Origin of the sequence: Demequina lignilytica (genome assembly GCF_030418375.1) — a bacterium.
Taxonomy (GTDB): domain Bacteria; phylum Actinomycetota; class Actinomycetes; order Actinomycetales; family Demequinaceae; genus Demequina; species Demequina lignilytica.
In genome coordinates, this window is the sequence record NZ_JAUHPZ010000003.1 from 1 (window position 1) to 112,932 (window position 112,932).

Sequence of the window (112,932 nt, forward strand, 5' to 3'; positions counted from 1 at the left end):
GCGCCGCGCCCCGGCCCTTCGGCGTCGCGGCGCTGCTAGGCGCAGGGCGTCGCCGTGAACGTCACGGTGTCCGAGCCCGTGTCGCGGTAGAGGGTCAGCGCGACGAACAGGTCGAAGCAGAGATCGCCCTCGCCGGCGGCGAGCACCCCGATCGGCAGGTCCTCGCCGCGGATCGACGACCCGATCTGGCCGATCGCTCCCCCGCCGTCGTCGCTCGACGCATGCCCCGAGGCGATCAGCCGCCGCGCGTCCCCGGCGCAGCTCACCGTCCCCGACTCGTCGGTCGCCAGCGCGTCCTCACACGAGCGCGACACGGTCCACGCGAGCTCGGCCTGGGTCGACGCGGTCCCGCCGGCCTCTCCGCACACCTCGTGCACGTCGAGCAGCAGCTGCGGGTCGCTCAGCGCCGCGTCGACCTCCGCCCCGCCCGCCGCGGCCTCCCACAGCATCCAGGCCGGGATGTCGCTCTGCTCTCCCGTGAGGGTGCCCTGGAGCGTCCAGTCGACGCAGGCGCCGCCGGGGAGCTCGGCGGTCCCCGAGGCGTCGACGGTCCGGCTCACCGGCTCCGTCGGCAGGGTCGCGGCGATCACCGCGACCGTGCCGATCGCGCCCGCGGCGAGCACCGCGACGGCGGCACCGATCATGACGGGTCGTGACAGCGCCATCGCGGCCTCCAGCCGACCCGTCGCGCGGTGCGGGACGCACCCCCCAGGTACGCGGGTCCTGAGGCGAGGCTAGCGGCTCGGCCCCGTCAGGGCCTGTCCTGGTCGCGCACGGTCGACCGGGCGGTGGTCACCGGGCTGTCGGCGGGCGTGCCCTCGCGCACCTCGGGCGGGGCCGCGCCGGCGTCGCCCGCCACGACTCGCCCGGTGCTGGCGTCGCGATGGTGCGCGCCCAGCCAGGCGGCGCACATCAGCAGCACGCGGTTCACGTAGTCGACGAAGATCAGGAGCGTGAAGATCGCCGCGAACGGCGCGAGCACGGGGTTGTCCGTGACGCTGCCCACCAGCAGGCTGATGGCCTGCCGCAGGATGCCGATCGCGAGCGCGGAGACAAGCACCACCCACAGGAGCCGCTTGGACCAGCGCGCGCCGCCCAGCAGGATCATCGCGAGCGCGACGAACAGCATGTCGGCGATCAGCGCCGCGAAGGCGCCGATGGTGCGGATGCCCCACGTGGGCACCGACAGCCCGACAAGCGACGCGAACCATTCGGCCGCGTTGGACGCGACCACCTGGATCGCGAGCCCGACGACCGCGATGACGACGAGCAGGAGCAGCGCGAGCAGGTCGCGCAGCTTGCCCTTGACCGGGGAGGACACCTCCTGCCCGAGCATCGTCCTCAGGCTGGTGCGGAGCCCGCGCACGTAGCGCGAGGCGGTGTTGATGAGGATGAGGAAGGAGACGATTCCCACGAGCCCGGCGGACACGCCCGTGGCGGTCGACGAGCCGAGCGAGGCGGGGTCGATCAAGCCGGCGGTGTCGTCCGTCTTGATCAGGCCCGGGACCACCTCGCCCAGGTACTCGACCATCGAGGTGCGCAGCTCCTGGTTGCTCGCGACGAACACGGTCGCGACGGTGGTCGCGATGACCAGGCCGGCGGCGACGGAGGTCAGGGAGAAGTAGGCGATCCCCGCGGACAGCACCATGCCGTTCTGGGTGGTGAAGCGGGTCGCGGCGCGCCCCCAGGAGGACCGGTCCCAGCGCCCCTTGAGCATCTTGCCCTGCGAGACGAGCTCGCCGGCCCTCTCCTTGAGATCCGTGTCCTCGCCCGACATGCCCCTCCTTAGCGATGGAGCGGCGGCAGCAGCCCCAGTCGATCGTAGATCCGGTCCAGGGTCACCTGCGCGATGGCGGATGCCTTCGACGCGCCCTGGGCCAGCACCTCGTCCAACCGCTCGGGCGACTCGATCCATTCCATGGCGCGGTCACGGATGGGCGTCAGGTAGTCGACCACGATCTCGGCGAGGTCGACCTTGAGGTGGCCGTACATCTTGCCCTCGTAGTCGGCGACGATCTGATCGATGGCCCGTCCCGAGAACGCCGAGTAGATGGTGAGCAGGTTCGAGACACCTGGCTTGCCCTCGGGATCGAAGCGGATCACGGTGTCCGAGTCCGTCGCGGCGGCCTTGATGTTCTTCGCGACCTTCTTCGGGTCGTCGAGGATCTCGATGAGACCCTTGGGCCCGGAGAACGACTTGGACATCTTCTTGGTGGGCTCCTGCAGGTCGAAGATCTTCGCCGTCGCCTTCACGATGTGCGGCTCCGGCACCACCACGGTGCCCTCGCCGAGCCGCGTGTTGAGCCGCTGCGCGAGGTCGCGCGACAGCTCGAGGTGCTGGCGCTGGTCCTCGCCCACGGGGACCACGTTGGTGTCGTACAGCAGGATGTCGGCGGCCATCAGCACGGGGTACGTGAACAGGCCCACGTTGGTGCCCGACTCCCCCACCTGCGCGGACTTGTCCTTGAACTGCGTCATCCGGCCGGCCTCGCCCATGCCGGTGAAGGTCGACAGCACCCAGGCGAGCTCGGCGTGCTGCGGCACGTGCGACTGCACGAACAGGAGCGACCGGTCCGGGTCCACGCCCGCCGCGAGGAACTGCGCCGCCGTGACGCGGGTGCGCCGCGTCAGCACGTCGCGGTCCGGGGCGACCGTCAGGGCGTGCAGGTCCACCACCGAGTAGATCGCCTCGTGGGTCTCCTGGAGCTTCACCCACTCGACGAGCGCCCCCAGGTAGTTGCCGAGCTGGAGGGAGTCGGAGGTCGGCTGCATGGCCGAGAACACGCGGGTCATGCGCCCATTGTTCCAAACCTCAGGACGACCCCCGCACCCCTGCCCCACCCGACTGTCCGGGAGGACGGGTCGCGTCAGGTCGCGTCGGCGTCGAAGGGCGCCTTGCCCGGCGTCGCGGGGGACGATGCGCGCGGAGCCGCCGCCGCCCGGGGTGCGGGCGACGACGGCTCGGACAGCGCGTCGCGGACGATCCGGCGGGGGTCGTACTGGCGCGGGTCGAGCTGCGACCAGTCGACGTCGTCGCCGATCTCCGCCTTCACCGAGGCCTTGGAGTCGCGCAGCAGGTCGCGGCCGCGCAGCACCCACTCCCGCAGCTGACGCGCGTACTCCGGCATCCGCTCGGGCCCGATCACGACGATCGCGACCAGGACGAGGATGAGGAGCTCGCCGCCGTTGATGTCCAGCATGCGGCCTATTCTGACGGGTCGGGCAGAGATCCGCCAGAATCCTCCGAGCTGTCGGACGATCCGCCCGAGTCGTCGTCGCCGTAGGACACCTGCGTGTTGGCCGTCAGGGTGACCGCGATGTCCTGTGTCGAGCCGTCGCGCTCGACGGTCAGCACCACGGTGTCGCCGGGCGCCTTCGCGCGGATGGCCACCACGAGCTCGTCGCCGCGGGTGACCACGCGGCCGTCGATCGCGGTGATGATGTCGCCGGGCTCGATGCCCGCGAGGTCGGCGGGACCGCCGGCGACCACGGCGTTCGCCGAGTCCGCGGAGTCGACCACCATGACGCCCTCGCCCGTGTAGCGCGAGTCGAGCTGCACGCCGATCACCGGGTACGTCGCCTCACCGGTCGCGATGATCTCCTCCGCGGTGCGGCGCGCCTGGTTGGACGGGATCGCGAACCCGAGGCCCACGGAGCCCGCCTGCTCGGTGCTCGAGCTGGACAGGGACGCGATCGCGGAGTTGATGCCGATGACCTCGCCGGCGGAGTTGATCAACGGGCCGCCCGAGTTGCCCGGGTTGATCGCGGCATCGGTCTGGATCGCGTCGATGTACGCGCTCGAGCTCGTGTCGCCGGCCGTGACGGGGCGGTGCAGCGCCGAGACGATGCCGGTGGTGACCGTGGACTCGAGGCCCAGCGGGGAGCCGACCGCGATGACGTCGTCACCGACCACGAGCGCGTCGGAGTCGCCGAGCACGAGCGGGGTCAGGCCGGTCAGGTCGATCTTGATGACGGCGAGGTCGTAGTCGGCCGTCGAGCCCACCACCGTGGCGGTGTGCTCGGTGCCGTCGCTCATCACCACGTTGACCGTGGCGCCGCTCGCGGCGTCCGCGACCACGTGGTTGTTGGTCAGGATGTAGCCGTCCTCGCGGATGACGAAGCCGGAGCCCTCGGACGCGACCTGGCCGTTCTCGAGCATCTCGATCGACACGACCGACGGCATCACCGCCGCGGCGATCGCGGCCACCGTGTTCTCGTCGGTGCTGGAGATGGTCGAGCTCGACGACGTCGGGAGCGTCGAGGCCGTGCCCGCCGACGTGGTGGTCGCGGCCGCGCCACCGAGGGTCTCCTGGTAGGCCCAGGCACCGCCGAACCCGGCGGCGCCGCCGAGCACCAGGGCACCCGCGGCGATCAGCGCGACGGTGGAGCGGCGGAGCCGGCCCGGCTGGGGCGCGGCCGCCGCCTGGGCGGAGCCGGCCGGGGGCTCGGTCGGCGGGAGGAAGGGGTCCGATGCGGGCGCCGCAGGAGTGCTCCACGCGGAGAAGTCGGGACGATGCGGGGCGGGCGCGGGGGTCGCCGCCGCGGCCGGCGCCGAGGGAACGGCCATGACGGGCTCCGCCGGCGGGTAGGAGGGGCTCGGCGGGAGCTCGACGGTGGCGTTGGTCGCGGGCGCGGATGCCTGCGCACGCGCCTCCCGGTCGAGCTCGACCGTCTTCTCGAGGCCGTCGCGAGGGGTCTCGGCGGGGGTGGCAGACTCCTCGCCGGAGCCGTTCGTTCCGCGCGGAGGCGCGAAGGGGCTGTCGTTCATCTCTACTTCCCTTGGGGCTACTTGCCGGTGAGGGCGTCGACGAAGACGCCCAGGCCGGACATGATCTGGTCGGCGGCACCGGGCTCGCCGTCCTGGGGGAACGCGATCGCGACCTCCTGCAGGGTCCCCTCGGTGCAGTGGCACGTCAGGAACACCACATGCTCGCCCGCCTGCCATACGATGCGAGTGGGGGTGGATCCGATCACGTAGGCGTCGATGCCGTCCAGCTCCAGCACCGGCGCGCCGACGACGGAGGCGGGGTTGAGACGACCCGCGAACTCGACCACCTGGACGCTGGTGGAGCCGGCCAGGAGCGCGGCCGCGAAGTAGGTGATGCCGGACTCCGTCACCTTCTCGCCCCCGCCCACGGGGACGAGGCCCGAGTCCTCCCACTCGGGCTGGAGCCAGCCGTCGACGCCGTCGCCGGAGAGCATCGTCGCCCGGTCGACCTGGGTGACGCTGACCGATCCGTCCTCGGACGAGGCGGAGAGCTCGGTCGTCACGTCCTGCGGTGCACCGGCCACGTACGCGGCGCCGAGCACCGCGACGAGCAGCATCGCGAGGGACATGGTCAGCACGACGGGCCGGCGGTCACGACCGCGGGCGGCACGCGCGGCGCCGGCCGGCTCCTGCTGCGCCATCTGCTGCATCCGCTCGCGGTCCAGCAGCTGCCGCGCGAACGCCATGTCGATCCCGCACTCGGAGGAGTTCAGCGCCTCACGGGCGGTACGCAGCTCGTTCCAGCGGGTGGTGCACTCCTCGCACCCCGAGAGGTGCGCCATCGCCTCCGCCGCCGCAGCGGCGGGGAGCCTGTTGTCGAGCAGGTCGTGGACTCGCTCGCCCAGGTGCTTGGCCGTCACACGGCGCTCCTCGCGGGGGCGCGGTGGGCGAGCGACTCGCGCAGCCGGGCGCGGGCGCGCGAGAGGCGCGAGCGCACCGTGCCCATCTTGATGCCGAGCGTGGCGGCGATCTCCTCGTACGACAGGCCCTCGATGTCGCTCAGGACCACGGCCGCGCGGTACTCGGGCGGCAGGTCGGCGAGCGCCGCGATGATGTCATCGCCCAGGTTCGACATGTCGAAGGCGTCCTCGGGCTGGCCGGAGCGCTCGTGACGGTCGAAGCTGTCCGACGTCGCGACGGTCGCGTCGTCGTCGGCCATGAAGTCGAAGCGGATGCGCTTCTTGCGGCGCATGCGGTCGAGGAACAGGTTGGTGGTGATGCGGTGCAACCAGCCCTCGAACGTGCCGGGCTTGTACTGCGACAGCGAGTTGAAGACGCGGACGAACACGTCCTGCGTGAGGTCCTCGGCATCGTGCTGGTTTCCCGTCAGGTGGTACGCCAGGCGGTAGACCCGCCCGGAGTGCTGCTCGACGATGCTCTCCCAGGTCAGCTCGGGCGCGGCGGCAGGGGCGATCTCGGCGACCTCGATCGCTTCCGTTCCGGTCATCTGAGCCCTCCTCTTGTCTCGCTCAACGGGTCGACGCCCTTCCATGTTCCCACCGCCTCCTGAGAGTTGCCTGAGACCCCCGATACGCTGGTCCCGGAACGGGAGGTCCGATGAGCATCGAGGCAGCGAACTGGGCGTACGCGGAGGACTTCATCGCGGAGGACCGCGTGCTCCTCGAGGCGCGCGACGTCGCCGACGAGCTGGGCTGCGCGCCCGTGCTCCCCGGCGCCGGGCGGGCGATGCAGGTCCTCGCCCGGACGATGCGGGCGGCGACGGCGGTCGAGATCGGCACCGGGGCCGCGGTGTCGACCACCTACCTGCTGCGAGGCATGGCCCCCACCGGGGTCGTGACGAGCATCGACGTCGAGCCGGAGCACCACAAGGCGGCGCGACGGACCCTCACGGCCGCGGGATTCGCACCCGAGCGGGCGCGGCTGATCACCGGCCGCGCTCTCGACGTGCTGCCGCGCCTGACGGACGCCGGCTACGACATCGTCTTCATCGACGCCCGGAAGTCCGAGTACCCCGCGTACCTCGAGCACGCGATGCGGCTGCTCAAGCCGGGCGGGCTGCTGCTCATGGACAACGCGCTGTGGCACGGCCGCGTCGCGGACCCCGCGCAGCGCGACCAGGACACGACGGCGGTGCGCGAGACGCTGCGCACGGTGCGGGAGGACGAGCGGCTCACCACCGCCCTGCTCACCGCAGGCGACGGCCTGCTGGCCGCCGTGAAGGGCTGAGGCGCCCGACTACTGGAGGGCGCCGTGGAGCGCGTCGCCGAGCTCCTTGACCTCGTCCGCCGTGATCTCGACCACGAGACGACCGCCGCCCTCGAGCGGGACCCGCATCACGTAGCTGCGGCCCTCCTTCACGACCTCCATGGGGCCGTCACCGGTGCGGGGCTTCATTGCAGCCATCGTGTGGGTCTCCTCGCGTGGAAAGTGCGCCGCCCCTCGCGACGCTTGTGCAATTCTACGCCGCGCCGGGAGCGTGCCCAAAATCGCCGTGACGAGAACGTCAGGGGTTGTCGCGGGTGAGGGAGACGACGTGCTCGACGGCCTCGAGCGGGTCGTCGGTGACCCGGATGAGGTCGAGGTCGGCCTCGGAGATCTTGCCCTCCGCCGCCATCGTGTCGCGCAGCCATCCGACCAGCCCGCCCCAGTAGTCGCTGCCGAGCAGCACGATCGGGAAGCGTTGCACCGTCCTGGTCTGCACCAGCGTCAGCGACTCGAACAGCTCGTCGAGCGTCCCGAAGCCGCCGGGCAGCGCGATGAAGCCCTGGGCGTACTTCACGAACATGGTCTTGCGGGCGAAGAAGTAGCGGAAGTTGATGCCGAGGTTGACGTACTCGTTGACACCCTGCTCGAACGGCAGCTCGATGCCCAGGCCCACGGAGATGCCGCCGGCATCCGCGGCGCCCTTGTTCGCGGCCTCCATGCAGCCCGGGCCTCCCCCGGTGATGACCGCGTAGCCGGCCTCGACCAGCAGGCGTCCGACCTCGACGCCGGCGCGGTACTCGGGCGAGTCCGGCGCGGACCTCGCCGAGCCGTACACCGTGATCGCGTTGCCGATCTCCGCGAGCGCGCCGAAGCCCTCGACGAACTCGGACTGGATGCGCATCACCCGCCACGGGTCGCCGTGCAGCCAGTCGATGTCCCGCTGCGAGTCGAGCAGGTGGCCCGCGGTGGAGGTGGTGGGGACGTTGCGGCCGCGCAGCAGCACGGGTCCCTTGCGGTACTCCTTCATGTCGCTCCTTGTCGGGGTCGGGTCACGCGGTGAGCCAGGCCTCCAGGCCCGCGCGGCACAGCCGGATCTGATCGGCCGGGCAGCGTTCGTCGTCGGCGTGCGCGAGCTCGGGGTCTCCGGGGCCGTAGTTGACGGCGGGCACACCGAGCTCGCCGAAGCGCGCCACGTCGGTCCAGCCCTGCTTCGCCCGGGGCGCCGCGACCCCGGTCGAGGCGACGGACTCGACGAACGAGGCGGCGAGCGCGGCGTCGAGGCCGGGCCGGGCCGGGCCCGACAGGTCGGTGTAGACCAGCTCGTAGTCGTCGAGGCCGCTGGAGGCGACGAACTCCTCGAGGCGCGCCTGCGCCTCGCCGAGCGTCCAGCACGGGGCGAAGCGGTAGTTCACCGTCACCACGCACGCGTCCGGGATCACGTTGCCCGCGATCCCGCCCGCGATGCGCACGGCGCTGAGGCCCTCCCGGTACTCGAGCCCGTCGACCACGAAAGCCTCGGCGGGACGCGCGGCGAGCGCCGAGAGCAGGGGGGCGGCGCGGTGCACGGCGTTGACGCCCTTCCACGCGCGGGCGGAGTGCGCGGCACGGCCGTTGATGCGGACCTCCGCGCGCATCGTCCCGTTGCAGCCGCCCTCGATCACGCCCTCCGTGGGCTCGCACAGCACCGCGAAGTCCGCCTCGACCAGCTCGGGGCGCTCGCGCACCAGGCGGCCCAGGCCGTTGCGGTCGGCCTCGACCTCCTCCTGGTCGTAGAAGATCCACGTGATGTCGCGGGACGGCGCGGCGACCGCCGCGGCCAGGGACAGCTGCACGGCCACCCCCGCCTTCATGTCGACGGAGCCGCGCCCTGCGAGCTCGCCGTCCTCGGTCCACCAGCCGGGGACGTTGCCCTTGATGGGGACGGTGTCGAGGTGACCGGCGATCGCGACGCGCTCGGCCCGGCCGAGCGCCGTCCGCGCGACGATCGCGTTGCCCTCGCGGATCACCTCGAGGTGCGCGCAGCCGCGCAGCGCCTCCTCGACCGCATCCGCGATGCGGTCCTCGTTGCCGGAGACGGAGGGGATGTCGACGAGCGCCTTGGCCAGCTCCTCGACGGGGGCGCTCAGGTCCAGGTGCGTCATGGTGCCAGCCTAATCAGGGCATCGTCCCCTCCCCGCCTCGACCCACCCCCGCCGGACACTCCGCACGGAGTCCGTCCCGGGTCGACGGCGTGTCGCCGTCGGAGACCGCTCCCACCGCGGCGTGTCGCCCCGAGATCCGTGCGCAGTGATCGGAAACACGGCCGGGCGGGCTGAACTACCCTGGTGGCCATGACTCGACCCGCCTTCGGATTCGGCCTCGCGACCATCGACAACAACGGGACGGTGCTCGACACCTGGTACCCCTCCCCCGCCCTCGGCGAACCGAAGGCCCGCGCGACGGCGCCCGCCCAGCTCAAGGCGGCCGAGCGCACCGACGACCTCCGCGACGTCCAGATCCGGCTGGTGAAGACCGTGATCGACCTGGACGAGGCGCCCGCCTCGGTCGAGGACGCCTACCTCCGCCTCCACCTGCTCAGCCACCGCCTGGTCCAGCCTCACGGGCTCAACCTCGACGGCGTGTTCGGTGCCCTGACCAACGTCGTGTGGACCTCCGACGGCCCCTGCGCCATCGAGGGCTTCGAGCAGGTCCGCCTGCGCTACCGCGCGTTCGGGAAGCAGCTGACCGTCTACGGCGTCGACAAGTTCCCGCGCATGGTCGACTACGTGGTCCCGTCGGGCGTGCGCATCGCGGACTCCGACCGCGTGCGCCTGGGCGCGCACCTCGCGGAGGGCACCACCGTCATGCACGAGGGCTTCTGTAACTTCAACGCCGGCACGCTCGGCCACTCGATGGTCGAGGGCCGCATCTCGGCCGGCGTGGTCGTGGGCGACGGTTCCGACGTCGGCGGCGGCGCCTCGATCATGGGCACCCTGTCGGGCGGCGGCAAGGAGATCATCTCGATCGGCCGGAACTCGCTGCTGGGCGCCAACTCGGGTCTCGGCATCCCGCTGGGCGACGACTGCATCGTCGAGGCCGGGCTCTACGTGACCGCCGGCTCCAAGGTGCTCCTCGTGGGCCAGACCGACGACGACGGGAACCCGCGCTACGTCAAGGCGCGCGAGCTCGCCGGCCAGGACGGCATCCTGTTCCGCCGCAACTCCGTCTCGGGCGCGCTCGAGGCGGTGCAGCGCCAGGGCAAGGGCGTCGAGCTCAACGCCGCGCTGCACGCGAACTGACGTGTCCCGCGGTCGTACCGCGGCGGCGTTCGGGGTGCTGGTCGCGGCCGCGGGGGGCGCCGCGGCAGGCCTCTACCTCTGGTCCGAGCAGCGGCCCGCGGAGCCGCCGACCTTCCGCTGCAGCGCGGTGCTCGGCGAGTCGACCTCGACCCTGACCGCCGAGCAGGCCGGCTACGCCGCGCTGATCGCCGCGGTCTCCGAGGGGCGCGACCTGCCCGCGCGCGCGACCACGATCGCCCTCGCGACCGCGATGCAGGAGTCCTCGCTGCGCAACCTCGACTACGGCGACCGCGACTCGCTCGGCCTGTTCCAGCAGCGGCCCTCGCAGGGCTGGGGCACCGAGGCCGAGGTGCAGGACCCGTACTACGCCACCGGCAGGTTCCTCGACTCGCTGGTGCGCGTCGACGGCTGGCAGGACATGGAGGTCACGGTCGCCGCCCAGCGCGTCCAGCGGTCGGCCTTCCCCGACGCCTACGCGCGCTGGGAGACGCTCGGCCGGATGTGGGCGTCGGCGCTCCGCGGCCAGACCGGCGGCGTCTCCGTCACCTGCGACGTCGGCGAGGGCGACGGCACCACGCCTCAGGACTTCGCCGACCGCATCGACGCCGACTTCGGCGAGGACGTCTACGCGGTGCGGGTGCTCGACGCGACCGACGACGACGTCTGGCTCGACGTCGCGCCCACGGTGGACGATGCGGCGGCACGGGACGCCCTCGCGTCCTGGGCCGTCGCGGTGGCGGCGGAGGAGTCCGTGGCCGCCGTCTCCGTCGGCGGCGAGGGATGGACCGCGGCGGACGGTCTCGGGCCGGTGGACGCCCCGGCGGGCGCGATCGGAGCGGCGATCCGGCTCACGCTGGAGACGCCGCCCGGCTGAGGCGCGTCAGGACCCGCCCAGCTCGCCCTTCATCTTGCGGTACTCGCGCTCGATCCGCTCCTCGCTGGGACGGCCCGCGCCCGGCAGGAACGCGGCGGCCGCGGAGAAGGCGAGACCGATGCCCATGCCGAGGATGGGCCAGGCCGGCCAGAAGTAGCCGCGCCCGTTCATCCACCAGATGAGGATGAACATGGCCCACAGGACCACGCACACGACCAGGAACCAGTAGAAGCCGTTGCGGGCCTCCACCCGGCGCTTCGCCTCGCGCCGGAGAGCAGCGTCATCGACGTCCATGTCACGCTCCTCGCGTCGGAGGGGACTCCCCTCCACAGTGACACGGGACGGCGCGACGTGCAGGTCAGCGGTCCTCGAGGCTCACGTAGTCGCGCTCGACCTCGCCCGTGTAGATCTGGCGCGGGCGGCCGATCTTGGTGCGCGGGTCGTTGAGCATCTCGCGGTAGTGGGCGATCCAGCCGGGCATCCGGCCCAGGGCGAACAGCGGGGTGAACATCGCCGTCGGGAACCCCATCGCCGAGTACAGCAGGCCCGTGTAGAAGTCCACGTTCGGGTAGAGCTTGCGCTCGATGAAGTAGTCGTCGGACAGCGCGATCTCCTCGAGCCGCTGCGCCATCTGGAACGTCTCGTCGGAGCCGCCGAGCTGGGTCAGCAGCTTGTCCGCGGTCTTCTTCACCACGGCGCCGCGCGGGTCGTAGGACTTGTAGACGCGGTGGCCGAAGCCCATGAGGCGGGCGCCCTCGGCCTTGTCCTTGACCTTGGCCACGAACTGCTCGATGGTGTCGCCCGACTCCTTGATCTGGTCGAACATGCGCAGCGCCGCCTCGTTCGCGCCGCCATGGAGTGGGCCCGAGAGCGCGCCGACGCCGGCCGCGACCGAGGCGTAGATGTTGGCGTGCGACGAGCCGACGATGCGCACGGTCGAGGTCGAGCAGTTCTGCTCATGGTCGCCGTGCAGGATCAGCAGCAGGTCGACGGCGCGGCGCACCGCGGGGTCGATCTCGATCTCGCCCGACTCCGGGGAGAAGGCGATGCGCATGAACTCGTCGACGTAGTGGCCGCCGCGGCGCGGCTCGATGAGGTCCCCGCCGCCGGCGCGGCGCTGGAGGTAGGCGATCACGGTCGCCGACTTCGCGAGCAGCAGGACCGTCGCGAGCTCGATCTGCTCGGGGCTGCGACCGACGGACTCCGGGTAGAACGTGCTCAGCGCGCTGATCGCGCCCGACAGCACGGCCATCGGGTGGGCGTCGCGCGGGAAGGCCCCGAGGAAGGTCTTGATGCCCTCGTGGACGTGCATGTGGCGCGCGACGCGGTTGTTGAGAGCCGTCAGCTGGTCCTGGGTCGGCAGCTCGCCGTGGATGAGCAGGTAGGCGACCTCGAGGAACGTCGAGTTCTCGGCGAGCTGCTCGATCGGGTAGCCGCGGTAGCGGAGGATGCCGGCGTCGCCGTCGATGTACGTGATCGAGGACTCGCACGAGGCGGTGTTCATGAAGCCCGGGTCGACGGTCACCAGCCCGGTGTCGCGGAGGAGGGTGGCCACGGAGACGCCGTCGTTGCCCACGGTCGCGCGCTCGATGGGAAGCTCGCGCGTGCTGCCGTCGACAGTGAGCCTTGCGTCTACCACGTGTGCCATATTCTCCCCTTCGAAAAACGCACCCGATCGCCGTTCTTGAGCGTCGGTTTACCGATCGTTTGCGAGCCTACTAGAAGCGGAGGCGACTCCCGAATCACTGGCGGTGAGCGCGATGCGGACGTGCCGCCTCGCGGCCTCGCCGTAGAAGGCACCCGGAGCCGCCAGTATGCCGTGTTCCGCCAGGAAGTCCAGGGTCTGCCAGCAATCCTCGTCGCGGGTGGCCCACAGGTACAGGCCTGCCGTCGAATGGTCCACGCGGAAGCCGGCCGCCTCGACCGCGGGCTTCAGCAGGTCGCGCCGGCGCCGGTAGCGCTCCTTCTGCTCGGCGACGTGCGCGTCGTCGCCCAGGGCCACGGTCATGGCCGCCTGCACGGGCGCCGGCATGATCATGCCGGCGTGCTTGCGCACCTCGAGCAGCGCGGTCACCACCGCGGGATCGCCGGCCGCGAAGGCGGCGCGGTATCCCGCGAGGTTCGACTGCTTCGACAGCGAGTAGACCGCCAGCACGCCCTCGTGCGACGAGCCGCAGACGGCGGGGTCGAGGATCGAGGGCACCGGGTCGGAGGTCCACGCGAGCTCCGCGTAGCACTCGTCGGAGGCGACCAGCGCGCCGATCTCGCGCGCGGCGGCGACCACCTCGGCGAGGTGCGAGGCGCCGGCCACAGCGCCGGTCGGGTTGGACGGCGAGTTCACCCACACGAGCCGCACCGAGGTGTCGCCGCGCCAGTCGTCGACGTCGTCGGTCGCCAACGGCGTCGCGCCGGCGAGCCGCGCGCCCACGTCGTACGTCGGGTAGGCGGCGCGCGGGTGCACCACCACGTCGCCCTCGCCGAGGCCGAGGTACGCGGGGAGCATCGCCACGAGCTCCTTGGAGCCCACGGTCGGGAGCACCGCCGCCGGGTCGACGCCGGGGGCGTGGCGACGCCGCGCGAACCACGCGGCCACCGCCTCGCGCAGCGCGGCCGTGCCGTGCGTGGTGGGGTAGCCCGGCGCGTCCGCGGCGGCCGCGAGCGCCTCGCGCACGATCGCGGGGGTGGGGTCGACCGGGGTGCCGACCGAGAGGTCGACGAGCCCGTCGGGATGCGCGGCGGCGCGGGCGCGGTACGGCGCCAGCGAGTCCCACGGGAAGTCCGGCAGGGAACCCGGGCGCAGCCCCATCGGGCCGGTCAGCCGTTCTGCGCGGGGAGCGACTTGATGAGGTCGTGATCGTGCTCGATCAGGCCCATCTTGGCGGCGCCGCCGGGCGAGCCGATCTCCGAGAAGAACTCGACGTTCGCGTTGTAGTACTCGGACCACTTGTCCGGCACGTCGTCCTCGTAGTAGATGGCCTCGACGGGGCACACCGGCTCGCAGGCGCCGCAGTCGACGCACTCGTCCGGGTGGATGTAGAGCATCCGCTCACCCTCGTAGATGCAGTCGACCGGACACTCGTCGATGCACGCCTTGTCCTTGACGTCGACACACGGCAGAGCGATGACGTAGGTCACGGCGCCTCCTCCATCCTCGGGGTCATCAGGATGCGGTCATCATACAGCCGCGACCGCCGCCACCAGACGCCCCGATACCCCGCACGGTACCGGCATCGTCCCCGCTAGACGCACTTCACGGCGTTGTCCGGACGGTACGTCCAGGTGAGGCTCTTCCTGTCCACGAGCTCGCCGTCGACGTAGCGCTCGCGCGTGTTGGTGATGGTGAAGCCGTCCTCGCCTCCGGGGTAGGCCTCGCAGTCCGGATCGTCCAGCTCGACGGTCGTGATGGGCGTGACATTGGTGCGCGCCGACGCGGACGTCTTCACCGTGTAGTACGGCGTCGACCAGATCTCGACGGTGAGCTTGGCGTCCTCGATGTACGCGCTCATCACCAGCGAGTAGGGGGTCGAGTTCTCGAAGACCATGTTGATCGAGCCGATGAACAGGGTGCTCTCCCGCCCCGCCGGGTAGCGCTGGAAGTACACGGAATGGGGACGATGCGCGATGTCGTCCATGCCCGCGAAGTAGCCGGCGTTGTACGCGGTGGTGGAGACCTGCGACAGGCCTCCGCCGTAGCCCTCGGTGTGGATGCCGTTGACGATCACGCCCGCCTGGTAGAAGCCGTTCTCCCCGTTGATCGGGGACAGCACCTCGGTGAGGTCGAAGCGCTCCCCCGGCTTCACCACGGTTCCCGTGATCAGCTCCGCGCCGCGCGCGAGGTTCTTGGTCCGGATCGGGTCGTACGGGACCGGGGTGCTGAAGGTCGAGACGATCTCCTTGAAGTCGTCGACCCCCAGGTCGTCGCTCGTGACGGTGGCCTCCGTGTCGCGGTACGGCAGCGTGCCGACCCGGTCGGCGGACGTCGCGGCGGCGACGACAGCCTCGCCCAGGGCGTCGGGGTCGATCGCGCGCCCGGTGGTCGAGTCGACCACCGTCAGCTGGTGGTCCGACGTGAAGCTGAAGGAGGCGGCGCTGGGGTCGCTCACGAGCGCGGGGTCCGCGCGCTCGAGCTCGGCCGCGATGGGCGCGCCGTCGATGACGAGCCGCAGCTCGCCTTCCTCCGCGACCACCGTCGCGTTCTCCACCATCTGCTCCGACGTGACGGTCGCGTCGCCGTTCTCGCCCGACATGAGCACGTCGGCGGCCAGCGTGGTCGCGTTGAGGTCGGCGGCGAAGCCCTCCGCCTCGGCTGTGGTGACGGCGGGCTCGAGCGGCGCGGCGACCACCTCGACGGCGTCGACGGGCCACGCCTCCGCCACGATGTCCGCGCTCGCCTCGGTGTCGACTCCCTCGCCGTCGACACCCGGCGTGACCGCGGCGCCGGTGGAGGAGACGGTGACGACCGCGTCCTGAGGCTCCGCCACGAGGTTGTCGGCGACCGCGTCGACGGCCGCGACCAGCGCGTCGCGGTCGACGCCGGTGACGGGATCGACGTCGACCTCGGCGCCGCTGAACGCCCGCATGATGCGCATGGGCGACAGGCTGAAGGACAGCAGGGAGTCGACCGTGGCGGCGGCGTCCGCGCTCAGGCCCGCCTCGGTCGGGTCGATGAGCGTGCCGCGCTCGTCGATCGTCAGCGTCACCGGCGCGTCCTGCACCTCGGCGAAGGCGGGCTCGAGCGCCGCGACCGCGGCGGCGCGCTGGAGCCCGCCGATGTCGACGCCCAGCACCCGTGTGCCGTCGGGCACTCGCGCGGAGGCGTAGAAGGCCGCCACCACGTATGCGCCCGCGACCATCACGAGCAGGCCGAACGCGACCCAGCGACCCCAGTGGCCTGACGCGGCGGGCGGCCCGTCCTCGTCGACCGGCGCCTGGTCCTCGGCGGGATCGTCGTGCCCGACGCCCGCATCGTCCCGCGACGCGCGAGCCTCCACGTCGACGGCATCGTCCTCGGGCGACTCCTGCAGGTACGGCTCGACCTCGGTGTCGCGGTCGCCCCCCTCGCCCCGCGTCATGCGCGGACTGCCTCGTCACGTCCGAGGAGCAGCGACCGCGGGAGGAAGGCCGCGACCACGACAGCGACCGACCCGCCGATCACCCAGCCCAGGCCGAGCGCGTCGACCGCGATCAGCGCCGACCCGCCGGGACCCTCGCCCGCGAGAGGCACCGTGACCAGCATCCAGGCGCCCGCCAGCACGCCCAGCCCGGCGAAGCCTCGCCACGTGCGGGCGAACACGCTCGCCACCCCCACGAGCAGCACGCAGAGCGTCAGCCCGACCCAGCCGTACGAGCGATGCGCGCCGCCTCCCACGAGCGCCACGATGGCACCGAGCAGGGCGATCACGACGTACGAGCCGATGATGCGAGCCATGGAGCCCATGGTAGGGGCGGGGGTCAGGCGTTCTGGCGCTTGGCGCGCGAGGCCGCGCGAGCCCGCTCGGTGCCGTCGAGGATCACCTTGCGGATGCGGACCTTCTCCGGCGTCACCTCGACGCACTCGTCCTCGCGGGCGAACTCGAGGGACTCCTCGAGCGTGAGGCGGCGCGGCGGGGCCAGGCGCTCGAGCTCCTCCGCCGTGGACGAGCGGATGTTGTTGAGCTTCTTCTCCTTGGTGATGTTGACGTCCATGTCCTCGTTGCGCGAGTTCTCGCCGATCACCATGCCCTCGTAGGTGTCCTCGGTGGGACCGACGAAGAAGGTGCCGCGGTCCTGGAGGGCCATGAGCGCGTTCGAGGTGACCGCGCCGGCGCGGTCCGCGACGAGCGAGCCGTTGGTGCGGTACTCGATCAGACCCGCCCACGGCTCGTAGCCGTGCGCGATGGACGAGGCGATCCCCGTGCCGCGGGTGTCGGTGAGGAACTGGCTGCGGAAGCCGATGAGGCCGCGCGCGGGGACGATGAACTCCATGCGGACCCAGCCGGTGCCGTGGTTCGACATCGACTCCATGCGGCCCTTGCGCGAGGCGAGCAGCTGCGTCACGGCGCCGAGGTGCTCCTCCGGCACGTCGATGGTCATGTGCTCCATGGGCTCGTGCAGCTTGCCGTCGACCTCGCGGGTGACCACCTGCGGCTTGCCGACCGTGAGCTCGTAGCCCTCGCGGCGCATCTGCTCCACCAGGATCGCGAGCGCGAGCTCGCCGCGGCCCTGGACCTCCCACGAGTCGGGGCGCTCGGTCGGCAGCACGCGGATCGAGACGTTGCCGATCAGCTCCTTCTCGAGGCGGTCCTTCACCTGGCGGGCGGTGACCTTGGCGCCCTTGACGCGGCCGGCCAGCGGCGAGGTGTTGATGCCGATGGTCATCGAGATCGCCGGGTCGTCGACCTGGATCAGCGGCAGCGGACGGGGGTCCTCGAGGTCCGTGAGGGTCTCGCCGATGGTGATCTCCTCGATGCCGGCGACGGCGACGATGTCGCCCGCCTTGGCGGACTCGGCCGGCACGCGGTCGAGGCCCTTGGTCTCGAGCAGCTCCGTGATCTTCACCTGCTTGATGGAGCCGTCCTTGCGTGCCCACGCGACCTGCTGGCCCTTGCGGATCTCGCCGTTGTAGACGCGCAGCAGCGCGAGGCGGCCGAGGAACGGCGAGGCGTCCAGGTTGGTGACGTGCGCCTGGAGCGGCGCGCCCTCGTCGAAGGAGGGCGCGGGGATGCGCTCCATGATCACCTTGAACAGGGGCTCGACGGAGTCGCCGTCCGGGAGCGTGCCGTCCGCGGGCTGGGCGAGCGAGGCGATGCCGGCCTTCGCGGAGGCGTAGACGACGGGCACCTCGAGCAGCGCGTCGACGTCGAGGTCCGGGACCTCGTCCTCGAGGTCGGAGGCGAGACCCAGGAGCAGGTCGTGCGTCTCCTCGACCACCTCGTCGATGCGGGAGTCGGGGCGGTCCACCTTGTTCACGACGATGATGACGGGCAGCTTGGCCGCGAGCGCCTTGCGGAGCACGAACCGGGTCTGCGGCAGCGGGCCCTCGGACGCGTCCACGAGCAGCACCACCCCGTCGACCATCGACAGGCCGCGCTCGACCTCGCCGCCGAAGTCCGCGTGGCCCGGGGTGTCGATCACGTTGATGGTGACGCCCTCGGGACCGGCGGCCTCGCCGGTGTACCGGATCGCGGTGTTCTTCGCGAGGATCGTGATGCCCTTCTCGCGCTCGAGGTCGCCGGAGTCCATCGCACGGTCCTCGACATGGGCGTGGTCGCCGTAGGCGCCGCCCTGGACGAGCATGGCGTCGACGAGGGTGGTCTTGCCGTGGTCGACGTGGGCGACGATCGCGACGTTGCGCAGGTCGGAGCGCAGGGGCATGCGGGAACTCGTTTCGTGTCTGGGATTCCGGTCCGACGTGGACCGGGGGACATTCTACCGGCGCGAGGCGTCGGCGGCGATGCCCGCGGGCTCGGCGCCCGCGACGGGGCGATCGGCCTCGATCCCTTCCCCGGCGGCAACCTCCGCGAGCACCGCGGCCGGGATCGCGTCGGGCATCGCGTCCGGCACCTGCTGCGGCGTGATCGCGGTGGTCTCCGCGGCGGGCTCGCCCAGCTTCACCAGGATGACCCCACCGAGGATCAGCGCGGCGCCCGCGAACTGGATCGGCGCCGGTGCCTGCCCGAGCAGGAGCCAGGCGAACGTAGCCGCCGCGATGACCTCGGTGAGCGACACGAAGGACCCGAGCCGCGCGCCGAGGCGCCGCGTCGCGGCGATGCCCGCGACGTAGGCGATCGCCGCGGTGACCACCCCGAGGACGCCGGCCGCGACCCACCACGGCACCGCGAGGGGCAGCAGCTGGACCGCGCCGAGCACCGCCGCGAAGGGCACCAGGCCGGTCACGGCGGCGACCGCCAGGACGATGCTCGCGACCACGAGCCCGCCCCACGCCAGCATCACCGGCGGCAGACCCGTCGACGTGTCGCCGCCGATGACGAAGTAGACCGAGGCGCCCACCATCGCGAGCATCGCCCAACCGACGCCCACCAGGTCGACGGCGCCGGCGCCGCCGATCAGGTCGAGCAGCAGCACCATGCCGGCCATGGCGAGGAGCGCGCCGCCGAGCGTGAGCGCGCCCGGGCGGCTGCCCTGCGTGACCCACATCCAGCCGATGACCACCACCGGCGCCATGTACTCGATGAGCAGCGCGACGCCGACGTCCAGGTGGCCGACCGCCATGAAGTAGAAGAGCTGGCAGCCCGCGACGGCGAACACGCCGTACGCGACGATCGTGGGCCACGTCGAGCGCAGCAGATGCCACCGCCCCCGCATGGCCAGCACCGCGGGGACCGCGAGCGCGACGGCCGCGATCGCGACGCGGATCAGCGTGGCGGCGCCCGCCGACCAGCCGGCGTCGAGCAGGCCTCGCGCGAGCGAGCCGGAGGCACCGAAGGACGCCGCGGACACGAGCGCGAAGACGAGGCCCTGCCCGAGGCGGCCCCGCGCGACGTCATGAGTCAAAGCAGTCATGACAGATGACACTAGATGTCGTTTGGTAATGTGTCAAAATGACGTTCGCCAATGACACCGCGGAGGCGCTGGAGTCGGGCGTGTTCCTGTCGAACTCCGAGCTCGAGCCGGACACGCTCACGACGCTCGACGACCTGCTCGAGTTCTTCGAGCGCTTCGAGTACACCGGCAGGCGCCCGACCGCCGCCGACCTCGAGCCCGTCCGCGCGATCCGCACCCCGCTGCGCGAGCTGTTCCTCGCATCGCGGGACCAGGCCGTGCCGCTGGTCAACCGGATCCTCGCGGAGCAGCACGCCGTGCCGCGGCTGGTGCGCCACGGCGACATCGACTGGCACATCCACGCGACGGACGAGCAGGGCCCGTTCCACGCCCGGATCCTGGTCGAGACGGCGATGGCGATGATCGACGTGATCCGCGGTCACGAGACGCAGCGGTTCTCGCGGTGCGCCATGGAGGACTGCGAGGGCGTGGTGCTCGACCTGTCGCGCAACCGCTCGCGCAAGTACTGCACCGTGACGTGCACCAACCGCGCGGCCCAGGCCGCGTTCCGCGCACGCCAGGACTGAGGGACGCCACCGTCCGGAGGGGCGACCCCGGCGGCATGGGACCATGGAGCCCATGCAGACCTATCGCGCCCGTTCCTCGCAGATCTGGGGCTGGACGGCGGTCGGCACGGGTGCCGTGATCGCCGTGTGGCACGTCATCGCCGCGGGGCTGGGGAACGCGCAGGGCGGGCTCGGCGTGGGCGCGGGGATGATCGCGCTCGGCCTCGCGGCGTTCCTGCGGCCGCACGTCGCGGTGACCGACGACCGCGTCGAGATCCACAACATCACCCAGGTCGCCACCGTGCCGTTCTCCCGGCTCGAGGGCCTCGACACCCGCTGGAGCCTCGAGGTGCGAGGAGACGACGGCCGCAAGGCGGGCGCGTTCGCCGCCCCCGCGCCCGGAGCAGCCCAGTCGCGACGGATCGAGAAGCAGGTGGCGCGCGAGTCGGAGTCGGGCGTGCCGCCCCTCGCCGGGCGCGCCGGCGACGCGACCGGGACCCCGTCGGGGGACGCCTCCGCCATGATCAGGGCCCGCTGGGACGCCTGGAGGGCGGCGCACCCGTCGGGCGACCCCGCCGGCGAGGGTCCGTCCGTGCTGCGCCGCATCGACCCCGTGGGCCTCGGCCTCGCGATCGGCGGCCTCGCCGCGGCGGCCTGGGGGCTGCTGCTCTGAGCTAGCCGTCCGCCGGCGTGCCCGGCGAGTGCGACTCGAGGAAGTCGTACAGCTCGCGGTCGTCGATCCCGGGATAGGTCCCCTGCGGCAGCGGGGAGAAGATGTGCGCGTGGACCCGCGCGCTGGCCCACGCGCGCCCGTGCCAGCGCTCGACCGCGCCCGGCTCGGGGCGGCGGCAGCAGGTGAGGTCCGGGCAGCGGGACGATGCGCGGTGCCCGGTCTCGCGCCCGCGGAACCACTTGGACTCCTGGTAGGGCACGCCCACGGTGATCGAGAACTCGTCCGAGTCGCCCTGGCCGGTCTGGGTCGCCTCGAAGAACGTGCCCTTGGGAGTGTCCGTGTACTGGTAGTACTCCGTGGTGCGGGTCGACCGTGAGAACGCGTTGCGCGCGCTCCAGTGGCGGCACACCAGCTGGCCCTCGGTCGAGCCGGTCGCGTCGACGGGCAGCGGCAGCCCGTCGTTCTCGTACGCGCGCATCACCGAGCCGTCCCCGTCGACGCGGAGGAAGTGCACCGGGATCCCGAGGCGCGACGTGGCGAGGTTGGTGAACCGCAGCGCGGCCGCCTCATGCGTGACGCCGAACGCGTCGCGCAGATCCTCGATGGCGATGTTCCGCTCCTGCTTGGCCTCTTCGAGGAACGCGATCGTCGGCCCGAGCGGCATGAGGCACGCGGCCGCGTAGTACGAGGCCTCCTGACGCTGGCGCAGGAAGTCGGCGTAGTCCGTCGGCTCGCCGTGGCCGAGCACCAGGTGGGCCATCGACTGCAGCGCCAGCGACCGCAGCCCGTGGCCGCCGGGGATCGACGCCGGCGGGAGGTAGATCCGGCCGTTCTCCAGGTCGAGCACGCAGCGGGCCGAGTGCGGCAGGTCGCCCACGTGGACCAGGTCGAGCCCCATCCGCTCCGCCATGAGGCTGACGGTGCGGTGGGTAAGGGCGCCGCCGCGGTGACCGACGGCCTCGACGTCCCTGCTCGCGAGGGCCTCGATCTCGGGCAGGTGGCTGTCCACCGCCTGCATCGCGCGCCGCTGCCGCGTGTTCGCGCGGCGCGCCTCCTCGGGGGTGGCGATCGCGAGCCGCGCGCGCCGGTCGAGCTCGCCGTGCAGGCCGACCAGCGCGCGCAGCACGTCGTCCGCCATGCCCTTCGAGGGGCGCACCGTCGGGAGGCCGAGCTCGCGGTACGCCGCGCGCGACTGCGCGCGCTCGAGGTCGATCTCGAGCGCCGAGCGCTCGTCGGGCGGGGACTCGTCGAGCAGGTCGGCGACCGTGACGCCGACGGCGCGCGCGAGGTCCGTCAGCAGGGTGAGCCGCGGCTCCCGCCGCGCGTTCTCGATCAGCGAGAGCTGGCTCGGTGCGACGTCGATCCGCGCGCCCAGCTCCTCGAGGGTCAGCCCGGCGGCGGTCCTGAAGTGACGGATGCGGCGCCCCAGCGTCGGAAGATCGGCCATGAATCTTGACACTAGCGAAAGATCGGCCAAACTTCACGCAAGATTCGACCCTCGAGTGCGGCCAAGCCGCCGTAGCGTGAGTCTCAAGCCGCAAATTTCAGCGGATCCGACCTCGAAGGGGAGCGATGATGACCGTCATCGAGCAGCAGATCCTGGGCCTCGACGGCCTGCCCGCCGGAATCGACCCGTCGATCGCCGCCTGGGTGGGCCGCATCGCACGGCTCACCGACCCGGAGCGCATCGTGTGGTGCGACGGCTCGATGGCCGAGCGCCAGCGGCTCATCTCCACGCTGGAGAAGGCGGGCACGCTGACCCCGCTCAACCCCGAGCTCCGCCCGGGCTCCTACCTCGCGCGCTCGAACCCCGACGACGTCGCCCGCGTCGAGTCCCGGACGTTCATCTGCTCCGAGCATGAGGAGGACGCCGGCCCCACGAACAACTGGATGGATCCCAACCGGATGCGCGCGACCCTGTCCGAGCTGATGGCGGGCGCCATGCGCGGACGCACCATGTACGTGGTGCCCTTCTCGATGGGCCCGGTCGGCAGCCCGCTCGCCCGCTACGGCGTGCAGGTCACCGACTCCCCCTACGTCGTGCTGTCGATGGGCACCATGACCCGCATGGGCGCCGACGCGCTGCGCCGGATCACCCCGGGGACGCCCTGGGTACCGGCGGTGCACTCGGTGGGCGCGCCGCTGCTTCCCGGCCAGGAGGACGTGCCGTGGCCATGCAACGAGACCAAGTACATCGTCCACTACCCCGAGACGCGCGAGATCTGGTCCTACGGCTCCGCCTACGGCGGCAACGCGATCCTGGCCAAGAAGGCCTTCGCGCTGCGCATCGCGAGCGCGATCGGCCAGGACGAGGGCTGGATCGCGGCGCACATGCTGCTGCTCAAGGTGACCAACCCGGACGGCCGCGTGTTCCACGTCGCCGCCGCGTTCCCCAGCGCCTGCGGCAAGACCAACTTCGCGATGCTGCAGCCCACCATCCCGGGCTGGACCGTCGAGACGCTCGGCGACGACATCGCGTGGCTCGCGCCGGGCCCGGACGGCCGCCTGCGCGCCATCAACCCCGAGGCGGGGTTCTTCGGCGTGGCGCCGGGCACCGGGCGCGGCACCAACCCGGTCGCGATGGACACGCTCGAGCACGACGTGGTCTTCACCAACGTCGCGCTCACCGACGAGGGCGACGTCTGGTGGGAGGGCATGACCGACGAGGTCCCCGACCACCTGACCGACTGGCTGGGCAAGGACTGGACCCCCGACGCGTCCACCCCGGCCGCGCACCCGAACTCGCGCTTCACCGTCGCGGCCGCGCAGTGCCCGACCATCTCGGACGACTGGGAGGACCCCGCCGGCGTCGTCGTCGACGCCGTCATCTTCGGCGGCCGCCGCGCGACCAACGTCCCGCTGGTGTCGCAGGCACGGTCCTGGGACCACGGCATGCTGATGGGCGCGACGCTCGCGTCGGAGCGGACCGCCGCCGCCGAGGGCACGGTGGGCGAGCTGCGCCGCGATCCCTTCGCGATGCTCCCCTTCTCGGGCGTGCACATGGCCGACCACTGGAAGCACTGGCTCGAGGTCGGCCACGCCGCCGAGGTCGCCGGCGGCGCCCCCGCGGTGTTCCAGGTGAACTGGTTCCGCAAGGGCGCCGACGGCCGGTTCCTGTGGCCCGGCTTCGGCGAGAACATCCACGCGCTGAAGTGGATCCTGGACCGCATCGACGGCACCGCGGAGGGCGCCGACAGCCCGTTCGGCTACGTCCCGGCCGACGGCGAGATCGACCACGCCGCCGCGGGCGTCGAGGACGCGGACTGGGCCGCCCTGTTCGCGATGGACAAGGACGCCCTGACCGCCGAGGCCGACGACGCCGCCGCCTTCCTCGACTCGTACGGCGGTCGCGTGCCCGCCGAGATCCGGGCCGAGCTCGCGGAGATGCGCGCGCGCATCGACGCGCTCGACTGAGACCCTCCTCCTCGAGGGGCCTGCGGGGGGCGACGCTAGACGTCGCCCCCCGCAGGCGCGTCCGACCCCGCCACGCGCTGACGGATCAGGTCGAGCTGATCGGAGGTGTAGCCGCCGTCGCCGACCACCTGGATCCACGCCTCCAGCGTGGTGGAGCCGTAGCGGTGCCCGTCGCCGTCGGGGCCGGCGAGGTCCTGCATCGAGTCGACCATGGTCTGCAGGCCCGTCACCAAGGGGAACCACTGCATGTCCGGATGGATCCCGTCGTTGCGCTGGCCGTCCTCGAGCCACTCGGGCTGAGACCACAGGATGGGCAGGCCGGCCCACACGATCGGGTCCTTGCCGTGCTGCAGGAAGGCGACGCGCGGGCGCTCCCACGGCCCCCCGGCCTCCGCCAGGTCGATCCCCTCGTTGAACCAGCGGAACGCGATCCCGTCATCGAGGACGGGGCGGCCCACCGGGGAGCCGGCGTCGCGCGAGGCGGTGAGCTCGGCGTTCATCGCCGTGCCGTACGGCGTGCCGGCGAGCACCACGCCGTCGCCGTACGCGCGGAGCGCCTCCGCGTCCTCGAACGAGTCCTGGACGGCCCGCGATCCGAGGCTCAGGCCGTAGACGAACAGCTCGGGACGGTCGGCCTCGGGCACCGCCGCCCACCAGTCGTGCACCGCGTCGAGCAGGGCGGAGGTCGAGTCGCGGTAGGCACCCGGGTGGAAGGTGTACGACTGCCAGCTCTCGGCGACGGAGTACTGCATCGTCACCAGCGCGGTGTCGCCGTGGAGCAGGTACTCGAAGGAGTCGATCGCCTGCCGGTCGAGCCACCCGGTACCAGTGGTCGCGGCGACCAGGATGGCGCCACGGTCGGCGGCGCCCAGGCGATCCAGCTCGGACACCGCGGCTGCGGCATGGTCGTCCCAGCCGCCGGGCTCGTCGACTCCGACGTACACGCGGATCGGCTCCTCCGCCTCGGTCTTCGTGAGCGACCCGATGTCGTGCGCGGAGGGGCCGCCCGCGAGGATCGACCGGCCCTCGTGTCCCGTGAGGTCCCAGGACAGCGCGCTCTCCGGGCCCGCCGAGCGGAACTCGCTCGCCGGCTCCTCCGCCCCGCCCGAGGCGTTGTACCGCTGGTAGCTCCACTCGGTGTAGGTGCCGAAGCCGTAGATCGCGGCGCCCACCACGGCGGCGATCACCACGGTGACCACCACCATCGCCGAGGGCATGCCGAGCCATCGCCAGTGCTCCTCGCCCGGTGCGAGGCGACGGGCGAGGCGACGCGTGACCGCGGTGACCCCTCGCCCGAACGCCAGCAGCGCCGCGGCCGTCATCAGCGCGACGCCGAGCGCGACCAGGCCGTCGACCACCCCGGGCCGGGGCGCGCCGCCCGCGCCGGCCAGATCGCCCTGGGTGCGCGCCCACAGCCGCGCGAGCGGCACCGACCCGCCGACGGCCGCCACGCCCAGGATGATCCACGCGGCCCGCGGGACCCAGCCCTCCGGCGGCACCCTCACCAGGGCGGTGATCGCCACCCCGAGGGCGGTGCCGAGCGCGTACCCGATCGCGAAGCACACACCCGTCAGGACGCCCTGCTCGTACGGGAGCCGCGGGAGCAGGCTCGGGGTGGCGGAGAGTGCCGCGAGGATCAGCCCCGTCGCGGTCCCTGCCAGGCTCAATGCCCTCATGAGCCGGAAACTAGCACGCGGAGGTACGGTGACCTGGGAGCGCGGCCCCGGCCCGCGCATCGTCCAGGCGACCGAAGGAGCGACCCATGGGAGCGGACACGTTCTCCGATGACGAGAAGGCGGCGATGAAGGCCGCGTCGACCGAGGCGAAGCGCCGCCGGTCGACCAGGAAGGAGGAGCTCGCCGCGGCCGACAGGGCGGCCTGCGAGGAGGCCATCGCGGCGATGGAGCCGGACGACCGGGCCCTCGCCGAGCGGGTCCACGGGATCGTCGCCGACGTCGCTCCCGAGCTCGCGCCCAAGACCTGGTACGGGATGCCCGCATATGCGCGCGACGGCAAGGTGGTGGTGTTCTTCAAGCCGGCGCACAAGTTCAAGTCGCGCTACGCGACGCTCGGCTTCGAGGAGCGCGCCACGCTCGACGCGGGGTCGTTCTGGCCCACGTCCTACGCCGTGACGGCCATCGACGACGAGGTGGCCGCGAGCATCGAGGAGATGGTCCGCCGCGCCATGGGGTGAGGACGATGCGCGCCGTCAGGCCGTCGCATCGTCCCCGTCGGGCGCGACGAGCGCGCGCTGACGCGCCGGGTAGAGCGTGCGCACGAGCACCACGGCGATCGCGCCGCCGAGCAGCTGCATCGCGATGAACATCGCCACCGATCCCGGCGCGATCCCCGCGAACGTGTCCGACAGCATGCGCGCCACCGTCACGGCGGGGTTCGCGAAGCTGGTCGACGACGTGAACCAGTACGCGGCGGCGATGTAGCCGCCGACCGCGAACGCGACCGTGCGGCTGCGGTCGCCGCGCACCGAGCCGAAGATGATGAGCACCAGGCCGACGGTGGCGACCACCTCGGCGAGCCACTGGCCCGCTCCCCCGCGCTCGGTGGTCGACACGGAGACGGCCGGCAGCTCGAACATCAGGTTGGCGAGCACCACGCCCGCGGCGCCGCCCGCCATCTGCGCGGCGATCAGCACCAGCGCGTCGCGGGTGCCGATCAGGCCCAGCACGCGCTCCACGAGCGTCACCACGGGGTTGAAGGCCGCGGAGACGGGCTGGAGCGCGATGATGAGGGCGATGAGCGCGGCGCCGGTCGCGATGGAGTTCTCGAGCAGCTGCAGCCCGACGTCGTCCGACAGCCGCGTCGCCATGATCCCGGAGCCGACCACCGCCATCAGCAGGAAAGCGGTACCGACCAGCTCGGCGACGGCCTTCCGGCCCAGGTGCGCGGTCATGCGCACATCCTGCCAGCCGCGCGGGCCGCGTCCGGCGTGTTCACCGGACGTTCACCCGGGCGGGCCGGGCTCAGCGACCGAGCAGCGCGGCGCGCTCGCGCCTGCGCGCGGCCTGACGGTCGGGATCCGGCAGCGGCGCGGCCATCAGCAGCTTCTGGGTGTACGGGTGGACGGGATCGGTGGTGACGCGGTCGGCCGGCCCGGTCTCGACGATCTCACCGTGGTACATGACCGCCACCTGGTGGCTGATGTGCCGCACCACCGCGAGGTCGTGGGTGATGAAGAGGTAGGCGACGCCCGTGCGCTCCTGGATCTCGATGAAGAGGTCGAGGACGCGCGCCTGGGTCGACAGGTCGAGCGCCGAGACGGGCTCGTCGCACACGATCAGGCGCGGGTCGAGCGCGAGGGCGCGGGCGATGGCGACGCGCTGGCGCTGGCCGCCCGAGAACTCGCGGGCCAGACGGTCGCTCGCCGAGTCGGGCAGGCCGACGCGGTCGAGCAGGTCCTTGACGCGGCGCTTGGCCTCGGCGGGCGCGACCCCGGCGATGGTGAGCGGCTCCGCGAGGATCTCGGCGATCGTCATGGAGGGGTTGAGCGAGGAGTACGGGTCCTGGAAGACCACCTGGATCTCGCTGGCGAGCCGGCGGCGGGCGCGGTGGTGCAGGTGCGAGATGTCCTTGCCGTCGTAGGTGACGGCCCCCCCCGAGACCGGGGCGAGGCCCAGCACGGCGCGCCCGAGGGTGGTCTTGCCGGAGCCGGACTCGCCCACGAGGCCCATGGTCTCGCCGGGGCGGATGTCGAGCGAGACGCCCTTGAGCGCGCGGAACGGCGCGGCGCGGAAGCCCTTGCCGGGGTACTCGACCACGAGGTCGACGATGTTGAGGAGCGGCGCGGTCACAGCCGGGCCTCCTTCCTGGTGGTGCCGTATGGGGCCCGCGCGGGGCCCTCGTCGAGGATCGAGTCGAGGAGCGACCGGGTGTAGGGGTGCTCCGGCGTGCGCAGGATCGTGCGCACCGGTCCGGACTCCACGAACAGCCCGTGCTGCATGACGGTGACGCGGTCGCAGAGGTCGGCGACCACGCCGAAGTTGTGGGTCACCAGCAGCATGGCCATGCCGCGCTCCGCCTGCAGGTCGCGCAGGAGGTCGAGGACCTCGGCCTGCACGGTGACGTCCAGCGCCGTGGTCGGCTCGTCGGCGATGATCAGGTCGGGATCGGTGGAGACGGCCCCGGCGATGAGGACGCGCTGGGCCATGCCGCCCGAGACCTCGAACGGGTAGGCGTCGAACGTGCGCTGCGGGTCGGGGATGCCGACCCTCGCGAGCAGCGCGAGCGCCTTGGCCTTCGCCTCGGCCTTGGACATCCCGAGCCCGACGCGCAGCGGCTCGACCAGCTGATGGCCGATCGTGAAGGACGGGTCGAGGTTCGACATCGGCTCCTGGGGGATGTAGCCGATCCGCGTGCCGCGGATGGGAGCGTAGGCCTTCTCCGAGCCGCCCGCCAGCGCGGTGCCGTCGAAGTCGATGGTGCCCGCCGTGACACGCCCGCCGCGAGGGAGGAGGCCGAGCACCGAGAACGCGGTCTGCGACTTGCCGGAGCCCGACTCGCCTATGAGGCCGTGGACCTCGCCGCGACGGATCGCCATCGAGACCCCGTGCACCACCTCGATGCTCGACCCGTCGGGCTGGTCGTAGGCGACGCGGAGCCCCGAGATCTCGAGGAGCCGCTCGTCGGCGATCGCGGCGGTCGCGGCATCGTCCGCGTGCACGATGACCTGCGGGGCCGGCGCGGAGTCGACGACGTCCGCCTGGGCCGCCTTGCGGCGGCGCCGGCGCCCCACGGGCGTCGAGCGCTCGAGCTCGTCGCGCATGGCGTTCGCGAGCAGCGTGAGCGCGATGGACGTCAGGGCGATCGCGAGCGACGGCCACAGCATCAGGTGCGGCGCGCGGTAGATGTTGACGAACGCATCGTTGAGCATCTGGCCCCACGTGGGCACGTTGAGGTCGCCCAGGCCCAGGAACTCCAGGCCCGCCTGCACCGCGATGGTCATGCCCGCGACGATCGCGGACTGCATGATGATGGGAGCGCGCACCACCGAGAGCACATGCCGGGCGATGATGCGCAGGGACCCGAGGCCCGAGACGCGGGCGGCGTCGATGTACAGCTCCTGCCGGACCGCGGTGACGGACGAGTGGACCAGCTTGTAGTAGGCCGGCGAGATCAGGAGGCCGAACACGACCATGGCGAGCCAGATCGAGGACCCCACGACCGCGCGCACCGCGAGCAGCACGACGATGCCGGGCAGCGCCATGACCACCGCGGTGCCCCACGACGCGACCGTGTCGAACCAGCCGCGGTAGTAGCCCGCGATCAGGCCGGCCACCACGCCGAGGATCAGGGCGGTCACGATCGCGACGAGCGCCGCGGCGATGGAAATCTGGGTGGCCGCGAGCAGGCGGGAGAGGACGTCACGTCCCGCGGAGTCGTTGCCGAGGACGTGCTCCGCGCTGGGCGTCGCGAGCACGAGCGAGATGTTCGCCTCGTTGGGGTCGTACGGAGCGATGCGCCCGCCCAGGGCGGCGACGACGGCCACCACGGAGAGGACGACGAGCGAGAACAGCGCGACGGGACGACACACCAGACGCGCCAGGAGATGCTGCCGCGCGGCGAAGGGCGCGGGGGACGATGCGACGGAGCTCACGAGAGCCTCACCTTCGGGTTCAGCGCGGCCTGGCCGAGCTCGATGAGCAGGTTGACGATGACGACGATCACGGCGGTCGCGACCACCACGCCCATCACCACGGGGATGTCGCCGCCGCCGGTCGCGGTGACGGTGAGCTGGCCGATGCCCGGCAGGGCGAACACCTGCTCGACGATCACGGCGCCGCCGAGCAGTCCGACGAACTGGACACCGAGGACCGCGAGCGCGGGTCCGCCCGCGTTCCTCAGCACGTGCTCGTAGACCACTCGCGTGAGCCCGAGCCCGCGCGCTCGCAGCGTGCGGACGTAGTCGCGGGACATCGCGTCGATCACCGAGCCGCGCACCTGCTGGGCGACCGCGGCGATCGCACCCAGCGACAGCGCGATGACCGGCAGGGTGATCGAGTTCACCCACCCCGAGAACGACTCGCCGATCGGCGTGTAGCCGGTGGCGCGGAACCACCCGAGGTCGATCGCGAACCAGATCACGAGGTACAGCGCCACGAGGAAGCCCGGGATGGCGAAGCCGATGACGCCGACGAGCTGCACCACCGAGTCGACCCAGCCGCCGCGGCGCGCGGCGAGCACGCCGAGCCCGACCGACACGACCGCGGCGATGACCGTGGTGCAGATGACGAGCGACAGCGTGACGGCGAGCCTGCTGCCGAGGCTGACCGCCACCGACTGGCTCGTGACCCACGACACCCCCAGGTCGCCCGAGAGCGCCGAGGTGAGCCAGCCGGTGTACTGACCGATCAGCGGCTGGTCGAGACCGAGCTCGTGCGCGAGCTGCGCGACGGTCTCCTCGGTCGCGTTCTGGCCGAGGATGCGCCGGGCGATGTTCCCCCCGCCTGCGTAGAGCAGGGTGAAGGAGATCATCGACACGGCGAGGACCAGGACGGCCCCCGCGAGGAGCCGGCGGACGATGAAGGTGAGCATGGTGTCTTCCCACGGGTCGATTCGAGGCGGACGCGGGATGCACGGTCCGGGACCGCGCCCCATCGCAACTGCGCAAAAACTGTTGTGCGACGTTGCCTATGGAACCAGCGAGATGTTTCGTGACTGTTAATCGGCTGTAAAGATCAAAGGCGTCCTTCCTTGCGGCACCGGCTGTCAGCAAGTGCCCTGGAAAGAAGGCTTATCGGGGCAATGCAAAGGGATTCGGACGCAAATCACCAGGTAGTCGGGCGGTCCCGACTCCCGAGCGCGGCGAGGGCGCGAAACGTAACAACTGCGCAACATAGCGCAATGTATAGTCCTGGTATCGGCACACCACCTCAGGAGCCCTCATGCGCATCGCCATCGCCGGATTCGGCCACGAGTCCACCATGTTCACCACCTACGAGACGCCCTACGAGTACTTCCACCTCCACCGCGGTGCGGAGCTGCTCGCCGAGTACGACCTCGAGGCGATCCTGGGCGACTGGAACGAGGGCATCGAGTGGCTGCCGACGCTGCGCGCGCAGGGCGCGGCGGGCGGCCCCGTGGAGCCCGAGGCCTACGACCGCATCGAGGCGGAGATCCTCGAGGGCCTCGCGGCGGCCATGCCGCTCGACGGCGTCTACCTGGACATGCACGGGGCCGCGCACGTGGTCGGCCGCGACCACGCGGAGGAGCGCATGCTGCGCAAGATCCGGGACCTGGTGGGTCCGGACTGCATCCTCTCGATGTCGATGGACCCCCACGGCAACCTGAGCGAGGAGCTCGCCTCGATGGTCGACCTCGCGACGTGCCACCGGTACTCGCCGCACACCGACAACCAGGTCTCGCGCGAGCGCTCGATCCGCAACCTGGTCGCCGTGCTGCGCGACGGCCGACGCCCGGTCCGGGCCTGGGTCCGCGTGCCGCTGCTGCTCCCGGGCGAGCGCACGTCGACGCAGGTCGAGCCCGGCGCGACGGTGTACGCGCTGGCGGAGGAGGCCTCCCACCGTCCCGGCGTCATCGACGCCGGCATGTGGGTCGGCTTCGCGTGGGCGGACGAGGACCGCAACGGCGCCGCCGTTATGGTGACCGGCGACGACGAGGACGCGGTGACCGCCACCGCCGCCGAGCTCGCCCAGGCGTACTGGGACGCGCGCGAGCGCTTCGAGATCGTCGCCGAGCACGGCACCTGGGACGAGGCGCTGGACAAGGCGCTCGCCGCGGACACCCCGCGACCGCTGTGGATCGCGGACGCGGGCGACAACATCACGGCCGGCGCCTCGGGCGACCTCACGTTCGCGCTCACGCGCACCCTCGAGCGGGAGGACTTCCTCGCCAGCGGCCTGTCGATCGTGTTCGAGGGCATCTGCGACCCGGAGTCCGTCGCGGCGGCCGTCGAGGTCGGCGTGGGCGGCGTGCTCGACCGCGCTATCGGCGCCACGGTCGACCACCGGTTCTCCCCCGCGGTCGCCGGGCCCTGGACGGTGCTCGAGCTGGTCGAGGGCCTCATGGGCGAGGGCGTCGTCGGCGCCGTCGTCGACAACGGCCAGGTGCACGTCTCCCTCCACGTGAGCCGCGTCAAGTTCACCAGCCTCGACGACCCGTCCGCGTGGCGCCGTCCGTACCGCGTGTGGCACGACGTCACCGGCTACGACGTGGTCGTCGTGAAGAACGGCTACATGTTCCCCGGCCAGAAGGCGCTCGCCGCCTCGACCTTCATGGCGCTGACCCCGGGCGGCACCGAGCTCGACTTCTCGCGGCTCGACTTCCAGAAGGTCTGGCGACCGATCTTCCCGCTCGACCACGACTTCGTCCCCGACCTGGCGCCGCGCATCCTGCCCGGCATCACCGCCTGAGATCAGTTCAGCGCGAGGCCGCCCAGCGGCGCCGCGCCAGCAGAAAGGAACACCCATGAGCAACCCCTGGGGGGTCACCCTCACCACCATCGACCTGCCGGAGTTCGAGCTCCCCCGCGAGATGCCCGAGATCCCGGCCGAGACGTACGCCGCCCGTGTCGAGGCGCTATACGCCGAGATGGACCGTCGCGGCCTCGACGCCGTCGCGGTCTACGGCGACCGCGAGCACTTCGCGAACACGGCCTTCCTCACGGGCTTCGACCCGCGGTACGAGGAGTCGCTGCTGATCTTCGTGCCCGGCCGCACCCCGACCTTCCTGGTGGGCAACGAGTCCGTCGGGTACGCGAGCAAGACGCCGTACCCGGTCGAGATCATCCGCCAGTCGAAGTTCAGCCTGGTCGGGCAGCCCGACCCCGACGACGTCGAGCTCGTCGACCAGCTCGCAGCCGCCGGCCTCGGCGCGGAGTCGGTGCGCAAGGTCGGTCTCGTGGGCTGGAAGTACTGGACCGGCGCCAGCACCTCCGGCTGGATCGACGTCCCCCACTTCATCGTCTCCGAGCTCGCCACCCTCGCGGGCGAGCTGGTCAACGCGACCGACATCTTCACCGACCCCGACTCCGGTCTGCGCCTGCACAACGACGTGGACCAGCTCGCGTACTTCGAGTTCGCCGCCTCGCACGGCTCGCAGGCGATGCGCCGCCTCATCTCGGGCATCCGGCCGGGCATGACGGAGCTCGAGGCCTCCAGCCTCATGAACCCGATCATGCTGCCGTTCAACTACCACCCGACCATGCTGAGCGGCGACCTCCACACCTCGTGGGGTGTCGCGAGCCCGACCAGCCGGGTGATGTCCGTGGGCGAGCGCGTGTGCGCGGGCCTCGGCTACTGGGGCTCGAACACCGCGCGCGCCGGATACCTCGCCGAGGACGCCTCGCAGATCCCCGCGGACCAGCAGGCCTACGTTGAGAAGATCGTGGCCCCGTACTACGCCACGGCCGCCGCCTGGTACGAGACCATCCGGATCGGCCTGACCGCCGGCGAGCTGTACGACGTCACCGCGAGCCGCATCGGCGACCCGTACTACGGGGTGTTCCTCAACCCCGGCCACAGCATCCACCTCGACGAGTGGCCCGTGTCCGCCGTCAAGGAGGGCTCGACCACGGTCTTCACGTCGGGCAACGCGCTGCAGCTCGACATCATCCCCGGCACCGTCTCGGGCATGCAGAACTCGCAGATCGAGGACGGCATCATCCTCGCCGACGACGCGCTGCAGGCGTCCCTGACCGCCAAGTACCCCGCGATGATGGCGCGCGTGCAGCAGCGCCGCGACATGCTCGCGAACGTGTTCGGCATCACCCTGCACGAGTCGGTGCTGCCGCTGTCGAACACCGCCGGATACCTGCCGCCGTTCTGGCTCTCTCCGACGACGGCGATGGTGCGCGGCTGACCTCAGACCGACCCGCCCCTGCTGCCGCTCCCCCGCATCGTCCACCCGCTCCCGATCCCCAGGAGGCCACCATGCACATCGTCATCGCCGGATTCGGCACCGAGTCGAGCACATTCTCACGCCACGTGATGCGCGCCCAGGACTTCACGATCCACCGCGGCGCGGATCTCGAGGGGCTCTACGACCTCGAGGAGGCTGCCGGCGGGACCGAGGTCCGCTGGACCACCGTCATGCGCGCCTACGGCGGCGCCGGCGGACCGGTGGATCCTGACGCCTACGCGGCGTTCCGCGGCGAGATCGTCGACGGTCTCGCCGCGGCGCACGATGCCCGCCCGCTCGACGGCATCTACCTCGACCTTCACGGTGCCGCGCATGTGCCGGGCATCGAGGGGGCCGAGGAGGACCTGCTGCGCGGGATCCGCGACGCCGTCGGCGACGGCCCCGTGATCTCCGTCTCGATGGACACCCACGGCAACTTCAGCCGCGAGCTGGCCGCGCTGGTCGACCTCGGGATCTGCTTCCGTCACGCGCCCCACATCGACGCCTTCGCGGTGCGCAACCGCGCCGTCCGCAAGCTCGTCGAGGTGCTGCAGGACGGGCGCCGGCCCCTCAAGGCGTACGTGCGCATCCCGCTGCTGCTGCCGGGCGAGCGCACCTCGACCGTGGTCGAGCCCGGGGCGACCGTGTTCGGCGCGATCGAGCCGTCCGCGGACCGCCACGGTGCCGTCGACGCCAGCCTGTGGGTGGGGTTCGCCTGGGCGGACGAGGCGCGGGTCGGGGCGGCCGTCATGGTCACGGGGCATGACGAGGCCGCGATCACGGCCTGCGCGCGGGAGCTCGCGAGCTCCTACTGGGACGCGCGGGAACGGTTCGTGCTGAGCGCCGATCTCCACGGCCCGTGGGACGCGGCGCTCGACCACCTCCTCACCTCACCGCCCGCGCCGATGTTCATCAGCGACTCCGGCGACAACGTCACCGCGGGCTCCGCGGGCGACATCACCTACGCTCTCGAGCGGACGCTCGCGCGTGAGGACGTCCTCGCGAGCGGCGCGCGCATCCTGTTCGCCGGGCTCACCGATCCGGCCGCGGTGGCCGCGGCGGTCGCCGCGGGCCCGGGCGCGCGGCTGCGCGTGGCCGTCGGTGCCGGGATCGACGACCGCTACGGCGCCCCGGTGGAGCGCGACTGGCTGGTGGTGCGCACCGTCGACGGCGTGCTCGGCGAGGGCGCCGTGGGCGCGGTGCTGCGCACGGGCACGATCGACGTGATGGTCCAGTCCGGGCGGTCCTACTTCGTGGATCCTGCGGTGATCGGCGGCATGACCGGCCGCCGGCTCAAGGACCATGCCTACATCCCGGTCGACGGGTACGACGCCGTGGTGGTGAAGAACGGCTACCTGTTCCCCGATCAGGCCGCGAAGGCGGCGAGCTGGTTCATGGCGATCACGCCGGGTGGCACCGACCTGGACATGGACCGGCTCGCGTTCTCCCGGGTGTCGCGGCCGATGCATCCGCTCGACCGCGACGTGCGCGCGGACCTCACGCCCGAGATCCTGCCGACGCGCAGCTGAAGCCCGGTCCGGCTGACGGGGCGCGCGGCGGGCCCCGTCAGCGGGACGGCGCGGCCGCGGAGCGGCCGATGACCAGGCGCACGGGCACCGTGATGGACGACGCCTCGCGCCCGGGGCTCTCCCACCGGTCGAAGAGCAGCTCGAGCGCGCGCCGCGCGATCAGCTCCGACGCGGTCCGCAGCGTCGTGAGGCGGGGGGAGACGTGGCTGGCGCCGGGCACATCATCGAACCCCACGATCGACAGATCCCCAGGAATCCCGATCCCCAGGTTCCGCGCCCCCGCCATCATCCCCAACGCGATCGCATCCGACGCCGCGAACACCGCCGTCGGACGCTGCGGAGCCGCCAACAGATGCGACAACGCACCGATCCCGAACTCCTCCGAGAAATCCCCCGCCAACGAGAACTGCGCCTCAGGATCCAGACCCGCCCGCACACACGCATCCACGAACCCACGCCGACGCTCCCGCACCGACGCCAACGACTCCGGACCCGTCACCAACGCGATCCGCTCATGACCCAACGCCGCCAGATGAGCCGTCGCCTGATACGCCCCCGCATAGTCATCCACGACCACCGTGTCCACCGGCGGCGCATCCACCAGAGCCTCATCGATCACCACCACCGGCATCCCCGACCCGATCAACCGCGCCAACGCAGCATTCGACGTCGTCGACCCCGCATACACGATCCCCGCCAGCTCCTTCGCCGCGAACAGCTCCACATAATCCGCCTGACGGCCCGGTCCTCCGGCGGCTGAGGCGAGCACCACGGACACGCCGTCGGCGTCGGCGAGGCGCACGATCTCGTCGGCGATCCTCCCGAAGTACTGGTCCCCGAGGCTCGGCACGATCACGCCGATCGGGCCGGGACCCGTGGAGCGGGGCGCGGTCGCGACGCGCTCGAAGCCCGTGCTCGCGATCGCGTCGCGCACCCGGGCCTCCGTGCCGTCGCTCAGCCGGAGGCGGCCGTTGAGATACCGCGACAGCGTGGACGTCGCCACGCCTGCCACGGCGGCCACCTCGTGGAGCCTCACGGCCCGGTCCTCCGGCGAGCGCTGCATCGTCCCCCCTGGTCGTCGTCCGCGCGCCGCGTCAGCGGTACGCGCGGAAGTAGCGCGGCTCGATGGTGGCGGCGCCCGTGAGCTCGCGCTCGGCGCGGCGGGCCCAGTGCGGGTCGCGCAGCATCTCGCGACCGAGCAGGACCACGTCGGCCTCGCCCTCGGCGACGATGCGCTCGGCCAGGGCGGGCTCCGCGATCATGCCGACGGCGGCGGTGGCGATCTGCGCGCCGGAGCGCACCGTCGCGGAGCCGGGCACCTGGTAGCCGGGCGACGGGTCGTACTCGACGCCCGCGATCAGCCCGCCGGACGAGCAGTCGATCATGTCGACGCCACGGTCCTTGAGCCGGCGCGCGAGATCGGCGCTGTCGGCGGCGGTCAGGCCGCCCGGGGCGACGTCGTCGACCGAGAGGCGCACGATCAGCGGCATCGAGTCGGGCAGCTGCGCGCGCACGGCGTCCACGACCTTGAGAAGGAGCAGCTCCTTGTCCTGGCCCCACTCGTCCGTGCGCGGGTTGGTCACGGGCGAGAGGAACTCGTGGACCAGGTAGCCGTGAGCGGCGTGCAGCTCGACGGCGTCGAAGCCCGCGACCGCGGCGAGGCGCGCGGCGTTGCCGAAGTCCGCCACCACCTGCTCGAGGTCCGCGGTGGTGCCCTCACGCGGGATCTTGTAGGAGCCGAAGGCCTCGCCCGAGGCGCCGATGGTCTCCCACCCGCCGTGCGCATCGTCCGCGATCGACCCGCGCTCGTCGCGCGGGTCGATCGCGAGCGCCCGGTACAGGCTGCCCTTGCGGCCGGTGTGCCCGAGCTGGACCGCGATCGCGGCGCCCGCGCGGTGGACGGTGTCCGTGACCACGCGCCACGCGTGCGCGTGCTCCTCTGTCCACAGCCCGGCGTCCTTCGCCGAGACCCGGCCCTCGGGGCTGACCCCGGTGGCCTCCGTGATGATCAGGCCCGCGCCACCCAGCGCGAACTGCCCGTAGTGGGCGGCGTGCCACGCGTTGACGCAGCCCGACTCGTCGTCGACGGCGAACATGCACATCGGCGACACCCCGACCCTGTTGCGCAGCTCGAGATCGCGCAGGCGGAGCGGAGCGAACAGCGCCGAGGTACGGGTGACAGCGGTGGTGGTCATGCGGGTGCTTCCTGTTCGTGGGGTGGTCTCGGTGCGGGCCCGCGACGCCAGCGCGGCGCCGGTCCAGGGCCCGGAGGGCAGCATCAGCGGGCGTGGAAGGCGCCCGAGGCGCGCCACTGCTCGAGCGGGTTCGCGGTGCGGAACTCCTCCGCGATGTGGCCCATCGTCGAGAACTGGATGCCCGGCTTCGACTTGATGTGCTCGAGGAGGCCGTCGAGCATGCGGATCGAGCGGCCGCGGCCGATGACCTCGGGGTGCATCGACAGCACCCACATGCCGCCGGGGCACTCGTCGTAGGCGAAGTCGAACTCGGCCTGCCAGATCTCGCGGACGGCGGAGGGCTCGCGCTGCGCGTCCGAGAAGCCGGGCGCGAGCTCGAGCAGCGGGTAGTCGTCGAGCGCCCAGGAGAACGGCAGCTCGACGATGTCGATGCTGGTGCCGAACTGGTAGGGACCGTCGTGCGTCCAGGAGTCGCCCTCGCGCATGTAGTACGGCAGGTAGTCGGAGCCGAGCAGCGAGCTGTCGTACCGGATGCCGTGCTCCTTGAGCAGGTCGATCGTCGCCGGGCCGAACTCGCCGGACGGGGCACGGTAGCCCGCAGGGGTGACGCCGATGCGGGCGAGCTGCTCGAGGCCCTTGTCGAAGATGCGCCGCTCCTCCGCCTCGGTGGCGTCCTTGAGGTTCTCGTGGACCCAGCCGTGGTGACCGACCTCGTGGCCGGCGTCGACGATCGAGCGGCACAGGTCCGTGTACGCGTGGATGGTGTGGCCGGGGATGAAGAACGTCGCGGTGATGTCGTGCTTGGCGAGCAGGCCGAGCACGCGGGGCAGCGCGTAGGCGCCGAACTCGCCGCGGGAGACGCCCGGCAGCGTGTGCGTGCGGTCCTTGATCCAGCTGGACAGCGCATCGAAGTCGAACGTCAGCGCGACGTGGAGGCGGGGGGCGGGGCTGTCGGCCATGAGGTGCTCCTTGCGGTGATGAGGAAGTGCGCGATGCCTGATCTGGATCGGCACCGGCGCGCCGGCTGCGCATGACGCAGTGGTGCTGTTTCGCTACAAAACCAGAGCAATGTTGCGCATGATTGCGCGGCTGTTACCGGCATGTAAAAACTTACAGGTGTCCAGGACCCCCGGAACGGCCCGATTGAGGGCCATCTGGGCACGAACGGGCACCGCGTTCTGACCGCGACAGGCATGCGCGATAGGGCTCTTTAGCAGGGCTTATGCTTGTCCGGCGGCTTGATTTCGGCAGAAAGTGCCCGATACGGCCGACAGCCGCTCAACCCCAAGTGACAACTAGGTTTCTTCGCAAAATCCACACATCATTGCCCTCGTTCTTTGCTACGGTGGCGGCACCCCGGCGGTCAGACCAGGCGACCGCGGGCGATCCCAAGGAGAGAACTGATGTCTCGAATTCACGCAACGATGGCCACGGCCGCCGTCGCTGTGCTGGCGCTGGCCGGCTGCGCGGCGAGCGGATCGGACGCGGGCGACAGCAGCGCGACCACCGATGGCGGCAGCGGCATCACCGAGCTGCGGCTGGGCGTCACCACGCAGCCCGCCACGCTCGACCCCGCGGGCGGCGCCTGGGGCGCGCGCTCGGCCTTCTACCAGGCGGCCTACGACACGCTGATCCGCCAGACCGCGGACGGCGAGCTCGAGCCCATGATCGCGTCGGGCTGGGAGCTCAGCGAGGACAGCCTCACGCTGACCCTCACCATCCAGGACGGCATCACCTTCACCGACGGCACCGACCTCACCAGCGAGGACGTCGTCGCCAGCCTCCAGCGCTTCAAGGACGGCACGTCCGAGAACGCGGGCGACCTCGCCGACGTGTCCGAGATCACCGCGATCGACGACTACACGGTCGAGCTCACGCTCAGCGCGCCCAACCCGGCGATCCTCTACATGCTCTCGCGCACCGCCGGCCTCGTCGCCAGCGCCGACGCGATCGAGGAGGGCGTCGACCTCGCGACCGAGACCGTCGGCTCCGGCCCCTACATCCTCGACACCGCTGCCACGGTGTCCGGATCGAGCTACGTCTACACGGCCAACCCCGACTACTGGGCTCCCGAGCTCCAGAACTTCGAGACGCTCGTCATCAACGTCTACGACGAGCAGACGGCCGCGCTGAACGCCATCAAGGGTGGAGACATCGACGTGGCCCGCCTCACCAGCAACTCCAACATCCCCGAGATCGAGGCCTCGGGCTGGAGCGTCGTGGGCAACGAGCTCGACGTGTTCGGCCTCCAGCTGTACGACCGCGGCGGCGAGATGAGCGAGGCGCTCGGCGACGTCCGCGTCCGCCAGGCGATCAACTACGCGTTCGACAAGGAGGCGATGCTCGAGGCGCTCGAGTCCGGCTACGGCACCGTCACCGCCCAGGTGTTCCCGTCGACCTCGGAGGCCTTCGACCCGGCGCTCGACGAGTACTACACCTACGACCCCGAGAAGGCCCTCGAGCTCATGGCCGAGGCGGGCTACGCGGACGGCCTGGAGCTCTCGATGATGAGCACCGCGCTGCTTCCGGACGCCCTCTACACGCTGATCGCCCAGCAGCTCGCGGAGATCGGCATCACGGCGGTCTACACCGACCCGGGCGCCAACCTGTTCGCGGACCTGCTCGCCCCGAAGTTCCCGGCCGCGTACTTCGGCCTCGAGCGCAACACCGACTGGCAGCTGATCCAGTTCGCGCTCGCGCCCACCGCGACCTTCAACCCGTTCCACTACGAGGACCCGCAGGTGAACGAGTACATCGAGACCATCCAGTACGGCGACGCCGAGACCCAGGCCGCGACGGCCGCGGAGCTCAACGCGTACATCGTCGAGCAGGCGTGGTTCGCACCGTTCTACACGGTGCAGGGCTCGGTGGCCGTGAGCCCCGACTTCACCGTCGACATGCTCGTGTCCAACTACCTGCCGGCCGTGTACGACATCGCGGCGGCCTGATCCCCCGCTCCTCCCGAGCACGAGGGCCCCGTTCCGATCGGAACGGGGCCCTCGTGGCGTTCAGGAAGAGGTCAGGCGCTCGGAGGCGCCGACGACTCGCCGACCACGAGCACCACCGGCGTCACGGAGCGGCGCACCGGGGCGTCCGGGTCGTCGATGCGCGCCGAGAGCATCGACAGCGCGGAGCTCGCCATGCGGTCGAGCGGCGTGCGGATGGTCGTGAGGCGGGGGGAGACGTGGCTGGCGCCGGGCACATCATCGAACCCCACGATCGACAGATCCCCAGGAATCCCGATCCCCAGGTTCCGCGCCCCCGCCATCATCCCCAACGCGATCGCATCCGACGCCGCGAACACCGCCGTCGGACGCTGCGGAGCCGCCAACAGATGCGACAACGCACCGATCCCGAACTCCTCCGAGAAATCCCCCGCCAACGAGAACTGCGCCTCAGGATCCAGACCCGCCCGCACACACGCATCCACGAACCCACGCCGACGCTCCCGCACCGACGCCAACGACTCCGGACCCGTCACCAACGCGATCCGCTCATGACCCAACGCGGCCAGATGAGCCGTCGCCTGATACGCCCCCGCATAGTCGTCCACCACCACCGTGTCCACCGGCGGCGCATCCACCAGAGCCTCATCGATCACCACCACCGGCATCCCCGACCCGATCAACCGCGCCAACGCGGCATTCGACGTCGTCGACCCCGCATACACGATCCCCGCCAGCTCCTTCGCCGCGAACAGCTCCACATAATCCGCCTGACGGCGGACCTGGTTGAAGGTCGAGGCGATGAGGACGGCGAGGCCGAAGGAGTCGGCGCTGCGCACCACGTTCTCCGCGATGCCGCCGAAGTAGGCGTTGCCGATGCGGGGCACCACCAGGCCGATGACGCCCTTCGAGGACGACGAGCGTGACGACCCCGAGGTCCGGGAGTACCCGACCTCCTCGATCGCCTGCATGACGCGCGACTCGGTCTCCGGGCGCAGCTCGAGCTGGCCGTTGAGGAAGCGGGAGACCGTCGAGACGGCGACCCCGGCGCGCTCCGCGACATCGTGGAGGCTCGGTCGCCGCGTGGATCTCAGTGCTTCGTTGGCCATGCGCCCCATCCTTGGAATCGGTATCCGCACAAACGTAACGCACGTGTTGCACGTGTGCGACCAGGCGCGGCGTAGGTCACACGGGTGGGGTTGCCCATTGACCGTTGCGCATTGTTGCGCAATACTCTGATGTCATGTTCCAGAGCGCCTCACACGGTCGCGCACATGTGCGCGAGACCGTTGCGATCGCCGCGGTCGCCTCCAGCGCCCTGCTCGCGTCGCTCCTCCAGACGATCATGACGCCGCTCGTCCCGGTGCTTCCCGGCGTCTTCGACGCGAGTGCCGCCGCGGTCTCGTGGGTGCTCACCGCGGCGCTGCTCGCCGCCTGCGCGACCGCGCCGATGACCGGCCGGCTCGGCGACATCCTGGGCAAGAAGCACGTGCTCGTGGGCCTGCTCGCGGTCATCGCGATCGGCTCGGTGATCGGCGCGCTCTCGACCTCGCTCGGCGGCGTGATCACCGCCCGCGCCTTCCAGGGCGTCGGCCTCGGCGTCATGGCTCTCAACGTGGGCGTCCTGCGCGACACCGTGTCACCCCAGCGGCTCACCGGCGCGATCGCCTCCGTGAGCGCGAGCAACGGCATCGGCGGGGCGCTCGGCCTGCCGCTGTCGGCCACCATCGGCGAGCTGTTCGACTGGCACGGGCTGTTCTGGCTCGCCAGCATCCTCGCGACCCTGTGCGGCGTCGCGATCATGGTGTTCGTCCGCGGCGGCAACCGCCGCACGCCGGCCCGGTTCGACTGGGCGGGCGGCGTGGTGCTCGCCGCCGGCCTGACGTCCGTGGTCCTCGCGATCTCGCAATGGCCCGAGTGGCACGCGTCGGTGTGCGCGCCGATGCTCGGCCTCGGGCTCGGCACCCTCGGCCTCTGGGCGTGGCTGCAGCTGCGCACCCGCGATCCCCTCATCGACCTCCGGATGGTCTTCCGCGGCCCCGTGCTGATGGTGAACCTCATCACGATCATGAGCGGCTTCACGTGGTTCGCCATCCCCGGCCTGGTGGCCCGCCTGCTGCAGAGCCAGGACGGGTCGGGCCCCGGGCTCGACCTGGACATGATCACGGCGAGCCTCGTGATCATCCCCACCGGCCTCAGCATGCTGCTCGGCGCGCCGCTCGCGCGTCGGCTCATCGCCCGGTTCGGCACCCGCACCGTCATCCGCACCGGCTCGCTCCTCACCGGCGCCGCCTACGTGGTCGGGCTGATCTGGATGGACCACCCGTGGCAGCTGTCGATCGTCGCCGGCATGGTCGGCATCGGCTCCGTGATGATCTTCACCTCCGCGGCCCTCGCGATCGTCGGCGCGGTGCCCGTGCACGGCACCGGTGCCGCCAACGCGGTCAACTCCGTGCTCCGGTGGCTCGGCTCGACCGTCGCCGCCGCCGTGCTCGGCGCGATCCTCGCGGGCATCGCGACCTCGTACGACGGCATCCCGGTCCCCACGGCGCCCGCGTATCATCTGAGCTTCATCCTCGCGGCCGCGGCCGGCCTCATCGGCTGGATCCTCGGCGCCTTCCTGCCCCGGCATCGTCCCCTCCCCCAGCGCGCCTGAGCGCCCGACCACCGGAGTCCCCATGCGCACCCCTCTGAAGGCCCTCCTCTTCGACCTCGACGGCACCCTGGCCGACACCGAGCCCACGTGGCTGGCCGCGAAGGCCGCGGTCGCGCGACGTCACGGCATCGACTGGTCCGAGAGCGACGGCATCGCGTCGATCGGCCAGGCCACCGAGGTCTACAGCGCCGAGTTCGTGCGCCGCGGCGCCACCGGCTCCGTGCGCGACGTCGGCGATGAGATCTCCGCGGAGGTCGCCCGCCGGCTCTCCCAGGGCGTCAGCTGGCGCCCCGGGGCCCTGGAGCTGCTGCTCGCCGCCACCGCGGAAGGAGTCGCGACGGCGCTGGTCACCATGTCCTACCGGGGCATCGCCGAGACCGTCCGCGCGCAGGTACCCGGACGGGCCTTCGACGTGATCGTCGCGGGCGACGACGTCAGCCGCTCGAAGCCTCACCCCGAGCCCTACCTCACGGCGCTCGCCGCGCTCGACGTCTCCCCCGCCGAGGCGGTAGCGATCGAGGACACGCAGTCCGGGGCCTCGAGCGCCGAGGGCGCGGGACTGCGCACCGTCGTGGTGCCGTCGCACTCGCCGGTGGTCGCGGCGCCCCGGCGGTGGATCACCGACTCGCTGAGCCTGGTGGACCTCCCGATGCTGCGGGCGCTGCTGAGCCAGGAGCAGGAGCTCGCGGAGGTCACCCGCGGTACGCGGTGACCTCGATCTCGATGCGCATCGCCGGGTCGATCAGCCCGCACTCCTGCATGGTGGCCGCGGGCCGCACGTCTCCGAACCAGCGACGCAGGACCGGCCAGCAGGCCTCGAAGTCGGAGGCGTCCGGGAGCAGGTAGCGCACCCGCACCACGTCTGACATCGCGAAGCCTCCCTCCTCCAGCGCCGCCGCGATGATCGCGAGCGCCGCATCGGCCTGCCCGGCCGGGTCGGCGCTCGCGGTGCTGGTGGTGCCCGACACGAAGCACCAGTCCCCCTGGACCACCGCGCGCGAGTACGCGACGCGCTCCTCCCAGGGGCCGCCGGAACCGATCAGCCTGCGCTCGCTCATGGGGCCGATGCTCTCATGCCCGCGGAGGCCTTCCGCGGGCAGAGGCGCTCTGGCAGGGTGAGGCCATGACTGCGGGAGCGCGCGGGGACGGCGGACGGTTCAGGCTGCTGCCGATGAGGCCGCGGGACCCCGGCGAGGAGCACCGCGCCGCCACGCCGCTCGAGCTGTTCTTCGACCTCGTGTTCGTGGTCGCCGTCAGCATCGCCGCGTCGGAGCTCCACCACGCGCTCGCCGAGGCGCACATCGCGAGCGGCCTCGCCGGCTATCTGCTGGTCTTCTTCGGAATCTGGTGGGCGTGGATGAACTTCACGTGGTTCGCCACGTCCTTCGCGACCGACGACTGGCTCTACCGCACGCTCGTGGTGCTGCAGATGGCGGGCGTGCTGGTGCTCGCGGCGGGCATCGGCCCCGCGTTCACCGAGGGCGACCTGGTGCTGCTCGTGCTCGGCTACGTGGTGATGCGCGTGGCGATGATCGCTCAGTGGCTGCGCGCGGCCCGGCGAGCGGGAGACGTCCGCACCACCGCGCTGACCTATGCGGTCGGCATCGGCGTGCTCCAGGTGCTCTGGCTCGCGATGCTGCTCCTCCCGGACTCGCCGTTCCGCGCCGCGGTGGTGGTAACGCTGATCGTCGCGGAGCTCGCCGTACCCGTGGTCGCGGAGCGACGCTCCCCCACTCCCTGGCATCCCCACCACATCACCGAGCGGTACGGGCTCTTCACCATCATCGTCGTGGGCGAGAGCCTGCTCGCCGCGTCGAACGCGATCATCGAGGCGCTGCATGGCGGCGAGGATCTCGCCTCCCTCGCCTCCCTGGCCGCGCTGGCGCTCGTGATCGCCGCCGCGCTGTGGTGGATCTACTTCTGGCCGCCGCACCACCTCGAGATCGGGTCCTTCTGGGGCGCCCTTCGCTGGGGCTACGCCCACTACCTGGTGTTCGCCTCCGCGGCGGCGGTGTCCGCGGGGATCGAGGTCGAGATCGACGCGATGACGGACGAGACGCATCTCAGCGAGGCCGCCGCATCGTTCACCGTGACCGTGCCGGTCGCGATCTTCATGCTGGTGATCTGGTGGATCACCGTGCGGCACCACGCGAACCGCGCGGTCCACGTCGCGGTGCTCGGCGGGGCGGGGCTGGTGCTCGCGGACCCGCTGCTCCCGCTGCCGTTCGCGGTGACGGCGATCGTGCTGGTCGGCGTCGTGGTGGTGCTGGTGCTGAACCCGCCTCAGGCGGGCCGTGCCGAGACCGAGCAGCCGCTGGTCGAGGAGGACGCGTAGCCAGCCCGCCTCAGGCGAGGTTGATCTGCCAGGAGACCCCGAAGCGGTCGTTGACCCAGGCGAAGCGGGAGGAGAATCCGTAGCCGTCGAGCGGCATGAGCGTCGCGCCACCGTCGGCGAGCGCCTCGACCAGCCGCTCCTGCTGCTCCGGCGAGCCGGCCTCGATCCAGATCGACAGCGACGGGGTGAAGCCGAACTCATGGTCGATGAAGCTGTCGGAGACGTAGAACTCCTGGCCCGCGATGCGGAACCGGCCGCGCATGATGGTGCCCTCGGGCGCGGGACCGCCCGGCGGGTACTCGTCGAGATCGAGGATCTCGCCGTCCTCGAACAGCGAGGTGTAGAGGGCGACGGCCTCACGGCCGACGCCACCCTGGAACATGAGGAACGGGATCGCCTTGTCGGTCATGCCGCGAGCGTAGCCCGGGCTCGGCGCCTTCACACGGCGGGGCGGAGGGCCCGCCCTACCGGCGTCGAACCCGTGCGCCCGCGCCGGACCTGAGTGCCGCGCGTGTCCCCGGCACGGACACCCATGCCCGGCCGGCGCGCGCGACGGGTCAGACGTTGAACCTGAACTCCACCACGTCGCCGTCCTGCATGACGTAGTCCTTGCCCTCGATGCGGACCTTGCCGGCCGCCTTCGCGGACGCCATCGATCCGGCGTCGAGCAGGTCGCCGAAGTGGACCACCTCGGCCTTGATGAAGCCGCGCTCGAAGTCGGTGTGGATGACACCGGCGGCCTGCGGCGCGGTCCAGCCCTTGCGGATGGTCCACGCGCGGGCCTCTTTGGGGCCGGCGGTCAGGTAGGTCTGGAGGCCGAGCGTGTCGAAGCCGACCCGCGCGAGCTGGTCCAGGCCCGACTCGTCCTGGCCGTTCTCCGCGAGCATCTCGCGGGCCTCGTCCTCGGTGAGCTCGACGAGCTCCGCCTCGAACTTGGCGTCGAGGAAGATCGCCTCCGCGGGCGCGACCTGGGCCGCCAGGGCGGCCTTCTTGTCGGCGTCGAGCAGGCCCGCATCGTCCGTGTTGAACACGTAGATGAAGGGCTTGGCCGTGAGCAGGTTGAACTCCTTCACCTCCGCGAGGTCGAGCTTCGCGTCGGCCGCGCCGGCGCTCAGCGCCTTGCCGGACTCGAGGATCTCCTTCGCGGTGGTCGCCGCGGCGAGGAGGTTGGCGTCGGCCTTCTTGGCGCGCACCTCCTTCTCGAGGCGCGGGACGACCTTCTCCAGCGTCTGGAGGTCCGCGAGGATCAGCTCCGTGTTGATGGTCTCGATGTCGGAAGCCGCGTCGACCTTGCCGTCGACGTGGATGACGTCGGGGTCCTCGAACGCGCGCGTGACCTGGCAGATCGCGTCGGCCTCGCGGATGTTCGCGAGGAACGCGTTGCCGAGGCCCTCGCCCTCGGAGGCGCCCTTGACGATGCCCGCGATGTCGACGAACGACACCGTCGCCGGCACCTCGCGCTCCGAGCCGAACACCTCGGCGAGCTGGCCCAGGCGGGCGTCGGGAAGCGGGACCACGCCGACGTTGGGCTCGATGGTCGCGAACGGGTAGTTCGCGGCGAGCACCTCCGCGCGGGTCAGGGCGTTGAACAGGGTGGACTTGCCCACGTTGGGCAGGCCGACGATTCCGATAGTGAGAGCCACGGGGGACGAGTCTACCGGCGACAGGTCCCGCACCGTCCCCGAGGCCTACCCTGAGGCCATGACGTTCGACGAGATCTTCAACCCGGGCGCCGGCCACGCGCGCGAGCAGGAGGCCGTCGACAAGGTCCGCCCGGCCACCGAGGTGGTCGGCGAGGCGCCGCCCTTCCCCGACGATGCGGAGCAGGCCGGGGTGGTGATCCCGCCCCTCGACCCGGTGGCGCCATTCGAGCCGAAGCGTCGCCGCGCATCGTCCTGACGCCGCCTCCGCATCGCCACGCGTCGACGGGACGATGCGCGGATACAGCACAGCGCCCCCGGAACCGTCGGTTCCGGGGGCGCTGAGAGCGTGTCGCGCTAGTTGCCGAACTCGATGCCCGCGCCGGGGATCGCGTCGAGCAGTCGCTGCGTGTACTCCTGCTGGGCGTTCTCGAAGATGTCGTCCGTGGAGCCGGCCTCGACGATCTTGCCGCGCTCCATCACCGCGACCGAGTCGGCCACCACGCGGACCACCGCGAGGTCGTGGGTGATGAAGAGGTAGGTCAGGCCGAGCTCCTCCTGCAGGTCCGCGAGGAGCTGCAGGATCTGGGCCTGGACCAGCACGTCGAGGGCGGAGACCGCCTCGTCGAGCACCACGACCTCGGGCTTGAGCGCGAGGGCGCGGGCGATCGCCACGCGCTGGCGCTGACCGCCGGAGAGCTCGTTCGGGTACCGGTGGGCGAGCTCGGCCGGCAGCGCCACCTGCTCGAGGAGCTCCTCGACGCGGGCGTGACGGCTCGCGCGGTCGCCTACCTTGTGGACCTTGAGCGGCTCCGCGATGATCGCGCCGATCGACCGCTGCGGGTCGAGCGAGGCGTACGGATCCTGGAACACCACCTGCATGCGGCGGCGCAGGTCGAACAGCTGCTTGGCGGAGGCCTTCGCCATCGACTGGCCGCCCACGGTGATGTCGCCACCGCTCGGCGGCTCCAGTCCGAGCACCAGGCGCGCGGCGGTGGATTTGCCCGAGCCGGACTCGCCCACCAGCGCCAGGGTGGTGCCCTTGTGGATGTCGAAGGAGATGCCGTCGACCGCGTGCAGCGGCTCCGACTTGAAGCTCCCGCGACGGATCGAGTACGTCTTGCGCAGGTCCTTGACCGAGATCATCACCGGCGCGGCCTCGACGGCGGCCTCGGTGTCCTCGTGACGCTCGGCGAGAGCGGCCATGTCGAGCTCGTCCGCACCCTCGGCGACCGGGAGACCCGCCGTCGAGTGGATGCGGCGCGACGCGAGCGACGGGGCCGCCGCGATGAGCCGCTTCGTGTAGGGGTGCTGCGGGTTCTGCAGGATCTCGAGGCTGGGTCCCGCCTCGACGATCAGGCCCTTGCTCATCACGATCAGCTTGGACGCGCGCTCGGCGGCGAGGCCCAGGTCGTGGGTGATGAACAGCATCGCCGTGTTCTTCTCGCGCGTGAGCGACTCGAGGTGATCCAGGATCACCTTCTGCACGGTCACGTCGAGGGCCGACGTGGGCTCGTCCGCGATCAGCAGCTTCGGGTCCGCGCCCAGGCCGATGCCGATCAGCACGCGCTGACGCATGCCGCCGGAGAACTGGTGCGGGAACTGCTTCATGCGACGCTCGGCGTCGCCGAGGCCCGCCTGCTGCAGGACCTCGATCGCCTTGGCCTCGATGTTCTTCTTGCCGGTCGCGACGCCGTTCGCACGGATCGCCTCCCGGACCTGGAAGCCGACCGACCACACCGGGTTGAGGTTCGACATCGGGTCCTGCGGGACGTAGCCGATCACGCCGCCGCGGACGGCCGCCATCTTGCTCTCGTCGTAGCGGGTGATGTCGGCGCCCTCGACCTTGATCGATCCGCCCGAGATACGGCCGTTGCCGGCCAGCAGCTTGATGAGCGCCGTCGCGGTGGTCGACTTGCCCGAGCCGGACTCGCCGACGATCGCGACCGTCTCGCCCGGGTAGATGTCGAAGGACACGCCGCGGACGGCGTGCACGTCGCCCGTGCCGGTCTTGAACGTGATCTGAAGGTCGTCGACCTCGACCAGGGGCGCGTTGGGGTCCGCGGCCGGCTTGCCGGTCGTGGTGGTCTCCACGGTGATCTCCTCGGTCATCGGCGCGCCCTCGCCTTCGGGTCGAGCGCGTCACGGATCAGCTCGCCCAGGATGATGAAGGCGAGCACGGTGACGGTCAGGGCCAGCGACGGCCAGAAGAGGGCCATCGGCGCGACGCGGATCGACGACTGCGCCTGCGCGATGTCGTTGCCCCACGACATGGTCGAGGAGCCGAGGCCGATTCCCAGGAAGGACAGGGTCGCCTCCGCCGTGATCGCGGCACCCAGGGCGATCGTGAGGTACACGATCACGGGGGTGAGCGAGTTCGGCAGCACGTGACGGACCAGCGTGGAGAACTTCGACCGGCCCATGGCCTCGGAGGCCATGACGTACTCGAGGTTCTTCACCTGGAGAACCTCGGCTCTCAGGATTCTCGCGAGGGACGCCCACGCGAATCCACCGATCGCGAGCGAGATGACGAGCACGTTGCGCTGCGGCATCACCGACATCACGACGACGGCCGCGAGGAAGTAGGGGATCGCGAAGAAGATGTCGCCCACGCGGGACAGGACCGAGTCGATCCAGCCGCCGTAGAACGCCGCGAGCGCGCCCATCGGGATGCCGATCACGGCGGTGATGAGGACGACGAGCAGGCCCACGGAGAGCGAGGTGCTCGCCCCGTAGACGATGCGGGCGTACACGTCGCAGCCCTGGCGGGTGAAGCCGAGGGGGTGGCCCTCGGTGGGGGCGCCGTTCGAGTTGGCGAGCTGGCAGTCGTTGTTCGGCAGCGTGTCCGTGAACAGCGACGGGAACAGCGCCGCGAGGGACACGACGGCGACGATCGCGATCGCGATGTAGAACAGCGGACGGCGGCGCAGGTCGCGCCAGGCGTCGAGCCAGAGGTTGGACTTGCGGTCGCTGAGGCGGACCTTGTCGACCTCCCCGCCCTCGTTCGGGTCGGAAGGGGCGACGTAGTGCTCGGTGATGCGGTCAGACATAGCGGATCCTCGGGTCCAGGACGGCGTACAGCAGGTCGACCAGGATGTTCACGATCACGTACATGATCGTGAGGATGGTGACGAAGGTCACCACGGTCGCGTTCTCGCCGCGGGTGATCGCGTCGAAGAGCACCTTGCCGATGCCGGGGATGTTGAAGATCCCCTCGGTGACGGTGGTGCCGGCGATCAGGGCGCCGAAGCTGGCAGCCGTGTTCGTGATCACGGGGATGAGCGAGTTGCGGGCGACGTGGACCCCGACGATGCGGCCGCGCGTCAGGCCCTTGGCCGAGGCGGTGCGCACGTAGTCGGCGTTCTGGGCCTCGATGACCGAGCCGCGCATGAGCCTCATGCCCGTGACGTAGATCGTCAGGGCGATCACGAGGGCTGGGAGGAACATCGCCCCCCACGTCGCGTTCGCGCCCACCGTCACGGGGGCCCAGCCGAGCTTGATGCCGATGAAGTACTGGGCGAGGAACAGCGCCACGAACGGCGGCACCGAGCTCAGCACCAGCGCCACCACCAGGTTGGTGTTGTCGATGATCCCGCCCTTGCGCAGGCCCGAGATCAGGCCGATGATCACGGCGAGCAGGAACTCGATGACCACGGCCATGACGACGAGCTTCAGCGTCACCGGGAAGGCGCGGGCGAAGACCTCGCTGACCTCCTGGCCGGAGAACGTCACGCCCAGGTTGCCGGTCAGCAGATTCTTCAGATACAGCAGGTACTGCACGAAGAACGGCTGGTCGAGGTTGTACTGCGCACGCACGGCCTCGAGGACCGCGGGGTTCGGCGTCTTGTCGCCGAAGAGCGCGAGCACGGGGTCTCCCGGCATCGAGAAGACCATGAAGTAGATGAGGAAGGTCGTACCCAGGAACACGGGGATCGCCTGGAGAAGTCGGCGCACCACGTACATCAGCATGGGCGCGCTCCCTTGAATTCAAGTGTGGAGAACATGAGAAGGCCGATTCTACTGGGACGAGGCTGGGACCCCCGCTCGTGGCAGGATACCCGCCGCGTTCTCCGCTGATGGCGGGACGCGGGCGCTCGTCCGGACGTGCGACGGCCCGCCCCGCGCGAGGCGGGACGGGCCGTCGATCCGCTTAGTTCTTGGTGATCTCGTAGAACAGCGGGACCGAGTGCCAGTCGAACACGACGTTCGACACGGTCTCGGCGTAGCCGCCGGTCACGTTCGAGTACCAGAGCGGGATGGCGGGCAGGTCCTGGAACAGGACCTCCTGCGCCTCCTGGAACTTCTCGATCGCGGTCTCCGGGTCGGAGGCGGTGCGGCCCTCGTCGATCAGCGTGTCGAACGCCTCCGACGAGTAGTCACCGTCGTTCGAGCCGGCGCCGGTGTAGTACAGCGGGCCGAGGAAGTTCTCGAGCGACGGGTAGTCCGCCTGCCAGCCGGTACGGAACGCGGTCTCGATGACACCGTTCGAGATGTCGGTGCGGAACTCGGCGAAGGTCGGGTAGGGCGCGCCCTCCGCCTCGATGCCGAGGGTGTTCTTGATGGAGTTGACCACCGCGTCGACCCAGGTCTGGTGACCACCGTCGGCGTTGTAGCCGAGCTGGAAGGTACCGGTCCAGGCGTTGATCGCGTCGGCCTCGGCCCACAGCTCGGCGGCCTTCTCCGGGTTGTACTCGAGGACCTCGGAGCCCGGGACGGAGTCCGACCAGCCGGAGATGACCGGCGAGGTGAAGTCCGAGGCGGGGGTACGGGTGCCCTGGTAGATCACGTCGGTGATCTCGTCGCGGTTGATCGACATCGACAGCGCCTGGCGACGGAGGTTGCCCTCCTCACCCGAGAAGTGCTCGAGGCGCTCCGGGATGGTGAACGACTGGAAGATCGCGGCCGGCTGGTTGACCGCACGGTCGCCCAGGTCGGTCTCGAACGTGGCGATCGCCGAGTCCGGGATGCCGTCGATCACGTCGACGTTGCCGGCGAGGAGGTCGGCGTAGGCCGCGTCCTGCGTGGCGTAGAAGACGATCTTCAGACCGTCGTTCGCGAGCTCGCGCTCACCCATGTAGTCGGGGTTCACACCGAGCTCGATCTGGACGTCGTGCTGCCAGTCGGCCGCGTCCGCGAGGGTGTAGATGCCGTTGCCGACCGGAGCCGCGCCCCAGGCCGCCTTGTCCTCGGCCTCGAGGAACGAGTCGGGCATCGGGTAGAAGGCCGAGTAGCCCAGCGACAGCGGGAACTCGGCGTTCGCGTTGGCCAGCGTGATGGTGAACGTCAGGTCGTCGACGACCTCGAGGCCCGACATCTCGGGAACCGACTCGTCCCAGCTGAAGCCCTCGATCTGCTCGAAGAAGTAGCTGTTGTAGGCGAGCTCGGCGTTCGCGAGGTCCGCGCCCCAGTTCCACGCGTCCACGAAGTTGTGGGCGAGCACGGGGGTGCCGTCGGTGAACGTCCAGCCCTCCTTGAGGGTGACGGTGAACGTCTGCGAGTCATCGCTGGTGATCGACTCGGCGACCTCGTTGTGCGCGGCGCCGTCGCCGTCGTAGTAGACCAGGCCGGCCCACAGGGCGTCGACGATCTTGCCGCCGCCGGTCTCGTTGGTCGCGACCGGGATGAGCGGGTTCTGGGGCTCAGAGCCGTTGGTGATGATGATGGCGTCGCCGGTCGAGGCGCTGCCGTCGGTGGAGGCCGAGGTGTCGGTCTCCGAGCCGGACGACGAGCAGCCCACGAGGACGAGGGCCGACGCGGTCGCGACGGTGACGCCCCCCAGCACGGACTTGCTGATCTTCACTATTCCTCCTGTTTCGCCCGGCTGCCACCGGGCTGGGATAGGCGGAGGCCCGGGTCTCGGACCGCCGACTGTTGTTGCACGCAGTGAACGTGCGACCCCGATAGGGTAAACAATTGCGCGTTAACGAAGTGTTTCGCGGGTGCCCACCGTCGGGATTTGTGACCCAATAGTAATCAGCCCACACGTGTAAGCGCTTGCATGTGACGCATCGCACAACATCCCGCCGCGCCCTGCAGGAAACCTGCGCGGGGTCGGAGATGTCAGACCCCCGTGCCAGGCTCCCCTCATGGACCAGATAGTGCTGTTCTCCCTCGGACTCGCTCTCGGAGGCATGGTGGGCGCCGCCGTGATGAGCCGCCTGGCCACGCGCCGGCAGGATCGCGAGCGCGCGCGCAGCCGTGCCGAGCAGGAGGCGCTCCGCCAGGAGTTCCGGTCCGTGAGCGCGGAGGCGCTGCGCGCCAGCCAGGAGCAGTTCCTCGACCTCGCGCAGGAGCGCCTGAGGCGGTCGGAGCAGGAGGGCGGCGCGGCGCTCGCACGACGGGAGCAGGCCGTGCGGGAGATGGTCGAGCCGCTCTCGCGCAGCATCGAGACGATGCGGGCCCAGACGGTGGAGGCCGACCGCGCCCGGGCGGCGGGACAGGCGGCGCTCGGCGAGCAGGTCCGGCAGATGATGGCGGCGACCGAGCGCGTGGGCCGCAAGGCGGACGACTTCATCAACACGCTCCGCCGTTCCGACGTGCGCGGCAACTGGGGCGAGGTCCAGCTGCGCCGGGTGGTCGAGCTCGCCGGCATGGTCGAGCACGTCGACTTCACCGAGCAGGAGGTGGTCCGCGATGGCGAGGGCCGCAACCTCCGCCCCGACATGACGGTGAGGCTCGCCGGTGGTCGCAGCATCGTCGTCGACTCCAAGGTCGCGCTCGTCGCCCTGCTGGAGGCGTTCGAGACGGAGGACGATGCGGTGCGCGCCGAACGGCTCCAGGCCCACGCCCGGCACGTGCGACGGCACGTGGACGACCTGAGCGCGAAGCGCTACTGGGAGCAGTTCGCCTCGGCACCCGAGTTCGTCGTCATGTTCGTGCCCTCGGAGGCCTTCTACCAGGCGGCGCTCGAGCAGGACGGGTCTCTGCAGGAGTACGCCTACCGGAAGGGCGTGGTGATCGCGACCCCGACCACGCTGGTCGCGATGCTGCGCACGGTCGCGCACGCGTGGCGCGAGGAGGCCCTCGCACGCGACGCGCAGCAGGTGCTCGCGCTGGGCAAGGAGCTCTACGAGCGCCTGTCGACGCTCGCGTCGCACCTGGGCAAGGTCGGGAAGGCGATCGATCAGGCGGGACGCGCGTACAACTCCACGGTCGCGTCGCTCGAGTCGCGCGTCCTCGTGAGCGCGCGGCGGTTCGGCGAGATGCAGCGGCTCAGCGATGAGCTGCCCGAGGTCGACCAGATCAGCACGGACGCGCGCGAGCTGACCGCTCCCGAGCTCGTCTCCGGGGCACCAGGTTCCCCGCAGGAGCCGGCGGCGCGAGAATAGGGGCCGCCACTTCCCCGCACGGGGTGGGGCCGTGACGGGCGGCGCAGCTCAGGCGCGAAGCGCGCGCTCGGCCTCCTTGGCCTTGAGGTCGGCTCGGATCTCGCGAGGAAGGGAGAACATGAGGTCCTCGGTCGCGGTCCGCACCTCCTCGACCGTCTCGTAGCCGCGCGCCGCGAGCGCGTCCAGCACGTCGCGCACCAGAATCTCGGGCACGGAGGCGCCGGAGGTCACGCCGACCGTGGTGACGCCGTCGAACCAGGCCTCGTCGATCTCGCTCGCGCGGTCGACCCGGTACGAGGCACGTGCGCCGGACTGCAGCGCCACCTCGACCAGCCGCACCGAGTTCGACGAGTTCGCCGACCCGACCACGATCACCAGGTCGCACTCCGGGGAGAGCTTCTTCACCGCCACCTGGCGATTCTGGGTCGCGTAGCAGATGTCGTCGCTCGGCGGATCCTGGAGCGCCGGGAACCGGTCGCGCAGACGGCGCACGGTCTCCATCGTCTCGTCGACCGAGAGGGTGGTCTGCGACAGCCACACCACGTTCTCCGGGTCGGGGACCTCGAGGGTGTCGACATCGTCGGGCGAGTTCACCACGATCGTGTGCTCGGGCGCCTCGCCCGCGGTCCCCTCGACCTCCTCGTGACCGGTGTGCCCGATCAGCAGGATGGTCCGCTCGTCGCGCGCGAAGCGGATGGCCTCCTTGTGCACCTTGGTCACGAGGGGGCAGGTCGCGTCGATGGTCTGCAGCGAGCGCCGCTCGGCCGCGGCACGGACCGCGGGCGACACTCCGTGCGCGGAGAACACGACGCGCGCACCCTCCGGTACCTGGTCCGTCTCGTCCACGAAGATCGCGCCGCGGTCGGCGAGGGTCTCCACCACGTACTTGTTGTGGACGATCTCCTTGCGGACGTACACGGGCGCCCCGTGGAGCTCGAGCGCCTTCTCGACGGCGATCACGGCGCGGTCGACGCCGGCGCAGTACCCGCGAGGAGCGGCGAGCAGGACACGCTTGGTGCTGGTCTCGGGCATGGTCTCCATCCTACGTGGCAGGCTGGGGCGCGTGACCGAGACGCCCGCGCCCCTGTCCTCGCCCCCGGGGGACAACGAACGGGCACCGCTCACGCTTCCCGCGACGGCGGCGGACACCAGCGCGGAGCGGCCGTGGCCGGTCCGGCACCTGTCCCCCAAGATCGCCGACTACATCGCGCGGCTGCCCGCGGTCTGGGTGGAGGGCCAGGTCCTCAACGTCAAGCGCTGGCGCGACCTGGTGTTCCTCACGCTGCGTGACACGGACGAGCACATGTCGCTCAGCGCGACGCTGCCCGCCAAGGCCGTCGACGCGCTGGGCACGGACCTGACCGACGGCACGCGAGTGGTCATCCACGCGAAGCCGCAGTGGTGGGCCAAGCAGGGCACCTTGCAGATGGCCGGCCGCGACGTGCGCCAGGTGGGTCTCGGCGACCTGCTCGCGCGGCTCGAGGCTCTCAAGGATGCGCTCGCTCGCGAGGGCCTCTTCGACACGGACCGCAAGGTCCCGCTCCCGTTCATCCCCCGCACGGTGGGCCTGGTGTGCGCGACGCAGGGCGATGCCGAGCACGACGTCGTCGAGAACGCGACGCGCCGGTGGCCCGGCGTGCGCTTCGAGATCCGCCGCGTGACGGTGCAGGGGGCACGTGCGGTCCCGGAGACCACCGCGGCCATCCGCGAGCTCGACGGCCTCGACCGGGTGGACGTGATCGTGGTCGCGCGCGGCGGCGGATCCTTCGAGGACCTGCTGCCGTTCAGCGACGAGGCGCTGGTGCGAGCCGCGGCCGCGTGCGCGACCCCGCTGGTCAGCGCCATCGGCCATGAGAAGGACAGCCCTCTCCTGGACCTGGTCGCCGACTACCGCGCCTCGACCCCGACCGACGCCGGCAAGCGCATCGTCCCCGACGCGGCGGCCGAGGCCGCCGGCATCGCGCGAGCGCGGCAGTCGATGGCCGGCGCGCTCGCCGCCGGGATCTCGCGCGAGCGGCAGGCCCTCGCGGCGCTGAGGTCGCGTCCCGCCCTCGACCGGCCGGGCACCATGCTGGAGGCGCGCGCCGTCGAGGCGGCGCGGCTCCGCGCGGACGCCGGTCACGCGCTGGTCAGGTCCCTCTCGTCCACCGAGGCGGAGCTGCGCGAGCTCGCCGCCGGCGTGCGCGCCCTCAGCCCCCTCAGCACGCTCGAGCGCGGCTTCGCCGTGGTGCGGGACGCCGCCGGCGGGATCGTCCGCGACGCCGCGCAGGTCGGGCCGGGCGACGCCCTGCGCATCCGGGTCGCGCGCGGCGAGATCGCCGCCGACGTCTCCGGGACCTGACCGCGGAGGGTCAGCCCTTCCCGAGCAGGGCGTCCAGCGCATCGTCGCGCACCCGGTGCGCCGCGACGATCGGCGCGCGCTCGCCCACCGAGGCCGGGTGCGTCGGCGGGAACGCGGGGACCTGCGCCGCCGCGGCCGGCGCCGCGGGGGCCGGAGCCGTCGTGGCGCCGTACCGCTTCGCCTCCGCGAGGCGGGCGCGGGCGTGCTTCGCGTACTCCTTGTGGATCTGCCGGCCCAGACGGGCGATGACCGGGTCCGGGACCGCGGGATTGCCGATCAGCGCGTAGATCACGTCGACGTTCTTGTCCTTCGCGAGGTCCTCGAACAGCTCGACCGGGATCCCCTGGCGCGGGTTGCTCGCGACGCCGATCCGGACGTCCGCGTTGACGTCCTGCGCCAGCTTGAGCAGCGTGATGATCGGGGTGCCGGGGTGGGCCGCAGCCGCCGCGCGCACCTTCGCCTCGGGAGAGCGCGCGAGCGTCGCCAGCTCGCCGTCGCTGATGTTGCCCGCGAGCGCCTTCTGCGCGCTCTGCAGAGCCGTCTGCTGCCCGTTGCTGTCGCTGAACATGTCCACCTCGTCGTGTCTCGTTCTCGATGCGTGCTGTGCCTCATGGGACGGGGCATCGCACGGGTTATGACGCGACTAACGGCGCGAGATCGCCTCGACTTGAGGCCATTCGGTAGCGTCGGGCACGTGACTGACGCGACGAGCCCGCTCGAGACCCCGGTGGACGACCTCTCCTACGAGGAGGCCCGCGACCAGCTCGTCGGGATCGTCGCGCGGCTCGAGGCGGGCAGCGCGACGCTCGAGGAGTCGCTCGGGCTGTGGGAGCGCGGCGAGGAGCTCGCCGCCCGCTGCCAGGCGTTGCTCGACGGCGCCCGCGACAGGATCGCGGCCGCACGCGGCGTCGATGAGGACGATGCGGACGCCGGGATCGTCGGAGTGGCGGCGACGGACGACGAGGACTGACGCCGGAACGTCGCGACAGGGGTCCCCGGGCCCGCGCCTCCGTGCAAGAATCGGCGCCATGACAACGGAGTTCCGCATCGAGCACGACACCATGGGCGAGGTCCGCGTCCCGGCCGACGCCCTCTACCGCGCGCAGACGCAGCGCGCCGTCGAGAACTTCCCCATCTCGGGGATCGCCCTCGAGCGGCGCCACATCGAGGCGCTCGCGCGGGTCAAGAAGGCGGCCGCCCGCGCGAATGCGGAGCTGGGCGTCCTCGACCAGGGGATCGCCGATGCGATCGTCGCCGCCGCCGAGGAGGTCGCGGGCGGCGCGCATGACGCCCACTTCCCCGTCGACGTGTTCCAGACCGGCTCCGGCACGTCCTCGAACATGAACACCAACGAGGTGATCGCGACGCTCGCCACCCGCGCGCTCGGGGCGGATGTGCATCCGAACGACCACGTCAACGCCTCGCAGTCGAGCAACGACGTCTTCCCGACCTCGGTGCACGTCGCGGCGACCGCGGCGCTCGTCGGCGACCTGATCCCCGCGCTCGAGCACCTCGCGACCACGCTCGAGGCGAAGGCGGAGGAGTTCGCCGACGTCTTCAAGTCCGGCCGCACCCACCTGATGGACGCCACCCCGGTGACGCTGGGTCAGGAGTTCTCCGGCTACGCGGCCGCCGTCCGCTACGGGGTCGAGCGCCTCCTGGTCGCCCTCCCCCGCGTCGCGGAGGTCCCGCTCGGCGGCACCGCGGTCGGCACGGGCATCAACACGCCCGCCGGATTCCCGCAGCGCGTGATCGCGCTGCTCGCCGAGGACACCGGCCTCCCGATCACCGAGGCCCGCAACCACTTCGAGGCGCAGTCCGCGCGCGACGGTCTGGTCGAGGTCTCCGGCGCGCTGCGCACCATCGCCGTGTCTCTCACCAAGATCTGCAACGACCTGCGGTGGATGGGCTCGGGCCCGAACACCGGCCTGGGCGAGATCGCGCTGCCGGACCTCCAGCCGGGCTCGTCGATCATGCCGGGCAAGGTGAACCCCGTGGTCCCGGAGGCCGTCCTCATGGTCTGCGCGCGCGTCGTGGGCAACGACGCCACCGTGGCCTGGGCGGGCGCGTCCGGCGCCTTCGAGCTCAACGTGCAGATCCCCGTGATGGCGCTGGGCACCCTGGAGTCGATCCGGCTGCTGTCCTCGGCCGTCCGCGTGCTCGCGGACCGCACCGTCGCCGGCACCGTCGCGAACGTCGACCGCGCCCGCTTCCTCGCGGAGGCGAGCCCCAGCATCGTCACCCCGCTCAACCGGGTGATCGGCTACGAGAACGCCGCCGCGATCGCCAAGCACGCCGTCAAGAAGGGCATGACGGTGCGCGAGGCCACCGTCGACCTCGGGTTCGTCGAGCGCGGCGAGATCAGCCTCGAGCAGCTCGACGCGCTGCTCGACGTCACCACGATGGTGGGCCGCTGAGAACACGCCGCTGACCAGCGCCTATATCGCCCCCGGGACGTAGGTCCCGGGGGCGAGGTACGATTGAGGGCGATTTTCCACGCACCGTCGCGGGACGGCGACGCGGGAACACGGCGGACCTCTCCCGCGGTTCCCCCTGCAGGAGGTTCCCCATGTCCCGGACACGCGTTCTCATCCTCGGAGGCGGCTACGTCGGCCTCTACACCGCGCTCACCCTCAAGAAGAAGGCACGCGACAAGGTCGACATCACCGTGCTCGACCGGCGGCCGTACATGACGTACGCGCCGTTCCTGCCGGAGGTGGGCGCCGGGTCCATCGAGCCTCGCCATGCCGTGGTGCCGCTGCGCCGTGAGCTCCCCGAGGTGCGCGTGCTCCAGGGCAAGGTCGACTCGATCGTGCACGCCGACCGACGGGTGACCGCGACCACCGACCTCGGCGAGGAGCTCGTGGTCGAGTACGACGAGCTCGTGGTCGCGCTCGGGGCGGTCTCGCGGACCCTGCCCATCCCCGGTCTGCTGGAGTTCGGCATCGGCTTCAAGTACGTGGAGGAGGCGATCAGCCTGCGCAACCGCGTCCTGGGGCGCATCGCCCGCGCCGCGACCACCACCGACGCCGAGCTGCGCCGCAAGCTCCTCACGTTCGTGTTCGTGGGCGGCGGCTTCGCCGGCGTCGAGGCCTTCGCGGAGACCGAGGACATGGCCAAGGCGGCGCTGCGGTACTACCCGGAGCTGTCCCGCTCGGACCTCAACTTCGTGATGGTGGAGGCGGCGCCGCGCATCCTGCCCGAGATGGGGCCGGAGATGGGCGCGTACACGGTGACGGAGCTCGAGGATCGCGGCATGCGCGTCCTTCTCGAGACCCGCCTCGAGAGCTGCGTCGGCGGCCACGTGGTGCTGTCCAACGGCGAGGAGTTCGAGGCGGACACGGTCGTGTGGACCGCCGGCGTCAAGCCCTCGCCCGTGATCCAGGCGTCGGACCTGCCGCTCGGCCCCCGCGGTCACGTCAACACGGCGGCGACCCTCCAGGTGATCGACGACTCGGGCGCGCCGATCGGCGGCGCCTGGGCCGCGGGCGACTGCGCGCAGGTCCCGAACCTGGTCGAGGGCGAGGGCGACTGGTGCGCTCCCAGCGCCCAGCACGCGGTCCGTCAGGCGAAGCACCTGGGCACGAACCTCGCCCGGCACCTCGCGGGCGACCCGCTCGACGAGTACAAGCACAAGCACCTCGGCGTGGTGGCCTCGCTGGGCCTCAACAAGGGCGTCGCGACCACCATGGGGTTCAAGCTGCGCGGCTGGCCGGCCTGGGTCATGCACCGCACGTACCACCTGCTCGCGATCCCGACCTTCAACCGCAAGGCCCGGGTCGCCCTGGACTGGACCGCGGCGGTGTTCTTCCGCCGCGACCTCGTCTCGATGGGCCGCATCCAGGAGCCGCGCCGCGCGTTCGAGGAGGCCGCGCGCTCCTAGCGCGAGGCCTCGCCCCACCTCCGCCGCCGGACGCTCCGCACGGACCTGGCCTGGACACGCCGGGTGCAACCCGCGCATCGTCCCACCCCGACGGCGTGTCGCCGTCGATTCCGTGCGGACTGTCCGGTGGAGCGGGGTGGGTCAGCCCTCCGACGCGACTGTGGGCTTGGGCGCGCGGCCCAAGCAGCAGTCGGTGGGGCACACGTCCTGCCACGGCCCCAGGCCGGTGAGCGCCTCACGCGAGCGCGGCGTGCCTCCGGGGGTCACGTGGCGCTCCTCGACCAGGTCGATCAGGCCGGAGACGAACGCCGGGTCGATGCCCACGGTCGGCACGCGCACGGCCGCCAGGCCCCGCTCCGCGCACGTCTCGAGCGCCTCGTTGTCGAGGTCCCACGCGACCTCCATGTGGTCGGACACGAAGCCGACCGGGGAGATCACCAGGCCGGTCACGGACGCGGGCAGCGCCTCGATCGCGTCGTTGACGTCGGGCTCGAGCCACGGCACCTCGGGCGAGCCCGAGCGCGACTGGAACACCAGCGACCACTCCGCGGTCGGGAACTCGTCCGCGACGGCGTCCATGATGAGCGCGGCGACGGCGCGCTGCTGCTCGACGTACCAGCCGCCGCCGGCGAACCACTCGTCCGCGCCGCCGGTCGGCACCTCGGTGCCGTCGGGCCGTGCCTCGCGGGGACCGGAGACGTCGGCCGCCGCGGTCGGGATCGAGTGGGTCGCGAACATGACGTGCGGCGCCGCGCCGTCCCCCTGCGCCGCGAGGTTGCGCAGGCCGGCACGCACGGCGTCGATGTTGGGGTTCACGAAGCCCGGGTGGTCGAAGTACTGGCGCACCTTGTCCAGCTCGAGCTCTCCCGTGAGCCCGGTCTCCTCGAGCGCGGTCGCGAGGTCCTCGCGGTACGCCCGGCAGCCCGAGTAGCTCGAGAACGCGGTGGTGACCAGCACCAGCACCTTGCGGTGGCCGTCCGCGTGGAGCTCCTTCAGGGCATCCGCGAAGTACGGCGCCCAGAAGCGGTTGCCCCAGTACACCGGGAGGTCGAGGCCGCGGGCGGCGATCTCGGCCTCCAGCGCGGCCTTGAGGTCGCGGTTCTGCTCGTTGATCGGGCTGATGCCGCCGAAGTGGCGGTAGTGGTGCGCCACCTCCTCGAGCCGCTCGTCGGGGATGCCCCGGCCGCGGGTGACGTTGCGGAGGTAGGGGATCACGTCCTCCTGGCCCTCGGGGCCGCCGAAGCCGGCGAGGAGGATCGCGTCGTAGGTCGCGGCGGGCAGGGTGCGGGACGATGCGGCGAGCGGCGGCAGGGCGACGGCCTCGGTCATGACGCGAGCACCTCCACGGCCTCGGCGGTGGTGATGCGGCGGCCGGTGTAGAAGGGCAGCTCCTCGCGCACGTGGCGGCGGGCCTCGGTGTAGCGGAGGTCGCGCATCATGTCGACCAGCTCGGTGACGTCGTCGGCCTCCATCGGCAGCAGCCACTCGTAGTCGCCCAGCGCGAAGGCGGCGACGGTGTTCGCGACGACCCCCGAGTACTTCGCGCCCGCGATGCCGTGCTCGCGGAGCATGACGGAGCGCTCCTCCTCGGGGAGCAGGTACCACTCGTAGGACCGCACGAACGGGTAGACCGTCAGCCAGTCGCGCGCGCGCTCGCCGCGCAGGAAGCCCGGCACGTGGCGCTTGTTGAACTCGGCGTCGCGGTGCACGCCCGCGGCGGACCACGTGAGGGTGGTCTCCGCGAGGAGCTCGGTGGCGCGCAGCTCGCGCAGCGCGAGCTGCAGGTCCTCGAGGACCGGGCCGTGCAGCCACAGCATGACGGTGCCGTCGGCGCGCAGCCCGGAGACGTCGTAGATGCCGCGCAGGACCACGTCGTGCTCGGCGAGCTCGGTGACCGCGGAGTCGAAGTGCTCGACCACGTCGGCGAGGTCCTCGTCGGGCGCGTGCAGCAGCCCGTCGAGCACGGAGAACAGCGTGAAGCCGTGAGGGGAGTCGCTCATGCGCCCCATCTTCCCCCGCCGTGCGCCCCGGGGCGAAATCAGCTCCCCGCTTCTCCCCTCCCCCGGACGCTCCGCACGGAATCCGCGGCGACACGCCGCGGCCGGCCCGCGCATCGTCCCGTGGGCGCGGCGTGTCGGGATCAGCTCCGTGCGGGCTGTCCGGGGGTGGGGCGCTGCTCCGCGCCGACGATCGCGGCGAGCCCGCTCAGCCCGGCCGCCGATCCGACCAGCTCGAGCCCCGGCAGCGGCGCCCTGTCGGGTACCCGCGCGGGGGACGCATCGTCCCACACCACCGTCCGGGACGCGCGGACCTGCGGCGGCGCGAGCGGCACGCCGAGCAGCCGCGCCGCGTCGTCGAGCGCGTGCGCGGCGACGTCCTCGTCCGGATCGGGCAGGGCGTAGGAGAGGCGCACGACGTGCAGGCCGTCGGCCGCCTCGCGCAGCCACCGCCACTTCGCGGTCGCGTGCGTGAGCGCCTTCGCGCGGGTCACGCCATCCGTCGCGAGCACCCCGGTGCCGCGCGGGGCGGCGTCGAGCGCGGGCGCGTCGAGCACCAGCGTCACGAGCGCGACCCGGCGGGCCGCAGCCTCGGGTGCGGTGTCGAGCGCGGGGACCAGGCGCCCCGCCACGGCAGCGGTGGTGGCGAGGACCAGCGTGTCCGCGGTCATGGTGCCGCCGCCGGCGCGCACGTGCCACGCGCCGTCCGCGCGCACGACCGACTCCGCCTCGGTGCCGCCGAGCAGGCGGACGCCGTCGGCGAGCGCCGCGTCCGCGAGCGCCTGCGCGATGCGCCAGATGCCGCCTCGCACGCCGAGCACGGCCGACCCGGCGGGCGCGAGGGCACGCCGGCGCTCCGCCAGCGCGGTGAGGCTGCCCGCGGCCCGCAGCTGAGCAGGCAGGGTCGGGTCGATCGCCGCCAACGGCAGCTCGTCGAGCGGGCGCGAGTACACGCCCTGCAGCACCGGCGCCACGAGCATCCGCGCGACCCGCTCTCCCAGCCGCGATCGCACCAGCGACCCGACGGTCGCATCGTCGGCGACATCGCCGAGCGGACGTCCACGCTCGAGGGCGGCGTCGACCGCGGCCGCCCAGCCGATGACCCGCCGCACGTCGGGCTGCAGGGGGCGCGTGGGGATGCCGAGCCAGCCGGTGATGGGGAGCGCGTACGCACGGTCGGGGCTCACCACCCACGCAGGTCGGCGGGTCGGGGCGACCAGGTCGCCGCCGAGCCCGAGACCGCGCGCCAGGTCCGCGACCGCGGCGCTGCGCGTGGCGAAGGACTCGGCGCCGGCGTCCAGCAGCAGCCCGTGGACCTCGTGCGCGCTGACGCGGCCGCCCCAGCGATCCGCGGCCTCGAGCACCGTCACCTCCGCCCCGTCGCGCGCGTGGCGGCGCGCGGCCAGCAGACCGGCGACGCCGCCGCCGACGACGATCACGCGTGCCGGCATGTCAGCCGCGCTCGTGGACCAGGTCGACCACGCGCTGCAGCTGGTCGGGATCCGTCTCGGGCGGCACCCCATGGCCGAGGTTCACCACGTGGCCCGGGGCCTCCGCTCCGCGCGCGAGCACGTCGAGCACGTGGCTCGCGAGCACGTCCGCGGGGGCGTCGAGGCGCGCGGGGTCGACATTGCCCTGGAGCGGGTAGGCCCCGCCGAGCAGGCGGGACGCCGCGTCGAGCGGCAGCCGGTAGTCGACGCCCATGACCGTCGCGCCCGCCTGAGCCATCGGGGCGAGCAGGTGCGAGCCGTGGGCGGCGAAGTGGATGCGCGGCACCGGCAGGTCGGCGACCGCGTAGAGGGCGGCGGCGGAGAAGGGCAGGCACGACTCCTCGTAGTCGGACGCCGCCAGCGAACCGGCCCACGAGTCGAACAGCTGGACCGCGGAGGCACCGGCGAGCACCTGCGCGCGGAGGAACAGTCCGGCGGCTCGGGAGGTCCACGCGCTCAGCGCGGCCCAGACGTCGGGCGCCGCGAGCATGAGCCGTCGCGCGCCCAGGTGGTCGCGCGACGGGCGGCCGTCGACCATGTAGGCGGCCAGGGTGAAGGGAGCGCCGGCGAAGCCGATGAGCGGGGTCTCCCCGAGCTGCGCCGTGGTGAGGCGGACGGTCTCGCGGATCACGTCGAGCGCCGTGTCGAAGGCGCCCCTGTCGCCCGGCTCTCCCAGCTGGGGCAGCGCCTCGACGTCGTCCATGGTGCGGATCGGCCGCTCGAACACCGGTCCCACCCCGGGGGCGATGTCGACGCCGACCCCGGCGAGGCGCATCGGCACCACGATGTCGGAGAAGAAGATCGCCGCGTCGACGCCGTAGCGGCGGACGGGCTGCAGCGTGATCTCGGTCGCCAGCTCGGGCGTGAGGCAGGACTCCAGCATGGTGGTGCCGCGGCGGGCCTCGCGGTACTCCGGCAGCGACCGGCCCGCCTGCCGCATGAACCAGACGGGACGATGCGCGGGCTGCTCTCCGCGCAGCGCGGCGAGCAGCGGCGCGTCAGCGACGCGCCCGTCGGCGAGGGGATGGTCCGGGGCGAGCAGGCTGGGGTCGGGGGTCGCGGACGACGGATGCATGAGGACGATTCTGCCCTGCCGGGGTCCCGTGTCAGAATTGTGCGGTGCCTCTCCTGTCCCTGGTGGCCAGCCACCGCAACCGCGACCTCGCGATCCTCGAGCAGCTGCAGGTCGGCGCCGACCGCCTCGCGGCCGAGCTCGTGGACCGTCATGGCGCGGTGACGGGTGCCGTGGTGCTGCCGACATGCAACCGCTTCGAGGTCTACGTCGAGGCGGAGGACCTGGAGACCGCGCGGCACCAGGTGGTCGAGGCGATCGCCGAGCTGAGCCAGCTCGACCCCCGCTCGGTCGAGGACTCGCTGATGCCGTTCGAGGGCGACGATGCGGTCCAGCACCTGCTGTCCGTGACCTCCGGCCTCGAGTCGATGGTGGTGGGCGAGCGCGAGATCTCCGGCCAGGTCCGGCGCGCGCACCTCGACTCGCAGCGCCGGCACCACATCACCCCGCGGCTCGACCGGCTGTTCCAGTCGGCGCTGAGGACGTCGCGCGTGGTCGCCTCGTCGACCGGCCTGGGCACCTCGGGCCGCTCCGTCGTGTCCGTCGCCTTCGACCTCGCCTCCGACACGGTCGAGTGGGAGGACGCCCGCGTGCTGCTGATCGGCACCGGGGCGCTCGCCGAGACGGCGGTCGGCGTGCTGAACGGCCGCGGCGCCCGGATCTTCGGCGTCTACTCGCCGTCGGGCCGGTCCCTCGAGTTCTCGGTCCGCCACGGCATGGACGCGATCACGGCGGCCGGCCTGGAGATGGCGATCCGAGAGGCCGATGTGGTGGTGACGTGCTCAGGCGGGGAGTCGGTGGTGGTGACCTCGCCGCTGGTCGCCGCCGCGCGGCACGGCATCGACCACCCGCTGACGATCGTGGACCTCGCGCTCCACCGCGACGTCGCCCCCGGCGTGGCCGGCCTGCGCGGCGTCACCGTGATCGGTCTCGACCAGGTGGGCGAGCACGCCCCCGGCGAGTCCGTGGGCGCGATCGAGGCCGCGCGATCCATCGTGGCGCACGCCGTCGCACGCTTCGGGGACGGCGAGACGGCCCGCTCCCTCGACCCCGCCGTGGTGGCGCTCCGCGAGCATGTGTTCGGGCTCCTCGAGCGGGAGATCGCGCGGATCCGACCGGCGTCCGGCGCCTCGCCCGAGGCGATCGCGCGCGCCGACGAGACGGAGCAGGCGCTGCGTCGCTTCGCCAAGACCCTCCTCCACACTCCGACGGTACGGGCGCGCGAGCACGCGCAGGCGGGCGAGTCGTCGATCTACCTCGATGCGATCCGCGCCCTGTACGGCATCGACGTGGCGGTGCCGGACGACGCGTGCCCGGCTCCGGCGATCGACGCGGACGGCGCATCGTCGACCACCTCGACGGACGCCATTTAGCCAACGTCCGCGTTGCTTTAATCGCTCGCGATGGGCTAGGTTAGGCAAACCTTCCCTGAAGCACGATGTCCGTGCGCCCCGTCCCGAGGAGTCGAATGCGCACGCGCGCCCTTGTCACGCTCGCCGCCGCCGCGGTGCTGCTCGTGGCCGTCGCGTTGTCGCTGGCGATCGGCTCGCGCAGCATCGACCTCGGCACGGTGTGGGAGGCGATCGTCCGGTACGACCCGACCGATCCCCTGCAGCAGATCGTGCGGGAGCTCCGCGCGTCGCGCACCGTCATCGGGCTGCTCGCGGGCGCCGCGCTCGGCGTGGCGGGCGCGCTCATGCAGGCGCTCACGCGCAACCCCTTCGCCGACCCCGGCCTGCTCGGGATCAACGCCGGCGCGTCGCTCGCGGTGGTGCTCGGCCTCTCGACGGGTCTCGCCACGGGCTTCGCCGCCCAGGTCCCGCTGGCGTTCATCGGCGCGGGGCTCGCCGCCGTGATCGTCTACGCGATCGGCGCGCGAGGCGCGGCCGCCGGCGCACCCGTGCGGCTCGCCCTCGCAGGCGTCGCGCTCACCGCCCTCATCTCCTCGGTCACCTACGCCGTCCTCATGGTCGACGACGCGACGCTCGACCAGTTCCGGCTCTGGGTCGCCGGCTCGCTCACGGGCCGACAGGCGGACGACGTCGCCGCGCTCGTCCCGGTGGTCCTGGTCGCGATCGCGGCGGCGCTGGTCGCCTCGCGCCAGCTCGAGGCGGTGGCGCTCGGCGAGGACACCGCCCGTTCGCTCGGCGTGCGCATCGGCGGGGTCCGGACGGTCGTCATCGTGCTCGTCACGCTGCTCGCGGCCGCCGCGACCGCCGCGGCGGGACCGATCGTCTTCGTCGGCCTCGCCGTGCCCCACCTGGCCCGCGCGCTGGTGGGCGCATCCCTCCCGTGGCTCGTGATCGTGAGCGCGCTCGGTGGCGCGGCGCTGATGCTCGTCTGCGACGTGGTCGGGCGGGTGATCGCGCCTCCGGGCGAGATCGGCGTCGGCATCACCACCGCCTTCATCGGCGGCATCATCTTCGCGCTCATGGCGCGACGCATGAAGGTGGTGGAGCTGTGAGGATCCTGCGCCTCGGGCCCCTGGGCATCACCACGCACCGCCGGACCTTCGCGGTCGGGCTGGCGCTCCTCGCCCTCCTGGCCGCGCTGCTGCTGTTCGCGCTGTCCGCGGGCAAGGCCGACATCGGCGTCCTGGACTCCCTCCGCGCCGCGGTCGGCATCCCCGTCGGGGCACCGGCGGACTTCATCGTCGGTCAGGTCCGCGCGCCGCGCGCCCTCACCGCGGTGCTGGTCGGGGCCATGCTGGGGCTCTCGGGCGCCATCCTGCAGTCGCTCACGCGCAACCCGCTCGCATCCCCCGACTTCATCGGCATCAGCATGGGCGCCGGCACGGGCGCGGTGCTCACCATCTGGCTCGTCACCGCATCGTCCCTCTGGGTCACCGCCGCCGCGGCGGCCGCCGGGGCGCTCGCGACGGCCGCGCTGATCCTCGCGCTGTCGTGGAGGCGCCGGGGCATCGTCCCCCTCCGACTGATCCTCGCGGGCATCGCCGTCGGGTTCGTCGCCCAGGCGACCACCCAGTACCTGCTCACGCGCATGGACGTGCACGACGCGGGGAACGCCCTCGCCTGGCTCGTCGGCACCACCACGGGCCGCACCTGGACGCACGTCACCGTCGCCGCGATCGTGATGGCCGTGCTGGCGCCGATCGTGCTGTGGAACGCCCGCGCGCTGCGGACCATGGAGATGGGCGAGGACACCGCGCGGGGGCTCGGCATCGCCGTCGGGCCGGCCCGCGCCACCCTCGCCGTGTGCTCGGTGCTGCTCGCCGCCGGCGCCGTCGCCGTGACGGGCCCGGTCGGGTTCATCGCCCTGGTGGCGCCCGCGCTCGCGCTGCGCGTCACCCGCAACGCCGGGGCCACGCTCATCCCGTCCGCCCTCATGGGCGCCACCCTGCTGCTCGCCGCCGACCAGCTCGCGCAGCAGATGCCCGCCACCCTGCAGTTCCCCGTCGGCATCTTCACCGCCGTCGTGGGGGCGCCGTACCTGCTCTGGCTGGTCTGGCGCGCATCCCGAGGAGGTCCCGCATGACCAGACTGGAGACCCGCGGCGCGGTCATCGGCTACGGCGGCGCGCCCATCGTGCGCGGCGTGGACGTGGCCGTGCCCGACGGGCAGATCACCGCGATCGTCGGACCCAACGGCTGCGGCAAGTCGACCCTGCTCCGGGCCCTGGTCCGGCTGCTCGAGCCGAGCGAGGGCACGGTGCTGCTGGACGGCGACGACATCCACCGCATCCCGACGCGCGAGGTGGCGCGCCGCGTCGGCCTGCTCCCCCAAGCGCCCATCGCGCCCGCCGGGATCACGGTCAAGGAGCTCGTGGCGCGCGGACGGACGCCGCATCAGAAGGTGCTCCGGCCGTGGAGCGCCGCCGACGAGACCGCGGTGATGTCCGCGCTCCACTCGACCGCGCTCACCGAGATCCAGGACGCCGTGGTCGACGAGCTCTCGGGAGGCCAGCGGCAGCGCGCCTGGATCGCGATGGCGCTCGCGCAGGACACGCCGCTGATGCTGCTCGACGAGCCCACCACCTACCTGGACATCGCCCACCAGTTCGACGTGCTCGACCTGCTCCACCGCCTCAACAACCGGCAGCAGCGCACCATCGTCATGGTGGTGCACGACCTTCACCAGGCCGCGCGGTACGCCCACCACGTGATCGCGATGCACGACGGCGAGGTCGCCGCGTCCGGCGCGCCCGCCGAGGTGTTCACCGAGGACCTGATCCGGCGCGTCTTCTCCCTCGAGGCGCGCGTGCTTCCCGACCCCGTCACCGGCACGCCCCTGGTGGTGCCGGCGCACGGGCCCGGCGGGGCGCGCGACCACGGCCCCGACCCGCGACCCACCCCCTGACGTCCCTTCACCCCAGCCGTCCAGGCACCGTTCCCCAGGAAAGGAAACCCATGATCACCTCCACCCAGCGCCGCGCCGCGGCGATCGGGATGGCCGCGGTCGCCGCGCTCGTCCTCGCCGCCTGCTCGTCGGGCACCACCGACGCCGAGGCGACCGAGAGCGCCTCCCCGGCGGAGACCGCCACCGAGGCCGCCGCCTTCCCGGTGACCCTCGACACCGTGATGGGCGAGGTCACCATCGACTCCGAGCCGCAGCGCGTCGTCACGCTCGGCTCCCACGAGCACGAGTACCTCTACGCGCTCGGCGTGGCCCCCGTCGCGGTGCCCGAGTCGTGGCAGGACTACGAGCTCGGCACCGGCCCGTGGGCCGTGGCCGACATGGAGGCCGCGGGCGCAACCCCAGAGACCTTCGTGCCCGGCTCCGGCACCTACGACGCGGAGCTCATCGCGTCCTTCGAGCCCGACCTGATCGTCGCGACCTACCCCAACCACACCATGACCCAGGAGGAGTACGACCTGCTGTCCGGCATCGCCCCCGTGGTGACCCGTCCCGCGACCGGCTCCGATGGCGTGGAGACCGTCGAGTGGGGCGTCTCGCTCGCGGACGAGCTGACCCTGCTGGCCGCCGCCACCGGCACCTCCGACACGGCCATCGAGATCCTCGCGGACATCGACGCCGAGTTCGCCGCCGTGCGCGAGGCGCACCCCGAGTGGGAGGGCCTCACCTCCCAGGTCGGCGGCTTCTACGAGGGCCAGGCCTTCGTGTACGCCGCCACCGACACCCGCAACCAGTTCCTCGCGAGCGTGGGCCTCGACGTCACCGCCGTCGAGGGCACCGACGCCGCGTGGCTGCAGATCAGCGCCGAGCAGCTCGACACCGTGCTCGGCGACCTCGACTCCGTGGTCTGGCAGGTCGCGACCACGCCGGAGGCCAAGGACTCCCTCGAGGCGCTGCCGCTGTTCGCGTCGCTCAACTCGACGACCACCGGCGGCAACGTCTGGCTGACGGACACCGTGCTGGAGGGCGCGTTCTTCGCGAACTCGCCGTCCTCGATCGCCTACACGATCGAGCACATGGTGCCGCTGCTCGAGGCCGCCCTCGACGGCGACCCGGCCACCGAGGCCGCCGCCTGACCCACGCCGCACGCAGCGAGGCCCCGCTCCCCTCTCGTGAGGGGGCGGGGCCTCGTCGCGTGTCGGGACGATGCGGGCCGGGCTAGAGGTCCAGGCGCTCCAGCATGTCCGTGACCAGCGCGGCGACCGCCGAGCGCTCGGAGCGCTCGAGGGTGATGTGCGCGAACAGCGGGTGACCCTTGAGCGCCTCGATCACCGCCGCGATGCCGTCGTGGCGGCCCACCCGCAGGTTGTCGCGCTGGGCGACATCGTGCGTGAGCACCACGCGCGACTGCTGGCCGATGCGGCTGAGCATCGTGAGGAGCACGTTGCGCTCGAGCGACTGGGCCTCGTCGACGATCACGAAGGCGTCGTGGAGGGAGCGGCCGCGGATGTGGGTGAGGGGCAGGACCTCGAGCATCCCGCGCGCCATGACCTCCTCGAGCACCTCGCCGGAGACCATCGCGCCGAGCGTGTCGAAGACCGCCTGCGCCCACGGGTTCATCTTCTCGGCCTCGGAGCCGGGCAGGTAGCCCAGGTCCTGGCCGCCGACCGCATAGAGCGGGCGGAACACCATGATCTTCTTGTGCTGGCGGCGCTCCATGACGGCCTCGAGGCCCGCGCACAGCGCGAGAGCGGACTTGCCGGTGCCGGCGCGGCCGCCCATGGACACGATGCCGACCGACTCGTCGAGCAGCAGGTCGATCGCGATCCGCTGCTCCGCGGAGCGGCCATGGATGCCGAAGACCTCCTGGTCGCCGCGGACCAGCCGCACCGAGCCGTCGTCGGTCACGCGGCCCAGCGCGCTGCCGCGGCCGGCGTGGATCACCAGGCCCGTGTGCACGGGGAGCTGCGCGAGGTCCTCGCCGCAGTCGGCGGGGTGCGGGGCGGGCAGCGACTCGTGCTCCCACAGGGAGGCCATCTGCTCGTCGGTCAGCTGGATCTCGCGCATGCCGGTCCAGCCGGACTCGACGGCGAGCTCCGCGCGGTACTCCTCCGCCTCGATGCCCAGCGCCGAGGCCTTGACGCGCATCGGCAGGTCCTTCGACACCACCGTGACGGAGTGGCCCTCGGCGGCGAGGTTCGCGGCGACCGCGAGGATGCGGGTGTCGTTGTCACCCAGTCGGAATCCCGAGGGCAGCACCTCGGGGTCGGTGTGGTTGAGCTCGACCCGCAGGCTTCCGCCGGTCTGGTTCACCGCGACCGGCTCGTCCAGCTTGCCGTGGAGGACGCGCAGCTCGTCGAGCATCCGCAGCGCCGACCGGGCGAAGTACCCCAGCTCCGGGTGATGCCGTTTCGCCTCGAGCTCCGTGATGACGACCACGGGGAGGACCACCGCGTGCTCCGCGAAGCGCTTCATCGCTCGCGGATCCGACAGCAGGACGGACGTGTCCAGCACGAACGTGCGGACCTCCGTCTCCAACGCCGAGTCGGTGGAGGTGGTGGGGACGGTGCTAGGCGAGGTGGTCAACGGTGCTCCCAGCGAATCAGGCCGCAGGGCACCGAGCGCCCTGCGGCGGTCGGTTACGTCGGCTCGGGTCCGGGTCGACGTCGTGTTGTTACCACGAGGCCGACGCTACGCCCGGAACGGCGGGAAGCGGGAGAGGATCGCCCAATTGTTCACACGTTTGTAACTCGCATCCCGCGCCCGGGCGTGTCCCCTCCCCGTTGCTCCGCACGGTTCGGGCGACGACCCGCCGGACCCCGCCCGCGCATCGTCCCTCGTGGCCGGCGTGTCGGGGACGAAACCGTGCGGAGCATCGCGGGGGACCGGGGTGCGACGATGCCTCGCCGCGCCCGTCAGCGGCCGAGCCGGCGCTCGCGCTGGGAGAAGGCGCGCAGCGCGCGCAGGAAGTCGATGTGGCGGAAGTCCGGCCAGTACGCCTCGCAGAAGTAGAACTCCGAGTGAGCGGACTGCCACAGCAGGAACCCGCCCAGGCGCTGCTCCCCCGACGTGCGGATCACCAGGTCGGGATCCGGCTGCCCCTTGGTGTAGAGGTGGTCGGCGATGTGCTCCACCGAGAAGCTCTCCGCGACCTCCTCGAGCGAGTGGCCCGCGTCGACCCCGGCGCGCAGGAAGCCGCGCACCGCCTCCGCGATCTCGTGCCGGCCCCCGTAGCCCACGGCCACGTTGACCTGCAGCCCGGGCGCATCGTCGGTCCGGACCACGGCCGCCGCGAGGCGGGCGGCCGTGTCAGCCGGGAGCAGCGACGCGTCGCCCACATGCCGCAGCCGCCACCGGCCGTCGTCCGCGAGCCGCTCGACCGCGGCGGCGATGATCTCGAGCAGCGGCGCGAGCTCCTGGGGGTCGCGCGCGAGGTTGTCGGTCGAGAGCATCCACAGCGTCACCACCTCGACGCCCGCCTCCTGCGACCACTCGAGGACCTCGGTGATCTTGTCCGCGCCGGCCTGGTGGCCGTGGGCCGTGGACGCGCCCGACTGCTTGGCCCAGCGGCGGTTGCCGTCGAGGATGACGCCGATGTGGCGGGGAGCCTGGCCCTCCCGCTTCAGGGTGCGCGCCAGCCGCTTCTCGTACGTTCCGTACAGGAGCGATCTGAGTGCCATCGACATCCGTTCTCGGGGGGCGGCAGGGGCCGAGACCACCGTACTCCCGCGCCGTAACCTACGGTATCGTAGGTTCATGGCTGAGAACCTCCCCGTGCAGGGCAAGCCGCTGATGCGCGGCTGGCTTCACCTCGGAGCGGCGCCGCTCGCGCTGGTCGCCGGGCTGGTGCTGACGGCGGTCGCGCCGACGCTCCCCGGGCGCATCTCCTTCGCGATCTTCACCCTCACCGCGGTGATGCTGTTCGGCACCTCCGCCGTCTACCACCGCGGCAACTGGTCACCGAAGACCCAGGCCGTGCTGCGGCGCATGGACCATGCCAACATCTTCCTGATCATCGCCGGCACCTACACCCCGCTCACGGTGCTGCTGCTCGACAACCCGGCGAGGACCTGGGTGCTCGCGATCGTGTGGGGCGGCGCGCTGCTCGGGCTGCTCTTCCGCGTGCTGTGGCTGGGCGCCCCGCGGTGGATGTACGTGCCCATCTACGTCGCGCTGGGCTGGGTCGCGATCGGGTTCATCAAGCCGTTCTACGAGGCGGGCGGCATGGCCGTGGTGGTCCTCGTGATCGTCGGCGGCCTCTGCTACACCGTGGGCGCCATCATCTACGGCACCAAGTGGCCTCGCGGATCGACCCGGTACTTCGGGTTCCACGAGATCTTCCACTCACTGACGATCGCCGGGTTCGTCTGCCACTTCATCGCCGCCTCGCTCGCCGCCTTCGCCGTCGCCTGACGGCTCGGGGGACGATGCGGCGGTCGCCTGCACGTCGCCTGCCGCGGCGGCCTCCGCCGCCTCCTTCGCCGCCTGCGCCCGCACCTTCCTGAGGTGCCGGCTGAGCGACAGGAACAGGATCACGCCCGCGATCACGAGCCCGAACGTGGCGAGGAACGCGAGGAATCCCGGCCCGCCGCTGAAGTCTGACGACATGTCCACCCTTCTGACCCGACTATCCTGCCTCATCATGAGCACCCCGCCCGCCGATGAGGCCGCCGCGTTCGAGGAGGAGTCCTCGGCGCTGCCCCGGCTCAGCGCCCGCGGCTGGGTGCTCGTGTCGCTCGGCCTGGCCGCGCTCATCGGCATCACGGCCTGGGTCGCCGTCCAGATGCAGTCGCAGCCGGTGCGGTGGAAGGACGTCGGCTTCACCGTCACCTCCCCGACCGAGGTGACCGCGACGTACGAGGTGTACCTCTACACCGACGCGGGCGCGACATGCACGGTGCGGGCGCTGAACGATCGCTTCACCGAGGTGGGCGTCGCCGCCGTGCACGTGGACCGCGCGGACGGCGCGGAGCAGCGGCTGACCACCCCCGTGGTGACCACCGAGGAGGCGACCACGGCCACCGTCCAGGGCTGCGTCGCGGACGGCTGACGCGCATCGTCCCCGCCGCGCCCGGCGACGCGCGGACTTGGGTGCCCCCGTGGGCGCTTGCTATCCTCACCTATCCCATCCGTGAGGAGAACGACGTGACCGAGACCACCGGAACCTGGCTCACCCAGGAGGCGTACGACCGCCTCCAGGCGGAGTACGACGACCTGGTGAACGTGGGCCGCGCCGCGATCGCGAAGGAGATCGACGAGCGCCGCCAGGAGGGCGACCTCAAGGAGAACGGCGGCTACCACGCCGCGCGAGACGAGCAGGCGAAGATGGAGGCGCGCATCGAGGAGCTGCGCCGCAAGCTCGCCAACGCGCACGTCGGCGAGGTGCAGTTCGACGGCACCATCGCCGCCGGCACCGTGGTGACCGCGTCCGTCATGGGGCGTGAGATGCGCTTCCTCGTGGGTTCCCGCGAGATCGCCGAGGGCACCGACCTCGACGTGTTCAGCGCGCAGTCGCCGCTCGGCGCCGCGCTGATCGGCCTCAAGGCCGGCGAGACGACGTCCTACCAGGCGCCCAACGGCAAGGAGATCGCCGTCGAGGTCATCTCCGCGGAGCCCTTCGGCGGCTGAGCCCGCGCGCCGCGGACGCTCAGCGCCGCTGCAGCAGCACCACGGCCTCGTAGTGCGTGGTGTGCGGGAACATGTCGAGCAGCCGCCCCCGGACGGGCACCAGCGAGGGCATCGCCGCGAGGTCGCGCGCGAGGGTGACGGCGTTGCAGCTGGAGTAGACCACCCGCGACACGCCGCTCGCCTCGAGCCACGCCGCCAGCTCGACGCCGATGCCGCGTCGTGGCGGGTTGACCACCACGACGTCGGCGACCGCCGGCTGCGACGTCGCCCACGCGACGGCGTCCCCCACGACGAAGGTCGCCCCGTCTGCCCCGGCGACCCCCGCATCGTCCATCTCCGCGGCGCTGAGCCGCGCGCTCGCGACGGCCTGCTCGCTCGCCTCGACCCCGGTGACACGGCGCCCCTCGCGCACGCAGTGGAGCGCGAAGCCGCCCACGCCGCAGTAGAGATCCCACACGGTGGCGGGCGCGGACTCGTCGACCCAGCCGGCGACCTGCGCGTAGAGGTCGCGCGCGATCGCGGTGTTGGTCTGGAAGAAGCTCTGCGGGCGCAGGTGCAGCGCCACGGCGCCCAGCTCCATCGTGAGGGACGCGCGCTCCGTCAGCACGATCTCGCGCTCGCCCTCCGTGACCGCCTTGTGCTCGGGCAGCACGTTCAGCGTGGCGACCGCGAGCGCGGGCAGGCGCTCACGCAGCCACGGCAGGTGCTTGACCAGACGTGCGTGCGCCTCGGTGGACCGCATGACGAACCGCACCATCAGGTCGCCGGACGGCGCCAGGGTGACGATCACGTGCTTGAGCTCGCCGCGGCGCTCCGGCACGTCGTAGGGCTCGAGCCGGGCGCGGGTGATCAGCTCCGCGAGGACGGGGAACGATGCGGAGAGCGGCTCCGGGTAGAGCGGGCAGCCCCGCAGGTCGACGCCGCGGCCGGCCGGGTCGAGGATGCCGATGGTGGGCGCGTCGACCGAGCCGGCGACCACCATCTTCGCCTTGGTGCGGAAGCCGGACTCGGCGCTCAGCAGCGGGGGCAGCCACTCCGGGCGAGCACCGGGCGCGCCCTGGGCGACCAGCCGCTCGAGCCCGGCCTGCTTGTCGGCCACCTGCACCGCGTGCGGCGTCTCGATGAGCGTGCACGACCGGCACCGCCCCGAGTCGTAGTAGTCGCAGCGCACCCGTGGAGTCTAGGCGCGCGCAGGCGTCCGCGGCTCGGGAGTCACCGGGCACGCGCCGACGGGACACCGAGCAGCGTCGAGGTCGCCGCGAACTGGCGATCGTTGCCACCCTGCAGGTAGTTCGTCTCGGCAAGGCCTCGCCCCTGCGAGAACGGGAGGTAGGGGAAGTTGGCGGGCGCGTCCGCGAGCTGCCGGATCGGGATGCCCTCCTTCCGCGCGACCATGTAGAGCCAGATGTCGTCCGCGCGTGGCGCGGAGTCCTCGAACTGCCTGCCGCGAGCGCGCAGCGCCGCCTGCATCCGCGGGTTGTAGAGCACGCCGCTGACGCCGGTCGGGAAGACCTCGGGACCCGGTACGTCGGTGCGGCAGTCCGGCCACGTGTGGTACGGCGGCAGCGTGCCATCGGCACCCGCCGCCGGCACCATCCGTGCTCGGTAGGCGATGTTCGCCTCGGGCATCTCGCGATGCGCCCGCGCGAGCCCGGCGAGCCAGGTCACCGGGTAGATCGCGTCGTCGTCGGAGGTGACGAGCGCGAGGCCGTCGGGCGCATCGTCATCGCTCACGTACGGGAAGTACTTCTTGTGGGGCCCCAGGTCCTCGCAGGCGCGGAGCTCGAGGCCACGCGAGATCAGCCGGCGGATCGCTCGCGGCGGCGAGGCCCGGAACTCGGGGTCCTCCGACCAGAGGATCAATCGGGCGGGCCGCAGAGAGCCGCGCGCGATGGACTCGATCACGAGGTGCACGTGCCGGAGCCGGCTCCCGTAGCTGGTGAGCGAGACGACGCAGGGCGAGCCCGGGTCGCAGACGCTCCGCCGAGACGTCAGATTGGCGACGCCGAGCCCGACGGCCGCAGGAACCGCACCCAGACCACGCATGCGCACCACCGCAGGCCTGAGATACCTCTTCGCGACGTCCCTCACGCTCATGCTCGCCCCCTCCCGCGCCATCGCCGCCGTGACTCAGATCCCTGGCAGACCCCCGTCACCCTGAGCTGAACCGTTGGGACGTCATCCTGGTCCCGAGCATCGGCGGCGATCGTCCCCGATACGCCGTGCATTCGCGAGCATAGCCCGCGGGCCCGGATCGGCCCAGGGGCCCGTGGCGACCCACGCCCGCCTCGGCGAACGTCCCGCGGTCCACGGCCGGGGCGAGGGCGGACCCCGCCGGGCGATGCGACCGACGCACCTTTTGACCTGGTTTGCACCCCCATGCCTGTGCAATGATCTGCTGAGGACAGCAGGGCTCGCAAGGGGGTGCGCGCAGATGCTTGTGGCAACAGTGGCGACGTGCGACGGCGGCGCATCCGTCGATCGAGACGAGTGCGGACGGCCGACCCGGACGCGGGCCAGTGACGATGGCTGAGGACGACGCGCTCTCGAGACGCCCCCTCGTCTCGGTGGTCGCACCGGTCTTCAACCCCGGGGAGGAGCTGGGCGACGCGCTGCGGAACATCGCGTCGCTCACATACCCCGAGCTCGAGGTGATCCTGGTCGACGACGCCTCCACCGTCCCCTCCAGCGCATGGGGAGCGTTCGACATGACGAGGCCGGGCACGCGGCGGATCGTCGAATGGATGCGTCTGCCGGAGAACGTGGGGCCGGCAGGGGCACGCAACGCGGGGCTGCGAGCCGCCTCCGGCGAGTACGTGTGGTTCGTCGACTGGGATGACGAGTGGGACCCGGGCATCCTCGACCGCCTCGTGGAAGAGGCGGAGTCGACCGGCGCGGACTTCTCCATGTGCCGCGGGCGATGGCAGATCGGCGCGGAGGAGGGCCCGCCCACCGACGGCCATGACGCGCCTACGGTGATGGACAGGGAAGGCGCGTTCCTCCAGCTGCTCCACGGCGGCATCCGCGGCTACCTCTGGACCAAGCTGTTCAGGCGAAGCGTCCTGGGGGTCGATCCCTTCGCGCCCCACGGATACATCGAGGACTTCTTCGTCGTGGCAGACGTGGTGGACCGCTGCGAGACGGTCGCGTCGATCCCGGAGACGCTGTACCGGCACCTGGTCCGGGCCGGGTCCCTCAGCAACTCCAAGGATCCGCAGCTCCATCATCTCGAGGAGGCGAACGCGCACGTGCGCCAGCTGGCGGCAGGGTTCCCCCAGACGCCGGCGCTCAGGCGCGGGTTGGCCCATTTCGAGCTCGAGTTCGATCACATCGCGCGGGCGACCACGGCGCTTCGGCTGTGCTCCGACGCGCGCGCGAGGGAGGTGCTTCGCGGGATCCGCCGCCAGATCCGGAGCCGCGATGTGCTCCTGGTGCTCCCGATCGCACCGGGAACGGCGTCGAGGGCGACCGCCATCAAGCTCGCGGGGCCGTACTTCCTGGAGGTGCGCGCGGCGGCTCGGTCCCTGAAGCGCCTGGTCCGGCGGGGCGGTCGAGGCCTCCGGCACCCGGACGGCGCACCGGCGGCGAGCGGCGCGGCAGCCTAGGCGCGGCTACGCCTCGGGGCCCTGCTGCTCCTGGGTGCCGCGCGGCTGGTCGGCGCCGCGGTGACGGCGCACGCGGATCTCGCCGGTGCGCGCGATCGCCTCGCGGGCGCGCCGGAGCGCGTCCTTGGGCTGTTCTCCGAGCACCGTGATCTCACCGGTCCCGTCCCCGGGGTCGTCGACCTCGTACTCGGAGCGCAGGGCGCGCGCGAACGCGTAGGCGAAGGAGACGATCGGCACCGCGATGACCGCGCCCACCAGGCCGAGCAGCAGGGTTCCCGTCGCGACGGTGAGCAGGATCGCCAGCGGGTGGAGCGAGGCGGCCTTGCCGAACAGCCAGGGGTACAGGATGTTCCCCTCGAGCTGCTGGACCAGGAGCACGATCCCGACCATGATCAGCGCCTTCACCGGGCCGCCGTCGACCAGTGCGACCAGCACCGCGATCGCGCCCGAGATGGTGGCGCCGAACAGGGGGATGAAGGACAGCAGGAACACGAAGATCGCGATGGGCAGCGCGAGGGGGATGCCCAGGATCCACGCGCCGAGACCGATGCCGAGCGCGTCGATGAACGCCACGAACACGCTGGTCTCCGTGTAGCGGCGCAGCGTGAGCCAGGCGGTCATGCCGGCGCGGTCGACCTTCTCGCTGCGACCGCGCGGCAGCAGCCCGACGAACCACAGCCACAGCCGGCGCCCGTCCTTCATGAAGAAGAAGAGGGCGAACAGCGCGACGATCGAGCCCGCGAAGAGGGAGCCGAGCGTGCCGGTCACGGACGCCGCCCCGCTCGCGACTCCCCACGCGTTGTCCTGCAGCGTCGACGTCGCGTTCGCGATGACCTGGTCGATCTGCTCACGTGACATGTGGATGGGGCCGTTGACCAGCCAGTCGAGGAACTGGTCGAAGCCCGCGAGCGCCGCGTCGCGCAGGTCGCCGAAGCCCGCGACGATCGAGCTGCCTGCCGCGACCCCGAGGCCCAGCACCACGACGACGAGCGTCAGGATCGCGAGCAGCGCGCCCCCCGTCCGCGGCACCCCCCACTTCTGGAGCCGGCTCACCATCTGCTCGAGCGGCGCCGCGATCAGCAGCGCGATGCCCAGGGGGAGGACCACCGAGGACAAGGTGGTGAAGCCCTGGAACAGGACGAGCAGAACGATGCCGACGACGATCAGTCGCCAGCCCCACGCCGCGGACACCCGCAGCCAGACCGGCACGTTCTCGGTGACCACGTCGGCTGGAGGGGCGTGAGACGCATCGTCCTTGTCGGGCATACCGTCACACTAGTGCGGCGGCGCGGAACATCGGCGGACCCGGACGCGTTCGTCCTGCGGAAGGGAGCAGCGATGCTTGGACTCGACAAGATGACCCTGGTGACCCCCGACAAGGCCCTGCCCGGGCGGGACGCCGAGATGCAGATCACCGACCGCCACGTGGTGCTCGGGAGCCCGCTCAAGGGCCCGTGGCCCGAGGGCCACGAGGTGCTCTACGTGGCGATGGGCTGCTTCTGGGGCGCCGAGCGCATCTTCTGGCAGATCCCCGGCGTCCACTCGACCGCGGTCGGCTACATGGGCGGGTGGACGGCGAACCCGACCTATCAGGAGACGTGCACATCGCTGACCGGCCACACCGAGACGGTGCAGGTGGTCTACGACCCGGCGCAGGTGTCGCTGGACACCCTGCTCGCGGCGTTCTGGGAGAACCACGACCCGACCACCCCGAACCGGCAGGGCGGCGACATCGGCACCCAGTACCGCAGCGCGATCTTCGCCACCACCGACGCGCAGCTCGAGGCCGCGAAGGCGTCGGCCGCGCGCTACCAGGAGCGGCTGAGCGCCGGCGGCTACGGCCCGATCTCGACGCAGATCGACCGGGTCGCGGACGCGGGCGACGGGCGCTTCTACTACGCCGAGGAGTACCACCAGGGCTACCTCGACAAGAACCCCGGCGGCTACTGCAACCACGGCTTCTGCCAGGTCAGCTTCGCCTGACCCCCGACCCCGCCCCCACCCCCGGACACTCGGCACGGGACAGGTCCAGGGTCGGCGGCGTGTCGGCCCGATCGGACCGGTCTCGACCGGCGTGTCCCCCGGAGATCGGTGCGGACTGTCCGGTGGGCGGGGCGGGACGATGCGGGGAGCGACCCCGGCCCTGACAGCACGACGGCCCCCGACCTCGCGGTCGGGGGCCGTCGGCGCGTCGGATGCTAGTCGCGACCGGAGAACAGCGCGATGAGGCGCAGGAACTCGGTGTAGAGCCAGACGAGCGTGACGATGAGGCCGAAGGCGGCCTTCCACTCGAGCTTCTTCTCGAGGCCGCGCTTCACGCCGTTGTCGATGAAGTCGAAGTCCCCGATGAGCGAGATGCAGGCCAGCAGCACGGCGACCACGCCGATGATGGCGCCGAGCGGGAAGCTGAGACCGCCGATGCTGATCTCCACCGAGCGTGCGCCGAAGGCCCCCATGTCCGGGTTCAGGAACATGATGCCGATGTTCACCACGCTGAACACCAGGTAGGAGATCGCGCCGATCATGAAGATCTTCTGCATCTTGGCCGTGTAGCGCACCTTGCCGGAGCGGTACAGCCAGAGGCACACCATGAACGTGATGCCGGTGGCGAGCAGGGCCTGGACGCCCGCGCCGGGAACCTCGAAGTAGGTCTCGATCCACGCGGTGAGCGCGCCGAGGAAGACGCCCTCGGCCGCGGCGTAGGTGCCCACGAGCCCCACGCCCGGGGTGCGCTTGAAGGCGGCGATGAGTCCGACCACGAGCGCCAGGATGCCGGCGCCGAACGCGAGAAGCATCGCGCCGGGCTGCTCGGCCACGTAGAAGTAGGTGCCGGCGCCGAGGCCGAGGGTGACCAGGCCGAGGCCCACGCCCTTGTTGACCACGCCGCGGTACGACATGCGGTCGTCGGCGTAGCCAGGGGTCGCCGACGGCGCCTCGTACTGGCGCTGGAGGTCCTCGGCCGTGGACTGCTGCGCGAGCAGGGGGTCGGCCTTGAACTCCTTCGAGCTGCTGAACACGGGACTTGCCACGAATGCCTCCTTGGATTGGCGCCCTCAGTCTACCGATCCCCCCTCGGGCCCGGTCCAGACGCCTTGCCTGATCAACGCGGGAACCACCCCCTCTGCTCCAGCGCGGCACGGGCCACGGGTTGAGGCACCGAGTCGCGCCGATTTGGTTCCGCTTGCTTTTGCTTGGTTTTTGTTTCTGTGGTTTCATGTGGATATTGCACCCCCGGAGGACGCAGACGAAGGAGTCGGGATGTACGCGACGGAGCGACAGCAGCGCATCCTCGCCCAGGCGCGCGACGACGGCCGGGTCGAGGTGGCCGCGCTCGCCGAGGACCTCTCCGTCACCCCCGAGACCATCCGCCGCGACCTCACCGCGCTCGAGCAGCGCGGCTCCGTGCGCCGCGTGCACGGAGGCGCCATCCCCGTCGAGCGCCTGGTCGCCGAGCCGACCCTCGCGTCGCGCTCCGCCCACCTGCCCGACGTGAAGCGCCGCATCGCCGCGCGGATCATGGACGAGCTCCCGGCGGGCGGCACCATCCTGCTCGACGCGGGATCGACCACCCACGCGCTGATCGACCTGCTCCCCGACGACGCGACCTTCACGATCCTCACGAACTCGATCCCCGCCGCTGCCGCCCTCGCCGGTCGCCCCGGACTCACGCTGTACGTGCTGGGCGGACGGGTCCGCGGTGTCACGGCGGCCGCCGTGGGCGACTGGGCCTCGGCCGCCCTCAAGGGCGTCGTGGTCGACGTCGCCGTGATCGGCACGAACGGGATCTCCGCCGCCCGAGGCCTCACGACGCCCGACCAGGCCGAGGCCGAGATCAAGCGCGCGATGGTGACCTCCGCCCGCCGGGTCATCGTCGCCACGGACTCCACCAAGGCGGGCGACGACCATCTCCACCGCTTCGCAAGCCTCGCCGAAGTCGATCTGGTGGTGACCGATGCCGACCTCTCCGAGGACGTGCTGGACGAGCTGCGCGAGGCCGGACCTGAGGTGGTGACCGCATGATCGTGACCCTGACCCCGAATCCCAGCGTGGACCGGGCGGTGACGCTGGACGCGCTGGTGCGCGGCGAGGTGCTCCGCGCGAGCGACGTGCGCGTCGACGCGGGAGGCAAGGGCGTCAACGTCGCCCGCGCGATCACCGCACAGGGCGGCGATGCCATCGCGGTGCTCCCTGTCGGCGGCCCGGAGGGGCACCTGCTCGAGGAGCTGCTCGACGCCGCGGACGTGCCGCGCCGCTCCGTCGCGATCACCGGATCCGCGCGCATGAACATCTCCGTGCTCGAGCCCGACGGCACCACGACCAAGCTCAACGAGCCCGGCCCCGAGCTCGCCGAGGCCGAGGTCGAGGCGATGCTGGACGCGACGCTCGAGGCCGCCGCGGGCGCCGCCTGGGTGGTCGGCTGCGGCTCGCTCCCGCCGGGCGCGCCGGTCGATCTCTACGGCCAGCTGGTCGCACGAGTGCACGCCGGCGGCGGGAAGGTGGCGATCGACAGCTCCGGGCCCGCGCTCGCCGCCGCCGTCGCGGCCACCCCCGACCTCATCAAGCCCAACCACGAGGAGCTCGAGGAGCTCGTGGGCCGCGCGCTTCCGACGCTCGGCGACGTCCAGGACGCCGCCCGCGACCTGGTCGCCCAGGGCATCGGCATCGTCTGCGTGAGCCTCGGACGCCACGGCGCCCTGCTGGTCACCGCGGACGAGCTGCTCCACTCCTGGGCCACCATCACCACGCCGCTGTCCACCGTCGGCGCCGGCGACTGCATGCTCGCCGGGATGCTCCACGGGCTCACCCGTGGCCTCGACCACGACGATGCGCTCGCTGAGGGCGTCGCCTGGGGCGCTGCCGCCGTCACCCTTCCCGGCAGCCGCGTCCCTCACCCTGAGGATCTTCACGGGATCCCGGTGGACCTCACCCACTCCCCCGACGCCGGCACGACGCTGGCAGAGAACTGACAGGAGAGGAACTCCCATGTCACTCATCAACGAGCAGCAGGTGATCCTCGGTCTCACGGCCGACGACCGCCACGCCGCGACGCGCGCGCTCGCCGAGACGCTGGTCGCCTCGGGACGGTGCACCGACCTGGACCAGTTCGTCGCGGACGTCCGCAAGCGCGAGGAGACCATGGCGACCGGCCTGCCCGGTGGCATCGCGATCCCCCACGCCCGCTCCGCCGCGATCACCGAGCCCACGCTGGCGTTCGGGCGGCCCGCGGAGGGGATCGACTGGGCCGCGAAGGACGGTCCGGCCACGGTGATCTTCCTGATCGCGGCCCCCGAGGGCGCGTCCGAGGCGCACATGCAGGTGCTGCCCAAGCTCGCCAAGGCGCTCATGAAGAAGGAGTTCAAGGCCGCGCTCGCCGAGGCCACCTCCGAGGACGAGGTCGTCGCGATCGTCGAGGCCGAGGTCGGCGAGGCGCCCGTCGCGACGCCCGCCCCCACCCCGACGCCCGCGCCGGCCGCCGCTGCCGCGGCGACGGAGCCGGCCGAGGCTCCCGCCGCATCGTCCGGCCTCACGCTGGTCGGGGTGACCTCCTGCCCCACCGGCATCGCGCACACCTACATGGCGGCCGAGGCGCTCGAGCGGGCCGCCAAGGAGGCGGGTCACACGATGGTGGTCGAGACGCAGGGCTCGGCGGGCGCGACCCCGCTCAGCGCAGCGCAGATCGCCGAGGCCGACGCCGTGATCTTCGCCCACGACGTCGAGGTGAGGAACGCCGACCGCTTCGCCGGCAAGCCGATCATCGACGTGGGCGTGAAGAAGGCGATCTCCGACGGTCCGCTGCTCATCAGCCAGGCGGTGGACAAGGCCGCCGAGTGGAAGGCCGACCCGTCGAAGGCCGCCGCCGCTCCCGCTGCCACCGGCAGCCTCGCCACCAAGGTGGACGAGAAGGCCGGCATCGGCACCCGCATCCGCCAGTGGCTGATGACCGGTGTGAGCTACATGATCCCGTTCGTCGCCGCGGGCGGAATCCTGATCGCGTTGTCGTTCCTGGTCGCCAACCAGGTGATCGAGGAGAACGCGCAGCAGGAGATCGTCAGCTACTACGTCGGGTTCGTCGACCCTGCCGTGTCCTCGGCCGCCGACTACACGCCGGACCCGTACAACCTCGCCGCGAGCTTCGACGCCACGTCGATGGTCTACTGGGCGGCGCTCATGTTCGTCATCGGCGGCGCGGCGTTCGGCTTCCTGGTGCCCATCCTCTCCGGGTTCATCGCGTTCGCGATCGCGGACCGTCCCGGACTGGTGCCCGGCATCGTCGGCGGCTTCATCGCGAACACGATGGGCGCCGGATTCCTCGGCGGCATCGTCACCGGTGTGCTCGGCGGCTTCGCCGCGAAGTGGATCTCGTCGTGGAAGGTCCACAAGGGCGTCCGCGGAGTCATGCCCGTCGTGGTGACCCCGCTCCTCTCTCTCCTGATCACCGCCGGGCTCTTCATCACCCTGCTCGGCAAGCCGATCGTCGCCGCGGCGACCGGTCTCACCGAGTGGCTCAACGGCATCCCCCCGGAGCAGGCCCTGATCCTCGGCGCCATCCTCGGCGCGATGATGGGCTTCGACCTCGGCGGCCCGGTCAACAAGGTCGCGTACTTCTTCGCGACCGCAGGCCTCGCCAGCGCCGGCGCGGTGTCCGGCTCGACGGAGCTGAAGGTCATGGCGGCGGTCATGGCGGCCGGCATGGTCGCCCCGCTCGCGATGGCGCTCGCCACCGTGGTGCGCCCCAAGCTCTTCTCGGAGCCGGAGCGGGAGAACGGCAAGGCCGCGTGGCTGCTGGGAGCCTCGTTCATCTCGGAGGGAGCGATCCCGTTCGCCGCCGCCGACCCGTGGCGCGTGATCCTGTCCTCGGTGATCGGCTCGTCGGTGACCGGAGCGCTCGCGCTCGCGTGGGGCACCGAGTCGCCCGCCCCGCACGGCGGCGTCTGGGTCGCCGCGCTCATCACCCACTGGTGGCTCTGGATCGCCGCGATCGTCATCGGCGTGGTCGTCATGACGTCGATCGTGCTGATCCTCAAGTCCCGCGACCCCAAGCTCGCGACCGTCGACGCGGCCGCGACCGTCTGACAACCCCCAAGAAAGAAGGAGATCCCTCATGGCACAGCGCACCGTTGCGATCGGCTCGTCCGTCGGCCTCCACGCCCGTCCCGCCGCCCTCTTCGTCGAGGCCGCGCAGGAGACCGGTCTGGACGTCGAGATCGGCCGACCCGGCCAGGACGCCGTCGACGCCACCAGCATCCTCGGCGTGATGGCGCTCGGCGCCAAGCACGGCGAGGAGGTCGTGCTCACCGCCGACGGCGACGGCGCGGACGCCGCGCTCGACTCGCTCGTCGCGCTCCTCGAGCGCGACCTGGACGCGGAGGGCTGACATGTCCGGCGAGACGTTCACCGGCGTGGGAGTGAGCCCGGGGACGGCTGCGGGTCCGGTGGTGCAGGTCGCGCCTCCGGTCCGGCCGCCGGCGGACGAACCCACCCCGGTCGACGCCGCCGCGGCCACCGACCTGGTGCTCGAGGCCTTCGCCTCGGTCGCGAAGGACCTCGACGCCCGGGCCGAGGCCGCCGACGAGCACGCCGCCCCCATCCTCAAGGCGACCGCCCTGATCGCCCGCGACAAGGGCCTCGCGAAGGCCGCGGGCCGCCAGGTGGGCAAGGGCAAGGGTCCGGCGACCGCCATCGCCGCGGCCGTCGACGAGTACGCCGCGCAGTTCGAGGCGCTCGGCGGCTACTTCGCGGAGCGGGTCACCGACCTCCGCGACGTGGGCCACCGCGCCGTCGCGGCCGTGCTCGGCGTCCCCGCTCCCGGGGTGCCGTCCCTCACCGGCCCGTCCGTGATCGTCGCGGAGGACCTCGCTCCCGCGGAGACCGCGGCGCTCGACCGCGCCAAGGTGGTGGCCATCATCACCGCGGCCGGCGGCCGCACCTCGCACACCGCGATCCTGGCAGCCCAGATGGGCATCCCGGCCGTGGTCCAGCTGCACGGCGCCACGTCGATCGCCGAGGGCACCACGGTCGCCGTCGACGGCGACTCCGGCGAGGTCACCCTCGAGCCCGACATGGAGCTCATCGAGGCGCAGCGGGCGCGCCGCGAGGCGCTCGCCGCCGCGCTCGCGGAGGTGACCGGCAACGGCCTCACCAGGGACGGGCACCCGGTCAACCTGCTCGCCAACATCGGCGGGGTGGACGATGCGGTGGCCGCCGGCGCCACGGACGTCGAGGGCGTCGGGCTGTTCCGCACCGAGTTCGTGTACCTGTCCGCGCAGACCATGCCGACCGTCGAGGAGCAGGCCGAGGTCTACCGCAAGGTGTTCGAGCAGTTCCCGGGCCGGCGCGTGGTGGTCCGCACCCTCGACGCTGGCGCCGACAAGCCGCTGGCGTTCGCGAACCTGGGCGACGAGGAGAACCCGGCGCTCGGTCGTCGCGGCCTGCGCCTGTGCGAGGCGAAGCCGGAGCTGCTCGACTCGCAGCTCGAGGCGCTCGCCGTCGCCGCCAAGGAGACCGGCGCCGACGTCCGCGTGATGGCGCCGATGGTCGCCACGGCCGACGAGGCCGCGTGGTTCGCCGAGCGGGTCTACGCCCACGGCCTGCCGAAGGCGGGCGTGATGGTCGAGGTCCCGGCCGTCGCGCTGCGATCGAAGCACGTGCTCGCGGAGGTCGACTTCGCGTCGATCGGCACGAACGACCTGGCGCAGTACACGATGGCGGCCGACCGCATGGAGGGCGAGCTCTCGCATCTGCTCGACCCGTGGCAGCCGGCCGTGCTCGACGTGGTGGCCGCCGCCTGCGACGGCGCGGACCACAACGGCAAGCCGATCGGCGTGTGCGGCGAGTCCGCGGGCGACCCGTACCTGGCGCTGGTGCTCGCCGGGCTGGGCGTGCGCAGCCTCTCGATGGCGCCGTCGAAGGTGCCGGCGGTGCGGCTCGCGCTGTCCAAGCACACCATCCAGCAGTGCCGCCAGCTCGCGCACCTGGCGCTCGAGGCGCGAGGCGCCCACGAGGCTCGCGAGGCCGTCCGGGCCGCGGCGAACGAGGAGCTCACCGCCATCCTGTGAGCCTCTGACCTTCGCCCGACCCCCCACCTCGGGGTTCTCTCTCCCTCCCCGAGCCGACGGCCGGGGCACCCGCTGACGAGCGGGCGCCCCGGCCGTCCTGTCGTCCCCCGTAGACTTGCCTCCTTCCCCAGCGACGAGCCCAAGGAGACGTGTGTCCGCGACCGCCCCGCTGCTCGACGGCATCTCGATCGAGATCACGGCCCGCGACGCGGCGACCCTGCCGACCGCGGCATCGTCCCTCCCGGCGGGCACCCGGGTGCACGTGACGCACCTCGGCACCGAGGAGCCCGCCGCGCGCGTCGAGGCCGCCGGCGCCGCGCGCTCGCTCGGACTGGTGCCGGTCCCCCACGTCGCGGCCCGTCGCGTGCCCAGCGAGGCCGCGCTGCGGCAGCACCTCGCGGCGCTGACCATGAGGGACGCGCACCGCCGCATGTTCATCATCGGAGGCGACCCGGCCACGCCCGCCGGCCCGTACGCCGATGCCGAGGCGCTGATCCGTGGGGACGTGCTCGCCGACCATCACGTCGAGGAGGTCGGGTTCGCCGCGTACCCCGAGGGCCACCCTGCGATCGCGTCGGACGTGCTGTGGGCCTCGCTGCTGCGCAAGCAGGACGCCGTGCGCGAGGCCGGCATGGCGGGGCTGGTCGCCACGCAGATGTCCTTCGACGCCGACGCGGTGCTGGCGTGGATCGCCGAGGCACGGGCGCGCGGACTCGAGCTCCCGATCCGGGTCGGCGTGCCCGGGCCCGCGAGCGTCGCACGCCTGGTGGGATTCGCACGCCGCTGCGGGGTCTCCGCCACCGCATCCATCGCGAAGAAGTACGGGTTCTCGCTGACGTCGCTCATCGGCTCGGCGGGGCCGGAGCGGCTCGTGGGCGACCTGGTCCACGGGCTGTCGCCCGCGGTGCACGGGGACGTGTCGCTGCACCTGTACACCTTCGGGAACCTGGAGGCGTCGGTGGACTGGATCGCGCGGGCGGAGGCGCTCCCGGCCTGAGCGGCCCGCGGCGCTCAGTCCAGCGGGCGGCGGAGCACGTCGCTGTCGAGCGCGGTGCCGTTCAGCTCCGCGTACAGGTGGCCGTCGGTGACCGAGACCGTGAGAGCGTTGCGACGCCCGACCAGCGCCGCGGCCGCGTCGATGAAGCCTGGGTCGAAGCTGACGAGCTCGATCCGCTCCCGCTCGTGGATCCGCTTGCCGTCCCAGCGGGCCAGCACCTTGGCGGGGTCGTGCTGGGTGTACACGACGGTCCGCTCCGCCAGGCGCGACCCGCGGTGCAGGCGCTCCGCCTCGGGCTGGCCCACCTCGATCCACGCGGTGATCAGCCCGGTCAGGTCGCGCACCAGCACCGCCGGCTCCTCGGTGGTGGAGATGCCCTCGGAGAACGCGATCCCCTCCGCGTGCTCGAGGCAGTACGCCAGCACGCGGGTCATCATGAACGCGCCGGTCTCCGAGGGATGGCGCGCGACACGCAGCGACAGGTCCTCGTAGACGCCGCGGTCGACGTCCGCGAGCGTGATCTCGAAGGTGTGGACGGTCGCGCCAGCTGCCATGGCGCACCAGCCTAGGGGCTGGCCGGCACCCGCCGCCCCGCGCCGCCGCCTCGGTCCCGCGGCCGTGGCGCCACGGCCCCATCCCCCGAAATGGAGGCTCGGCGCACGAAACCCTCGGGTTGCGGTCACCGAGCGTCCATTTCGAGAACGGGGCGGCGGGGACCGGGCCGGGGCGGCGGGGACGGGGCCGGGGCGGCGGGCACGAGGGTGGAGCGGCGCGGCGGGCGTCTCGGCGGTGCCCCCGGCGGGGTTCGAACCCGCACTGGACCGGGTTTAAGCCGGCTGCCTCTGCCAGTTGGGCTACGGGGGCGGGACGATGCGCGGGTCGGGCCCGGCGCGAGCGCGCGGGCTCAGGCCCGCGAGGCTAACAGCGGCTCGGCCACCGCGAGCGCGAGCCCGTCCAGGATGTCGTGCTCCGACGTCACCACGTGCGGCAGCTCGCCCCCGGCCGCCACCACCGCGTCGCGCACGCGCGTCATCACCGTGCGCCACACGAGCGCGCCCGCACCGATGACGTCGACGCGGCCGGGGTGCATGAACCCGAGCGCGGCCCGCTCGTGGCGCGAGGCGACCAGCAGCTCGTCGCAGGCGCGGATGGCGTCCTCGATGGGCAGCACCGCACCGTCGAGCGTCTCGGAGTCGTACTCGGGCAGCCCGAGCGCGTGCGCGGTGACCGTGGTGACCGTGCCGGCGAGGCCGACCAGCGTGCGGGTGCGTTCGACCGGGACGCCCTCGAAGGCCGCGTCGAGGGCGGCGTGGATGTCTCGCTCGGCCGCCTCCACCTGAGACGTCGAGGGCGGGTCGCCCTCGAGGTGACGCTCCGTCATCCGCACGCAGCCGACGTCCATGGAGTGGGCCGCCTCGGGCGCGTCAACGCCCAGCACCACCTCGGTCGACCCGCCGCCGAGGTCGATCACCAGGAACGGCGCGTCGTGAGCCGGGTCCAGCACGGCGGTCGCGCCGCGGAAGCTCAGCGCGGCCTCCTCCTCGCCGGAGATCACCTCGGGCGTGACGCCCAGCCGACCACGGACACCGTCGAGGAACTGCTCGCGGTTGCCGGCGTCGCGGGTCGCGGACGTCGCGACGAACCGGATCGACTCCACCCCGTGCTCCCGGCACAGCGCCGCGTACCCGTCGACCGCCGCGAAGGTCCGCGTGAGCGCGGCCGCCGAGAACTCGCCGGTGCGGTCGACCCCCTCGCCCAGACGCACCACCACCATCTCGCGCACCACGTCGGTCAGCTCGAGCGAGCCGTCCGCCCGCGCGGCCACATCGGCGATCAGCAGCCGGATCGAGTTGGTGCCGCAGTCGACGGCGGCGACGCGTGCCACGTCCTCAGACCTCGACCGCGCAGGTGCAGCGGTCCGGCGTCCACGCGTGTGCGATCAGGGCGAGCGCCTCGTCGCCCAGCGGGTTGACCCCGGGACCCGCCGCGAGCGCGTGCCCGACGAGCACGTGCAGGCACTTCACGCGGTCGGGCATGCCGCCGGCCGAGATCCCGTGGATCTCCTCGACGTCGCCGAGCGCGTAGCGCTCCTCGAGGTAGCGCTCGTGCGCGGCCCGGTAGGCCGCGGCCAGCTCGGGCTCCTCTCCCAGCCGCGCCTGCATCGTCTTCATGACGCCGTCGGCCTCGAGCGTCGACACCGCGCTCACCGCGTCGGGATGCGTCAGGTAGTACTGCGTCGGGAACGGGGTCCCATCCGGCAGCCGCGGCGCGGTGTGGACCACCGTCGGGTTGCCGCAGACGCAGCGGGCCGCGACCGCGACCACGCCGCGGGGCACCCGCCCCAGCTGGGCCTCGAGGACGGCCAGGTCACGGTCGGTCGCGGGGGTGTCGGTCACCCGGGAGAGTCTAGTCGGCGTCGCTCGTGGCCGGGGCGGGCTCCTCCTCCGCCGCGGCCTCGCCCGCGATCGAGCCCCACACGCGGGTGTACCAGACGCCGTCCTCGGTGCCGGTCGACTCCTCCTCCGCGGCGGGCGATCCCTCCGCGGCGCCCGCCACGGTCTCGGGGTCGATCACGCGGTACGGGGTCTCCCCGGGGAACACGAACGCGAGACGCTCGCGGGCCTGCGCGACCACGTACGCCGGGTCGTCCCAGCGCGCCGCCTCCGCGCGCAGATCCTCGACCTCGACCTGGGCCGCCTGGGCCTCCGCGGCGAGGTCGGCGAGCTCCTCCTGCTGGCGGAAGTACGAGCGCAGCGACGGCAGCACCACGGCGGCGGCGAGCACCAGCACCCCCGCGAGCACGGCGATCCGCCACGACGCCGCGGTGAGCCAGGAGCCCCGTGCACGCGCCGGCTCGATGCGGTTGCGCGTCTCGGGCCCGCGCGCATGCGTGGTGGGCCCGCCGGGGCGCGACGAGGCGCGGCCCTTCGGGATCCTCACCCCACCGGTCGCCGGCCCGTTGCGCTTGGGCGGCCGTGCGCCCGCCCGCACGCGGGGCTCCGCTGCGGGCGCCGCGGCGGCCGGGGTGCGGGCGAAGCGCGCGCGCAGGTTCGCCAGCGCACCGGCGGGCGCGGACGGCTCGTGGTGGCGGGCGGGCGGGGGCGTCGGCGAGGACGATGCGCGGGGAGACGCGGGCCGCGCCGGGCTCGGCGCGGGACGGCCCTGGTGTGCGGCGGCGGACGGGGCCTTGGCCGGGCCGCGCGCGGCGCTCGTCGCCGGGCGCTCGGCCTTCGCCGTGCCGCGCGCGGGCCGCTTCGCAGCCTTCTGGGCGCGGGCCTGCGCCTGGGAGCGCTGATCCGCCTGCACCCGTGCCCGGCGCTCGGCCGCGCTCGAGGTGGGGCGGGACCTGCCGGTGGGCGTCGCCTTCCGGCCACGGCCGGGCGCCGGCGGGACCATGGGGACCTGGACGGTGCGGGCATCGGGGCCCTCGACCGCATGCCAGCCGCGCGCCGCGGCGTCGGGGACGCGCGGCTCGTCGGGACCGGAGGCGGAGCGCACGGGGACATTGTCGCCGCCACCGGCCGGGTCGGACCGCTGCCGCGGCAGCGAGTCGCTGGATTGCCCGGGCCCACCCCACGGACGCTGCGCACGGAACTCGGACCGACACGCCGAGTCTCGCGCCGCATCGTCCCGCGACACGCCGGGCAACCGGGACGTGCTCCGTGCGCGCTGTCCAGGCATGGGCGCGCCGGGGGGCGAGGCGGAGCCGGCCCCGGAACGCGGAACGGGCGCGCCTCCCGTGAGGGAGACGCGCCCGTCCGTCAGGCTGTCAGGCCGCCTTACGCGCCGTAGCGGCGCGGGAACGCCGACTTGCCGGCGTACTTGGCGGCGTCGTCCAGCTCCTCCTCGATGCGGAGCAGCTGGTTGTACTTGTTGATGCGCTCGCCGCGGGCGGGGGCACCGGTCTTGATCTGGCCGGCGTTGTATGCGACGGACAGGTCGGCGATGGTGACGTCCTCGGTCTCGCCCGAGCGGTGCGACACCATGGCGGCGAAGCCCGCGCGCTGCGCCATCTCCACGGCGTCCGAGGTCTCGGACAGCGTGCCGATCTGGTTGAGCTTCACCAGGAGGGCGTTCGCGGCCTTCATGTCGATGCCCTTCTTGAGGCGCACCGGGTTGGTCACGAACAGGTCGTCGCCGACGATCTGGGTCTTGTCGCCCACCTTGGCCACGAGGCCGGCCCAGGAGTCCCACTCGTCCTCGGACAGCGGGTCCTCGATGGAGACCAGCGGGTAGTCGTTCACGAGGCCCTCGTAGAACGCGATCATCTCGTCGGGGGTCTTCTGACCGCCCTCCCACTGGTACGCGCCGTCCTTGAAGAACTCGGTCGCGGCCACGTCGAGCGCGAGCGCCACGTCGTCACCGGGGGTGAAGCCGGCCTTCTCGATCGCGACCAGGATCAGGTCCAGGGCGTCGCGGTTCGAGGGCAGGTTCGGGGCGAAGCCGCCCTCGTCGCCCAGGCCGGTCGCCAGGCCGCGCTCCTTGAGCACGGACTTCAGCGAGTGGTAGACCTCGGCGCCGGTGCGCAGGGCCTCACGGAACGTCGGGGCGCCGACGGGAGCGATCATGAACTCCTGGATGTCGACGTTGGAGTCAGCGTGCGAGCCACCGTTGAGGATGTTCATCATCGGGACGGGCAGCACGTGCGCGTTCGGTCCGCCCACGTAGCGGAACAGCGCGATGTCGGCCGACTCGGCGGCCGCCTTCGCCACCGCGAGGGACACGCCCAGGATCGCGTTCGCGCCGAGCTTGCCCTTGTTGTCGGTGCCGTCGATCTCGAGCATGCGCTGGTCGATCAGGCGCTGGTCGCCCGCGTCCATGCCGATGATCTCGGGGGCGATGTCGTCCATGACCGCGTCCACGGCCTGCTCGACACCCTTGCCCAGGTAGCGACCCTTGTCGCCGTCGCGGCGCTCGACCGCCTCGAACGCTCCGGTCGACGCGCCCGACGGGACGGCTGCACGCGCGAACGTGCCGTCCTCGAGTGCGACCTCGACCTCCACGGTGGGGTTGCCGCGCGAGTCGAGGATCTCGCGGGCGCCGACGGCCTCAATGCTGGCCATGATGCTCCTTCGCTTGGATGGATGTACCTCTAGGGAGTCTAGTCAGCGCACAGCGCACGCGCTGAGCGCCGTAGGTCCTAGTCCGATGAACGTCCGGTGTCCGCCGGACGCTGCTGCTCCGCGTCGCGGGCGGCCCCCTCGAACTCGCGGGTGGCGGCGCGCAGGGCGGCCTCGGCGTCGACGCCGGCGGCCTGCGCGCGCACGGCGAGGGCGAGCAGCTCGGCGCCGATCCGGGCCGCCGCATCGTCCCCGTCGGACGATGCGGGGGCGCCGGGGAGGACCACACCGGCGCGGTCGGCGCGGCTCGCGATCTTCTGCGCGCGGGCCAGGGCCGGCTGGTCCAGCGGGACGCCGTCGAACACCGACTCGCGCCGCTTGGTCTCCTTCTTTATCCGCTCCCAGCGGGAGTAGACCTCGTCGGCCGTGCCCGCCTCCGCGTCGGCGAAGACGTGGGGGTGGCGCTCGATCAGCTTGTCCGCGACGCCGTTCGCCACCTCGTCGAGGGTGAACGGGTCCTCGGGGTGCTCCTGCGCGACGCGGGCGTGGAACACCACCTGCAGCAGGACGTCGCCGAGCTCCTCGCGCAGATCCTCGCGGGTGCCGTTCTCGATCGCGTCGACCAGTTCGTAGGTCTCCTCGAGCGCGAAGCGCACCAGGGTCTCGTGGGTCTGCTCCGCATCCCACGGGCAGCCGCCAGGGGACCGCAGCCGGTCCATCACCTGGACCAGGCGGATGAGGCCCTCAGTCACGCGCCGCCCAGGACACGTCGGGCGCCGAGAACCCGGAGACGTCGGTGTACATGATGAACGTGTAGGTGCCGAGGCCCAGGTTCGACGCCTGCGTCTGCGCGTCGGCCATCGAGGCCGACAGCGCCTCCGCCGAGAAGTCGCCCAGGCGCGGGGAGAACAGCCCGGAGTCCTCGACGTCGGCGGCGATCTCGGCGAGCTGCGCCTGCGTGTCCTCGTCGGTGAGCGACAGGACGTACACCGCGAGGATCTCGCGCACCTGCTCGACCACCTCGTCGCTGATCTCCGCGTCGGTGACGCCCACGTACTCGAACCACGCGGAGGCGACGTTCGCCGCGACCCCCGTGGTGATCGGGCTGTCCGTGTCCTCCGTCGCGGCGACCGCGGCGGGACCGATCAGCGCGTACGTCGCGACCTGGTCGCGCGTCGGGGCGACGAGCCCGTCGCTGTCCTCCGCCCAGGCCGCGGCCAGCTGGTCGAGCCCGGCGGTGGTGAGCGTGGTGCCGTCGTACTCGGCGGCGACGCCGGGGGCGGCGCCCTGGCCGGGCACGGCGCAGCCGGCGAGCAGAAGGGACGATGCGGCGATCACGGCGAGGCGGCGACGGAACGACATGCGGCTCATCCTAGTTGCCGCCCGCGGGCGCGCGGACGCCCATGGCCGCGAGCACCTCGCGGACCCAGTCGAGCACGGGCAGACCCTCGACCGGCTTCCCGCCCACGCGCGCCGTCATGGGCGCGGGGACCAGCACCTGGCGCACCGCGGGCTTGATCAGCGTGCCCGGGTACAGGCGGGTGACGCGCATCGCCGCGGAGTCGGGCAGCTCGACAGGGCTGAAGCGGATCAGGCGGCCCTGGGACACCACGTCGTGGATGCCGGCAGCGCGCAGCTCGATGCGGACGCGGGCGACGGCGATCAGGTTCGCCACCGGCTCGGGGAGCGGGCCGTAGCGGTCGCCGAGCTCCTCGACCACGGCGTCCAGCGCATCGCCGCTCTCCGCGTCCGCGATCTTGCGGTACGCCTCGAGGCGCAGCCGCTCGTGGTCGATGTAGGCCACCGGGATGTGCGCGTCGATGGGCAGGTCGACGGTCATGGGGGCGCGCTCCTCCTGCTCCTCGCCGCGGAAGCCGGCGACGGCCTCGCCGACCATGCGGATGTAGAGGTCGAAGCCGACGCCCTCGATGTGGCCGGACTGCTCGGCGCCCAGCAGGTTGCCTGCCCCGCGGATCTCCAGGTCCTTCATGGCGACGGCCATGCCGGAGCCCAGGTCCGTGTTGGCGGCGATGGTCTGGAGCCGGTCGTGCGCCGTCTCCGTGAGGGTGCGGTCCGGCGGGTAGAGGAAGTACGCGTAGGCGCGCTCGCGGCCGCGGCCGACGCGCCCGCGGAGCTGGTGGAGCTGGGACAGGCCGAAGGTGTCCGCGCGCTCGACGATCAAGGTGTTGGCGTTGGAGATGTCCAGGCCCGTCTCCACGATCGTGGTGCAAACCAGCACGTCGTACTTCTTGTCGTAGTAGTCGACGATCACCTGCTCGAGCTGCTTCTCGCTCATCTGCCCGTGGGCGACCGCGATGCGCGCCTCGGGCACCAGCTCGCCCAGCTTGAGCGCCGCGCGCGTGATGGTCTTGACCGAGTTGTGGATGTAGAACACCTGGCCGTCGCGCAGCAGCTCGCGGCGGATCGCGGCGATGACCTGCGCGTCCTCGTGCGGACCCACGTAGGTGAGGATCGGGTGGCGCTCCTCGGGAGGGGTCGCGAGCGTGGACATCTCCCGGATGCCCGTGACGGCCATCTCGAGCGTGCGGGGGATCGGCGTCGCGGACATCGCGAGCACGTCGACGTTCGTCCGCAGGGCCTTGAGCGTCTCCTTGTGCTCGACGCCGAAGCGCTGCTCCTCGTCGATCACGATCAGGCCCAGGTCCTTGAACCGCACGGACCCCGTGATGAGGCGGTGCGTGCCGACCACCAGGTCGACGCTGCCGTCGGCCAGACCCTCGATGACCTCCTTGGCCTCCTTGTCCGTCTGGAAGCGCGACAGGGCGGCGACCTTGACGGGGAACTGGCCGAAGCGCTCGGCGAACGTGTCGACGTGCTGCTTCACCAGCAGCGTGGTCGGGCACAGCACCGCGACCTGGGTGCCCTCCTGGATGGCCTTGAACGCGGCGCGCACGGCGATCTCGGTCTTGCCGAAGCCGACGTCGCCGCAGACCAGGCGGTCCATGGGGACGGCCTTCTCCATGTCGGACTTCACCTCGTCGACGGTGGTGAGCTGGTCGGGGGTCTCGACGAAGGCGAAGGACTCCTCGAGCTCCCGCTGCCAGGGGGTGTCCGGGCCGAACTCGCGTCCCTGCGTCGCCATGCGCGCGCTGTAGAGACGGATCAGCTCGGAGGCGATCTCCTTCACCGCCTTGCGGGCCCTGCCCTTGGTCCTCGACCAGTCGGCGCCGCCCATCTTGTTCACGCTCGGGGCCTCGCCGCCGACGTACTTGGTGATGAGGTCGAGCTGGTCGGTGGGCACCGACAGCCGGTCGCCCGGCCCGCCGCGCTTCGAGGGCGCGTACTCGATGACCAGGTACTCGCGCTCGATGCCCCGCACCATGCGCTTCGTCAGCTCGACGAACCGCCCCACGCCGTGGGTCTCGTGCACCACGAAGTCTCCCGGGCGCAGCTGCAGCGGGTCGACCGCGGTGCGGCGGCGGCTCGGGACCTTCACCTTGGGTCCCGCGGCGGACGCGGCGCGGCCCGTCAGCTCGCTCTCGTGGAGCACCAGCAGCCTCGCGTCCGCGACCTGGTAGCCGCGCGCGTCGACGGAGGCGAGGACGGCGACCACGCCGGCGTCCGAGTCGTCGCCTCGCGCGGCGACGCGCGCCGGGATGTCCCGCTCCGCGCACTGCTCGACGATGCGGTGGGCGCTGCCGACGGACGCGGCGGCGATGGTGACGCGCCAGCCGTCGGCGAGGCGCGCCTTGATGAGGTCGAGCACGGCGGCGAGGCGTCCCCGGAAGTCCTCGATCTCCCCGATCGGCGTCGCGACGGCGGCGGCGGAGCCGAACGGCCCGATCGCGGTCCAGCCGAGGCCGTGCTCCGCGGCGGAGACCTCGACGTCCTCGAGCGCGAGGAAGCCGCCCTGCTCCCCCTGGGCCTCGAGCGGCGAGTCCGCGCCGGCCGCCGCGGACACCCACGCGGCCTGCAGGAACTCGGCGGCGGTGCGCTGGAGGTCCTCGGCTCGCCTCGCGAGGCGCTCGGGCTCGAGGGCGACGATGCGGGTGCCCGGCGGCAGGACGTCCGTCACCGGGGTGAGGCGCGTGAGCAGCACGGGGATCAACGACTCCATGCCCTCGACCGCGTGGCCGTCGGCGATGCGGGTGAGCATGTCGGCGGCGGTCGGGATCTGAGAGGCGAGGGCGGCGGCCCGGGCGCGCACCTCGTCGGTCAGCAGCAGCTCGCGGCACGGCGGCGCCCACAGCCGGCCGACCGACTCCAGCGACCGCTGGTCAGCGACCGAGAAGAAGCGCAGGGACTCGACCTCGTCGCCGAAGAACTCGACGCGGATCGGGTGAGGGTCCGTCGGCGGGAACACGTCGACGATCCCGCCGCGGACCGCGAACTCGCCGCGCCGCTCGACCATGTCGACGCGGGTGTAGGCGGCGGCCGCGAGCGCCTCGGTGAGATCGGTGAGGTCGCGCTCGTCGCCGACGCGCAGGAGCACCGGCTCGAGGTCGGCGAGCCCGGGCACCAGCGGCTGCAGCAGGGCGCGGAGCGGGGCGACCACCACGCGCGGGGCGGGGAGGCCGGACTCGGCCGCGGCCCGCTCGGGGTGGACCAGCCGGCGGAGGGTCGCGAGGCGGCGGGCGACGGTGTCGGAGCGGGGGCTGAGGCGCTCGTGCGGGAGCGTCTCCCAGCTGGGGAACGTGGTGACGGTCGCCGGATCCAGATAGGCCGTGAGCGCGCGGGCGAGCTGGTCGGCGTCCCCGCCGGTGGCGGCGACGGCGACGATGGGCGCGTCGGCGGTGAGCGCGGCGCGGGCGATGAGCGGCGCGGCGGCGGCCCCGGGCGCCTGGACGTAGGTCGCGTCGCCGAGGCGCGCATCGGCCCACTCCCCGAGCAGCGGGGCGAGGGGTGCGGCGGGCGCGGGTGTGGTCACGGGGCTCCTCCAGGGCATGCCGAACGACCGGGATTCTCCGGCGGGACCATCCTAGGCGGCGCCTCCGACGGCGGCCTCGGGTGCCGCGGCGGTGGTCGAGCGGACCACGAGCGTGGTGGCGAGCTGGAGCCGTCTGGCCGGTGGCCTCCTGCCCTCCGCGAGGTCCAGCAGCGTGGTCGCCGCGAGCATGCCCATCTCGCGGATGGGCTGGTGCACCGAGGTGAGGGGCGGCACCGCCCATTCCGCGAGGTACGTGTCGTCGAATCCGACCACCGAGAGCTCGGCCGGCACGGGGATCCCGAGCCGGCGGGCGGCCTCGAGCACCCGGAGCGCGATCACATCGTTGGCGCACATCACCGCGGTGGGCCGGGGCTCCGCGCTCAGCAGCACGAGCGCCGCCTCCGTCGCCCGGTCGACCGTGGACGCGCCGAGCACCACCGTCGGCTCGGGCAGGCCGTGCACGTCGAGCGCGCTGCGGCAGCCCGCGAGCCGCTCCAGTGTCGCGTCGTCGCCGCGCGTCCCACCGAGGAACGCGACGCGCCGGTGCCCCGACGCGACCAGGTGCTCGACGGCCTCGAGCGCACCCGCGTAGTTGGTGGATCCGATCGACACCGTCCTGCGACCGGGCCGGTGCGGCGGGTCGACGAGCACCACCGGCAGTCCGATGTCCTCGCACAGCGCCACGGCGGCGTCGCTCACCTCCGTGGCGACGGCGAGGGCTCCGACCGTGCCCCGCGCGAGGCACCGCCGCACCCACTCCTCGGTCCACGGGACGGGGCGGCCGTCGGGGACCGCCTGCATGATGTCGACCGAGAGCTCCGCGCCGCGCTCGTAGGCCGCCGTGCGGACGGACTCGAGCACCTGGGCCGAGTACGCGTTCGTGATGCCGTCGAAGACGACCGCGAGCGAGGCCCCCTCCGCGAACAGGCGCTTCGCGGTCGTGGGCACGTAGCCCACCGCCCGCATGGACGCGGCGACGCGCTCACGGGTGCCGGCCGCCACGTCCGTCCTGCTGTTGAGCACCTTCGACACCGTGGTGACCGAGACCCCCGCGTGCCTGGCGACCGCCGCCAGGGTGGGCCGTGCTCGACGCATCGTCCCTCCCTCGTTGGCACCCGGTGATCGAAAATCTTCCGGCGCCGCTCCGCTTGCCTCCACCTTAGACATCCGGCCACCCTGGCAGAAGTCATCATTTGATCGAAACTTTCCCCCAACGCGCGAGCGCACGGCCGAGCCCCGCGGCCATCACCCTCAGGAGCACCCCGATGAGCGCCACCCCGACCACCGCCGCCGACAGGACCGCGTCCTGGACCGTCACCACGCAGTCCGACGTCTGGTCGACGCAGGCGCCCGCCGCGCTCGACGCGCTCGAGGTGCGCGCGATGGAGGACTTCCCCTCCGTCATGATCCGCAGCTCGGAGCAGCGGCAGCGCGTCGACGGCTTCGGCGCCTGCTTCAACGAGCTCGGCTGGCGCGCGCTCCAGCGCCTGCCCGAGCCCGACCGCGAGGCCGTGCTCGACGCGATCTTCCTCCCGGGCGCCGGCCTCAACCTCACGCTGTGCCGGATGCCGCTGGGCGCCAACGACTTCTCGCTCGACTGGTACTCGTACGACGAGGTCGCCGGCGACCACGCGCTCGAGCACTTCAGCGTCGAGCACGACGAGGCGACCCTGATCCCCTTCATCCATGCGGCGAAGGAGCGGCAGCCCGACCTGCGCGTGTGGGCATCGCCGTGGAGCCCCCCGACGTGGCTCAAGGCCAACGGCCACTACGCGGCCGCGGAGCCGTTCCCCGCGTCGGGTGTCGAGAACGGCATCCGTCCCGACCAGGTCGGGCGGGAGGGCACCGACATGGCGCTCCTCGACGAGGCGCACCTGGACACGTACGCCCGCTACTTCGGCCGCTTCATCGAGGAGTACCGCGCCCGCGGCATCGACGTGTTCATGGTGATGCCGCAGAACGAGTACAACTCCCCTCAGGTGTTCCCCTCCTGCACCTGGACGCCCGAGGGCCTCGCCGCGTTCCTGCGGGTGCTGGGGCCGCGGATGGCCGCGCTCGGGGTGGAGGTCTTCCTCGGCACCACCGAGCGTCCCGACGCCCGCCTGGTGCTCGACACCCTCGCCGACCCCGAGGTCGCCCGCTGGGTGTCGGGCGCGGGCTTCCAGTGGGCCGGCAAGCGGGCGATCGCCGACGTCCGCACCGCGCGCCCCGACCTCGCGCTGTACCAGACGGAGCAGGAGTGCGGGGACGGCCGCAACGACTGGCGCTTCGCCCGCCACGCCTGGTCCCTGATGCGTCACTTCCTCACGAACGGCACGTCCGGCTACTGCTACTGGAACATCGCCCTCGACGAGGGCGGGGTGAGCCGCTGGGGCTGGGCCCAGAACTCGCTCGTCGTGGTCGACCCCGGGACCGGCGGCCACCGCTTCACCTACGAGTACGCGGTCTTGCGCCACGTCAGCGGCTTCGTCCAGCCCGGCGCCGTCCGTCTCGAGGCCTTCAGCTGGTCCGGGTACGAGAACCAGCTCGCGTTCCGCAACCCCGACGGCACCACCGTGATCGTGGTGCAGAACGACATGGCGGACCCGATGCCGTACGTGGTCTCCGTCGACCAGGAGGTCATGCGGGTGGTGCTGCCGGCCGACTCGCTCAGCACGTTCGTGCTGCCCGCCCCGGACGCCGCGGCCTGAGGATCGCCCGGTCCGTCAGCCCGCGACGGGCTCCTCCGCCGCGACCCTCGCCAGCAGGTCGAGCGTCGCGCGCGCGGACCGGGCCGCGGCATCGTCCAGGTGCTCGTCGAACTCGACTCCCCCGTCGCCCTGGCACATGTCCGACACGCAGCGGAGGGACAGGAACGGGATGCCGGACGCGGCGGCGACCTGCGAGACCGCGGCGGACTCCATGTCCGTCGCGATCACCTTGGGGAAGCGCTCGCGGATCAGGTCGACCGTCTCCGCGACCGCGAAGGCGTTCGCGGAGGCGAGGTAGCCCTTCTTCGCGCCCATCGCGACCGCGAGGTCGACCAGCGCGTCGTCCGACTCGTGGAACTCGGCGTGGCCGGGGACCTGGCCGTACTCGTAGCCGATCGACGTCGAGTCGGCGGACCAGTCGAGCGAGCAGCACGGCGCCACCAGGTCGCCCACCTGCACGTGACCGGGGATGCCGCCGCAGGTGCCGGCGGAGACGATCAGCGTGGGCGTGATCCCGCCGATCACCCCATGCGCGGCCAGGGTCGCGGCGCGGGCGGCCGCGACCATGCCGATGCGCGTCACCACCAGCAGGTAGGTGACGTCGCCGGACGTCACGAGCCAGGCGTCGTCCGGCGAGTTGAGACCCTCGTGGTGGTCGGAGAGGTCGAGGAATCCCTGGGCCTCCTCCGGCATCGCGACCAGCACGGCCGGGATGGAGGCGGCCATCAGCGCATCACCGTGAGGAGCTCGTCGGCGTGCGCCGTGAACTCCGTCACCGCCGCGCGCATCGCGTCGAGCGAGTGGTGCGCCCCCCACCCGCACTGCACCTCGTTCGCGGCGGGGACCTCCTCGAGGTCGAGCATCGAGGCCATGGTGGCGAGCACCAGGTCCTTGATCTCCTCGGGCGCGTGGTCCCCCGACATGATCAGGTAGAAGCCGGTCTGGCAGCCCATCGGACCGAAGTCGATGACCTGCGCGCTGTGGTCGCGCACGCACTCGGCGAACGAGTGCTCGATCGAATGGACCGCGGGCATCTCGAGATGGCCGACGTTCGGCTGCGTGAAGCGCACGTCGAACTTGGTGAGCACGTCGCCGTGAGGCAGCTCCTTGCGGTCAGCCAGCCGGATGAACGGCGCGGCCACGGCGGTGTGGTCCAGGTTGAACGACTCGACGTTCATCTTGCGTGGCTCGGTCACGGTGGATCCTTCGGCTCTGGGACGGCCTGACCAGCGTAATCCCCGCCCGCGCTCGGAGCCCACCGGCGCTCCTAGACTTGGACCCCATGACCGACCCGCATGCGACCGCCGAGCGGATCCTCCGTCGCTTCGCCCGCGAGACCAATCTGCTCATCTCAGGGCGCCCCGTGCGCGTGAGCGCCGAGGCCGAGGACACCGCCGTCGCGCTCGCCGTCGCGGGCATGGCCCGCGCGCTGGGCGCGCGTCTGGTGGAGGACGAGGCGACGAGCGCGGACGTCCTCGACATCGACGTGCGGGGCGACGATGCGGCGCTGTCCCTGGGCGGCGCGCCGCTCGCGAGCCGGGGTGACGCGGGCGGACGGCTCGACTTCGCCGCCGCGCACATGCCGGTCTCGACGGCGCTCGCGGAGGAGATCGGCGCGGCGGGCACCGTCCGCGGCCTGCGGGTCGGCGTCGCGATGACCCTCGAGCCCAAGACCGCGAACCTGGCGCTGCTGCTGCAGGCCGCGGGCGCCGAGGTCGCCGTGTACGCCCACCCCGACGAGACCGATCCCGCGGTCGCGGCCGCCCTGCGCGCGCGCGGCGTGCCCGTCGACGCCGACGCGACCCTCTCCGGCGAGGCCGAGCGTGCGGCCGCCCTCGCCTGGCTGCGCCGCGGCTTCGACGTGGTGGTCGACGACGGCTCCCACCTCGTGAGGCTCGCCCACGAGGCGGCACCGGAGCTCGTCGAGTCGTGGATCGGAGTCACCGAGGAGACCACCTCGGGCCTCACGCCGCTGCGCGCGATGGCGACGCAGGGGGCGCTGCGCACCCCGGTGGTCGCGGTGAACGATGCGGCGACCAAGACCGGCTTCGACAACCGCTACGGCACCGGGCAGAGCTGCGTGCTCGCGATCGCGGACCTCATCGAGCACGTCGACGCGACCGTCCGCGACCTGCCCGTCCTGGTGATCGGCTACGGCCCGGTGGGAGTCGGGGTCGCCGCGCACCTGCGCGCGCTGGGCGCCGAGGTCGCCGTCGCGGAGATCGACCCCGTGCGCGCGCTGCTCGCCGCGCACGACGGCTACCCGGTCGGTCGCGCCGAGGACCACGCGCCGGGCGCGCTCGTCATCTCCTGCACCGGCGCCCCCGGCACGGTGACCCGCGAGCTGCTGGAGCTCGCGAGCATCGTCGCGGTCGCGGGCGGCGTGCCCGGCGAGGTGGACCTCGACCTCGCCGCGCTCGAGCCGGTCGAGGTGGCCGGGCGCACCGTGGACCACCTCGACGTCGACGTCGAGCGCGGCACGCTCGTCCTGGACCGCGGCGGCTGCATCAACGTCACCGCGGCCGAGGGCAACCCGATCGAGATCATGGACCTGTCCTTCGCCACGCAGCTCGCCGCCATCCGGGAGCTCGTCGAGACCCGGCCCGGCCCCGGCGTCCACGCCGTGAGCGACGCGGCGGTGGCGCACGTCGCCGCCACCGCCGCCCGCGTGCGCGGCGTCGCGCTCGACGCGCGCCCCGCATCGTCCGCCGCGGCCTCGTCCGACTGGCACTCCCCGCGCTACCGGGAGGACCGCGCGTGACCACGATCGTCTTCAGCGCCGCCCTGGTGCTGCCCATGACCGCACCGCCCGTCCTCGACGGCGCGATCGCGGTGCGCGGACGGCGGATCGTCCACGTCGGCGAGCGTGCCTGGGTGGTCGAGGCCCTGCGCGAGAGCGGGCACGAGTTCACGGAGCATCGCTGGGACGGCGTGCTCATGCCGGGGCTCATCAACGCCCACACCCACCTGCAGTACACGGGCATGGCGTCGGTGGGTCAGGGTCGCTACACCGGCTTCGAGGACTGGGCGCTGGCGTTCAACCCGGTCTACGAGCGCGGCCAGGACTGGCGCGCCGCCGCGGCCGCCGGTGCCCGCATGGCGCTCGAGGCGGGCACCACCGCCGTCGCGGACGTGGTCACCGACCTCGAGGCGATGTACGCGCTCGCCGATGCCGGGCTGCACGGCATCACCTACTGGGAGGTGATGGATTGGACCAACGCCGCGTGGCGCGAGCGCGGTCGGGCCCAGGTCGAGGCGGCGCTCGACGCGCTTCCCACTCCCCCGGGCACCGGGCTCAGCCCCCACGCGCCGTACTCCCTCGAGATCGTGCCGCTGCTCGACATCCCCGACATCGTCCGCGAGCGCGGCAGCCGCATCCACATCCACCTGGGCGAGTCCGCCATCGAGCGGGAGTTCTCCCACACGGTGGCCGAGCCGTGGCAGCGCAAGGGACTGGGCTCGCTGTCCGAGCTGCGGTCGGCCGGCTACGGCACCTCGGCGACGGACTACGTCGACCACCTCGGCGTGCTGGGTCCCGACTGCCACATCGCGCACGGCGTCTACCTCTCCGCGAAGGACCGCGCGATCCTCCGGGCGCGCGGCACCTCCGTCGCGCTGTGCCCGCGCTCCAACGAGGTGATCGGCCTCGACGAGCCCCCGGTCGCCGCCTACCTCACCGAGGGCAGTCCGATCTCCGTGGGCACGGACTCGCTGTCGTCGGCGCCGAGCCTGGACCTCATGGGCGACGTGGCGGCGCTGTACGCGATGGCCCGCCGGCAGGGCTACGACCGCCCCGACCTCGCGGAGCGGCTGCTCGCCGCCGCCACCCACGGCGGCTCTCGCGCGATGGGCCTGCACATGGGTCCGGACCGCACCGGCTACCTCGCGGTCGGCGCCCGCGCCGACCTCGCGTTCCTCGACGTCCCCGTGGGCGACCTCGCGACGTCGATCGACGACCTGGCCCGCGCAGGCGACGGCCACGCCGTCGCCACCGTCGTCGCGGGTCGGCTGCGCCACGCCACCGCATCGTTCACCTCCCAGACCGGAGCGTCGCTCACATGACCGTCCCCGAGACCGCCGCCGCGCTGCACCTCGAGCCGCACCCCGAGGGCGGCTGGTTCCGCCGCACCTACACGTCCGAGATCCCGGTCGCGACCGCGGGCGGCGAGCGCCCCGCAGCGACGCTGATCCACTACCTGCTCGCTCCCGGCGAGCACTCCGCGTGGCACGTGGTCAGCTCGGACGAGATCTGGCTGTGGCACGGGCCCGGCCGTCTGGAGCTGTCGCTCGGCGGCCGGGGCGCTGAGCCCGACGAGGAGGCCACCCGGATCGTGCTCGGGCCGGCGCCGCTCGACGACGAGGCGGCCCAGGGCATCGTCCCTGCCGGGACGTGGCAGGCCGCGCGCCTCCTGGACGATGCGGAATGCCTGGTCAGCTGCATGGTGTCGCCCGGGTTCTCCTTCGCGGACTGGCGGCTGGCGCCGCCGGTAGACTAGGCGCCGCGCAGCCGACGACGGCGCGCCACTCCCACCCCGCAACTCTGCAAGGAGCACCCATGACCACCCGCGCCCGTGCCGCCCTCATCGCGACCGCCTCCCTGTCCGCGCTGATCATGGCGGGCTGCTCCTCGACCTCCTCGGACACCGAGAGCTCGGCGTCGAGCACCCCCGAGCCCACCGCATCGTCCGCCGTCGAGCTCGAGACCCTCACCGAGGGCAAGCTCACCATCGCGACCGGCGAGCCCGCCTACGAGCCGTGGGTCGTGAACGACGACCCGGCCTCGGGCGAGGGCTTCGAGGCCGCCGTGGCCTACGCCGTCGCCGAGGAGCTCGGCTTCGCCGCCGACGACGTGGTGTGGGTCCGCTCGAGCTTCGACTCGGCCATCGCCCCCGGCGCCAAGGACTGGGACCTCAACATCCAGCAGTTCTCGATCACCGAGGAGCGCAAGGCCGCCGTCGACTTCTCGTCGCCGTACTACACGACCACGCAGGCCGTCGTGACGGTCGAGGGTTCGGCCGCCGCCGACGCCACCACGGTCGAGGCCCTCGCCGGGCTCGCCGTGGGCGTGCCGTCGGGCACCACCTCGTACACCATCGCCGCCGAGGTGCTCGGCGAGGACAACCTCTCCGTGTTCAACTCCTCGGAGGACACCGTCCTCGCGCTCAACTCGGGCCAGATCGACGCGTTCGTGATCGACCTGCCGTCGGCGTTCTACCTCGCCGCGGTCGAGCTCGACGGCGGCGTCATCCTCGGTCAGTTCGAGGACGCCACCGGCGGCGACGAGTTCGGCTTCGTGCTCCCCAAGGGCTCCGCGCTGACCGAGCCCGTCACCGCCGCCGTGGACGCGCTCCGCGAGGACGGCACGCTCGCCTCGATCGAGGCCGAGTGGCTGTCGGACGCGGTCGACGTCCCGGTCCTCAAGTAACACCTGAGGCAGATCGACGATGACGGACCGGGCGGCCGTGGAGGCCTTCTCCCCGAGCGCGCTGGAGCTGGATCGCCGGCTCCACCGCCGGCGGGCCTCCCGCCGCTCGGTCCTCATCGCACTGGTCTCGACGCTGGCGTTCGCCGGGGTCGGGGGCTGGCTGGTGGTGACGTCCCCCGGGTGGGACGGCGTCCGCCAGATGTTCTTCAACCTCGAGATCGCGGCCGACTCGTTCCCGAAGATCCTCGAGGGGCTGTGGCTCAACATCCGAGTGCTGTTCTTCGCGACCATCGCCGTCGCCGTGGTGGCGACGCTGCTCGCGGTCATGCGCTCGCTGCGGGGGCCCGTGTGGTTCCCGCTGCGCGCGATCGCGACGGGCTACACGGACCTGTTCCGCGGGCTGCCGGTGCTGATCGTGCTGTACCTGGTGGGCTTCGGCGTCCCCGCGCTCAACCCCGAGACCCGCATCCCCATCGCGGTGCTCGGCACCGTCGGCATCTCGCTGTGCTACTCGGCGTACGTCGCCGAGGTGCTGCGTGCCGGCATGGAGGCGGTCCACCCGTCGCAGCGCATCGCCGCGCGCTCCCTGGGGCTGTCGCACGCGAAGACGCTGCGCATGGTGGTGATCCCGCAGGCCCTGCGCAAGGTCGTGCCGGCGCTGATGAACGACTTCGTGTCGATGCAGAAGGACGTGGGCCTGATCTCCGTGCTGGGCGCCGTCGACGCGGTGCGTGCCGCGCAGATCGTCACCGCGCAGACGTACAACTTCACCCCCTACGTGGTGGCGGGACTGCTGTTCGTCGCGATGAGCTTCCCGATGATCCGCCTGACCGACACCGTGTCGGCACGGATGGCGCGGCGCGAGCAGCAGGGAGGGACCGTATGAGCGCCTCCGTCCTCGAGCTGCACGGCGTCCACAAGCTCTTCGGTGACAACCACGTGCTCCGCGGCGTCGACCTCACGGTCGCATCGCACGAGGTGGTCGTGGTGATCGGCGCCTCCGGATCCGGCAAGTCCACCCTGATGCGGACCATCAACCTGATCGAGCGGGTCGACGACGGCCGCATCCTGCTCTCGGGTGACGACATCACGGCACCCGACGTGGACGTCGACAAGGTGCGCGCGCGCATCGGCGTGGTGTTCCAGCACTTCAACCTGTTCCCGCACATGCGGGTGATCGACAACGTCACCCTGGCCGCGCGCAAGGTCCACGGGATCGAGGCGTCCGTCGCGCGCGAGAAGGCCGTCGGGCTGCTGTCGACATTCGGGCTGGCGGAGAAGGTCGACGACTACCCCGACCGGCTCTCGGGCGGCCAGCAGCAGCGCGTCGCGATCGTGCGCGCGATCATGACGGACCCGGAGCTCCTGCTGCTCGACGAGATCACCTCGGCGCTCGACCCCATGCTGGTCGGCGAGGTGCTCGACCTGGTGCGCGACCTCAAGGCGCAGGGCTCGACCATGCTGATGGCGACGCACGAGATGAGCTTCGCCCGCTCGGTGGCCGACCGCATCGTCTTCATGCACGGCGGCCGCCCGCTCGAGGTGGGCCCGCCGGAGCAGATCTTCGAGGACCCGCAGCATCCCGAGACCCGCGAGTTCCTGGCGCGCCTCACGCACCGCTGACCCCGTCCTCCTCCCCCGCCCCCGCCCCCGCCCCCGCATCGTGCCGGGACAGTGAGTCCTCAATCCTGAGCCCCCGTGGCGCTCCCGGGACAATGAGTCCTCATCTGCTCACCTCAGGATCGGGGGCACCTCGCCCCATGAGGACTCAGCGTCCCGGCAGCGAGCTGCCGCGCGCGATATGAGGACTGAGTGTCCCGACCCCGTGAGGGGGCGGCGGCTACTCGTCGCCGTCGTGCTCCGACTCCACCACCGCGGGCAGCGAGGCGGTCACCACGGAGCCGTCCGCTCGCATGGTGCCGTGGAAGGCGGCCGCGTCGGGTGCCCCCGAGATGCGCGGGCCCTGGTCGGCGAGGGGCACCACGACCTCCTCGCCCCGCAGCACGCTCACGCGCTCGCCGCGCACCTCGACGGTCAGCCCCTGGCCCTCCTCGACCGTGAACCCGACGGACTCCTGCTTCACGGTGACGAGCAGCCGGGTGCCGCGCTGGGTGACGCGGAACCGCATCTCGGGCCAGCTGGCCGGGAGGCGCGGGTCGAAGGACAGCTGGCCCCCATAGTCGCGCATCCCACCGAAGCCGTGCGCCAGCGCCGACCACACGCCGCCGGCCGACGCCACGTGCACGCCGTCCGCGGTGTTCGAGTGCAGGTCCGCGATGTCGACGAACAGGCCGTCCCAGAAGTAGCGCAGCGCGAGCTCGTGGTACCCGACCTCGGAGGCCATGATCGACTGCACCACGCCCGAGAGCGTCGAGTCGCCGGTGGTGATCGGGTCGTAGTAGTCGAAGTCGGCCTTCTTCTCCTCGGCGGTGAACTCGTCGCCCTGCAGGAACAGCGCGAGCACCACGTCCGCCTGCTTGAGGACCTGGAACCGGTAGATCACGAGCGGGTGGAAGTGCAGCAGCAGCGGGCGCTTCTCGGGCGGCGTGTTCTCGAGGTCCCACAGCTCGCGCTCGTGGAACAGGGCGTCCTGCGGGTGGATCCCCAGGTCCTCGTCCCACAGGATCGCCATCGCCTCGGCGGCGGCGTCCCATTCGGCGACCTCGGCATCGTCCAGCCCCAGCCGCGCGACCATCTTGGCGTGCTGCTCGGGCCACATGCGCGCGAGCTTGCGGACCGACGCGGCGGCGCAGCGCAGGTTGAAGCGCGCCATCACGTTCGTGTACAGGTTGTCGTTCACCACGGTGGTGTACTCGTCGGGGCCGGTCACCCCGTGGATGCGGAACGAGGACCCCTCGGACTTGGTGGACCGCCAGAACCCCAGGTCCGCCCACATGCGCGCCGTCTGCACCAGGATGTCGATGCCCTCGCGCGCGAGGAACTCGTCGTCCCCCGTGGCGGTCACGTACTTGTCGATCGCGAAGGAGATGTCGGCATCGATGTGATACTGCGCGGTGCCCGCCGCGTAGTAGGCCGAGGCCTCCTCGCCGTTGATGGTGCGCCACGGGAACAGCGCGCCGTGCTGGGCCAGCTCGCCCGCGCGGTCGGTCGCCTTGGGGAGCATCCGGTAGCGGTAGCGCAGGGCGTTCCGCGCGATGCCGGGCGAGGTGTAGACGAAGAAGGGCACCACGTAGATCTCGGTGTCCCAGAAGTAGTGGCCCGAGTAGCCCGAGCCGGTGACGCCCTTGGCGGCGACCCCCTGGCCGTCGCCGCGCGCGGCCGCCTGCGCCAGCTGGAACAGGTTCCAGCGGATCGCCTGCTGGACGCGGTCGTCGCCGTCGACCTCGACGTCGGAGCGCTGCCAGAAGTCGGTCAGCCAGGCACCCTGGTCGGCGAACTGCTTGTCGACGCCCTCGGAGCGGACGCGCTCAAGCGTGCGGTGGCAGCGGTCGCCGAGCTCGCGCGCGGGCACCATGCGGGACGTGTGGTACGACACCACCTTGGTCAGCGTGAAGGTGCGGCCGGGCGCGGCACGGAACCGGAACACCTCCTTCGCGAAGTCGGGCTCGACCAGCCGGTCGCGCTCGACGTCGCCGTCGAAGTCGACGGTGTGCTCCATGGCCACCGCGATCGCCATGCCCGAGTTGCGGCACTTGTAGCCGACCAGCATGTGCTCGTCGTGCGCGAGGTGGAGCTTGGGCTCGAGCACGCGCTCGTTGAGCGCGTCCGACTTGCGGGGGTCGAAGCCCGCCTTGGTGCCCTCGGTGGTGCGGTACTCGTCCGCACCGGACTCCCGGTTGAGCAGCTGCGAGGAGACCGCGACGGGCGCCTCCTTGTCGAGCAGCGTCACCTCGAACGTCATGATCGCCAGGTGCCGCTGCGCGAACGAGACCATGCGCCGCGAGCGCACGCGGACGCGGTTGCCCGCGGGCGTGCGCCACAGCAGGTCGCGCGTCAGGACGCCCGTCTTCATGTCCAGCGTGCGCGAGTACTCGGGGAGGTCGGCCACGGACAGGAGCAGCGGCTCGTCGTCGACGTAGAGCCGGATCACCTTCGGGTCGGGGACGTTGACGATGGTCTGTCCGGTCCGGGCGAAGCCGTACGCCTCCTCGGCGTGGCGGATGCGCCACGTCTCGTGGAAGCCGTTGATGAAGGTGCCGTGCGCGTGGGCGTCGTGACCCTCCTCGATGTTGCCGCGCAGGCCCAGGTAGCCGTTGCCGACGGCGAACAGCGTCTCCGACGTCCCGAGGTCGTCGCTGCGGAACTCCGTCTCGACCAGGCGCCACGGGTCGGCGGGGAACCGCAGGCGGTCGACGTAGTCCGGCGCGCTGGTGTCCCCGAGCGAGCGCCGCGCCGCCTTCATCCGGGCACCACCTCTCCGAGGTCCGTCACCACGACGTCGGCCCCGCCGTCCAGCAGCTCCTCGGCGCCCGCACCGCGGTCGACCCCGAGCACCAGCCCGAAGTCGCCCGCACGGCCCGCCTGCACGCCCGACAGCGCGTCCTCGACCACCACGGCCGCCTCCTTGGGCACGCCCAGCAGCTCGGCGGCGTACAGGTACGTGTCGGGGGCGGGCTTTCCCGGGATGCCGTGGTCGGCGGCGACCTGTCCGCTCACCACGTGCTCGAAGCGGTGCGCCAGCCCCGCGGCGGCCAGCACCGCCGGCGCGTTGCGGGAGCTCGACACCACGGCCATGGCGCAGCCGATCGACTCGAGGTGGTCGAGCAGCGCGACGGAGCCGGGGTACGGGTCCACGCCCTCCTCCTCGAGGATCCGCGAGAACTCCGCGTTCTTGGTGTTGCCGATGCCGCAGACCGTCTCGGTGCCAGGCGCGTCGTCCGGCGTGCCGTCGGGGAGCGTGACGCCGCGGGACGCGAGGCACGCCCGCACGCCGTCGTAGCGCGGCTTGCCGTCCACGTACCGGAAGTAGTCGTCGTCCGTGTAGGCCGGGGTGATGCCATGCGACTCGAAGTAGTCCGTGAACATCCGTCGCCACGCATCCATGTGGACGTCCGCGGTCGGGGTGAGCACCCCGTCGAGGTCGAACAGCGCCGCACCGAACGATGCGCCGGGGACCTGGGGCAGGGTCCACGGGGTGGGCAGGGACGTCACAGGGGTCTCCCTCCGAGCGGGTTCTCAATGGAACGCGCGCACCCCCAGTCGAATCGGCGGCGCGCGCGGCACGTCCCCTCGATACTAGCCAGCGCCACGGTGGGTGTGTCGAGGCCGGATGACGGTCGACCGCGGTCGCACCGCTGGTCCTATGGTGGGGACATGGACACCGCGCTGCTCGAGCCGATGGGGGCCGAGGACCTGAGGGACGAGGCGATCCTCGAGCGCCGCCACCTCGACGGCGCGATCATGGAGGACGTCGAGGCGCGCGACATGTCGCTCCACGAGTGCCTGATCTCCGACTGCACGGCGGGCACGGTGCGCCTCCCGGGGCTGCGGACCACCGGGACCCGCATGATCGGATCCTCCGCCACGGCGTTCGAGATCGGGGGATGCTCCGTCTTCTCCGGGCGATTCGAGGGGGTGCGGATCGGCGTGGTCCGGGCGGACGGCTCGGACATCTCGGTCTTCCGCATCGAGTCGTCGCGCATCGACGTCCTGTCGATCCGCGAGTCGCGGATCCGCCGCGTGGACATCGTCGACTCGCGGATCGGGCTGCTCGATCTCACGGGGACCCGCGTGCGCGAGGTGGTCGTCGAGGGCGGCTCGATCGACGAGCTGATCCCGTCCCGCGGTCGCATCGACGGCTTCGAC

Annotated in this window: 105 protein-coding genes and 1 tRNA gene (1 of these 106 only partly in view); 44 read left to right on the top strand and 62 right to left on the bottom strand. The window is 72.1% G+C overall.

The window, feature by feature from the left end; all coding sequences use genetic code 11:
• Positions 1-35: 35 nt before the first annotated feature.
• From QQX13_RS06100 to sigE, 7 genes are all read right to left on the bottom strand, one after another.
• A complete protein-coding gene (locus QQX13_RS06100) occupies positions 36-665 on the bottom strand; it encodes a hypothetical protein (protein WP_301118918.1) in 630 nt (209 codons plus the stop codon).
• A gap of 86 nt (positions 666-751) precedes the next feature.
• Positions 752-1,777, bottom strand: a complete 1,026-nt coding sequence (locus tag QQX13_RS06105) for a YihY/virulence factor BrkB family protein (protein WP_301118917.1) — start codon at positions 1,775-1,777, stop codon at positions 752-754.
• 8 nt (positions 1,778-1,785) lie between these two features.
• Entirely contained in the window at positions 1,786-2,793 is a 1,008-nt protein-coding gene (gene trpS, locus QQX13_RS06110) for a tryptophan--tRNA ligase (protein WP_301118916.1), read from the bottom strand.
• Positions 2,794-2,867: 74 nt separating this feature from the next.
• A complete protein-coding gene (locus QQX13_RS06115) occupies positions 2,868-3,200 on the bottom strand; it encodes a Sec-independent protein translocase subunit TatA/TatB (protein WP_301118915.1) in 333 nt (110 codons plus the stop codon).
• 5 nt (positions 3,201-3,205) lie between these two features.
• Entirely contained in the window at positions 3,206-4,768 is a 1,563-nt protein-coding gene (locus QQX13_RS06120) for a S1C family serine protease (RefSeq protein ID WP_301118914.1), read from the bottom strand.
• A gap of 17 nt (positions 4,769-4,785) precedes the next feature.
• The gene (locus QQX13_RS06125; RefSeq protein ID WP_301118913.1) at positions 4,786-5,628 is read right to left on the bottom strand and encodes a zf-HC2 domain-containing protein; all 843 of its coding nucleotides are present in this window, start codon (positions 5,626-5,628) and stop codon (positions 4,786-4,788) included.
• On the bottom strand, positions 5,625-6,215 hold the full coding sequence (gene sigE, locus QQX13_RS06130) for an RNA polymerase sigma factor SigE (RefSeq protein WP_436968564.1): 591 nt from the start codon (positions 6,213-6,215) through the stop codon (positions 5,625-5,627). The genes QQX13_RS06125 and sigE overlap by 4 nt, the downstream gene beginning before the upstream one ends.
• A gap of 110 nt (positions 6,216-6,325) precedes the next feature.
• Here sigE and QQX13_RS06135 point away from each other — a divergent pair, with 110 nt between their 5' ends.
• Complete coding sequence (locus tag QQX13_RS06135; RefSeq protein ID WP_301118911.1) at positions 6,326-6,955, top strand: O-methyltransferase; 630 nt, start codon at positions 6,326-6,328, stop codon at positions 6,953-6,955.
• Positions 6,956-6,964: 9 nt separating this feature from the next.
• Here the strand turns inward: QQX13_RS06135 and QQX13_RS06140 are convergent, their stop codons facing one another.
• The 3 genes from QQX13_RS06140 to dapE all read right to left on the bottom strand — a co-directional run bounded on the left by QQX13_RS06140 (position 6,965) and on the right by dapE (position 9,075).
• Positions 6,965-7,132, bottom strand: coding sequence for a DUF3117 domain-containing protein (locus tag QQX13_RS06140; protein ID WP_082092235.1), 168 nt, complete (start codon positions 7,130-7,132; stop codon positions 6,965-6,967).
• Between the two features lie 100 nt (positions 7,133-7,232).
• Entirely contained in the window at positions 7,233-7,961 is a 729-nt protein-coding gene (locus tag QQX13_RS06145) for an LOG family protein (protein ID WP_301118910.1), read from the bottom strand.
• A gap of 22 nt (positions 7,962-7,983) precedes the next feature.
• The gene (dapE, locus tag QQX13_RS06150; RefSeq protein WP_301118909.1) at positions 7,984-9,075 is read right to left on the bottom strand and encodes a succinyl-diaminopimelate desuccinylase; all 1,092 of its coding nucleotides are present in this window, start codon (positions 9,073-9,075) and stop codon (positions 7,984-7,986) included.
• A 189-nt stretch (positions 9,076-9,264) separates the two neighbouring features.
• On the opposite strand from dapE, the gene dapD reads away from it, so the two are divergent.
• The gene (gene dapD, locus QQX13_RS06155) at positions 9,265-10,212 is read left to right on the top strand and encodes a 2,3,4,5-tetrahydropyridine-2,6-dicarboxylate N-succinyltransferase (protein ID WP_301118908.1); all 948 of its coding nucleotides are present in this window, start codon (positions 9,265-9,267) and stop codon (positions 10,210-10,212) included.
• A gap of 1 nt (position 10,213) precedes the next feature.
• Entirely contained in the window at positions 10,214-11,086 is an 873-nt protein-coding gene (locus QQX13_RS06160) for a hypothetical protein (protein ID WP_301118907.1), read from the top strand.
• Between the two features lie 6 nt (positions 11,087-11,092).
• On the opposite strand, the gene QQX13_RS06165 is transcribed toward QQX13_RS06160, so the two are convergent.
• The 8 genes from QQX13_RS06165 to QQX13_RS06200 form a co-directional block, all read right to left on the bottom strand.
• A complete protein-coding gene (locus QQX13_RS06165; protein WP_301118906.1) occupies positions 11,093-11,380 on the bottom strand; it encodes a 2TM domain-containing protein in 288 nt (95 codons plus the stop codon).
• 64 nt (positions 11,381-11,444) lie between these two features.
• Complete coding sequence (locus tag QQX13_RS06170) at positions 11,445-12,734, bottom strand: citrate synthase (protein WP_301118905.1); 1,290 nt, start codon at positions 12,732-12,734, stop codon at positions 11,445-11,447.
• Between the two features lie 48 nt (positions 12,735-12,782).
• Positions 12,783-13,892 carry a succinyldiaminopimelate transaminase gene (dapC, locus tag QQX13_RS06175; RefSeq protein ID WP_301118904.1) on the bottom strand — a complete coding sequence of 370 codons (1,110 nt, stop codon included), beginning with the start codon at positions 13,890-13,892 and terminating at the stop codon, positions 12,783-12,785.
• Positions 13,893-13,900: 8 nt separating this feature from the next.
• A complete protein-coding gene (gene fdxA / locus QQX13_RS06180; RefSeq protein WP_301118903.1) occupies positions 13,901-14,221 on the bottom strand; it encodes a ferredoxin in 321 nt (106 codons plus the stop codon).
• A gap of 104 nt (positions 14,222-14,325) precedes the next feature.
• Complete coding sequence (locus QQX13_RS06185) at positions 14,326-16,158, bottom strand: VanW family protein (RefSeq protein ID WP_301118902.1); 1,833 nt, start codon at positions 16,156-16,158, stop codon at positions 14,326-14,328.
• Positions 16,155-16,514, bottom strand: coding sequence for a hypothetical protein (locus tag QQX13_RS06190; protein ID WP_301118901.1), 360 nt, complete (start codon positions 16,512-16,514; stop codon positions 16,155-16,157). The genes QQX13_RS06185 and QQX13_RS06190 overlap by 4 nt, the downstream gene beginning before the upstream one ends.
• A gap of 23 nt (positions 16,515-16,537) precedes the next feature.
• Positions 16,538-18,439 carry a translational GTPase TypA gene (typA, locus tag QQX13_RS06195; protein WP_301118900.1) on the bottom strand — a complete coding sequence of 634 codons (1,902 nt, stop codon included), beginning with the start codon at positions 18,437-18,439 and terminating at the stop codon, positions 16,538-16,540.
• A gap of 54 nt (positions 18,440-18,493) precedes the next feature.
• On the bottom strand, positions 18,494-19,588 hold the full coding sequence (locus QQX13_RS06200; protein ID WP_301118899.1) for an EamA family transporter: 1,095 nt from the start codon (positions 19,586-19,588) through the stop codon (positions 18,494-18,496).
• Positions 19,589-19,626: 38 nt separating this feature from the next.
• Between QQX13_RS06200 and QQX13_RS06205 the strand changes: the two genes are divergently transcribed.
• On the top strand, positions 19,627-20,154 hold the full coding sequence (locus QQX13_RS06205; protein WP_301118898.1) for a CGNR zinc finger domain-containing protein: 528 nt from the start codon (positions 19,627-19,629) through the stop codon (positions 20,152-20,154).
• A gap of 52 nt (positions 20,155-20,206) precedes the next feature.
• Entirely contained in the window at positions 20,207-20,806 is a 600-nt protein-coding gene (locus tag QQX13_RS06210) for a hypothetical protein (RefSeq protein ID WP_301118897.1), read from the top strand.
• A 1-nt stretch (position 20,807) separates the two neighbouring features.
• Here the strand turns inward: QQX13_RS06210 and QQX13_RS06215 are convergent, their stop codons facing one another.
• Positions 20,808-22,253: a helix-turn-helix transcriptional regulator gene (locus tag QQX13_RS06215; RefSeq protein WP_301118896.1), complete on the bottom strand. Its 1,446-nt coding sequence runs from the start codon at positions 22,251-22,253 to the stop codon at positions 20,808-20,810.
• A 128-nt stretch (positions 22,254-22,381) separates the two neighbouring features.
• On the opposite strand from QQX13_RS06215, the gene QQX13_RS06220 reads away from it, so the two are divergent.
• Complete coding sequence (locus QQX13_RS06220) at positions 22,382-24,220, top strand: phosphoenolpyruvate carboxykinase (GTP) (protein ID WP_301118895.1); 1,839 nt, start codon at positions 22,382-22,384, stop codon at positions 24,218-24,220.
• A 35-nt stretch (positions 24,221-24,255) separates the two neighbouring features.
• Here the strand turns inward: QQX13_RS06220 and QQX13_RS06225 are convergent, their stop codons facing one another.
• Positions 24,256-25,896: an alpha/beta-hydrolase family protein gene (locus QQX13_RS06225; protein ID WP_301118894.1), complete on the bottom strand. Its 1,641-nt coding sequence runs from the start codon at positions 25,894-25,896 to the stop codon at positions 24,256-24,258.
• Between the two features lie 86 nt (positions 25,897-25,982).
• On the opposite strand from QQX13_RS06225, the gene QQX13_RS06230 reads away from it, so the two are divergent.
• Positions 25,983-26,414 (top strand): iron chaperone, encoded by a 432-nt coding sequence (locus tag QQX13_RS06230; RefSeq protein ID WP_301118893.1) that lies wholly within the window; start codon positions 25,983-25,985, stop codon positions 26,412-26,414.
• A gap of 15 nt (positions 26,415-26,429) precedes the next feature.
• Here QQX13_RS06230 and QQX13_RS06235 read toward each other — a convergent pair whose 3' ends face one another.
• The 4 genes from QQX13_RS06235 to QQX13_RS06250 form a co-directional block, all read right to left on the bottom strand.
• On the bottom strand, positions 26,430-27,131 hold the full coding sequence (locus QQX13_RS06235; RefSeq protein WP_301118892.1) for an aquaporin: 702 nt from the start codon (positions 27,129-27,131) through the stop codon (positions 26,430-26,432).
• 70 nt (positions 27,132-27,201) lie between these two features.
• The gene (locus QQX13_RS06240) at positions 27,202-28,029 is read right to left on the bottom strand and encodes an ATP-binding cassette domain-containing protein (protein ID WP_301118891.1); all 828 of its coding nucleotides are present in this window, start codon (positions 28,027-28,029) and stop codon (positions 27,202-27,204) included.
• Positions 28,026-29,831, bottom strand: coding sequence for a dipeptide/oligopeptide/nickel ABC transporter permease/ATP-binding protein (locus QQX13_RS06245; RefSeq protein ID WP_301152834.1), 1,806 nt, complete (start codon positions 29,829-29,831; stop codon positions 28,026-28,028). Before QQX13_RS06245 ends, QQX13_RS06240 begins: the two co-directional genes overlap by 4 nt.
• Entirely contained in the window at positions 29,828-30,769 is a 942-nt protein-coding gene (locus tag QQX13_RS06250) for an ABC transporter permease (RefSeq protein WP_301152836.1), read from the bottom strand. The genes QQX13_RS06245 and QQX13_RS06250 overlap by 4 nt, the downstream gene beginning before the upstream one ends.
• Positions 30,770-31,119: 350 nt before the next feature.
• On the opposite strand from QQX13_RS06250, the gene QQX13_RS06255 reads away from it, so the two are divergent.
• The 3 genes from QQX13_RS06255 (at position 31,120) to QQX13_RS06265 (ending at position 35,622) form a co-directional block, all read left to right on the top strand.
• Positions 31,120-32,607 carry a M81 family metallopeptidase gene (locus QQX13_RS06255; RefSeq protein WP_301152838.1) on the top strand — a complete coding sequence of 496 codons (1,488 nt, stop codon included), beginning with the start codon at positions 31,120-31,122 and terminating at the stop codon, positions 32,605-32,607.
• Positions 32,608-32,662: 55 nt separating this feature from the next.
• Positions 32,663-34,054 carry an aminopeptidase P family N-terminal domain-containing protein gene (locus QQX13_RS06260; protein ID WP_301118887.1) on the top strand — a complete coding sequence of 464 codons (1,392 nt, stop codon included), beginning with the start codon at positions 32,663-32,665 and terminating at the stop codon, positions 34,052-34,054.
• Positions 34,055-34,125: 71 nt separating this feature from the next.
• Positions 34,126-35,622 (top strand): M81 family metallopeptidase, encoded by a 1,497-nt coding sequence (locus tag QQX13_RS06265; protein WP_301152840.1) that lies wholly within the window; start codon positions 34,126-34,128, stop codon positions 35,620-35,622.
• A 37-nt stretch (positions 35,623-35,659) separates the two neighbouring features.
• Here the strand turns inward: QQX13_RS06265 and QQX13_RS06270 are convergent, their stop codons facing one another.
• The 3 genes from QQX13_RS06270 to QQX13_RS06280 form a co-directional block, all read right to left on the bottom strand.
• Positions 35,660-36,658 (bottom strand): LacI family DNA-binding transcriptional regulator, encoded by a 999-nt coding sequence (locus QQX13_RS06270; RefSeq protein ID WP_301152841.1) that lies wholly within the window; start codon positions 36,656-36,658, stop codon positions 35,660-35,662.
• Positions 36,659-36,716: 58 nt separating this feature from the next.
• Complete coding sequence (locus QQX13_RS06275; RefSeq protein WP_301152843.1) at positions 36,717-37,817, bottom strand: NADH:flavin oxidoreductase/NADH oxidase; 1,101 nt, start codon at positions 37,815-37,817, stop codon at positions 36,717-36,719.
• 83 nt (positions 37,818-37,900) lie between these two features.
• Positions 37,901-38,776, bottom strand: coding sequence for a polysaccharide deacetylase family protein (locus QQX13_RS06280; protein ID WP_301118883.1), 876 nt, complete (start codon positions 38,774-38,776; stop codon positions 37,901-37,903).
• Between the two features lie 444 nt (positions 38,777-39,220).
• Between QQX13_RS06280 and QQX13_RS06285 the strand changes: the two genes are divergently transcribed.
• Positions 39,221-40,765 (top strand): ABC transporter substrate-binding protein, encoded by a 1,545-nt coding sequence (locus QQX13_RS06285; protein WP_301152845.1) that lies wholly within the window; start codon positions 39,221-39,223, stop codon positions 40,763-40,765.
• Between the two features lie 71 nt (positions 40,766-40,836).
• Here QQX13_RS06285 and QQX13_RS06290 read toward each other — a convergent pair whose 3' ends face one another.
• Positions 40,837-41,871 carry a LacI family DNA-binding transcriptional regulator gene (locus QQX13_RS06290; RefSeq protein ID WP_301152847.1) on the bottom strand — a complete coding sequence of 345 codons (1,035 nt, stop codon included), beginning with the start codon at positions 41,869-41,871 and terminating at the stop codon, positions 40,837-40,839.
• Between the two features lie 167 nt (positions 41,872-42,038).
• On the opposite strand from QQX13_RS06290, the gene QQX13_RS06295 reads away from it, so the two are divergent.
• Both QQX13_RS06295 and QQX13_RS06300 read left to right on the top strand, forming a co-directional pair.
• Entirely contained in the window at positions 42,039-43,418 is a 1,380-nt protein-coding gene (locus QQX13_RS06295) for an MFS transporter (protein ID WP_301152849.1), read from the top strand.
• A gap of 22 nt (positions 43,419-43,440) precedes the next feature.
• Positions 43,441-44,130, top strand: coding sequence for an HAD family hydrolase (locus tag QQX13_RS06300; protein WP_301152851.1), 690 nt, complete (start codon positions 43,441-43,443; stop codon positions 44,128-44,130).
• On the opposite strand, the gene QQX13_RS06305 is transcribed toward QQX13_RS06300, so the two are convergent.
• The gene (locus tag QQX13_RS06305; RefSeq protein WP_301152853.1) at positions 44,111-44,476 is read right to left on the bottom strand and encodes a RidA family protein; all 366 of its coding nucleotides are present in this window, start codon (positions 44,474-44,476) and stop codon (positions 44,111-44,113) included. The genes QQX13_RS06300 and QQX13_RS06305 overlap by 20 nt on opposite strands.
• Positions 44,477-44,589: 113 nt before the next feature.
• On the opposite strand from QQX13_RS06305, the gene QQX13_RS06310 reads away from it, so the two are divergent.
• Positions 44,590-45,753 (top strand): low temperature requirement protein A, encoded by a 1,164-nt coding sequence (locus tag QQX13_RS06310; protein WP_301152855.1) that lies wholly within the window; start codon positions 44,590-44,592, stop codon positions 45,751-45,753.
• A 10-nt stretch (positions 45,754-45,763) separates the two neighbouring features.
• On the opposite strand, the gene QQX13_RS06315 is transcribed toward QQX13_RS06310, so the two are convergent.
• A complete protein-coding gene (locus tag QQX13_RS06315; protein WP_301118876.1) occupies positions 45,764-46,162 on the bottom strand; it encodes a VOC family protein in 399 nt (132 codons plus the stop codon).
• Positions 46,163-46,310: 148 nt separating this feature from the next.
• On the bottom strand, positions 46,311-47,396 hold the full coding sequence (ychF, locus tag QQX13_RS06320) for a redox-regulated ATPase YchF (protein WP_301118875.1): 1,086 nt from the start codon (positions 47,394-47,396) through the stop codon (positions 46,311-46,313).
• A 58-nt stretch (positions 47,397-47,454) separates the two neighbouring features.
• On the opposite strand from ychF, the gene QQX13_RS06325 reads away from it, so the two are divergent.
• Positions 47,455-47,652: a hypothetical protein gene (locus QQX13_RS06325; protein WP_301152857.1), complete on the top strand. Its 198-nt coding sequence runs from the start codon at positions 47,455-47,457 to the stop codon at positions 47,650-47,652.
• 98 nt (positions 47,653-47,750) lie between these two features.
• Here the strand turns inward: QQX13_RS06325 and QQX13_RS06330 are convergent, their stop codons facing one another.
• The 4 genes from QQX13_RS06330 to QQX13_RS06345 all read right to left on the bottom strand — a co-directional run bounded on the left by QQX13_RS06330 (position 47,751) and on the right by QQX13_RS06345 (position 53,193).
• Positions 47,751-49,505 (bottom strand): ABC transporter ATP-binding protein, encoded by a 1,755-nt coding sequence (locus QQX13_RS06330; protein ID WP_301152859.1) that lies wholly within the window; start codon positions 49,503-49,505, stop codon positions 47,751-47,753.
• Entirely contained in the window at positions 49,502-50,443 is a 942-nt protein-coding gene (locus QQX13_RS06335; protein WP_301118872.1) for an ABC transporter permease, read from the bottom strand. Before QQX13_RS06335 ends, QQX13_RS06330 begins: the two co-directional genes overlap by 4 nt.
• Positions 50,436-51,362: an ABC transporter permease gene (locus QQX13_RS06340; RefSeq protein ID WP_301118871.1), complete on the bottom strand. Its 927-nt coding sequence runs from the start codon at positions 51,360-51,362 to the stop codon at positions 50,436-50,438. The genes QQX13_RS06335 and QQX13_RS06340 overlap by 8 nt, the downstream gene beginning before the upstream one ends.
• A 181-nt stretch (positions 51,363-51,543) precedes the next feature.
• Positions 51,544-53,193, bottom strand: a complete 1,650-nt coding sequence (locus QQX13_RS06345; protein WP_301118870.1) for a peptide ABC transporter substrate-binding protein — start codon at positions 53,191-53,193, stop codon at positions 51,544-51,546.
• Positions 53,194-53,479: 286 nt separating this feature from the next.
• Here QQX13_RS06345 and QQX13_RS06350 point away from each other — a divergent pair, with 286 nt between their 5' ends.
• On the top strand, positions 53,480-54,721 hold the full coding sequence (locus tag QQX13_RS06350) for a DNA recombination protein RmuC (protein WP_301152860.1): 1,242 nt from the start codon (positions 53,480-53,482) through the stop codon (positions 54,719-54,721).
• Positions 54,722-54,769: 48 nt separating this feature from the next.
• Here the strand turns inward: QQX13_RS06350 and QQX13_RS06355 are convergent, their stop codons facing one another.
• The gene (locus QQX13_RS06355) at positions 54,770-55,753 is read right to left on the bottom strand and encodes a 4-hydroxy-3-methylbut-2-enyl diphosphate reductase (protein ID WP_367281263.1); all 984 of its coding nucleotides are present in this window, start codon (positions 55,751-55,753) and stop codon (positions 54,770-54,772) included.
• A gap of 31 nt (positions 55,754-55,784) precedes the next feature.
• Between QQX13_RS06355 and xseA the strand changes: the two genes are divergently transcribed.
• Positions 55,785-57,062: an exodeoxyribonuclease VII large subunit gene (gene xseA / locus QQX13_RS06360; protein WP_301152862.1), complete on the top strand. Its 1,278-nt coding sequence runs from the start codon at positions 55,785-55,787 to the stop codon at positions 57,060-57,062.
• A gap of 10 nt (positions 57,063-57,072) precedes the next feature.
• On the opposite strand, the gene QQX13_RS06365 is transcribed toward xseA, so the two are convergent.
• Positions 57,073-57,630 (bottom strand): hypothetical protein, encoded by a 558-nt coding sequence (locus QQX13_RS06365; RefSeq protein ID WP_301152863.1) that lies wholly within the window; start codon positions 57,628-57,630, stop codon positions 57,073-57,075.
• 126 nt (positions 57,631-57,756) lie between these two features.
• Between QQX13_RS06365 and QQX13_RS06370 the strand changes: the two genes are divergently transcribed.
• The 3 genes from QQX13_RS06370 (at position 57,757) to QQX13_RS06380 (ending at position 60,945) form a co-directional block, all read left to right on the top strand.
• Entirely contained in the window at positions 57,757-58,032 is a 276-nt protein-coding gene (locus tag QQX13_RS06370; protein WP_301152864.1) for an exodeoxyribonuclease VII small subunit, read from the top strand.
• Positions 58,033-58,090: 58 nt separating this feature from the next.
• Complete coding sequence (locus tag QQX13_RS06375) at positions 58,091-59,479, top strand: class II fumarate hydratase (protein WP_301152865.1); 1,389 nt, start codon at positions 58,091-58,093, stop codon at positions 59,477-59,479.
• Between the two features lie 152 nt (positions 59,480-59,631).
• Positions 59,632-60,945, top strand: a complete 1,314-nt coding sequence (locus tag QQX13_RS06380; RefSeq protein ID WP_301152867.1) for an NAD(P)/FAD-dependent oxidoreductase — start codon at positions 59,632-59,634, stop codon at positions 60,943-60,945.
• A 141-nt stretch (positions 60,946-61,086) separates the two neighbouring features.
• Here the strand turns inward: QQX13_RS06380 and QQX13_RS06385 are convergent, their stop codons facing one another.
• From QQX13_RS06385 to hemE, 4 genes are all read right to left on the bottom strand, one after another.
• Positions 61,087-62,274: a ferrochelatase gene (locus QQX13_RS06385; RefSeq protein WP_301152868.1), complete on the bottom strand. Its 1,188-nt coding sequence runs from the start codon at positions 62,272-62,274 to the stop codon at positions 61,087-61,089.
• Positions 62,271-62,945 (bottom strand): hydrogen peroxide-dependent heme synthase, encoded by a 675-nt coding sequence (gene hemQ, locus QQX13_RS06390; protein ID WP_301118861.1) that lies wholly within the window; start codon positions 62,943-62,945, stop codon positions 62,271-62,273. The genes QQX13_RS06385 and hemQ overlap by 4 nt, the downstream gene beginning before the upstream one ends.
• A 140-nt stretch (positions 62,946-63,085) precedes the next feature.
• Positions 63,086-64,393 (bottom strand): protoporphyrinogen/coproporphyrinogen oxidase, encoded by a 1,308-nt coding sequence (locus tag QQX13_RS06395; protein ID WP_301152869.1) that lies wholly within the window; start codon positions 64,391-64,393, stop codon positions 63,086-63,088.
• A 1-nt stretch (position 64,394) separates the two neighbouring features.
• Entirely contained in the window at positions 64,395-65,507 is a 1,113-nt protein-coding gene (gene hemE, locus QQX13_RS06400) for a uroporphyrinogen decarboxylase (protein WP_301118859.1), read from the bottom strand.
• A 44-nt stretch (positions 65,508-65,551) separates the two neighbouring features.
• Between hemE and QQX13_RS06405 the strand changes: the two genes are divergently transcribed.
• From QQX13_RS06405 to QQX13_RS06425, 5 genes are all read left to right on the top strand, one after another.
• Positions 65,552-66,877 (top strand): glutamyl-tRNA reductase, encoded by a 1,326-nt coding sequence (locus QQX13_RS06405; RefSeq protein WP_301118858.1) that lies wholly within the window; start codon positions 65,552-65,554, stop codon positions 66,875-66,877.
• A gap of 95 nt (positions 66,878-66,972) precedes the next feature.
• Complete coding sequence (locus tag QQX13_RS06410) at positions 66,973-67,968, top strand: FecCD family ABC transporter permease (protein ID WP_301118857.1); 996 nt, start codon at positions 66,973-66,975, stop codon at positions 67,966-67,968.
• Positions 67,965-68,999, top strand: coding sequence for a FecCD family ABC transporter permease (locus QQX13_RS06415; RefSeq protein WP_301118856.1), 1,035 nt, complete (start codon positions 67,965-67,967; stop codon positions 68,997-68,999). Before QQX13_RS06410 ends, QQX13_RS06415 begins: the two co-directional genes overlap by 4 nt.
• Entirely contained in the window at positions 68,996-69,820 is an 825-nt protein-coding gene (locus QQX13_RS06420) for an ABC transporter ATP-binding protein (protein WP_301118855.1), read from the top strand. The genes QQX13_RS06415 and QQX13_RS06420 overlap by 4 nt, the downstream gene beginning before the upstream one ends.
• A 50-nt stretch (positions 69,821-69,870) precedes the next feature.
• Positions 69,871-70,953, top strand: a complete 1,083-nt coding sequence (locus QQX13_RS06425; RefSeq protein WP_301118854.1) for an ABC transporter substrate-binding protein — start codon at positions 69,871-69,873, stop codon at positions 70,951-70,953.
• Between the two features lie 82 nt (positions 70,954-71,035).
• Here QQX13_RS06425 and phoH2 read toward each other — a convergent pair whose 3' ends face one another.
• On the bottom strand, positions 71,036-72,292 hold the full coding sequence (gene phoH2 / locus QQX13_RS06430; protein ID WP_436968570.1) for an RNA 5'-3' helicase PhoH2: 1,257 nt from the start codon (positions 72,290-72,292) through the stop codon (positions 71,036-71,038).
• A gap of 440 nt (positions 72,293-72,732) precedes the next feature.
• The gene (locus QQX13_RS06435; RefSeq protein WP_301118853.1) at positions 72,733-73,497 is read right to left on the bottom strand and encodes an isoprenyl transferase; all 765 of its coding nucleotides are present in this window, start codon (positions 73,495-73,497) and stop codon (positions 72,733-72,735) included.
• A gap of 76 nt (positions 73,498-73,573) precedes the next feature.
• Here QQX13_RS06435 and trhA point away from each other — a divergent pair, with 76 nt between their 5' ends.
• Complete coding sequence (gene trhA / locus QQX13_RS06440; protein WP_301118852.1) at positions 73,574-74,230, top strand: PAQR family membrane homeostasis protein TrhA; 657 nt, start codon at positions 73,574-73,576, stop codon at positions 74,228-74,230.
• Here the strand turns inward: trhA and QQX13_RS06445 are convergent.
• On the bottom strand, positions 74,162-74,425 hold the full coding sequence (locus QQX13_RS06445) for a hypothetical protein (protein WP_301118851.1): 264 nt from the start codon (positions 74,423-74,425) through the stop codon (positions 74,162-74,164). The genes trhA and QQX13_RS06445 overlap by 69 nt on opposite strands.
• 34 nt (positions 74,426-74,459) lie before the next feature.
• Between QQX13_RS06445 and QQX13_RS06450 the strand changes: the two genes are divergently transcribed.
• Both QQX13_RS06450 and greA read left to right on the top strand, forming a co-directional pair.
• The gene (locus QQX13_RS06450; RefSeq protein ID WP_301118850.1) at positions 74,460-74,867 is read left to right on the top strand and encodes a DUF4307 domain-containing protein; all 408 of its coding nucleotides are present in this window, start codon (positions 74,460-74,462) and stop codon (positions 74,865-74,867) included.
• Between the two features lie 95 nt (positions 74,868-74,962).
• On the top strand, positions 74,963-75,445 hold the full coding sequence (gene greA / locus QQX13_RS06455) for a transcription elongation factor GreA (protein ID WP_301118849.1): 483 nt from the start codon (positions 74,963-74,965) through the stop codon (positions 75,443-75,445).
• 19 nt (positions 75,446-75,464) lie between these two features.
• On the opposite strand, the gene rlmC is transcribed toward greA, so the two are convergent.
• Entirely contained in the window at positions 75,465-76,616 is a 1,152-nt protein-coding gene (rlmC, locus tag QQX13_RS06460) for a 23S rRNA (uracil(747)-C(5))-methyltransferase RlmC (RefSeq protein ID WP_301118848.1), read from the bottom strand.
• A gap of 41 nt (positions 76,617-76,657) precedes the next feature.
• On the bottom strand, positions 76,658-77,542 hold the full coding sequence (locus QQX13_RS06465; protein WP_301118847.1) for a hypothetical protein: 885 nt from the start codon (positions 77,540-77,542) through the stop codon (positions 76,658-76,660).
• 428 nt (positions 77,543-77,970) lie between these two features.
• Here QQX13_RS06465 and QQX13_RS06470 point away from each other — a divergent pair, with 428 nt between their 5' ends.
• Positions 77,971-79,050, top strand: a complete 1,080-nt coding sequence (locus QQX13_RS06470; RefSeq protein WP_301118846.1) for a glycosyltransferase family 2 protein — start codon at positions 77,971-77,973, stop codon at positions 79,048-79,050.
• A 6-nt stretch (positions 79,051-79,056) separates the two neighbouring features.
• On the opposite strand, the gene QQX13_RS06475 is transcribed toward QQX13_RS06470, so the two are convergent.
• The gene (locus QQX13_RS06475; RefSeq protein ID WP_301118845.1) at positions 79,057-80,316 is read right to left on the bottom strand and encodes an AI-2E family transporter; all 1,260 of its coding nucleotides are present in this window, start codon (positions 80,314-80,316) and stop codon (positions 79,057-79,059) included.
• A 72-nt stretch (positions 80,317-80,388) separates the two neighbouring features.
• Between QQX13_RS06475 and msrA the strand changes: the two genes are divergently transcribed.
• Complete coding sequence (gene msrA, locus QQX13_RS06480; RefSeq protein WP_301118844.1) at positions 80,389-81,033, top strand: peptide-methionine (S)-S-oxide reductase MsrA; 645 nt, start codon at positions 80,389-80,391, stop codon at positions 81,031-81,033.
• A gap of 215 nt (positions 81,034-81,248) precedes the next feature.
• Here the strand turns inward: msrA and QQX13_RS06485 are convergent, their stop codons facing one another.
• Positions 81,249-82,079, bottom strand: a complete 831-nt coding sequence (locus QQX13_RS06485) for a Bax inhibitor-1/YccA family protein (RefSeq protein WP_301118842.1) — start codon at positions 82,077-82,079, stop codon at positions 81,249-81,251.
• A 229-nt stretch (positions 82,080-82,308) separates the two neighbouring features.
• On the opposite strand from QQX13_RS06485, the gene QQX13_RS06490 reads away from it, so the two are divergent.
• The 6 genes from QQX13_RS06490 (at position 82,309) to QQX13_RS06515 (ending at position 89,103) form a co-directional block, all read left to right on the top strand.
• Positions 82,309-83,070 carry a DeoR/GlpR family DNA-binding transcription regulator gene (locus QQX13_RS06490; protein ID WP_301118841.1) on the top strand — a complete coding sequence of 254 codons (762 nt, stop codon included), beginning with the start codon at positions 82,309-82,311 and terminating at the stop codon, positions 83,068-83,070.
• Positions 83,067-84,017 carry a 1-phosphofructokinase gene (gene pfkB, locus QQX13_RS06495; protein ID WP_301118840.1) on the top strand — a complete coding sequence of 317 codons (951 nt, stop codon included), beginning with the start codon at positions 83,067-83,069 and terminating at the stop codon, positions 84,015-84,017. Before QQX13_RS06490 ends, pfkB begins: the two co-directional genes overlap by 4 nt.
• Positions 84,018-84,033: 16 nt before the next feature.
• A complete protein-coding gene (locus QQX13_RS06500; RefSeq protein ID WP_301118839.1) occupies positions 84,034-86,124 on the top strand; it encodes a PTS fructose transporter subunit IIABC in 2,091 nt (696 codons plus the stop codon).
• Between the two features lie 28 nt (positions 86,125-86,152).
• Positions 86,153-86,425 carry an HPr family phosphocarrier protein gene (locus tag QQX13_RS06505; protein WP_301118838.1) on the top strand — a complete coding sequence of 91 codons (273 nt, stop codon included), beginning with the start codon at positions 86,153-86,155 and terminating at the stop codon, positions 86,423-86,425.
• A 1-nt stretch (position 86,426) separates the two neighbouring features.
• The gene (gene ptsP / locus QQX13_RS06510) at positions 86,427-88,106 is read left to right on the top strand and encodes a phosphoenolpyruvate--protein phosphotransferase (RefSeq protein WP_301118837.1); all 1,680 of its coding nucleotides are present in this window, start codon (positions 86,427-86,429) and stop codon (positions 88,104-88,106) included.
• A gap of 151 nt (positions 88,107-88,257) precedes the next feature.
• Positions 88,258-89,103: a methylenetetrahydrofolate reductase gene (locus tag QQX13_RS06515; protein WP_301118836.1), complete on the top strand. Its 846-nt coding sequence runs from the start codon at positions 88,258-88,260 to the stop codon at positions 89,101-89,103.
• Between the two features lie 14 nt (positions 89,104-89,117).
• Here QQX13_RS06515 and QQX13_RS06520 read toward each other — a convergent pair whose 3' ends face one another.
• The 10 genes from QQX13_RS06520 to QQX13_RS06565 form a co-directional block, all read right to left on the bottom strand.
• Positions 89,118-89,657 carry a YaeQ family protein gene (locus QQX13_RS06520; protein WP_301152872.1) on the bottom strand — a complete coding sequence of 180 codons (540 nt, stop codon included), beginning with the start codon at positions 89,655-89,657 and terminating at the stop codon, positions 89,118-89,120.
• 236 nt (positions 89,658-89,893) lie between these two features.
• Positions 89,894-89,967, bottom strand: a tRNA-Leu gene (locus QQX13_RS06525).
• 40 nt (positions 89,968-90,007) lie between these two features.
• Complete coding sequence (locus QQX13_RS06530) at positions 90,008-90,988, bottom strand: Ppx/GppA phosphatase family protein (RefSeq protein WP_301152874.1); 981 nt, start codon at positions 90,986-90,988, stop codon at positions 90,008-90,010.
• A gap of 4 nt (positions 90,989-90,992) precedes the next feature.
• Complete coding sequence (locus QQX13_RS06535) at positions 90,993-91,499, bottom strand: DUF501 domain-containing protein (RefSeq protein ID WP_301152876.1); 507 nt, start codon at positions 91,497-91,499, stop codon at positions 90,993-90,995.
• Between the two features lie 10 nt (positions 91,500-91,509).
• Positions 91,510-92,601 carry a septum formation initiator family protein gene (locus tag QQX13_RS06540; protein WP_301152878.1) on the bottom strand — a complete coding sequence of 364 codons (1,092 nt, stop codon included), beginning with the start codon at positions 92,599-92,601 and terminating at the stop codon, positions 91,510-91,512.
• Positions 92,602-92,882: 281 nt separating this feature from the next.
• Positions 92,883-94,166, bottom strand: a complete 1,284-nt coding sequence (gene eno, locus QQX13_RS06545) for a phosphopyruvate hydratase (protein ID WP_301118831.1) — start codon at positions 94,164-94,166, stop codon at positions 92,883-92,885.
• 77 nt (positions 94,167-94,243) lie between these two features.
• A complete protein-coding gene (locus QQX13_RS06550) occupies positions 94,244-94,915 on the bottom strand; it encodes a nucleoside triphosphate pyrophosphohydrolase (RefSeq protein ID WP_301152880.1) in 672 nt (223 codons plus the stop codon).
• The gene (locus QQX13_RS06555; RefSeq protein WP_301118829.1) at positions 94,908-95,525 is read right to left on the bottom strand and encodes a hypothetical protein; all 618 of its coding nucleotides are present in this window, start codon (positions 95,523-95,525) and stop codon (positions 94,908-94,910) included. The genes QQX13_RS06550 and QQX13_RS06555 overlap by 8 nt, the downstream gene beginning before the upstream one ends.
• 10 nt (positions 95,526-95,535) lie before the next feature.
• The gene (gene mfd, locus QQX13_RS06560; RefSeq protein ID WP_436968565.1) at positions 95,536-99,069 is read right to left on the bottom strand and encodes a transcription-repair coupling factor; all 3,534 of its coding nucleotides are present in this window, start codon (positions 99,067-99,069) and stop codon (positions 95,536-95,538) included.
• Positions 99,070-99,102: 33 nt separating this feature from the next.
• Positions 99,103-100,146: a LacI family DNA-binding transcriptional regulator gene (locus QQX13_RS06565; RefSeq protein ID WP_301152884.1), complete on the bottom strand. Its 1,044-nt coding sequence runs from the start codon at positions 100,144-100,146 to the stop codon at positions 99,103-99,105.
• 170 nt (positions 100,147-100,316) lie between these two features.
• Between QQX13_RS06565 and QQX13_RS06570 the strand changes: the two genes are divergently transcribed.
• Entirely contained in the window at positions 100,317-101,741 is a 1,425-nt protein-coding gene (locus QQX13_RS06570) for a glycoside hydrolase family 30 protein (RefSeq protein WP_301152886.1), read from the top strand.
• 15 nt (positions 101,742-101,756) lie between these two features.
• On the opposite strand, the gene mtnN is transcribed toward QQX13_RS06570, so the two are convergent.
• Both mtnN and QQX13_RS06580 read right to left on the bottom strand, forming a co-directional pair.
• Entirely contained in the window at positions 101,757-102,467 is a 711-nt protein-coding gene (gene mtnN, locus QQX13_RS06575) for a 5'-methylthioadenosine/S-adenosylhomocysteine nucleosidase (protein ID WP_301118825.1), read from the bottom strand.
• Entirely contained in the window at positions 102,467-102,937 is a 471-nt protein-coding gene (locus QQX13_RS06580; RefSeq protein ID WP_436968566.1) for an S-ribosylhomocysteine lyase, read from the bottom strand. The genes mtnN and QQX13_RS06580 overlap by 1 nt, the downstream gene beginning before the upstream one ends.
• Positions 102,938-103,023: 86 nt before the next feature.
• On the opposite strand from QQX13_RS06580, the gene QQX13_RS06585 reads away from it, so the two are divergent.
• The 6 genes from QQX13_RS06585 to QQX13_RS06610 are packed head-to-tail and all read left to right on the top strand — an operon-like array spanning position 103,024 to position 108,789.
• Positions 103,024-104,502, top strand: a complete 1,479-nt coding sequence (locus tag QQX13_RS06585) for an adenosylhomocysteinase (RefSeq protein WP_301118824.1) — start codon at positions 103,024-103,026, stop codon at positions 104,500-104,502.
• Positions 104,499-105,803, top strand: a complete 1,305-nt coding sequence (locus tag QQX13_RS06590) for an amidohydrolase family protein (RefSeq protein WP_367281264.1) — start codon at positions 104,499-104,501, stop codon at positions 105,801-105,803. Before QQX13_RS06585 ends, QQX13_RS06590 begins: the two co-directional genes overlap by 4 nt.
• On the top strand, positions 105,800-106,237 hold the full coding sequence (locus QQX13_RS06595) for a cupin domain-containing protein (protein WP_301118823.1): 438 nt from the start codon (positions 105,800-105,802) through the stop codon (positions 106,235-106,237). The genes QQX13_RS06590 and QQX13_RS06595 overlap by 4 nt, the downstream gene beginning before the upstream one ends.
• Before the next feature lie 59 nt (positions 106,238-106,296).
• Positions 106,297-107,166, top strand: coding sequence for an ABC transporter substrate-binding protein (locus tag QQX13_RS06600; protein WP_301152888.1), 870 nt, complete (start codon positions 106,297-106,299; stop codon positions 107,164-107,166).
• A 19-nt stretch (positions 107,167-107,185) separates the two neighbouring features.
• The gene (locus QQX13_RS06605) at positions 107,186-108,052 is read left to right on the top strand and encodes an amino acid ABC transporter permease (RefSeq protein WP_301118821.1); all 867 of its coding nucleotides are present in this window, start codon (positions 107,186-107,188) and stop codon (positions 108,050-108,052) included.
• Positions 108,049-108,789, top strand: a complete 741-nt coding sequence (locus QQX13_RS06610) for an amino acid ABC transporter ATP-binding protein (protein WP_301118820.1) — start codon at positions 108,049-108,051, stop codon at positions 108,787-108,789. The genes QQX13_RS06605 and QQX13_RS06610 overlap by 4 nt, the downstream gene beginning before the upstream one ends.
• A gap of 217 nt (positions 108,790-109,006) precedes the next feature.
• Here the strand turns inward: QQX13_RS06610 and QQX13_RS06615 are convergent, their stop codons facing one another.
• Both QQX13_RS06615 and QQX13_RS06620 read right to left on the bottom strand, forming a co-directional pair.
• Positions 109,007-111,529, bottom strand: coding sequence for a glycoside hydrolase family 65 protein (locus tag QQX13_RS06615; protein WP_301118819.1), 2,523 nt, complete (start codon positions 111,527-111,529; stop codon positions 109,007-109,009).
• Positions 111,526-112,278 (bottom strand): HAD family hydrolase, encoded by a 753-nt coding sequence (locus QQX13_RS06620; RefSeq protein WP_301118818.1) that lies wholly within the window; start codon positions 112,276-112,278, stop codon positions 111,526-111,528. The genes QQX13_RS06615 and QQX13_RS06620 overlap by 4 nt, the downstream gene beginning before the upstream one ends.
• 162 nt (positions 112,279-112,440) lie before the next feature.
• Between QQX13_RS06620 and QQX13_RS06625 the strand changes: the two genes are divergently transcribed.
• Positions 112,441-112,932 carry the 5' portion of a hypothetical protein gene (locus QQX13_RS06625; RefSeq protein WP_301118817.1) on the top strand. It continues 129 nt past the right edge of the window, so only the first 492 of its 621 coding nucleotides appear in the window; its start codon is at positions 112,441-112,443; its stop codon lies beyond the right edge, outside the window.

Bases quoted from the DNA above. Each gene is read 5' to 3' on its own strand.
- QQX13_RS06100 (WP_301118918.1), bottom strand. From the start codon at position 665: ATGGCGCTGTCACGACCCGTCATGATCGGTGCCGCCGTCGCGGTGCTC.
- QQX13_RS06105 (WP_301118917.1), bottom strand. From the start codon at position 1,777: ATGTCGGGCGAGGACACGGATCTCAAGGAGAGGGCCGGCGAGCTCGTC.
- trpS (WP_301118916.1), bottom strand. From the start codon at position 2,793: ATGACCCGCGTGTTCTCGGCCATGCAGCCGACCTCCGACTCCCTCCAG.
- QQX13_RS06115 (WP_301118915.1), bottom strand. From the start codon at position 3,200: ATGCTGGACATCAACGGCGGCGAGCTCCTCATCCTCGTCCTGGTCGCG.
- QQX13_RS06120 (WP_301118914.1), bottom strand. From the start codon at position 4,768: ATGAACGACAGCCCCTTCGCGCCTCCGCGCGGAACGAACGGCTCCGGC.
- sigE (WP_436968564.1), bottom strand. From the start codon at position 6,215: ATGACCGGAACGGAAGCGATCGAGGTCGCCGAGATCGCCCCTGCCGCC.
- QQX13_RS06135 (WP_301118911.1), top strand. From the start codon at position 6,326: ATGAGCATCGAGGCAGCGAACTGGGCGTACGCGGAGGACTTCATCGCG.
- QQX13_RS06140 (WP_082092235.1), bottom strand. From the start codon at position 7,132: ATGGCTGCAATGAAGCCCCGCACCGGTGACGGCCCCATGGAGGTCGTG.
- QQX13_RS06145 (WP_301118910.1), bottom strand. From the start codon at position 7,961: ATGAAGGAGTACCGCAAGGGACCCGTGCTGCTGCGCGGCCGCAACGTC.
- dapE (WP_301118909.1), bottom strand. From the start codon at position 9,075: ATGACGCACCTGGACCTGAGCGCCCCCGTCGAGGAGCTGGCCAAGGCG.
- dapD (WP_301118908.1), top strand. From the start codon at position 9,265: ATGACTCGACCCGCCTTCGGATTCGGCCTCGCGACCATCGACAACAAC.
- QQX13_RS06165 (WP_301118906.1), bottom strand. From the start codon at position 11,380: ATGGACGTCGATGACGCTGCTCTCCGGCGCGAGGCGAAGCGCCGGGTG.
- QQX13_RS06170 (WP_301118905.1), bottom strand. From the start codon at position 12,734: ATGGCACACGTGGTAGACGCAAGGCTCACTGTCGACGGCAGCACGCGC.
- dapC (WP_301118904.1), bottom strand. From the start codon at position 13,892: ATGGGGCTGCGCCCGGGTTCCCTGCCGGACTTCCCGTGGGACTCGCTG.
- QQX13_RS06185 (WP_301118902.1), bottom strand. From the start codon at position 16,158: ATGACGCGGGGCGAGGGGGGCGACCGCGACACCGAGGTCGAGCCGTAC.
- QQX13_RS06190 (WP_301118901.1), bottom strand. From the start codon at position 16,514: ATGGCTCGCATCATCGGCTCGTACGTCGTGATCGCCCTGCTCGGTGCC.
- typA (WP_301118900.1), bottom strand. From the start codon at position 18,439: ATGCCCCTGCGCTCCGACCTGCGCAACGTCGCGATCGTCGCCCACGTC.
- QQX13_RS06200 (WP_301118899.1), bottom strand. From the start codon at position 19,588: ATGACTGCTTTGACTCATGACGTCGCGCGGGGCCGCCTCGGGCAGGGC.
- QQX13_RS06205 (WP_301118898.1), top strand. From the start codon at position 19,627: ATGACGTTCGCCAATGACACCGCGGAGGCGCTGGAGTCGGGCGTGTTC.
- QQX13_RS06210 (WP_301118897.1), top strand. From the start codon at position 20,207: ATGCAGACCTATCGCGCCCGTTCCTCGCAGATCTGGGGCTGGACGGCG.
- QQX13_RS06215 (WP_301118896.1), bottom strand. From the start codon at position 22,253: ATGGCCGATCTTCCGACGCTGGGGCGCCGCATCCGTCACTTCAGGACC.
- QQX13_RS06220 (WP_301118895.1), top strand. From the start codon at position 22,382: ATGACCGTCATCGAGCAGCAGATCCTGGGCCTCGACGGCCTGCCCGCC.
- QQX13_RS06225 (WP_301118894.1), bottom strand. From the start codon at position 25,896: ATGAGGGCATTGAGCCTGGCAGGGACCGCGACGGGGCTGATCCTCGCG.
- QQX13_RS06230 (WP_301118893.1), top strand. From the start codon at position 25,983: ATGGGAGCGGACACGTTCTCCGATGACGAGAAGGCGGCGATGAAGGCC.
- QQX13_RS06235 (WP_301118892.1), bottom strand. From the start codon at position 27,131: ATGACCGCGCACCTGGGCCGGAAGGCCGTCGCCGAGCTGGTCGGTACC.
- QQX13_RS06250 (WP_301152836.1), bottom strand. From the start codon at position 30,769: ATGCTCACCTTCATCGTCCGCCGGCTCCTCGCGGGGGCCGTCCTGGTC.
- QQX13_RS06255 (WP_301152838.1), top strand. From the start codon at position 31,120: ATGCGCATCGCCATCGCCGGATTCGGCCACGAGTCCACCATGTTCACC.
- QQX13_RS06260 (WP_301118887.1), top strand. From the start codon at position 32,663: ATGAGCAACCCCTGGGGGGTCACCCTCACCACCATCGACCTGCCGGAG.
- QQX13_RS06265 (WP_301152840.1), top strand. From the start codon at position 34,126: ATGCACATCGTCATCGCCGGATTCGGCACCGAGTCGAGCACATTCTCA.
- QQX13_RS06275 (WP_301152843.1), bottom strand. From the start codon at position 37,817: ATGACCACCACCGCTGTCACCCGTACCTCGGCGCTGTTCGCTCCGCTC.
- QQX13_RS06280 (WP_301118883.1), bottom strand. From the start codon at position 38,776: ATGGCCGACAGCCCCGCCCCCCGCCTCCACGTCGCGCTGACGTTCGAC.
- QQX13_RS06285 (WP_301152845.1), top strand. From the start codon at position 39,221: ATGTCTCGAATTCACGCAACGATGGCCACGGCCGCCGTCGCTGTGCTG.
- QQX13_RS06290 (WP_301152847.1), bottom strand. From the start codon at position 41,871: ATGGCCAACGAAGCACTGAGATCCACGCGGCGACCGAGCCTCCACGAT.
- QQX13_RS06300 (WP_301152851.1), top strand. From the start codon at position 43,441: ATGCGCACCCCTCTGAAGGCCCTCCTCTTCGACCTCGACGGCACCCTG.
- QQX13_RS06305 (WP_301152853.1), bottom strand. From the start codon at position 44,476: ATGAGCGAGCGCAGGCTGATCGGTTCCGGCGGCCCCTGGGAGGAGCGC.
- QQX13_RS06310 (WP_301152855.1), top strand. From the start codon at position 44,590: ATGAGGCCGCGGGACCCCGGCGAGGAGCACCGCGCCGCCACGCCGCTC.
- QQX13_RS06315 (WP_301118876.1), bottom strand. From the start codon at position 46,162: ATGACCGACAAGGCGATCCCGTTCCTCATGTTCCAGGGTGGCGTCGGC.
- QQX13_RS06325 (WP_301152857.1), top strand. From the start codon at position 47,455: ATGACGTTCGACGAGATCTTCAACCCGGGCGCCGGCCACGCGCGCGAG.
- QQX13_RS06330 (WP_301152859.1), bottom strand. From the start codon at position 49,505: ATGACCGAGGAGATCACCGTGGAGACCACCACGACCGGCAAGCCGGCC.
- QQX13_RS06335 (WP_301118872.1), bottom strand. From the start codon at position 50,443: ATGTCTGACCGCATCACCGAGCACTACGTCGCCCCTTCCGACCCGAAC.
- QQX13_RS06340 (WP_301118871.1), bottom strand. From the start codon at position 51,362: ATGCTGATGTACGTGGTGCGCCGACTTCTCCAGGCGATCCCCGTGTTC.
- QQX13_RS06350 (WP_301152860.1), top strand. From the start codon at position 53,480: ATGGACCAGATAGTGCTGTTCTCCCTCGGACTCGCTCTCGGAGGCATG.
- QQX13_RS06355 (WP_367281263.1), bottom strand. From the start codon at position 55,753: ATGCCCGAGACCAGCACCAAGCGTGTCCTGCTCGCCGCTCCTCGCGGG.
- QQX13_RS06365 (WP_301152863.1), bottom strand. From the start codon at position 57,630: ATGTTCAGCGACAGCAACGGGCAGCAGACGGCTCTGCAGAGCGCGCAG.
- QQX13_RS06375 (WP_301152865.1), top strand. From the start codon at position 58,091: ATGACAACGGAGTTCCGCATCGAGCACGACACCATGGGCGAGGTCCGC.
- QQX13_RS06380 (WP_301152867.1), top strand. From the start codon at position 59,632: ATGTCCCGGACACGCGTTCTCATCCTCGGAGGCGGCTACGTCGGCCTC.
- QQX13_RS06385 (WP_301152868.1), bottom strand. From the start codon at position 62,274: ATGACCGAGGCCGTCGCCCTGCCGCCGCTCGCCGCATCGTCCCGCACC.
- hemQ (WP_301118861.1), bottom strand. From the start codon at position 62,945: ATGAGCGACTCCCCTCACGGCTTCACGCTGTTCTCCGTGCTCGACGGG.
- QQX13_RS06395 (WP_301152869.1), bottom strand. From the start codon at position 64,393: ATGCCGGCACGCGTGATCGTCGTCGGCGGCGGCGTCGCCGGTCTGCTG.
- hemE (WP_301118859.1), bottom strand. From the start codon at position 65,507: ATGCATCCGTCGTCCGCGACCCCCGACCCCAGCCTGCTCGCCCCGGAC.
- QQX13_RS06410 (WP_301118857.1), top strand. From the start codon at position 66,973: ATGCGCACGCGCGCCCTTGTCACGCTCGCCGCCGCCGCGGTGCTGCTC.
- QQX13_RS06420 (WP_301118855.1), top strand. From the start codon at position 68,996: ATGACCAGACTGGAGACCCGCGGCGCGGTCATCGGCTACGGCGGCGCG.
- QQX13_RS06425 (WP_301118854.1), top strand. From the start codon at position 69,871: ATGATCACCTCCACCCAGCGCCGCGCCGCGGCGATCGGGATGGCCGCG.
- phoH2 (WP_436968570.1), bottom strand. From the start codon at position 72,292: ATGAAGCGCTTCGCGGAGCACGCGGTGGTCCTCCCCGTGGTCGTCATC.
- QQX13_RS06435 (WP_301118853.1), bottom strand. From the start codon at position 73,497: ATGGCACTCAGATCGCTCCTGTACGGAACGTACGAGAAGCGGCTGGCG.
- trhA (WP_301118852.1), top strand. From the start codon at position 73,574: ATGGCTGAGAACCTCCCCGTGCAGGGCAAGCCGCTGATGCGCGGCTGG.
- QQX13_RS06445 (WP_301118851.1), bottom strand. From the start codon at position 74,425: ATGTCGTCAGACTTCAGCGGCGGGCCGGGATTCCTCGCGTTCCTCGCC.
- QQX13_RS06450 (WP_301118850.1), top strand. From the start codon at position 74,460: ATGAGCACCCCGCCCGCCGATGAGGCCGCCGCGTTCGAGGAGGAGTCC.
- QQX13_RS06465 (WP_301118847.1), bottom strand. From the start codon at position 77,542: ATGAGCGTGAGGGACGTCGCGAAGAGGTATCTCAGGCCTGCGGTGGTG.
- QQX13_RS06470 (WP_301118846.1), top strand. From the start codon at position 77,971: ATGGCTGAGGACGACGCGCTCTCGAGACGCCCCCTCGTCTCGGTGGTC.
- QQX13_RS06475 (WP_301118845.1), bottom strand. From the start codon at position 80,316: ATGCCCGACAAGGACGATGCGTCTCACGCCCCTCCAGCCGACGTGGTC.
- msrA (WP_301118844.1), top strand. From the start codon at position 80,389: ATGCTTGGACTCGACAAGATGACCCTGGTGACCCCCGACAAGGCCCTG.
- QQX13_RS06490 (WP_301118841.1), top strand. From the start codon at position 82,309: ATGTACGCGACGGAGCGACAGCAGCGCATCCTCGCCCAGGCGCGCGAC.
- pfkB (WP_301118840.1), top strand. From the start codon at position 83,067: ATGATCGTGACCCTGACCCCGAATCCCAGCGTGGACCGGGCGGTGACG.
- QQX13_RS06500 (WP_301118839.1), top strand. From the start codon at position 84,034: ATGTCACTCATCAACGAGCAGCAGGTGATCCTCGGTCTCACGGCCGAC.
- QQX13_RS06505 (WP_301118838.1), top strand. From the start codon at position 86,153: ATGGCACAGCGCACCGTTGCGATCGGCTCGTCCGTCGGCCTCCACGCC.
- ptsP (WP_301118837.1), top strand. From the start codon at position 86,427: ATGTCCGGCGAGACGTTCACCGGCGTGGGAGTGAGCCCGGGGACGGCT.
- QQX13_RS06520 (WP_301152872.1), bottom strand. From the start codon at position 89,657: ATGGCAGCTGGCGCGACCGTCCACACCTTCGAGATCACGCTCGCGGAC.
- eno (WP_301118831.1), bottom strand. From the start codon at position 94,166: ATGGCCAGCATTGAGGCCGTCGGCGCCCGCGAGATCCTCGACTCGCGC.
- QQX13_RS06555 (WP_301118829.1), bottom strand. From the start codon at position 95,525: ATGTCGTTCCGTCGCCGCCTCGCCGTGATCGCCGCATCGTCCCTTCTG.
- mfd (WP_436968565.1), bottom strand. From the start codon at position 99,069: ATGCCCTGGAGGAGCCCCGTGACCACACCCGCGCCCGCCGCACCCCTC.
- QQX13_RS06565 (WP_301152884.1), bottom strand. From the start codon at position 100,146: ATGCGTCGAGCACGGCCCACCCTGGCGGCGGTCGCCAGGCACGCGGGG.
- QQX13_RS06570 (WP_301152886.1), top strand. From the start codon at position 100,317: ATGAGCGCCACCCCGACCACCGCCGCCGACAGGACCGCGTCCTGGACC.
- mtnN (WP_301118825.1), bottom strand. From the start codon at position 102,467: ATGGCCGCCTCCATCCCGGCCGTGCTGGTCGCGATGCCGGAGGAGGCC.
- QQX13_RS06585 (WP_301118824.1), top strand. From the start codon at position 103,024: ATGACCGACCCGCATGCGACCGCCGAGCGGATCCTCCGTCGCTTCGCC.
- QQX13_RS06595 (WP_301118823.1), top strand. From the start codon at position 105,800: ATGACCGTCCCCGAGACCGCCGCCGCGCTGCACCTCGAGCCGCACCCC.
- QQX13_RS06600 (WP_301152888.1), top strand. From the start codon at position 106,297: ATGACCACCCGCGCCCGTGCCGCCCTCATCGCGACCGCCTCCCTGTCC.
- QQX13_RS06605 (WP_301118821.1), top strand. From the start codon at position 107,186: ATGACGGACCGGGCGGCCGTGGAGGCCTTCTCCCCGAGCGCGCTGGAG.
- QQX13_RS06610 (WP_301118820.1), top strand. From the start codon at position 108,049: ATGAGCGCCTCCGTCCTCGAGCTGCACGGCGTCCACAAGCTCTTCGGT.
- QQX13_RS06615 (WP_301118819.1), bottom strand. From the start codon at position 111,529: ATGAAGGCGGCGCGGCGCTCGCTCGGGGACACCAGCGCGCCGGACTAC.